Below are 115,343 nucleotides of genomic sequence, written 5' to 3' on the forward strand. Positions count from 1 at the left end.
GCATTTTGGCGCTCGATTCGGCTATATCGATAAAGAGTACGCCAATACCATTCTTCATGGTGAAACGGCGTCGGGTGAGATTTTGCTCGGACTCGATGTGACTTGTAAGGCTTGGGAATTAACGGGTACGCGCCCTTGGGTGCAGATGCTACGACTTCCCCTTATCAAACCCGTTGCGGACTGGACGTATCTTCGCTTCGCCAAGCACAGATACCGCATCTCTTACCTATTGACAGGCAAGGCGCGCTGCGACAATCAATGCCAACTGCCTAAGTAGCTAGCCTCAAGTAAGAACTCACATTTAGCCCATAAAAAAACGGAGCCATTAGGCTCCGTTTTTTGATAATCCAGATGGATTACTTAACGAAATCAACGCCTAGTTTGATATCGCCTTTCAGCGTATCTAACATAGAATCACGGGCGTTAGCTTCGAATGCGCTCACTTCACCGTAAGGCAGTACTTTTTCGATACCGTTTTTGCCTAACAGCACTGGTTGAGCGAAGAATTCTGCGTGCTCGCTGCCGCCGTCAACATAGGCACATTCAACGATGTTAGCTTCGCCTTGCAGACCACGAACCAGAGACATACCGAAACGGCAAGCCGCTTGACCCATAGACAGAGTCGCGCTTCCGCCACCGGCTTTAGCTTCAACCACTTCAGTACCCGCGTTTTGGATACGCTTGGTCAGAGAAGCCACTTCTTCATCAGAGAAAGTCACGCCTTCAACTTGAGACAGTAATGGCAGAATAGTCACGCCACTGTGGCCGCCGATCACGTTCACTTTAACGTCAGCAACGTTTAAGCCTTTTAATTCAGCGATAAAGGTTTCAGAACGGATAACGTCCAGAGTCGTCACACCGAACAGACGGTTCTTGTCGTAAACACCGGCTTTCTTCAACACTTCAGCCGCGATAGCAACAGTAGTGTTTACTGGGTTAGTGATGATACCCACTAACGCTTTAGGGCAAGTTACTGCCACTTTCTCGATCAGGTTACGTACGATACCTGCGTTGATATTGAACAGATCTGAGCGATCCATACCTGGCTTACGTGCAACACCAGCAGAGATCAATACAACATCAGCACCAACCAGTGCAGGTGTTGGATCTTCGCCAGCAAAACCTTTGATTTCAACAGCAGTTGGGATGTGGCTCAAGTCAACCGCAACACCCGGAGTTACCGGTGCGATATCGTATAGAGACAATTGTGAACCCGCAGGCAGTTGAGTTTTTAACAGTAGGGCAAGAGCCTGGCCGATACCACCAGCAGCACCAAGTACAGCAACTTTCATAGTTATCTCCGTTATTTCTCGGATATGTGTGACATGGATCTAATTTCCGTTGGCGTCACATTACTGGAATGTCACGTTAATTTCAATTATCCCTTAGTCGTGGAGACAAAGTTTTAGCGAAACTGAGCATTCCAATGTTGAATATTTACTCTAGTTCAATATCAATACCGACAACACGGCTATCTAGCCATCCATAAATTGCATTTTTATTCAGTCATAATGGTTATTTGTTGACACTTTGGCCAAAACTATTCAAAATACGCCTGTTTTTTTGAATAAAGAATAAGACTATGCAAACGACCAAGAATCAGGATGACCTTGTTAGAATTTTTAAGGCGATTTTAAAAGAGGAGCGCTTTGGCTCCCAGAGTGAAATTGTCGCCGCTTTACAAGCAGAAGGCTTTAGCAATATTAACCAATCGAAAGTGTCTCGGATGCTGAGCAAGTTCGGTGCAGTGCGCACCCGCAACGCTAAGCAGGAGATGGTTTATTGCTTACCCGCCGAACTCGGCGTGCCTACCGCAGGCAGCCCGTTAAAGAACTTAGTACTCGATGTTGACCATAACCAAGCCATGATTGTCGTTCGCACCAGCCCTGGCGCCGCGCAATTAATTGCCCGTTTATTGGATTCCATCGGTAAACCAGAAGGGATTTTGGGGACCATTGCCGGAGACGACACTATCTTTATCTGTCCATCCAGCATCCAAGATATCGCCGATACCTTGGAAACCATCAAATCTTTATTCAACTACGCAGAATAAAAAAACAGGTCAGCTTGCTGACCTGTTCTGTTTTATCTGTACGCTTTTCAGTCCAACATTGCCCTCGTTTCAGTGCTTTTGTCCCAATTACGTTACAGCACAAGACCTATCTGTTGGTTTGGATGACGCACACCGAGAACAAACACTCGTCACCCCAAGCTTACAAACCTGAGCTTACAAACCTGAGCTCACAAACCTGAGCTCACAAACCTGAGTTCGTCGACTTAGCCGGTAGTGCTAAGATCGTCAGCCTTAGTAGGCCACACTGATCCTTTGATTAAGATGCGCCGCTTTTTCTGCTTCATCGAGCATCGCTTTGGCGTAGTCGGCCACAGAAATCTTGCTCTGGCCATTCGCATCGGTAAAGAAGCTATCGCCACCTAAACGGTATGGGCCTTCACTGGCACCTGGGTAGATTTCTGCCGCAGGGCTGACAAAAGTCCAGTTAACAATGGTGTTAGCGGCGCGAAATGCCTTCAATGCCTCACCTTGAGCCAAGGCTTCATCCTTATAGGCGGGCGGGAAATCTGGCGTAGACACTAAGGTCACTCCCGGCGCAACTTCTAAACTACCTGCACCACCGACCCAAAGTAGACGAGGCACTTTTGCCTGTGGCAACACGGCTAACAGATTATTGACCGTCTTCGCGACTATGCCATGGTTCTGCTCGGCGCGCGCACCCACTGCGGCAATCACTACATCGACACCTGCAAATGTGTCGGCTTCCAATGGCTGAGTCAGGTCGACACTACGCACTTCTGCCTCGGTTTCGCCAAGCTTGCTTGGGTCACGCACTAAGGCAACCACTTCATGACCACGGCTTCGCGCCTCGTTAAAAATGGTTCCGCCAATCCAACCTGATGCACCTAATACTGCAATTTTCATTTGATAAGTCTCGCTACTGATTTAAATTGAGACCAGTTTACTTGCGACACTTCTCGTGATAAATATCGATAAATGAGCATGATTGTTTCAGATTGAGATACTAATGGATAAAATCGCCGCCATGCGTAGTTTTATCGAAGTGGCCAACTGTGGCAGCTTTACTAAGGCCGCAGAACACCTCGATCTGAGTCGCCTACAGGTTTCACGTCATATTCAAGAAATTGAGCAGTGGCTAAGTTTACGTTTACTGCACCGCACGACCCGCAGCGTGAGCCTCACTCTACAGGGTGAAGAAGCCCTGCAATATTGTCAGCGAGTGCTGAGCGAAGTCGCCGCAATGGAAAGCCGCGCCCATAGCCATAACACCGAATTAGTTGGCAGTATTCGTATTGCCACGCCCGTCGGACTTGGGCAACACAGTCTATTTGATGTGGTCGATCGCTTTATAAAATTACACCCTAAGGTCAATATTCAGCTGTTAATGTCGGACAGTTTTGCTCAATTAGTGGATGAGCGGGTGGACGTGGCACTGCGCTATACCGAGCAGCCCGATGAGAATTTGATTGCCCGCAAACTGATGAACATAGATGCCGTGCTGTGCGCCGCGCCCAGTTACTTGGCTCAAGCCGAGTCGCTAACCGTCCCTAACGATTTGCTCAGCCATAATTGCCTTATCCATAGTTCGCAGCAACATTGGCAGCTACTCAAGGAGCAACAGAGTGAGCTGATTAAACCTATGGGGAATCTGATGGCGAATGAAATGGGAGTCCTCGTCAGCGCCGCATTGCGCGGGCATGGCATAGCCTACTTGCCCTGCGACTTAGCTAATCCCTATCTGGCCAGCGGCCAACTACAAGAAGTGCTCCCAGCATACACTGCGCCAGGGCAAACCCTTTGGGCTGTGTACCTCTCCCGCAGTTATCAACAAGCGCTGGTGCGCGCCTTTATCGATTGTACCGCCCAGCAATGGCAACAGGATCTCAGTAAGTGGACGGCATCGAGTTAAGCCTACAAACAAAAACGCACTGAGGCTTTAAGGCTCAGTGCGTTATCTAAGGTTTTACGCAGGCTTAATTATCGAATTGCATCAAAAAATCTAAGCTTGGGGCGAAGAAAGAAGAGCCCGTCAAGGCACTGGTGAAGTGCATCAAATGGTCGTGATTACCCGCACCATCGCCAAACACCATGCTGTGGAGCATCTTTTCGAAGTGCTCTGGCGTACGGCAGGTTGAAATAAACATCAGCCCCTGCTCCTTGAGCGAGCCGTAAGGCATGCTCTGGCGCAAAATCTCAATCGACTTGCCGTTGTCATCCTTGAGGTTTACCCGCTTGATATGGCTAGTTAATGGCTTATCTTCGGACTCGTATTCGATATTGTCTTGTTTGGTGCGACCGATAATATCTTCTTGCTTTTTAAGCGGTAATCTATGCCACTTACTCAAGTTGTGGGCGTACTTTTGCACGTGAATGTAGCTGCCGCCTTTAAATTCAGGATCTTCATCCCCGACTAAGGCGACCTCTTGACGATGGCGTCCTTTAGGGTTTTCGGTGCCATCGACAAAGCCCGTTAAGTCGCGACTATCCATAAATCTAAAGCCGCGTTCCTCTTCGACTAACTCGACTAAGTCTTCGAACATTTGGCTGATTTCGTTGGCGACTAAATGCAAAATGTCGTAGCGGTCGCAGCGAATGTGCACAAACAGATCGTATTCGATCGCAGGTGCCTCACGGTTACCCGCTTGCATCGCTGGGAATGGTTTGAGCATTTCGGGGCGAGCATCAGGATAGAGGCTGTCCCAATAGTTGGCGCCTATGCCCACAAAACCATTGAATGCGCTGTCGGAATATTGATCCGTCAACTCATAAATATACTGCGCAACGTTGGCAATACAGGGACGCAATTGCGATTCAACGTTATCGTTGTCGCTCGCATTAAACATCAAATAGACGCTATGTAAGTTTCCCTCTGCACACACACCCAACTGTTCACGCGGCATATTTTGAATATCCATCTGGTTATCACCCTTTTGTCGATTCATTTTCGGCAATATTATCCGCAACTTTACCTGAAAATGACATTAAGTAACGCACAGTTTGTCCGTCTTTGTAATGTAAACACGTTTGTAGACTGGAATATAAAAATTGACGAGGCCATTACGCCTCGTCAATCAGTCTTGCGCAAGCTTCGGCGCTCATTACGCCGCAAGCAAATTATGCCTTAGTAACCCGCGGCATAACCGTCTTTACGGCTTTCGGAGGCGCCGCGGTAAACGCCCGTTTCAGCATTAAAACCAATGGCTTGATATCCGCCAAAATCACCAAGCCCATCGCGGAGCACATGGCCTTTCTTAATCAGCTCACGGCGAGTTTCAACGGGGAAGCCTGATTCCAAGCTCACATAGCCACCGTCATTCATCACCTCGCCCGTAGGCTCGGTCGAACCTGTGTGCAAAATTCTGGGGGCATCGCCCGCTTCTTGCAAGTTCATTTTAAAATCAATCAGATTAACAATGATCTGCGCGTGCATTTGCGGCTGCGTTGCACCGCCCATCACCCCAAAACTTAGCCAAGGTTTACCGTCTTTAGTTACAAAGGCGGGAATAATGGTATGGAAGGGGCGCTTACCCGGCGCGTAGGTGTTGAAACGACCTTCGGTGAGATCGAACATCTGCCCGCGATCCTGCAGCACAAAGCCGAGATCCGGTGGCGTCATACCTGAGCCCATGCCGCGGTAGTTACTCTGGATCAGCGACACCATATTGCCGTCTTTATCTGCGGTTGTCAGATACACAGTATCCCCATGTTGCAGCGCAGGATTACCCGCATCGACACTCTTAGCCGCCTTGTTTAAGTCGATGAGCTTGGCGCGATCGTAATTATATTGCTGCGAAATCAGATCTTTAACTGGCACTTTATTAAAGGCCATATCGGCATAGAATTTCGCGCGGTCGGCAAAGGCAAGTTTTTTGGCCTCTACGAATAAATGCACATATTCGGGGCTGTTAAAGCCCATGGCCGCGACATCGAAGGGCTCCATGGTTTTTAAGATCTGTAGTGCAGCAATCCCCTGCCCGTTAGGCGGCAATTCCCACACATCGTAGCCACGGTAGTTAGCCGATACGGGTTCAACCCAGTCGCTAGTATGGCTGGCTAGGTCTTCATAACTGAGGTAACCGCCTTGAGCCTTAATGTATTTATCTATGCTCTTGGCAATGTCGCCCTTATAGAATGCGTCGCGACCGCCCTTGGCAATTTTCTCGTAGGTGTTTGCTAATGCGGGATTTTTAAAGATTTCCCCTACCGCAGGCATTTTGCCATTGGGCATATAGGTTTCTTTAAAACCGGGGAATTGCCCGAGTTTTTTACCACTGCCATTAAGATAATAAGCAATCAGCTCAGAAACGGGGAAACCTTCGCGGGCATAACGAATCGCTGGCGCTAAATTATCGGCCATCGGCAGTTTGCCGAACTTATCGTGCAGCTCGAACCATCCATCCACCGCACCGGGAACCGATACGGGCAGCGGCCCAAAGGGCGGTAAGTAATCTAAGCCGAGGGATTTGAGCTTCTCTAGGGTTAAGGATTTGGGGCTACGACCCGAGGCATTGAGGCCATAGAGTTTTTTATCTTTAGCGCTCCAGACAATAGCAAATAAATCGCCGCCAACCCCGGCACCTGTAGGCTCGACTAAGCCCAGCATGGCATTGGCTGCAATCGCCGCATCCACGGCACTGCCACCCTGTTTTAATACATCAATCGCCACCTGTGTCGCTAGCGGTTGGCTGGTCGCTGCCATCCCATGGGTGGCATACACTTCTGAGCGCGTCGCAAAGGCTTTACCCGTGATCCTATCCATGGCCAATACTCCCGATGACGACATTGCTGTCGCCACTGTGACTAAGGTACAAATTGATTTTATTGTTTTTATCATAATTCCTCCCACTCTGGAGGAATTAAGGTAACAAGGAAGGCTGAAAATATCAGCAATCTAGAGGTTTTTTACCCAAGTTAAACGTAAGCAAAAATGTCATACTTTATGCTGATACAGTGACATATCCTCTGCAGCCTGCTTAAGACTCAAATAGCACCAGAGAATGTGGTTCAGTGCTTAATCCCACTCGCTGGCCAACATTCAACTGCATGATTTGACTGCGTACTTCAACATCATGAGCGTGGGACGCCGCCTCGACTTTCACCCAATAATGGCAAAATGCCCCGAGGAAGCGCCGCTCGGTAATCGTCCCCACACCCGCATCATCGGCGCTAAGCGCCAATTGCTGTGGCCGTAAAAACACTTGCCCATTAAAAGCATGGGATTGCGACAAGGGCGTCAGGCTGCGCAGCTCACCAATCGGGGTGGCAACACTATGGCCATCGAGCACTTCGGCGGGTAAGTAGTTGCCACTGCCGAGAAAATCCGCCACATAGCGGCTATTGGGCGCGGCATATAAGTCCTCGGCGCGGCCATGCTGCACTATCACGCCTTGGTTGAAAATGGCTAAGGTATCGGCAAAGACGAAGGCCTCATCCTTGCTGTGGGTCACAAATACCGCGCTGACATTACGCTGTTTGAGTATGCTGCGGATCTCCGCCATCATGCTGTGGCGCACTTGGGCATCGATATTCGAAAAAGGCTCATCGAGTAACAGCAATTGCGGCTCATAGGCTAGTGCGCGTGCAATCGACACCCGCTGCTGCTGCCCGCCAGATAGCTCATGGGGATAGCGTTTGGCTAACCCTTCGAGTTTCACTAGGGCGAGCATGTCATCTAACCGCGCCTTGCGCTGCGCAGGCGTTAATTTTGCCACACCAAAGAGAATATTCTCGGCGACGGTCAAATGGGGGAACAAGGCATAGTCTTGGAAAATCATCCCTATACCCCGTTGCTCACTCGGCACAAATTGCCCTGCGCCGCTAACCGTCTTGCCATTAATTTGGATTTCACCTTGGCTGATGGCCTGCAATCCTGCCACAGCCCTGAGCAAAGTGGTTTTGCCGCAGCCACTTGGGCCTAACAGCGCAAGGATTTCCCCTTGCGCCAAGGTTAAATCTAAGCCTTTGAGTACCTGTTGGCCCTGATAATCGCTATGAACTTGATGAAGACTGAGGGTACTGGTCATCGGCTATCTTGCTCCAAGGAACGGTTTAAATAAATCAGCGGGACTAAACCCACGAGTACAATCACAATGGCGGGCAAGGCGCCATGTTCAAGCTTTTCGTCTGAGACAAACTGGAAGACATAGGTGGCGAGATTCTCAAATCCTATGGGCCGCAGCAACAATGCCGCCGGTAATTCTTTCATGCTTTCGATAAACACCAGCAATGCCCCAGCAAATAAACCCTTAGTGAGCAGCGGCAGATGCACTCTTTGCAATAGTCGGCTAGGGCTCTGCCCTAAGGTCAGGCTCACCATGTCCAGTGACGGCGAAATGCGTTTATAGCTAGTCTCTACGCTGCCGATGGCGATAGCCACAAAGCGCACACAAAAGGCAAAAACCAGCGCGGCCGTACTGCCCGTAAGCAGGAGCCCTGGGCCTGTCATCCCCAACCAATCGGCTAAGTCGTTGATCGCAAAATCGAGCAGGGTTAATGGCACCAGTACGCCAATCGCAAGTACTGTGCCAGGCAAGGCATAGCCAGTCGATGCCAAACGTGATGGCAGCGCATCGCTCGCTCTTGGGCTCACGCGGCGAATAAACATCAATATCAATGCAATCGTGCTGCACACTAGGCTAGTGATGAGTGCAAGGCTCAAGCTATTCACGCTCAATTGCCAGAAAATCGGATCCCAGCTCTGCTCAAAATAATCGATGGCATAGGAAAGTAAAATCCCGCTTGGCAGCACAAAGGCCAGCACGAGCAAGGTGATGCAATAGCCGAGGGCAAACAGGGTTTGCATCGGTGAGAGCCGATATAAATCGCTCGCTTGAATACGGGACTGTTTTTGGAATAACTGCTGCTTACGGCGAGCAAAACGTTCCATTCCAATCAGACTAAACACTACCAAGAGAATAATGGCCGAGAGCTTAGCCGCCGCAGTCAAATTGCCATAACCTAGCCAAGTGTCATACACGGCAGTGGTCAGGGTTGGTACGGCAAAGTAGTTGACCGTGGCAAAATCCGCCGCGGTCTCCATCGCCACTAAAGCCACGCCCACGGCCAAAGCGGGCCTTGCCATAGGTAAGGATAAACGCCAAAAACTCTGCCACGGCGAGCACCCCATAATCCTAGAGGCGTGGGCCAAGCTTAGGGATTGCTCCATAAACGCGGTACGCGCCAACAGATAAATATAGGGAAAGAGCACCAACGACAACACGCACGCCGCGCCACCTAAGGTACGAATATCGGGGAAAAAGTAATCCTGCGGCGAACTCCAACCAAACACAGAGCGAAGCCCGGTTTGCACTGGGCCTGCGTAATCGAGTAAATCGGTATACACGTAGGCAACAATGTAGGCTGGCATGGCCAAGGGGAGCAATAAGGCCCATTGCAGATAACGCCTAGCAACAAACTCACAGCGCGCCATTAACCAAGCGCAGGGCAGTGCCAACAAGAGTGAACCAATACTCACCCACAGGATCAACCATAGGCTGTTGGAGATATATGTGGGTAATACAGTGGAGAGCAGATGACCAAAGACGGCCTCATCGGGCTGCGCCGCCTGAAGAATTAACGCAAAGAGGGGTAACACCAGTAGCGCGGCTATGGCATAACCAGTAAGCGACCAGCTTCTGGCTAATCCTAAAATCATGTGGATCCTTTAACCTAAGTGCGCCAATCAAGGCGCACTTATCACTGTCTAACTATCTTCATTATCTGGCTATCGATTGTAACGCCAAACTAGAGATCGAACTGAACTTCATCTAACAATTTCACCGCCGCTTGGTGGTATTCCGCCAATTTGAAAATCGGTAATTGGTCGGATTTAAACTCGCCCCACGAAGCAACTAAAGTTGAAGGCGCGACATCGGCTTTCACCGGATACTCCATGTTTACTTCGGCATAGGCTTTTTGTGCCACATCCGCAGACAGAAACTCCATCAACTTGATTGCATTGTCTTTATTCGGCGCATGGCGAGTGAGCACCATACCAGAAACGTTCACATGGGCACCGCGATCGGCTTGGTTCGGGAAGTTAATCACTACGGCTTCAGCCCAGCTCTTTTGCTCCGGATCTTGCAGCATATTGCCGTAGTAGTAGCTGTTACCAATGGCGATATCACACAAGCCCTCTTTAACCGCCTTCACCTGCGCTCTATCGTTACCCTGAGGCTTGCGTGCCAAGTTGGTTTTCACACCTTGCAACCAAGTCTTAGTGTCGGCCTCACCGTGGTGGGCGATCATAGACGCCACTAAGGCGATGTTGTAAGGATGCTTGCCACTGCGGGTACAGATCTTGCCTTTGTACTTAGGATCGGCCAACTCTTCGTAGCTGATGGCTTGTGGGCCGAGACGATCTTTTGCCGTATAGAGATTACGCACACGCATCGTTAAGGCATACCATTGTCCATCGGGATCGCGGTATTGCGCGGGGATATTGCTATTGAGCTGCTCACTTTTCACGGGAGAAGTCAGGTCTTTGTCAACCAATTCAACCAAGCGAGAGAAATCTGAAGTTAACACTAAATCCGCAGGGGATAAACGGCCTTCACGGGCGATACGCTCGGCAATACCGTCTTTCGCAAAGACAAAATTTACCCCTATGCCTGTTTCCTCTGTAAAACGCTTCAGAATAGGCTCAACCAAAAACGGCTGACGGTAGGAGTAAACGGTTAATGTCTCATCAGCGCTAGCCGAATTCGCAACCGACATTAACCCAAGTAAAGCGGCACAAGTTACCCATTTCATTCGCGATTTCTCCCCAAAATGATGACAGCAAGCGTGAGTCAATTCTTAAGACTATTAATGATAATAGTTATCAGTTGCGTAAGAGTAATAGATCAAATGAAGTAGGGCAATAGGTTGATTAACTTTTTGTTTTTAATGAAATAAAACTTAAAACTGGTGATTATCTCAAACCAAACTAAACTGAACCTTAATTTGCTAAAAATACATGAGGAGGCGGTATGTTGGGCGTTTTACTACTGCTGGTCATCGCGGTAGCGCTACTCGCGTTTATGACACTCAAACGCGGTCCTAAAAAGCGCAAGCACTTTGTCAAACTCATGGAAACCGTGAAAAAGAAAAATCAACGGCTTGCAGCTCAGGATCGACGCTTCCATTGCGTCAGCATCGAAAATGAAGGCAGTTGCTGTGATCAGGTAGATGAACTCAAAGGGAAGCGTTTTCTGTCAAAGGAAGCCCCAGAACTCCCCATGGAAGAATGCACTATGGCCAATTGCCAGTGCCGCTATCAACACTATGATGATAGACGCCAAACCGGTAATGATCGTAGGGTAGATTACGGCATTACCAAGGATCTCTACGGCGCGTTTGGTGAACATAATCGCCGTGAGACCCATAGAGGCCGCCGCTCGACAGACCATTAAACGCCTTTTACGCTGGGCGAGTTTCCACAAACGCCGGGAGATCGCGCATTTCACTAAACCAGAGCGAGGTCGCGGGAGCCACTTTACGCCAATCGAGTTCTGGATGTCTGAAATCCACATAATCTAATAAGCAAATTAAAGCTAATTGTGGCGCCTGAATCGTTGCCTGAGTGATCACACTCTGGTGTTCCATTTGCATCAAACCCCGCAGCAGCGCTTGCTCAAAACGCGATGTCCAAAAGGCCGATCTCACCCCTTCCTCTTCACGCATTTGTTCTTGGCGCAATTTTACTGCGCTATCGATAAGACCTTTGATCATCGAATATTGGCACTGCAATACCCAATTATTCACTTGGCCACCGAACATCTGCTGCTCACCTAATTCGGCGTCTAAATAGCGTATGATCACTTCGCTATCGAAGATAGGCACACCATCGTTGGTAATGAGGCAAGGGATCTGCCCAAGCGGGTTAACATCGAGCAGCTCGGCGGTGTTTTCCATCGGATTGACTAAGACTTCTTTGATATCCTTAATCCCTAAATAACGGATTAATGTGCGAACACAGCGAGCATAGGGTGAAGCGAGGGAGCAGAGCAACTTCATCAAAAAATCCTTCTATATGACTGACATTAAAACGATTAAGACTAATTATTTGTCATTAACACTCAACCGATTACCAATACTTCTCGACGGTAATTTGTCCCGGAGCGCGGCGTAAATTCTTCGCGAGTCCCTTGTCGAGCAACGCGGCCTGCGCGCCACTGATCATCCCCGGATTACCACAAATCATCACCTGTGAATCCGCCGCGCTGAGCGCTAAACCGACTTTAGCTTCAATCTCTCCCGAGACTAAGCCATCGGGGATACGGCATTGCAGTGCATCGTCAAGCTTTTCACGGGTGACGGTTAAACACAGGATAAACTGATCAGGATATTGCACCGAATAAGCCTTTAATTTATCAAGGTAAGCTAAATCTTTAGCTTCGCGGACACCATAGACGAGCACGACTTTTTCGAAACGCTGCCAAGGCTCTGGCGTATCGAGCATAGATAAAAATGGCCCCACGGCCGTGCCCGTGGCTAACAGCCATAAGTGAGGGCCTTGCCCTGCTCCCTTAGGGATCTCATCTAAAGTCATAAAGCCTGTGGCTGTGGGGGTGATCTCGATTTCATCCCCGATGGCAAGATTTTGTAATTGTGGGGATAACTGGCCCTCTTCTACGGCGACAGCCAAGATTTCGGCATAGGGTTTATCGGGGGAATTAACCAGGGAATAAGCTCTAGCGACACGCTTATCATCTTGCAGCTGACTGAGTTTAATAAATTGACCCGGAATAAAGGGCGCCAGTTCGGCCGCTATCCGCAGCGAAAATAATTTATCACTCCAATCAATACGTTCAATAACACGTCCCCTAGTCCACATAACTCGCCCTCAAGCAAAACGTTAAATAGACCCCTAGCATAGACTGTTCTCTGCGCAACAAAAACCCCTTATTGCAAGGGGCTTAACACAAGGGAAATGGCAACAACATTGAGTGCTAAGCGCGGGACATTATGCGCTAGCCGTTTGTGTCTCATCTGGTTTCTTATTGAAGCTATCTCGGAAGGCCTGCAATCCCTCTTGCACTAATCCATAGGTTTTATCGACGCCATCGGCGATATCCCCTTGCAGCACTTTAAGGCCGGACAAAATATCCCGCGCCTCCTTAAAGCCATTATCGATAGCGCCGCCTATGATGCTCATAAAACTGTCGAGCTGATCGTTCAGACTCATATTCGAATTTTGCTGTTGGTGAATGCTAAAAAATTGCGTCGCAAAACTCACAATCCTATCGGCCGTCGCCTCGGGAGAATAATCGACGTTATTGTCATAGTTAGTTTGGGTAGCATTTGGCCCCATCGAAGGCGCTAATTCCTTATCTATCGCTTCAATTGCCGCGCGATAAAGTAACGCCATGGATTGATCACCGGATTTTAGACTCACTTCTTCCTGTGCCGACAAAATAGCCTGGTTCATTAGCTGCTTACTGGTTTGGTATGCAGTCTGTTTGCCGGGCGCTTCCACATTTTTCGTCTTTTCACTATTAGCAGCGGCATTGTCAGCATACTTCTTATGGGGCGTAGCAGGCGTCTGTACCTGTACAGGGTTGTTGATTTCCATGATGCTAATCCATTCAATTTGGGATGACTTTATTATCGACCAAAAATTGAGCAACTTTAGTAATTTTATAAATTGCAGTACCATCACAACCTAAGGCAATGATACCCATGATGAATCTACTCGCCTCAGCATCACACTTGCATACGCCCATTAGATAAGGATATACGGCATGGCAATTCCCCAATGGTTAACAGTGGTCAGCCACTCCTTGCGCATCAACAGCTTCAATGCCCCTCGGCTATTGCACACTCTGCTGTTAGGCCTGTTACTCTTTACTAGCATTGGACTCAGCCCCATCAATCAAGCTTTTGCCGATAATCGATTGATTATTTTGGTGAGACACGCCGAAAAAGCCGACGCTCCAGCAGGCGATCCTACACTTTCAGATGATGGCCATGCACGTGCCCTCGCGCTGGTTAGCGCCTTGCAAAGGACACAGATCTCGCAACTGATCGCGACCCAATATCAAAGAACCCAGCAAACCTTATTGCCTATGTCTTCGGAGCGGCATTTACCCATTACCGTGGTCGCTGCAGAAAAACCACTCGAAGCCCATATCCAGCAGATTGTTGAACAAGTACATGCCGTTAAAGGTAACAGCTTAATCGCGGGGCATTCCAATACCGTCCCACTGATCATCAAGGCCCTTGGCGGCCCTGAAATCCCCACCATCGCAGAAGATGATTACAGCCAGCTGTTTTTACTCTCCATCCATGATGGGCAGCCAGCTAGCCTTATCTCCACCCGTTATGGACACGAATAGAGGATAACAAGATGCAAGAACTCAATTGGTTTATGTGGGGACTGGATCTCTTCTCAGGACTCTTTTTAATTCTCATTGGTTTAGGTGCCCTCGCTGTCGTCTATATGTACATTGCCGACAAGCTGCAAACCAAGCAGGCCGTGCGCCACAACTACCCTGTGATAGGTCGCTTTCGGTATTTATTTGAGAAACAAGGTGAGTTTTTTAGACAATACTTTTTCGCACAGGACAGGGAAGAATTGCCCTTTAACCGCGCTGAGCGGAGTTGGGTATATCGCGCCGCGAAAAACGTCGACAGAACCATCGCGTTTGGCTCGACACGCCCGCTAGACAGCACGGGCGCCATTATGTTTATGAATACCGCCTTTCCTACTCAAGATGAAGATATCACTCCAATTCTGCCTCAAACCATTGGCCCCCATTGCCGTGAGCCTTACACCACTAAGGCCATTTGCCATATTTCCGCCATGAGCTTCGGCGCCCTATCACGCCCTGCTGTCACCGCCTTATCCCACGGCGCAGCGCAGGCGGGATGTTGGTTAAATACCGGTGAAGGTGGCTTAAGCCCTTACCATTTAAAGGGCGGCTGCGACCTAGTCTTTCAAATTGGTACCGCTAAATATGGCGTGCGTAATGAGCAGGGCCATTTAGACGATGACAAGCTCATAGAGATCGCCGCACATCCTGAAGTTAAAATGTTTGAAATCAAAATGAGCCAAGGCGCGAAACCTGGTAAAGGCGGTATCCTGCCTGGGATTAAAGTCACCGAGGAGATTGCCAAAATTCGCGGTATCCCGCAGGGCCATGATTCCATAAGCCCCAATGGTCATATCGAGTTTAAAAATGTGGCTGACATTCTGGATATGATTGCCAGAGTACGTGAGGTCACGGGGAAACCCACCGGCATTAAGGCCGTACTTGGGGACGTGCAATGGCTCGAAGATTTTTGCGATGAAATTGAGCGCCGTGGCGAAGCATCCGCCCCGGACTTTTTTACCTTAGACAGTGCCGACGGCGGCACGGGAGCCGCCCCTCAACCCTTAATGGATTATGTGGGGCTGCCACTCAAGGAAAGCCTGCCCATATTGGTGAATATCTTAATTCAGCGTGGGCTACGTAAACGCATTAAAGTAATCGCCTCAGGCAAACTCATAGTGCCATCGAGGGTGGCTTGGGCGCTCGCCTTGGGTGCGGACTTTATCGCCTCGGCCCGTGGCAATATGTTTGCCCTAGGATGTATTCAAGCGCTGCAATGTAACAAAGACACCTGCCCAACAGGGATCACAACCCATAATAAGAAGCTCCAGCAAGGTCTTAATCCTAGGGATAAATCGACACGTGTCGCCAACTATAACCATAATCTACACCACGACTTAGCCCTGATAGCCCACTCCTGCGGGGTAACAGAGCCGAGACAACTTAAGCCATCCCATGTGAGGATTGTGCTCGAAAGTGGTTTGTCAGTTTCATTGGATAAGTACTATTCCCATATCAATCAATAGTTAACCTAATACTGCATGCTTTTTGTACGACTTTCGTCTACAGTTAATTTAGCAAGAGGTAATTTGAATGCGTATCACAAAAGGGGTAAGATCCGTGATGCACACATTAGATTAAACAACTGCATATTAAGTTAAGGAAACGCTGTGAAAGCAAGCTTTGTAAGCCATATGCCAGACAGTAAGACTGCCAGCACTAGTTGTAAAAGCTGTAATCGCTTGACTGAGATCGAGGGCGAGTTAGTGTGTTTTCGTGAAGGCCAAGTCATTCGGCTCACGCGAATTGACGAATCAACCACTAAATTCAGTCTGTTATGTGAAGGTTGGAAGGCAGATAAACCAAAGGGAATATAATTTCTTATATTCCCTTGTTTTGATTGAGCAGTGATACTCTCTAATACCCACCACGAATATCTGCATTATATTCATTGGTTCTACGGATAATCCCAGCTAATTCAAGTTCTTGATTCAATTTTGCCAGAGTTAAACGTCTTGTGGTTACTTTGAGGCCTGCGTTTAACTCTGCGTGAATGCGTTGTAGCGAATCATAATCCACACCGCGCTTTTTAAGGGTTGCCATAATCGCAAACCAGTCTGTGCTTACTTTTTCTTCTTTGCCTTCAATATTGACTCTTAATGCCATATTTTCCATGCCAAGCACCTCTTATGATTATTTGCTTGGATTCGAGTATAGAGAGCCGAAGCTGAATAAAAACTGAATTGTCCCAACGCTGTTACACTAACATCGAAAGCTTATGATATTTACACCTAAAGCTGTTGTTGCTCATTTTGTATGCGCCACAACTTAGCGTATAAACCATCCTGAGTCAGTAAAGACTGATGATTCCCCTGCTCGACAATTTCCCCTTGGCTTAAGACCACGATCTGATCGGCGTCGACTATAGTCGATAACCTATGCGCCACGACTAAGCTGGTATGCCCTTTCGCGACCTCACGCAGTGCCGACAGAATCGCCTGTTCGGAGCGGCTGTCGAGGGAGGATGTAGCCTCATCAAAGACTAACACTGGGGATCCTTTTAAAATCGCCCGCGCAATGGCCACACGCTGTTTCTCCCCGCCCGAAAGCTTTAAGCCCCGCTCACCCACTTTGGTATCCCAACCTTGGGAGAGCGACGCGATAAAATGTTCTAAATGTGCAAGTTTGATGGCATGGCGCACTTCTTCATCCGTCGCATCGGGGCGGCCATAACGAATGTTCTCCACTAAGGAATCATTAAATAACACAGTATCCTGCGGCACTATGGCAATAGCTCGGCGCAGTGCATCCTGGGTTAAGTGACGAATATCTTGCCCGTCAATCAAAATGCGCCCTTGCTCCACATCGTAAAAACGGAACAGTAACTTGATGAGTGTTGATTTTCCGGCGCCACTATCTCCAACGACGGCGACTTTTTTCCCCGCTGCCACCTTAAAACTGACGTTGCGCAATATGGGCCTGTCATCGTAGCTAAAACTTACATGTTCAAAACTAAGCTCACCGCGCTTAGGCTCAAAGTCTAAGGCATCGGGTTTATCCACTATACGAGGGTGCTTATCGAGCAGACTGAACATCCGCTCGATATTGGCTAAGGCGCCACGGATTTCACGGTAGACAAATCCCAAAAAGTTGAGCGGCATAAAGAGCTGCATCATAAAGGCATTAATCAATACAAAGTCACCTAAGGTCATCTCATTATTGGTCACTTTATAGGCGGCCAACGCCATCATCGCCGTCATCGCCAATGCGATAATCAGCGCCTGCCCACCGTTGAGGGCAAATAGCGATAGACGATTCTTACGTTTAGCCACTTCCCATTGGTCTAGGGCTTGGTCATAACGGTCCGATTCATACTTTTCATTATTAAAATACTTCACGGTTTCATAGTTGAGCAGGCTGTCGATGGCGCGGGTATTGGAGAGGGAGTCGGCTTTGGCTGCATCGCGGACGTATTCGGTGCGCCACTCAGTCGCCACCACCGAAAACCAGATGTAGGCCATCACAGAGGTAAAAGTGATCGCGGCGAAGGCAATGCCATAATTAAAAAAGAAAATACCAATAACCATGGCGATTTCTAGCAGGGTCGGCACTATGTTAAACACCATAAAGCGCATCAAGAAGCTCACGCCACTGGTGCCGCGCTCAATATCCCTCGACAAGCCGCCCGTGCGCCGCTCTAAGTGAAAATCCAAATCGAGTCGATGTAAGTGGTCGAACACCGCTAAGCCCAAACGGCGAATGGCTCGCTCAGTGACACGGCCAAAGAGTGTGTCGCGGATTTCACCCGTGATCACAGTTAACAGTCGTACCGCGCCATAGGCTAATACCAACCCGATGGGCACACTCAAGGCCTGCGCGGTCTTATTGGCATCCAAAGTATCGACTAAATCTTTAAGAATAAAGGGCAAGCCCACGCTGGCAAGCTTAGCGACGATAAGGCAAGACATGGCCAATGCCACTCGGCCCTTGTACTCGAGCAAATAAGGCCAGAGCAACTTAACTACGTGCCAATTGAGCTTATCGATGGGACCTTCAAAATACAGTGTTGGGCGCATATGTCTAAACCTTTGCTAAAGTCGCTCAATTGTAGCAGCGTGGCGCACGTTAAGGCGAAACCAAACAGGGAAAGTTTGAATAAAATCAATCAGATTTTTCTGACAGACAAAAAGTATCCTGCTTGGCAAAATCTCTCTGGCTTATCGAAATAAAAATGTCATGCTAACGACTTACGCTCAGAGAGTTCGTAACGCGGATATTAAGGTGAAAAAATTCTGAAACAAGCTTGGCTTTATCGGAACAGTAACCGTTAAAATAGGCCATAACATCAAGGGTTCTACTGTTGATTATTTTGCCGGTTTTACCCAAAATGCCCTATGGACTTAAGATCGCTAGCAGCAGGATTTGCAAATCTCTGGCCGTAGATCCGTGTGTAAATGCCGTGCTGCACTCGTTCTGCGATAACACTAACGATAATTCTAATAAATTAAGATCGAAGGAAGCTTTATGTTGGATTCCGCTAAAGTTCAATACCCGCCATTACCACTGATCCAAACTTGGGTGTGGATGATGATCGAATCTGGCAATCCAGAAATTCAGGACAAAGGCAGAAATAACCTCATTGCAGCTTTTGGTAGCTTGGCCAAAGCTAACGAATACTTAGCCGAAATGAGCAAAAAATAATAAAAATAAAGGCGCCAGAATAGCGCCTTTATTTTTGAGCTTTTCAGGACTTAGACCCGCTGGCGGCGTGCAATAACGCTCTGATTTAACACATCTAACAGACGCTCGGTATCATCCCAGCCAATACAGGCATCCGTAATACTCTGGCCATAACATAACGCCTGGCCTTCAATCAGATCTTGGCGACCTTCCACTAAGTGGCTTTCAACCATCACACCGAAAATTGCCTTATTACCCGCGGCCACTTGCTCGGCCACATCGTTCGCGACATCCATCTGGCGTTGATATTGTTTGCTGCTATTGGCATGGCTAAAGTCGATCATAATGTTATCGACAAGCTTGGCCTTTTTCAGTTGTTCGCTGATCTGCGCAACATGGCTGGCACTGTAATTAGGCTCACGGCCACCACGCAGAATGATATGGCAATCAGGATTACCTTTGGTCGACACAATCGCCGAATGGCCAAATTTGGTTACCGATAAGAAGTGGTGCGGCGCATTCGCGGCGCCAATGGCATCAATCGCCACCTTGATCGTGCCGTCGGTGCCATTTTTAAAGCCTACAGGGCAAGACAACCCAGACGCTAATTCACGGTGCACCTGCGATTCAGTGGTGCGCGCACCAATCGCGCCCCAGCACATCATATCCGCCACATATTGCGGAGTGATCATATCGAGAAACTCACCCGCGGTCGGCATGCCAGAGTCATTCAAATCGACTAAAAGTTTACGCGCGGTACGCAAACCATCGTTCAGTTTGAAGCTGTTATCCATATAAGGATCGTTGATGAGTCCCTTCCAACCCACTGTAGTACGCGGCTTTTCAAAATAAACACGCATCACCACTTCGAGCTGATCTTGATAACGTTCTCTGAGCGCAACCAATCGCTGGCCATATTCCAATGCGGCCTTAGGATCGTGAATTGAGCAAGGACCAATGACCACTAACAAACGATCATCTTGGCGGGCAAGAATGTTATGAATGCTTTGACGGGCGTTAAACACAGTTGCAGCAGCGTTTTCGGAGGCAGGAAATCGTTCTAGAATCGCAATTGGTGGAAGTAACTCTTTGACTTCATTAATGCGAACGTCATCATTTTGGTAATACATAATTTACTGCTCCAACTCTCGTGTTTAGGCTATTTTTATCGCTGCAATAGGGGATCTCAACTGCAATACTGAGTTCAATTTATCCAGTCTGCGCCGCTAATGCAACCAAGTTGTCTCCATTTCAAGAAATCAAATATAACGTATTGTTTTAACATATTTTTAAAAAATACAAATTCAAATATTTCAATGTGATATGCAAACTAAAGCCAAACGAGTGTTGGGGTTGGAAGCAAGCGATGGTGAAAGCGGAAATAAAAAACCTCCTTTGCCAGTAGTCAGACGCAAACAAAGGAGGTTGAGTAAAGGATTAATGTTGCTGCATGGCCTGCAGTTTTGCCTGATAGCGATGTTTATCTGTGGCTTCGCGGCTTAGAGCCATGGCTTTTTCCATATTGAGTTTGGCGCGTTTTTCATCCCCCAGCGCCCAATAGGTGCGTGACAGGCCAAAGAAAAACTCATGGCGGTAATCGGCTTTATCCACGGCCCTTTGATACCAAGCGAGCGCCTCGCTGTATTGGTGCTCGTCATAGGCCTGTTCACCCATATCGTAGTAGTAATAAGGATTACGAATACGCGCTAACTCCAGCACTTTATTGACCTGCGCCCACTCTTCCAAACGGCCCTGCTCACCTAAAATCACCGCCAAGTTATAAAGCGTCGTCATATCATCAGCATCATATTTGAGTGCATAGCGATAGACTTGCTCGGCCCGCTTTTCATCGCCCTTGTGGCGATAAATCACGGCTAAGGTGTTGAGCGCAGGAATAAAGAGTCCTGATTTTAAGCCCGCTTTAATCAGCGCATAGGCGCGGTCTAAATCCCCGTCGACCAAGGATTCGGCGGCCATATTGTTATAGAACATACTGGTTAAGGTCTGGCGATTGATTTGTACTTTGTTATAGCCTCGCAGAGCGCGCTCGGGCATAAAGTCGACCAGAATTGCATGGGCCGACACATACACAGTGTGCACGCTCTCGGCGGGTAGCAAGCGTAGATTGACATGGCCGTTGATCAGATAAAACTCGCCCTGTTTGTCCCATACGGGTTCAATCGCAATATCCTGAAACTCAGTGCCAATTTTAAACACATCCGCGAGTGCCGATGTCATCACCACCAGCGACATACAATTCCCCGCGCGCTGGGCGTAGGTTTCGCTAGCGGTTTGAGTCAAATTATCTTGATAGTGAAAATCGCTGTGACCGCCGAGCTGATTGGCATTGATATAACTGGCTAACCATTCATGCACCGCGACGGGGTTTTTAGTCGATAAGCTGTAGCGGTCGTAGGCGCGCCGGACATCGGCTGCGACCGAGGGCGGAAGGCTGAAAATATCCTCGACGCTAGGAATATTACTGACAGATTTAAATAACGAATCTGCAAATAGGGCATCAATCTCATCATCACTAGGTTTTGGGGCTGTCGAGCTGCAACCCCATAATAGTAAAAGTAATAATGAGCAGAATATACCGCTAGAGATGGTGCGTAGTTGTATCATAATACGTCCCCCAGACCATAAGGCTCCTATTTGAGCTTATTACACTTGGCCAAAAAGACGTCATAAAATGGTTACAAAAAATAACGGCCTGCCACAAAGGATTGCGGCGACTTGAGGGTCAACGCTGCGCCGGGGGGTCTACCTTGATATACACATCCTGCTGCTGATAACGATAGGGGCGGTAGTTATCCTGACCACAAGTGAAGTAAGGGTAAGGCTTTACCTGCGCGATACAACCGAGTGGCAAGGCCTGCAGAATTTGAATTTGCTCCTGTCTTCGCAAAGATTCCTGCCATTCATAATCTTTCAACACTTGATCACGCACGGCAAAAGCATCGAAAGGCTCATCCGAGCGAGTCACTACGACTTGCCCCGCAAAAGCGGGCAAGGCTATGAGTGCACTCAGAATGCCCCCAAGCAAACAGGTGCGTCTGAGTTGTCCAGTGGAATCAAAGATTAAGCGCATTGTTCACTCCTTGTGGTATCAGCATGACAGTCGAAGACCCATAAAAAAAGCAGAGCACTTGGCTCTGCTTTACTATCCTCTTATCCCTTAGAGGCATCAAGTGATATCAATACCTGTTAGCCTGCACTTTTAACAGTCACAAATTCTGGGTAAGCGTCGATACCACAATCAGATGCATCCATACCGTTATATTCTTCTTCCTCAGAGACACGGATGCCCATGGTCATCTTCAGTACAAACCACACCGCAAACGACGCGCTAAATACCCATGCGAAGATTATCGCTGCGCCAGTTAATTGTGCTGTGATAGTGGCGTCGGCATTTGATAAGGGTACACACATCAAACCGAGGAAACCCGCAACACCGTGCACAGAAATCGCGCCCACTGGGTCGTCGATCTTGATTCTGTCCAGACCCACGATAGAGAACACCACTAAACCACCAGCAACCACACCAATCACCCCTGCCATCAGCAGCGAAGGCGACAGCGGGTCGGCAGTAATCGCCACTAAGCCCGCCAGAATGCCGTTTAAGATCATGGTTAAGTCCGCTTTACCCCAAATCATTTTGCACACAACTAGGGCAGAGATAGCACCAAAAGCGGCCGCGGTGTTGGTGTTCACGAAGACTTTAGCGACAGAGCTAGCGTTGGCCGCATCTGAAACCATTAATTGTGAGCCACCGTTGAAACCAAACCAGCCCATCCACAGGATAAACATCCCTAAGGTTGCCATTGGCAGGTTAGAGCCTGGAATCGGATTCACTTGGCCGTTAGGGCCGTATTTGCCCTTACGAGCACCGAGCAGTAACACCCCTGCGATAGCCGCCGCAGCACCTGTCATGTGCACAATACCGCTACCCGCAAAGTCCACAAAACCTAAGCTAGAGATAAAGCCTTTACCCCAAGTCCAGTAGCCTTCAACAGGGTAGATAATGCCTGTCATCACCACGGAGAAGAACAGGAAAGCCCATAACTTCATCCGCTCCGCCACGGCGCCAGAGACAATCGACATCGCCGTTGCCACAAACACCACTTGGAAGAAGAAGTCAGATTCTAAAGCATGGTTTGCATCTTCGGCTTGTGAGCCAATCAGCGTACCGAGTGAAGGCAACCAGCCGCCTTCGGCATTATCGACGTACATAATGTTGTAGCCAACCAATAGGTACATCACACAGGCAATCGCGTATAACACCACGTTTTTAGTTAAAATTTCGGTGGTATTTTTAGAGCGCACTAGGCCGGCTTCGAGCATGGCAAAACCCGCCGCCATCCACATAACCAAAGCGCCTGAAATCAAAAAATAAAAGGTGTCGAGTGCAAAGCGCAGTTCAGAGACTGTCACGCCTAATTTTGTTAGTTCTTCCATCTTCCGCCCCCTATAGCGCTTCAGTGTCGAGTTCACCCGTACGAATACGGATGGCATGTTCTAAGTCGATAACGAAAATCTTTCCGTCACCAATTTTTCCCGTATGAGCCGCACTGGTAATCGCCTCAATCAGCATATCGAGATTTTCTGCTTTAGTGGCAATTTCTAGTTTTACTTTTGGCAAAAAATCCACCTGATACTCGGCGCCACGATACAACTCCGTATGCCCCTTTTGACGGCCAAAACCTTTAACCTCGGTCACCGTCATCCCCTCAATACCAATACCGGCGATAGCTTCACGGACATCATCCAATTTAAATGGCTTGATGATAGCGCTGACTAGTTTCATCCTGACCTCCAAAAAACGCGATTGTTATTAACTTGTAGCCAAGATAATTCAATCATTAGGCCAGAATTTTAATTTATTGATTTAAAAGAAATAACAAAGATTCACTAGGAATAGTTCGATTAAAAATGCACCAGACTTGTGCAAGCAGGAGAGCGACGCACTCTTTTAATGAGCAATTTAAGTGCACGCCATATTCGACCTTTGCCCTATTGGTGAGGCTGCCCAATTAGGGTTTACTAACAATGTAAAAAACAAACAGAGCAATCGCTAAACGATGCCTTTATCCACCCGCGCAGAAGGAACGCCCGATGTTAAAACCCGAAGAATGTGTACTCGTTATCGTCGATGTGCAGGGAAAGCTCGCTCAGATCATGGATAACTCAGCCAAGCTTCATCAGCAGTTGAGTACACTTATCCAAGGTGCACAGCTGTTTGAAATCCCCATCCTCTGGCTCGAACAATTGCCCGCCAAACTTGGCTCGACCACCGAAGAGTTAAAAACCTTGCTCGAAAGAACTGGCTCGCCCATTGCCAAGCAACATTTTAGCGGTTGGTATTGTGATGAATTTGCCAATGCACTCACGAAATCTCGGCGCAAACAGGTGTTGCTTGCGGGGATAGAAACCCACGTCTGCGTGTACCAAACTTGCCGCGATCTGCTCGACCAACACTACTCTGTGCATCTTGTCGCTGATGCGGTGTCTTCCCGCAGCGTTGACAATAAACAGCTGGGCATTCAAATGATGACCGCCAAGGGAGCCACTCTCACCAATGTGGAGTCACTGTTATTTGAACTGCAACACGAAGCCCAAGGCGACCGATTTAAGGCGCTGATTAAGTTGATTAAATAAGGCTGATTAAATGAGACGAGAAGAGAGCTTATTCAAGCTCTCTTTAGTATTCAAAACGCGGCGACACAAACGGCGTAGTTAGCACTATTGGCATAACTGCGCGAACTATAGCCGCTGGGGGCAACAGAGATAATGCCGGCCACGAATTCGGTCTCATTGACAGTGCTAGACCAAGAGTCAATCGTCGAACTCCACTGCGCACGTTGATAGGCTGCGCGACTCTCGCCGTACCCATAGAGAGTGTTTAACTCCTGCTCTGTTGGCCTGCGCCAATTGTCTTTACCTGCAAACTCGAGTGAAGCCATTTTTTGGCACCAGCGGTCAAACTGTCCATCGACACCAATCTTGGCCTCATTGCCCTTGGCCGCTTCGGTGCCGGGTAAGATGACCCCTTTACCGTCCTGACGAAACAGGGCATATTCGCCTCGGCTCGGGCCAAATACAAACTCCTCCTGTACGTTAAACGTCATCGCATAGCTATCGCCACGGTTGTTGGCATCATCTTGTTCAAGATAACCCAAGGCATTCATCACGGCGATGGAGGGCGAGCTGCTAAACCATTTCGTCTGGCGATCGCTTTTATCGTAAAGCGCTTTGATTTTTAGGCAGTTGGTTGATGCTAGAGTGCGGTCGTTATTATCGAGACCGCCATCAAAGCTGGTATCGATTGGCGTCCCTTCGACGTGGCCACACAGGGGAATTTGCTCTTTTTGGCGACATTCTGTCAGTAAAAACAACAGCACTATGGCACTGCTGAATATGGCGATTTTAGTGGGATTAATCATGACAACAAACCTTAATCCAGTGGTGGTAAAAAGACAGTTACAGACAAGCTTGATGGCATTCGCTTCAGGGAATTAGCCTTAAGCGAATGGCCAATTAAGCTATAACGCCTTAATCACAGGCTCCTGCACCAGTAATTGGTCGCTCTTGTAAACTAACAGCTCACCTATGGGTCTTTCTTCGGCGCTTAGCACTATCACATCGCAGACATAAAGATAGGGACCGCTTTTAAACTGGAAGGAGTGATTACCGCCGTTACCATCGAGGACTAACTTCCCCTTTTTGAGGACTAAATCAGGTTTCTCGCTCAGGGATTTACCCTTTGACCAAGCGGCATAACGGTATTGCTGACGATCGAGGGCATCGACACGTATGATGAATCGCTCGGTTTCCCACGCCAGCTCAGGGCTAGCAAACTCGCGTACACTCTCGTGTAGCATCGCTTTTTGCTGGGCGATCAGTTCATCCCTTAACTTAGCTTCCTCTGGGCTTTGATAATTAATGCCCGAGATTTTGCCATCGAAATCCAACCAGACACTGCCGTGGTCGAGCATAATGCCGCGCCAGCCCATAGTCTCCCAGTTGTTCTCTGTGGTCGAATTGGCGATTTGACTCAGCAACTTGCTATCAAAGACTTGCTGAAATCTCGTCAGCATTTGCTGTGGATTTTGCACATCGGGGAGCGGGTATTCGCGCTGGAGGGGATAAGAAATTTGCTCGGCAATCGCCTGACGATCACCCGCCTTGGCCGCATCAATCAAGGCTTGCACCTGCGGCACGTACTCTGCCTCTAGGGCAGCCAGAGCCTGTGGCGTTGCGCTAAGACTCCCCAGCAACAAGCCCGTATAAAGCCCTAAACGCGAGAGTCGATTAACCGCTGAAAAACCTTGATAAAACGGGCGACTAGACATGATTTATTCCTTTAAAGTCAAAAACATCCAAATTAAGACTTCGCAAGGATACCATAGCTAAGGAGGGATAAACACACACAATCCCCCTAAGCTTATGTGCTGTCAGCCGCATCACAGCCCCACAGTCACCCCGTTAGGCCAGCAGCAAATTAGACACTATCGCTACCGCCACCGACATAAAGATCAACCCAATCACCCCATCGATGATAGGTGTGAGTCGTTGCAGCTTTTGCTGCACCTTGGCTTTAGAGAGCATCAGTGCCAGAAAGCCAAACCAGAGCAATGACAACACAAATAACATCAGCGCAGCGGTGAACTTAGTCACCGGCGTCACGCTCGGCGTGATCAGGGCGGAGAATAAGGTTAAGAAAAACACTAAGGCTTTAGGATTCAATAAATTGGTATAAAGTCCCCGCATAAACCCCTGTTTAGGTGATAAGGCGTTTACCCCGCCCGCCGTAGGCATATCAAGGCTGTTTTCCGAGGTAGTTGTAAATCCAGAGGGATCTGCGCCCTCGCCGTTCAATACGGTTTTGGGTTTACTGAAAAAGGCGACCGCAGCCTTAAGCGCGCCAAATCCCATCCACGCCAAATAAGAAGCGCCCAGCAATTGCACTAACAGATACAAGCTATGGGAGCTTTTAATCACTAAGCTAACGCCAGTTAAACTCAAAATAGTATGGGCTAAAATCGCTACCGATATCCCCACCGCCGTGGCGATTGCGGTGTTTCGCGGCTGTGAGGTAGCAATCTTCACCATAATGGCAAAATCCGGCCCAGGGCTGACTAAGGCTACGCAGTGAATAACGGCTAAGGTGACTAACAGGGATACATCCATCAATAAGGCTCCGCAAATACATGTAAGAATGCCAGTATGCCCAAGCCTTCAGCATCTGCATTGTAAGAAATTGCACGCGGCTAAATTTACCTTAAAGCATGCGCCGCTGAAATTGGACGGGTGAGAGTAAAAAGGCCTGCTTAAACGCCTTATTTAGATGACTCTGGTCGAAAAAGCCTAACTGCTGCGCCACATCCGCCACTAAGGCGCCATGGGTTAAGGACTTTTTCGCTAACTCTAATCGCACTCGTTTCAGGTAGGCGTGGGGTGTCATCCCGGTCGCCAGTTTAAATTGGCGTAAAAACTGGAACTTACTCAGGTTAACCTCATCGGCCAGCGCCTCAAGCTGAGTATTTTGCCACGGCTCATCGTGAATTTTCTGTTTGATGCGATTTAACTGCTGCCATGATAACCCCCTATCCTGCCGTAAATTCAGCATTCCAGTGGGGTGGCGCGTCAATAACAACTGCATAAAATTCAGCAGGTGCGACTCGGCCGCAAGCTCAGAGCATTGGCCTTGAATGAGTACATCATGCAACTGGATAAAGTATTGATATAACGCGGGGTCATCCACCATGGGCGCATTAAAGAAATGGGCCTTGAGCCCCATTTCTTGGCTAATGCTGTTCATATACTCCACAGGGATCGACATCACCTTAACCCGATACCCTTCGGCGTCGCGGCTTTGTCCATCGTGGGTTTCATCGGGATTAAGGGTCGACAGCCCATGTTGCCCGAGCTGATAACGACTGCCCTTATTGATAAATTGCTGCGCCCCTTGAGTCACAACCCCTAAGTGGTAATCCAGATGCACGTGTTTATCAAAACTGAAATGGGTAAATTCGGCCTGACTCAGTTCAATGCCCGAGAGGCTGGGATGGCGCCAGTAATTGATATTTTCAACGGGAGTCACACGGCTCATAGGGCAAGCTTAATCTCACAGGGCAAAGACAACTTTAGATACGACTCATTCTAGCCGCCGAGAACTTGGCTCGAATAGTAAAATATTGCGGCGTGCTCCCTAAAAAGCAAAACGCCCAAATGCGGGCGCTTTGTGGTAACTCAAAAAGTCGCTTAGTGCGAATGACTGCCGTGGCCACCTTGTGCCTCAATCGCATGGCCTTCGCTGTTATAAAAACCACTGCTACCGTGCTCGATAAAGCCTTGGTTGATCATCTTGGCGATAAAGGGGTCAGACTCACTGTCGCCCACATCAGCAAAATCGATATCTTGATAATTCTGGGTTAAAGCGGCAAATGCCTCGTGGCTGTAGGGCTCAACATTGAGCAATTGATAGCTCAATACATCGCCTAAGTTAAATTGCTGTGGCAGTTCAATGCTGGCAATCCAGTCGAGCTGGCTATCCATACCATTCACCTTACCCGCAAAGCCTTGGGCCGCAAAACAAGGCAATTGTTTTTGCTCGGTTTTCGCCAAGTTAGCTGGCAATGCAGGAGACACTACATGGTACAACTGATCGCGGTCGTGCTGAATGTTTAGCGCCCTTAAGTCACCCTTACGATAGGTGACTGAGCGTTTTTCAACGGGGAAATAACGCACATATTCGCCATTGGGTGCCCATTGTTCGAAGGTGGTGTTATCCCGTTGAATAATAAAATCTTGTCCATCTCTTAGCAGGGTCATCTGCCAGCTTTGCCCCTTAGCATTGGTGACTTGGTACTGGGCTTTTAAATGGTTGGCCTCAAGTGTTGCGCATTGTGCATTGGCCTGATTAGCAGAAGCAGCGCTAACGGGAGTGGCTAAGGCCATCACTGGGGAGGCTAATGTCGATACCAGAGTGACTAAGAGGAGTTTGTTCATGTTATATCTCACTTACACGCTAATTTTATGACTCGCATTACTGACTAACCTCTTTACAGACAGTTAGATAAAAGCCGATGGCGGGACAACCCACCATCGGCATTTGGCTTACTTCGCCGCCATTGCAGCTTCTGCTTTCGCGACTAAATTCGCCGCACGGTTCATCACGTGGAAGATATGGTTTTGTTCAACCGTACCTTGAACCAGATCCGAGCTTGGGCCGCGGGCAAAAATCGCCACGTCCTCACCCGCATGGGTTTCATCGCTTAATGGCACTAGGGCCTCTTGATGGAATCCAACGTCTTGGGTATCCACAAAATTCAAGTCCTTACGACCAGCATCCACTGGGAAGTTATAACGCTCATCGCCACCCGTCGCTAATGACGCATAACCCATGCCGTTGGCATAACCTACTGTTGTGTAAGGCAAACCGTTAGCGTCGGTTGAGTTAGTCACTTCGGCGATACCGTTCGCATCGTTACTCTTCACCAGACCTAGGATTGGGTTACCACGGGTTGGATAACCTGCGATGGTGAACACATGGCTGTGGTCAGCCGTCACCATTAACAGAGTGTCATTTGCCGAGGTTTTTTCCATCGCAACACGGACTGCTTCAGATAGTGCAACAGTGTCGTACAGGGCACGAGCAGCGTTACCGGCATGGTGCGCATGGTCGATACGACCCGCTTCGACAATCAGCACATAGCCTTTGGTGTTTTTCTTCAGAATATCAATCGACTTGGCTGTCATCTCAGCAAGTGATGGCTCGCCCTTCACGCCCGCTTCGGTGCGGTCATAGTCGTATTCCATATGGGATGAGTTGAACAGACCCAATAAATGGTCAGTGCTGGCAACATCCACATTGAGGAAACCATCTCTGTCCTGAACGTAGGCCGCATTAGTGTACTTAGCTAACCATTCGGCAGTTAGATCGCGACCATCGTTACGCTTGCCCGCTTTACCTTCTGGATCAATTAAGGTTTTTGGAATAAAGCTGCGGCGACCACCGCCCATCATCACGTTTAAGCCATTGCCATAGTTAAAGTCGAGCATTTGCGCGGCGATATCTTTACAACCGTTGGTTACAGCTTCGGCTGGCAGGTTTGAGTCGGCTTCCCAGTCACGCTCAGGCACGTGGGCATAGGTTGCCGCAGGTGTTGCGTGGGTTAAACGCGCTGTGGTGACCACACCAGTAGACATGCCCGCCATGGCGGCCAGTTCCAGTGATGTCACTAAGTTTTGATCTTTAGTCGATGCGCAGTTAGCACGCACTACGCCTTCGGCCTGTGAAATCACGCCTACATCGGTTTTCACCCCAGTCATCATCGCCGACATTGTGCCCGCAGAGTCTGGTGTTTGACCATCGACGTTATAGGTCTTAGATAAACCTACGTAAGGCAGCGTTTCGAAAGATAAAGAGTTTTCTTCACCCGTCTTGCCCTTTAATTGGCCTTCTAAAATACGCGCCGCAGTGATAGTCGAGACGCCCATGCCATCGCCAACAAACAGGATCACGTTTTTCGCCGCGCCCACATCGTTGTTCACGCTCAGGCCATCGGCCTTAGTCACACGCGCTTGAGCATCGACATACCATTGGTTGACAGCGGTCCAGTCTTTACCGTCGCTGCCATTGGAACCGTTAGAACCATTCGAACCCGGCGTACCTGCCGCGCCGTTGTCACCATCGCTACCGCATGCGGCTAAACCCAGCATGGCAGAGATTGCGAGTACCAGTAATTTCTTATTCATTTTTAACTCCAAAAGTGAGAACTGTAAGTCGCAGACGACCTATTAGTACTTAGTGCCGCCAAGCTGCTGGGCTTGGTTGATAATGTGGAAGATCACGTTCTGCTCAATCACGCCCTGCACCAGATTCGAACCTGGGCCCATTGCGTGTAAGCTGATGTCTTCACCGGCGTGAGTCTCACTTTCCATTGGGATAAGTGCTTGTTGCATGAAGTCTTTGTCTTGAGTGTCGACTGAGGTTAAGTCGTCACGAACGCCAACCACAGCGCCAGGGCCGTTAGTGTAGGCCAGCGTGGTGTAAGGCTTGCCGTCGTTAGCGAGGGCTAACGAACCATCCACATCGTGGACTAAACCTAAAATCGGGTTACCGCGTTTTGGGTAGCCTGCAATAGTAAATACATGGCTGTGGTCAGCTGTGACCATGATCAGGGTGTCATCGCTGCTGGTTGCATCTACCGCGGCTTTCACTGCGTTAGATAACTCAACTGCGTCGGTCAAGGCGCGGTTAGCGTTGCCCGCATGGTGGCCATGGTCGATACGACCCGACTCCACGATCAGCAGGAAGCCTTTATCGTTTTTCTTTAAAATCTCGAGGGATTTCGCGGTCATTTCAGAAAGTGATGGCTCACCACCAACGTCATCGGCACGGTCCGCTTCGTATTCCATATGGGATGGGTTAAAGAGGCCGAGTAAGTGATCGGTATTGGCAGCATCGATAGCATCGAAGCCTTTTTTGTCCCACACATAAGCCGCTTTGCTAAAGTTTTCGATCCAAGCTTTGGTCAGGTCTTTGCCGTCTTTACGTTTACCGGCTTTGTTCTCACCGTCTGTGACTTCTTTTGGTAAGAAATAGCTGCGACCGCCACCCAAGGCAACGCTAAGTGAGTTTGCTTCATCGCGCATTACCAGTTGGCTGGCGATATCGGTACAGCCGTTCGCAACGGCTTCGGCAGGCAGGTTAAAATCGCCTTCCCAATCACGCTCTGGTGATTTTGCGTAAGTCGCGGCAGGCGTCGCGTGAGTTAAACGGGCGGTCGTGACAATCCCAGTCGATAAGCCTTTAGCATTGGCAAGATCAACTAGAGAAACGAGTTCATTACCTTTAGAAGACAAACAGTTACCACGTAAACTGGTGTCAGAAATCGAGATGATACCGGCTTTGGTTTTTACCCCAGTCGCCATGGCGGTCATGGTACCTGCGGAGTCAGGCGTTTGCTGGTTAGTGTTATAGGTTTTCACTAACGCAGTATGGGGAAACTGCTCGAAACTTAAGAAGTTTTCTTCACCGCCTTGGTTACCCGTTTGCTGCTGTCCTTGCAGAATACGGGCGGCAGTTAAGGTTGAGATACTCATGCCGTCGCCGACAAAAAGAATCACGTTTTTAGCTGTTTTCTTGGTTTCAAGCTGCGCTTTAGTCGCGACATTGGCTGCACTGTCTTTAAACCACTGACTGTCAGTTTGGGTTGCGGGTAAGACTGCAGCGTGGGCTACAACCGTCATTAAACTGCAGGAGATAGCTGCAGCGATCCGTTTAATATTCATCACGTTCATCACCGATTTTATTATTGAGTGTATGAGGGTATTCCCTTAAGAGGCGCCCACATTTTCAATGCTATATATGACGAACTGGCGTGATTTTAATGGCGTTTTTATTGCAACTAGATGTCGAAATGATTGCAGTAAACAGGATGAAAAACGTTAAACATCCCCAATTAAGCTCTTTGATATCAAACCTATTCAACGGATTAAGCTAAGTGTCGCCCATAGGCTGCCTGGACTGCGGAAAACTGGCACAGTGACCCTAAATAGCGCTCTATATCGAGTTTTAAATTTCCTTCTTCTTAAGGAGCGAGAGTGGCTATACTTTAAGCACTTAAAAAGGTTAAGGATACCCTATGCATGCCCACTCTCGCTCCCAAGGAATAATGGCTATTTTCTTGAGCATGCTCTTAGGTTTGCTATTCAATCAGCTGTTTTGTCTGACGCTCAGTGCCAATGAATCTCCTCCCCCACGAGTCCCCACGACATCCGATAAGCCCATTATCACCATGGCATTTTATGAGGATCCTAAAGACAACCTCTACTTTAGGTTAAGCGAACTGATTTATACCGAAGCCTTTGCACGCCTTGGTTATCATTTTAACTATCTGGTTGTTCCGCCGATGCGCGCCAGCCTGATGGCGGACTCGGGAAAAGTCGACGGCGAACCTGCGCGGGTATTTTCCTACGGGCTTAAATTTCAGAATTTAATTCGAGTGGAAGAACCCTTTATCGAAAGCAAGCTCATGGTCTATGGCATCAATCCCAATATTCAAGTTAAGGACTGGGCGGCGCTGCTGAAACATCCCTATCGCATCGAATATTACCGGGGGATTTTTTATATCGAGCAGAAACTTGAGGGGCTGGTTCCGGTCGATCGCCTGACCACCTCTTCTTCCCCAGTGAACTCCTTTCGCCGTATGTCGCGGGATAGAATCGATATCTACATAGATACCGAAGCCATTGGGGAACAAGTCCTGAAATACGCTGAATTTCAACACAGTAAAATCCATCCAGTAGGCAAATTGGATGATCTCATTGGCTACGCTTACCTGCATAAACGCCATCAAGCACTGGCGCAGCAACTTAGCGCCACCCTCAAACAGATGAAGCAGGAAGGTTCATTCGAACAATATTGGCAGCAGGCCCATAAAGAACTCGACCCAGCCATCGCCCAGAACTAAAGGCTAAGAGCTAAAATCTTATTTCATTTACAGCATTTCATTTGGTTAACTTGAAAGCAGTTTAGCCTTTGCTACAGTCATACATAATTCCGCAGCAAATATGGAGACCACCGACACTCGTTAGAGGAGAGATTAACCGCGTATCACGACACACAATTCCAAGGAAAAGATGAAAACCCCACAGGTTAAACACCTCATAGGCCAAAGATACTCGCCCTTACGTATCAGTCTTCCCATTGGATTAGAGGTGAAGAATGAGCAGTAAGTTACGACGATTCATCGACATATTGCGGCAACAATCCCGTTCTACCGTCGCTAAGGTATTGTTGATTATTAGTATGTTTATCACGATCTGTATCGCATTGGTCGCACTCGTCTATATCCAGGGCAATATTTTCGATGGGGTTCGCACCTATGTCAGAGGCGAAGGGCTTTGGGCTAAGGCGCAAAAGGATGCCACTTTTTACCTTATTCAGTATTCCTACAATAAAAATGAAGTGGATTATCAACGCTTTTTGGCAGCAACGGCCGTGATGCAAGGGGACAAACAAGCACGTGAAGCCCTACTCCCCTCACCGATTAACGAGCTAAAAGCCAAAGAAGGCTTTATTCAGGGATTAAATGATGAAAGGGACACTGAGTCCTTAATCTGGTTTTTCCGTCATTTTAATCGTACTCACTATATGCAGCAGGCCATCAAGGTTTGGGCTTTGGCCGATGATAAATTCAGCACGATAATGTCGCTCGCCAACGACATGCACAGCGACATAACTCGCTCAGGCAACGAAGCGGAAAACCTCAGCGAATATCGAGAACAAATCATCAAACTGAGCGAAGAATTACTCGGCTTAGAAATTGAATTTTCCTCAATTCTTAGTGAAGCCGCCCGTTGGGTAAAAAGGGTCACTTGGTTTATCAGCCTAGGAGCGCTATTGCTGTTTATCAGCATAGGCGTGTTTGCCAGCAGGCAGATTATTCGCAATATAGCTAAATCTGAAAAACTATTACTTATCAGTGAGTCACGGTTTAATAGTCTTAAAAACTCCGACACCATAGGCATTATTTCATGGCAAATTGATGGCACCATACACGATGCCAACGATCATTTTCTCAATATGTTGGGCTTTGATCGTGAGGATCTCAACTCGGGCCTTATCAATTGGCGTGCACTCACACCATCAGAGTTTGAGGCCAGAGATAAAATGGCGATTGCCGAACTCCTTGAGTTTGGGCATTGCAATCAATATGAAAAACAACTCGTTAGCAAAGCAGGAACACATATTCCCGTGATGTTAGGCGCAAGTTTCTTAAATAGCAGCACCCAAGAAGGGGTTGCCTATTTTATGGATCTGACCAGCAGCAAGCAGGCCGAAGATAAACTCAGGCTCGCCGCAACCGTATTTAACGCCAGCACAGATGGCATCATAATCACAGATCCGCTATTAAACATTATCTTTATCAATCAAGCTTTTACCGATATAACCGACTTAACCGAGCAGGACTTACACCAAGATGCTTCGCGCTTTATCAATACGGGGCATCAGAGCGAAGATGCTTATCAAGCCATGTGCAACCTACTACAACAGGGGGAGCAATGGCAGGGCGAACTCATTAAAGAAACCGCCTCAGGGTACCTAACCCTTAGCGTGCGCATCAACACAGTACACAATGAGCATAACCAACTGACTCACTTCGTGATTGTCATAACCGATATTTCTGAGCGTAAAGCCGAAGAAGAACATTTACGCCATATCGCCCACCACGACGCGCTCACCAACCTCCCTAATCGGGTGTTATTCCATACCAAATTAGAACAAGCAATCGTCCATGCCCAGCGATCCGATGGGATCTTTGCCATTCTGTTTCTCGACTTAGATAACTTCAAACCAGTCAACGATGAATATGGCCACGATGTCGGCGATAAATTATTGCAGGAAGTGGCCAAAAGACTCATGGGCAGCATTCGGCAAATCGATACCATTACCCGCCTAGGTGGCGACGAGTTTGTGATTTTGCTGGAGCACTTACCCAATGAAGAGAGCGTGCCCGCCCTGATCCACAAAATAACTCTGGCATTAACAGCACCTTATACTATCCACGAACAAGTATTGCGCATTGGAGTGAGCATAGGTGCGGCGATTTACCCCTGCCATGGCACCGACGCTAAGAGCCTAATCAACTATGCAGATCAAGCCATGTATGCGGTAAAAAAAGCCAACAAACAGCTGCAATAATCCCAACCACAACCCGATTAACACCATTGACCTTAAGGTCAATCCCACATATAAAGAACCTAAATTAAGCACTTAGAGCAAACTCATGGAAAGAGGCATTTTAGTTCGTTGGAACGATGAGAAAGGATTCGGGTTTATTCAACCAGAAGATTCAAAGGGTAAAGACGTTTTTATCCATATTACCGTGCTGAAGCACATGGCCAGAAAACCCCAAGTTGGCGATAGTATTTTGTATCGAACCGAAATACAAAACGATGGCAAAGTGAAGGCCATCAAGGCCTCTATCGAAGGCGTCGCCGTGTTAGCGAACACAAGTAAAAACCCACGACGCAATGCGAATCCCCCGAGTCGCTCCCTATCAAATACGCTGCTGCCGCTGTTGTTAATCTTAGGTATTGGGGTATTTGGTTTTAAGAAATATACCGAGTTTAATGCCACCCCTGTATTAACTAACGCTGACATTGAACAAATGCCGTTGTATGAGACTCCTCAGGCTAAGTTTCGCTGCGAGGCCGGTAAAACCCATTGCAGCCATATGAGTTCTTGCGCCGAAGCGACGTTTTACATCAATCACTGTCCGAATACCCAAATGGATGGTGACCGAGACGGCATCCCCTGTGAAAGCCAATGGTGTAGCAATTAACTAAATAAAAAGCCCCTGTTAATCAACAGGGGCTTTTACATGGATTGAAGTAACGCAATTAGGTGTGGTCAATGCCGCCTGGCTCGCGTTTCATCCTAACTTTTAATGTGTTTTACGGTTTCTTCTGTAGGCTAACGGGAGTAAACCTAAGGCTAACCAGCCTAAAGCACCGCCCGAACTTTTCTCTTCAGGCTCAACGATGACCGCAGGCAACTTACAGCTGCCATCATCGGTATTGGCTGAGGCATCATAGTTAGTCGCACTGCTGTTAGTACAGCCATACTCAATACCGTCGGACTCAACAACAAGGTTGAAACTGGTCGATGCCGCATCTTCTGGGTTCACGCTATCTTTTACCATAACAGTGACTCGGGTTTCGCCATGGAAGTTAGCCGTCGGCGTTAACGTCACAGTGTTACCATTCACGGTTGTTGTAAAGTTATCACCCATCACCTCAATCATATTGCTCACTTGGTTTTCATCCGAATAGAGCACATCGAAGCTAATAGATTCATTTTCCTTAACCATCTTATCGGCAATGGCTGCGAGCTGAATATTGCCAGCCACGGCGAGTTGCAACTCAAGCACTTCACTGTCGGCACCCACTAAGTGGTTTTCAACTTTGAGAGTTTGAGTCGTTCCCGCTGCTTTTTCAGATACATAGGCCTTAAACTGCAGGTTAAACTGTGATTCTTCTGGACCGGTATAGTCCATACAAACCACAAACTTATTGCTCAGTACTGACCCTAAATTATTGTATGCCACCGAATCACCTAGGTTGAGATCCATCGGAGTATCGCCATCGACAATGATCCGACCATCGGCCGCTTTGAAGCCGATAGACCCCTTATCATCCACCATTTGAAGATTGTCATAGGCAAACAACATCTCATAGTTACCTGGTTCATAGTTGATGTTCATACGTAAGAACATTTCAAAATCAACCAATTGGCCAGGAGTATTCGCACGTTCAACGTTATCCCACTCCAACACTAACCAATCACGAGCAATGGTATAGGTAGGGGTGATACCCGCGTTAAGGTGATATTGACCATAACCAGCGTCGAAACGTTTTGGAATGCGGTTATCCCCAGTCCAGAATGGTGCAACAATAAATTCTGGCATAGGTAACAATCCAAGCGTGCCGGATGGAAATTCAACGTGCGACACGGGTGTACGACGTGCGGTGTTGAATGTCACTAAACCTGCAGGGTTGAGTTTAATCGTATCCACAAAGTACTTGTTAAAGAATGGGAAACTAATATCCGCTTCACTATTCATCAAGTCCTTTAGCTTATACTGGAACTCGTTATAGTAAGCCCCTTCAACACCTTCTAGCGTTTTCCAACCAAGGTTTTCCTTCAATTCAAGGTAACCAGGATAAGGTGATTTAGCCGCCGTCAATGAGCACATAGGATCGTTTTGGTTGTTAGTGATCTTATAGTTACGCACAACGTCTTTTGTCGTTTCCTGCACGCCAGTGAGGCTGAGGGCATTATTTTCTAATACAGGCGTACCAGGCGTTGCATGTGAGGCGACTACGCTGTCAGGGATAATTTGAATGGCATCAGGGAATGATGCGTTCAAAGCAAAATCTCGGGCCTGCTCTTCATTGTTGGCAATCACATTGACTTGGAACTCAATCACTTCACCAGGAATTGCCGTTTCACGGCTCGCAGTAAAGGTCACATCCTTATCGATTTGGTTAACAATCACAGGCACAAAACCTAAGTTACCCGCATCATTGGCATTAGAACCTATGTCAAAACCACCGAAGTAGGTATTGCCAACTTCCATTTCTGGCAGTTGATAAGCTAACTCGAGCTTATACTCAGAGTAACCAGGGATCTGCGCAGGCGCTTTTACCGTTAAGTTACCCTCATCCCCAGTTACCAGAGCGGTCGAGATACTGATATCGCGACCTTGGTCCACTTGCCCGTACGAGAGGCTCGCCAAGTTCATATAGACAGTAAAATAACGTCCAGCCTGAGGGTTACTGATAGTACAGAAGTTAGCAATGCTGTAGTTGGTTGACATACATAAGGTTTCATCCATTGATGGAACACCATCGCCGTCTGAGTCTTGCCCCATAAAGACCAATACTCGGCCATAATCATTACCAACAACACTACCCGCAAGCAACTTAGTGCCTTCTGGCACCTCGGTCCACTCGATATGGTTGGGGTTCACTTGCACACCATCGACTTCAACAGTGTCGAAGGGATCGCCACCGGTTGTATCTATATAGGTGTGAATGGTCTTATCGTCTCCCTTCGCTAAACCATAACTACGCGCAGTAAAATCAGTAATTTCTGCGGTATTAAAGGGACCAACATTCAAGGTTGCCGACTTACGGTGAGCATTAATTTTTACGTAATTCGGTAAGCCTGAATCACCTTCATAGGTCCACACGGGAAGTTCCAACACAGGTGAGTTTGGATTATCAGAGACCAATCTCACTTGCCCTTGACTACCCGTGTAATCCAAATAGATAGCACCTGATACGTTCTTTTTGTTCTTAGCTTTAATAACTAAAGACTGGGTTTCTCCGGCCTTTATGCTAAAACTTGTTGGCTGAACGCTAATATCGAAGTTCCCCATCCAAGTTTCGCTATCAACGGTCCAGTGGCCATCCTCTGTCGCGGTAAAAGTACGTACAAATGAGCACTCGTTAGGACAGTTAGTGTCAACCATATACGCAGTGTTCAGATTCTTAGGACGACCGCCTAAATTGGGGTTGGCTGCAGCCATGTTGTCCATTGACTCATCGAGGAGTAAGCCCACTTTATCCGCTAACTCTACATGCATGCGACCCGCGCCCGCATCCTGTAGAGCAGATACATCACCGTAGTCTGAATAGTTATCCAAAAAACTCGCATTCGTTAACGTATTGGATGCCGTCATCATCAAGGCTGATTGCACCTGCATTGGCGTCCAGTCAGGATGAGATTGGCGCAATATCGTGGCTGCGCCCGCAACATGTGGACTCGCCATTGAAGTGCCGGATAAGGTCGCCCATTGTCCAGTGACCGGATTTTTGGTGAATGGTTGGTCATCCGATGCAGGAGCAAAAATATCGACTCCCGGTGCAGCGATGTCGACAAGCAAGGTATCGATACCAAAATAAGAAGGGCCACGGCCAGAGAAGTTCGCCACCCGCTCTTTATCAACAGCACTCAATTCAGCACCGCCCGCCGTTAGCGTCGCCATATGACCCGCACCCGAGGCCAACCAAGTACGCAGCAAATTACCATCGCTGTACTTAACTAACGTCCCAGGGATAGCATAAGGCACGCCAGGAAGATTGTTATCTTGAGTTGGCGAAAGGCTAGCAATAACAATACCTTCGCCGCCACCCGCCTGCACGTTGGCCGCCTTGTTCAATAGGGGCAAAGAGCTACGAGAACAAAGCACTATCACATCTTGCTGACTTTCATCGATATCGGTAGTCGCAGGATTATCAGCCAGATCGAAAGTGCCAGCAGGGAAAGGCTTATCACAGTTCTTAATGTTTGAAGTGATAGTCTCATTCGGGTTTTTGAAGTTTTTGGCATCTACCACTAACCCTGTCACCGACTGAAAGTTTTTGGTCGAACCAATAATGTTCATCGGTGCTGTGGTTGCTCCGCCAGACAGATTCTCTACACCATTAGCCTTGAAGGTCACAATTTGATCGGCAGTATGAGCAGCTACTGTGGTTACCCAAGGTGATGAATGGTCGGCCGTCATTAACTCAGGACCTGAGTTACCCGCAGCCACGGCCACAAATACGCCCGATGCCGCCGCATTCAAGAAGGCTTGTTCCATTGGCTCTGACCATGGGTCTTCTTCTAATCCACCGAGTGAAGCATTGATAACGTCAACATTATCGATAGCAGATTGTTCAATTGCCGCCACGATGGCCGACGTTGGACAACCTGCATAAGGATCTCCCGAACCACCTGGCCAGCAGACTTGATAGGCGATGATATTGGCGTGGGGAGCCATACCTGACACTTGCGGTAACACTAACCCCGTTTCTATCCCTTTGCCGTCTGGAGTGTATTCGGTAATGGTATGAGGTAAGTCTTTGATCACGTTACCCGCAATAGTACCAGCGACGTGAGAACCATGGCTGTTATAATCCAAACCGATTGCGGGACGGGTCTCGCTAAATACCGGATCGGTATACGCCTTAGTAATTTCTGGATAGGAATAAATCCCGATCAACTTATCGTTACAGTACTCAGGTGAAGCCGCACAATCACCTAAGTATTTGCCATTGAGCGGGTTGGTATGTTTGTAACCATCGCCACCTACGGCTGCAAATGAAGGATGGTCGGCATTAATACCGGTATCGATAACACCGACAACCATACCTTCACCCATATTGGAGCTATTGAGCGCACTGTTGCTCCATACACTCGTCGCCCCCGTTTGGTCTGGCGTGCTAAAGGTTTTAAGCTCGTAGATTTTTTCACGGGTAATGCGTTTAACGCCGGGCACCTTCGCCAGTTTGGCCGCCTGCTCCTGCGTCATTTCAGTGACAAAACCGTTAAGCGCAACCGAAAACTCACGACCGACTTTTAAATCGAGTCCCTGTAATGTTTGCGCTTGTGAGACAACAGCAGCACGTTTTTCTGCCAGATAGTTGTTATAGGCTTTGAGCTGGGGCTGGTTTAAGTTGAGCGGTGCTTTGGTATTTCGTGCCTTAGCAACCGTAGTTTGTGTCGCGGCCAACTGACCGACACCACCCTGATAGGTCGAAATAGGAGCATCACTAAGTTGTACTATATACTTGTGAACACCTTGAATATCGGCTTCAGCATTGAAGACTGCATGTTGTTTTTTAATTGTTTTATTGACTTGGTTTTCCCAAGTAAAAGTGTCTTCCGCTAATGGTTTGGGCGCGTAATCCGCAGGTGCGGGTCCCCATGCTGAAGACGGTTCGACCGTATTAAGTGCGCTTGTTGAAGCAATACCGCTTCCAACGTATAAAGCGGTCGCCACCATCACGGCGACTTTATTGTGTGTAAGCATTATCTTCCCTTTTATCCACGATTAACTGCCATTAAATGCAACATAATTACAACATCGCGAATGATTGCCGTTAGTGCATAAGGCGTCAATTCGATAAGGGCATTTGCTACAAAATGCTACTTGTAAAACAATGTATTAAATAAAATACAGCACCTATTTCTTGAGGTTTAACTAAGTGATAAATGGGGATGTTTATCATCCCTAACGCTGGTTAAATGTTAAAAAATTGCAGCATTAAAAAAACGTCAGAGAGTGAGTAAATGAGCCATCCAGCCGTACATCAAATTGAATCTCGAGCCATGCTCGACTCACTGTTGAATCAACACCATGCGGTAGTTTTGCTCTTTGGCGCGCCAAGCTGTGGTGTGTGTCAGGCACTGAAGCCTCAGATTACGGATATGCTTGCAAGGGAGTTTCCCCAAATGGCGCTGGCGTATATCGACTGTGAGGCTCAAGGCGAGATTGCCGCCAGCTACCATGTCTTTAGCCTACCAGTGGTCGAAACCGTGTTTTATGGCAAAACCTTTGGGCGCTTCTCGAAGGTGTTTTCATTGAATGATATCCGTCACGCCATCGCGCGGCCTTACTCATTAGTATCGCAAGAACAAACTGAGGAAGAATGAGTGATCTAGGATCGAATACCGTCCTAACAATCGAACAAAGCAACAAGAGCTGGTATTGATGATAAGGAGTCCCTAACAACGAGACTCCGAATTCGATTGTGGTTAATGAGCCACTACAATAGAAGATAAACTGACTCTAGCTTGCCTATTCAGTGACTGGTAAATCAAACCACTCAGCACCTATTTCGTCAGATGGGCTGAAACTAACTTGCAATAATGGACTTTCAAGACCTTCGAATTTTGCCGAATTCTCAACATAGACATACTCAACAGCATTCTCAACTTTTTTACCGCTAGGAGTAACTTTACCTACAGTAGAACAATCCTGATCGCCTAAGGTTTCTCCACTCAATGAGCCGTCAATTCCATTAAGATAGAAACCAGTGATTTTTGCAGGTGCATTTTTACGAGCCTCAACTGAAGCATTCGCTCCGAGCATTGTTGTTTGACTGCTCATAGTCACATACAAGCCTTCGCCATCAGCATTCTCATTAGCATGTGCTTTCTTACATCTCCATGTCACAGTGCCAGTTGTAATAAATTGAAAATGCAAAAATTTTGCATTGTCCTGTAATTGACTATTATTCCAATCAAATAGCGATTGAATATCCCCTTTGCCCACAAACCCAACACCATTTTCATCATAGGTAACAGAGGCATTAACTGAGCCAGCAAATACTAAAGTAGCTAACGCTACGAGTGTTGATTTAAATTTCATATATTCTCCGAAAGGTAAAAAACAAATATCCATATCCCGTTAGCGCATGCATTGGGTTTGCATATCGCCAAGGTTTTTCACCTGATTCGGCAACTCAGCCATCTTAATAACAGCCTGTACAATAAGATCCGAAGCTTTGCGACCCCGTTTCACAACGGGTGTGCCTGTTCGTCAGTTGACGTAGGAAAATAAGCCAAGCTTAAAATCCTACTATAAGATGATAGATAAAAATGAAGGCGTCAAACTTTAGTATTAAATTTATTCGACGTTAAGCGGTTGAATAACTAACGCTTATGGCAACCAGCCGCTGTTAATCATCCGCATCTAACAGGGATTAAGCCCCCTAATCAGGACTGCGACTCACCTCCACCGAATAACCTTCATCCTGCTTGATAAAATCGACAAAGTTTTTGATGGCAGGCAAGGCATCTTCCCTATGGTGGGAGACATACAACAATTGGCTTAGATGATGCTCGGCAATCATATCCAAAGCCCGCATCACTAAGGTGCGATTGATAAAGTCGAGCCCTTGATAAGGCTCATCCAAAATCAATAATAACGGCTGTTTAATCAAGGCTCTGCCTATGAGCAATAGCCGCTGTTGACCGTAATCCAGTTTTTTAAAGCCCGTGCTAGCAAACTCACTCATGTGCAAAATCGCCAACCATTCCTTGGCCAGATCCAATTGGGGTTTAGTGGGCTTGTGATACAGGCCGATGGAATCGTAAAAACCCGACAATAAGACATCGAGCGCCGAGCAACTGACGCGATACTGTAAATGCAATGCCGACGATACTATGCCAATCCGTTGCTTAATCTGCCAAATACTCTCGCCGCTACCACGGGGTCGGCCAAAGAGGGTAATGTCATTGCTGTAACACTGGGGATGGTCGCCCAAAATCAGTCCGAGCAGAGTACTCTTGCCACAACCATTGGGCCCTCGCACTTGCCAATGCTGGCCCGCGCTAATCCGCCAATTCACCCCTTTAAAAATCAAGCCGCTCACATATTCGACCTTGCCGTTTTTAATGTCGACTATCGGGTCGAACGCCTCGGCATTGTGGCGTTGACGCGCCATCAATGCCAAGAGTTCGGCGCTGCGGCTGGCCGAAAGCGCATTAAGCTGCGCCATCACAGGATGTGTATGCCACTGCTCAATCGACATGGGCGCGCTCAGTTGATGCACATGCTGACCCGATTTGAGCATATCGCTATTAAACAGCGCCACATGGCTAATACAGGGCGGTAATTCTTCTTGGCGTGAGGTAATGATTAGCAGCTGCGTATGTTCGGCAACCTCCACCAGCAACTGCGACAGGCTGAGTTGATGCTCGATATCCAGCCCTGCATAAGGGTCATCTAAAATCAGCAAGTTGGGCTCAGTTGCCAGCGCCCGCGCTAACATCACCCGCCGGGTTTCACCGGTCGATAACTGCCGAAATCCACGATGCTTTAAATGGGTTAATTCAACTTTCAGTAAAATGGCCGCCAAGTGTGCATCATTTAGGCAGCATTCCTGCACCAATGACTCGACCGTCGAGCCGTAATCGAGTTCGTCCTTTTCTAATTCCCGCTCCAGCAGCGCCTGTTGCAAACCGAGAGACACCCAGCCAATTCGCGCGGGCAGCCCCGTAATTTGCCCCGCATCTGGCTCAATATCCCCAGCCAATATCCGCCCAAGCAATGAACCGCTATAACTGTCGGTCGCAAAAATCGCCCAATGCTGCGCAGGCATTAGCTGCCAATCTTCAACCACTAACAGTTCATTACCGCGACCGTAGCGTAATCCCTTAACGGCTATCGCCTGAGAGTCTGTGGTGTGATGCTGCATTGAGTACGTCCTTTGGGGTGATTTTTATCCAAGTCTAACAAGCTGTTATCGTTTTTGTCTCTTCGACTTTATGCAAAGGGCAGATACAAACAGGGATCAGGGGCGTAATTTGATATACAACTCGCCCTCGCGAATTTGAATATCTTCGACGCCGTCGGCAAAGGCATTCCAAAAGCCTCTGTCGCCGAACTCACTGACAAGATTGACATTCTTCATATTGCCTAGCCAAGCATTAGGAATAGGCACGCCCATCAAGCTAACGCCCACCAAAGACACACTCGGGCGGCGATTAGCATCGAGATGGATATCGAGTCCGGCATTCACCCGTAAAATCTCCCCCGCCATCACAGGAAAGTCCCGAGGGATCGGCACTAGGATTTTGGCACTGGCTAAATTATCTGAAAAATCAATGGCAATACGCTGTGCAAAGTCGGGATTACGGCCAATGATGGCATTGACTTCGCGCTCGCTAAAACTCACTTGCCTATCTTCAGGCCGCTCGCGATAGGGCTCAGGTTGTAAATCGTCACTCGAGGACGACTGAGCCGAATCCTTGGTATGAGCCGAGGCCTTGCGCTCTGGCTGCCAACCTAGCTGACTCAGTTTATCCTCAAGCTTTGCCTCTTCTTTGGTTGATAAACTCACAGGCGTCAACGGCTTAGGGAAGATATAACTGCGAACCACAAAAAAGGTAATCCCCACGGTAAGCACTATGGTCACCAGTATCATCAACAAGACTTGAACACCGGTAAAACCCTGTTGCCGCATCCCCATATTAAAGGGCTTACGTGAGCGGCGCTGCGGCCTTGCTAAATAGAGGCGAGATGTTGAGAGCATATTCGTTTCGCTACAAAGAGATTTCCCCCGATACTACTTGGCAAAGCGGCATAAGGAAACGCCTAAGGCCAACAAGCGAAGCCTTCAGCGAAAACTCATTTCAAGTTAAATGAGGATAGAAAGAGAAAAGTCCACCCATGCACAGGGCACGGATGGACTTATGAGAGCTGAACTCACGGGTGATAAAACCCAGAGTCAATGGCGCTTAGATATCGAAGCGATCGGCGTTCATCACCTTATTCCAGGCTTTGATAAAGTCCTGCACGAATCTGTCTTGTCCATCTTGGGCGCCGTACACTTCAGACACGGCGCGCAATTCAGAGTGCGAACCGAAGACTAAATCGACGGGAGTCGCGGTCCATTTCAGTTTACCGCTCTTACGATCTTGCCCTTCGTAGATACCTTCTTGCTTCTCTGACTTGCTCCACTTGGTCGACATATCGAGCAAGTTAACGAAGAAGTCATTGCTTAAGGTGCCAGGTTTGTCGGTAAACACCCCGTGTTTCACGCCAGCGCTGTTGGCATCTAAGGCGCGCAGACCACCTACCAGTACAGTCATTTCCGGTACGGTCAGATTAAGCATGTTCGCACGTTCAATCAGCATCTCGGCGGGAGAATGGCTGCTGTCCTTCGAGTAGTAGTTACGGAAACCATCGGCCGTTGGCTCAAGAACCGCGAAGGATGACACATCGGTTTGTGCCTGAGTCGCATCCATACGTCCTGGAGTGAATGGTACAGAAACAGCCACACCCGCCTCTTTCGCAGCCTTTTCTACCGCCACGCTACCACCGAGCACAATCACATCGGCCAGCGAAACCTTCTTGCCACCTTTCAGTGAGCCGTTGAAGTCTTTTTGGACTTTTTCCAATTTAGCCAGCACCTTAGCTAACTCTTTAGGATTGTTCGCCTGCCAATTCATCATAGGCTCTAAACGAATACGCGCGCCGTTTGCACCACCACGCATATCGGTACCCCGGAAGCTGCTGGCCGAAGCCCATGCCGTTCTCACCAATTCGGGAACCGTTAAGCCAGAAGCCAAGATTTTGTTACCTAAGGCTTTGATATCGGCGTTATCAATTACAAGGTGGTCAAGGGCGGGAATTGGATCCTGCCAAATCAACATTTCCGCTGGCACATCGGCACCTAAGTATCTTGCCTTAGGTCCCATATCGCGGTGAGTTAACTTAAACCATGCCTTAGCGAAGGCCAGCTCAAACTCCTGTGGATTTTTAAGGAAACGGGTCGTGATCTCGCGGTAAATAGGATCTTCCTTCAGCGCGATATCACTGGTGAACATCATAGGCGCATGGCGCTTATCCGCAATATGCGCATCGGGGATCAGATTGGCGGCCTTACCGTCGGCAGGTATCCACTGAATATGGCCCGCTGGGCTCTTGGTTTGTACCCAATCAAAGGTATACAGCCAAGTTAAGTATTCCATGGTCCATTTGGTTGGGTTGGATGACCAAGCCCCTTCTAAACCACTGGTAACAGTGTCTTCCGAGTGGCCTTTGCCGCATTTGTTTTTCCAGCCTAAACCTTGTGCCTCAACACCAGAGGCGGCGGGATCGGCACCGACACATTTAGAGGGATCATGCGCGCCGTGCGCCTTACCAAAGGTGTGACCACCCGCGATCAACGCAACGGTTTCTTCATCATTCATCGCCATACGGCCAAAGGTGTCACGAATTTCCTTCGCCGAGGCTAATGGATCTGGCACACCATTAGGGCCTTCTGGGTTAACGTAAATTAAGCCCATTTGGGTCGCGCCCATCGGCTTAGCCAGTTCGCCCTTTTCATTGCGGCGTTTGCTATCGAGCCAGGCTTTTTCTGAACCCCAGTTCACCTGTTCCGCTTCCCAGTCGTCGACACGACCACCGGCAAAACCAAAGGTTTTAAAGCCCATAGACTCCAGCGCCACGTTACCCGTGAACACCATTAAGTCGCCCCACGAAATTTTGCTGCCGTATTTTTGTTTGATAGGCCACAGCAGGCGACGCGCCTTATCTAAGTTCACGTTATCTGGCCAGCTGTTTAATGGCTCGAAACGTTGCTGACCACCGGCGGCACCACCACGGCCATCAAAAATCCGATAAACACCCGCGCTGTGCCACGCCATACGAATAAAGAAAGGACCATAATGACCGTAGTCCGCTGGCCACCAATCCTGAGACTCAGTCATCAGGGCTTTGATGTCTTTTTTAACGGCGTCGAGATCTAAGGATTTAAAAGCTTCAGCGTAGTGGTAGTCGCTACCATAAGGATTTGATTCAACTGCATTTTGACGTAACGGGCTTAAATTTAGCTGTTCAGGCCACCAAAATTGATTACCCGTGACTTGCTCTTGTGCGATAGCAGCCCCACCAAATGCCAACGACATCGCTAAGGTCAGCGCTGACAAGGTAGGAATAGTAGTTTTCTTCATGATGATTACCTATTTCTTCTAGTAAGGACATATCTGCCTGCACAGATGAGTGTCGTTTGTTTGCTGCTCAACCCCATGTCTCGTTGTGTAATTCTCGGGTAATGCATGAAACCGTCACCACAATCGATGCCAGAAAGTGTAGTGATGCGAGCTAACTATATGAAATGATTAAAATCGATGATTGGAATCGCCAAAATAGATTAACAATTGTTAATTTATGAAAGGATTATCAAAATTCCGACTTACGGCAATCCATGCGGTATCGGAGTAAACAGCGATTAAGCCGTTACTTCACGGCCGTACCACCACTTAGGCGTAACTGTGATAAAATGGCCGCCGTTTTCTGTTAACTTCGACAAGGTATTGCAATGAATCCCATTATTGCCATCTTAAAAGAACACAATGTCACTGATGCAAAAATTAACGAGCTTTTTCAAGCATTAACCGATAATCCTCTCATGGCGATGGGCATTATTGGCCAGCTCGGCATTCCGCCCGAAAAACTGCAGCAACTGATGGCGTTGGTAATGCAAAACCCAGCATTAATCAAAGAAGCCGTACTCGAGTTAGGTCTCGATTTCGCCAAAGTTGAAGCCGCCAAGGCGCAGCTGCAAAAGTAATTTATGCCCAGCCAATGGCTTATAAAGGTAAAGCGAAATTCGCTTTACCTTTTCTTCAGTACTTATCTCCCTTACCACGCTGTTACATAAAGATATAAAAACCTTATCCCCCCTCGCTGATAATATTTGCTAGAGTGTTGCTACACGCCATACTGGCAAAAGAGTGACCAAGAGGAAGCAAGATGCGCCCACATACTCCCCTATTAGCACTACTATTGCCCGTATTGTTGTTGGGTTGCCAAGAGCAGACTCAGGCGCAAAATCCGTCGACTGTGGACAAACCCGCCGCACAAAGCTCTGCCCAAACGGACACCGCACAAACAAGCGCAGCTCAAACTGACACGCCCCCAAAAGAGACGAGCGAGGACAAAACGGTCACTGTGGATAGGCGCGACACTCCGCAGCTTCACACATCGACTGATAAAGGTTTTATCAAGCCAAGTATTTCACCCCAAGGAGAAGGCGTAATGCTGCAAGGCACTGTGAGATATATGAATTTAGAAGGTGGATTCTGGGGCATTATCGCCGACAACGGCCAACAAATATTGCCTAAAAACCTGCCGCAGGATTACCGCAAAGACGGGCTGCGCTTGAGTTTCACCGCGCAGGAAATCACTGGCATGATGACCATTCAGCAGTGGGGCACACTCTCGAGTTTAAGTGACATCACGGTTATCGGCCAAGTCGAGAGTCAATCGGCGGATCCACGACTCTAACAAGCGTTGGCCTGAGTATGAGCCGCAAGCTTCGGGCAAAAACTCAGGCCACACTTATTGAACATTGAACATCGAGCGAATAGCATCCCCTCGTTCTGGCAAGGTATCCTAAGTACGCGCACATCAGGTGATGGTTCCACACCCGATGGCTCAAAGGATACATGCCACAGGGGGCAAACATTAAGGCTGCCCCGACACCTTGGCCTGCTCAGCCTGCCACTCTTCAATCACTTCTTTTGCCGCCCGAAAAGCCTCAATGCCCGATGGCATGCCGCAATACATGGTTGAATGTAAAAGCACTTCTTGGATTTCTTCCACAGTGCAACCATTACGCAACGCGCCGCGCACATGGCCTTTTAATTCGGTCGATGCCTTTAACGCGGCAAGCGTCGCTATGGTCACAAGACTGCGAGTTTGCCGAGAAAGCCCCTCACGCACCCAAACCTCGCCCCAGCAGTTCGCCGTCACCAACTCCTGTAATGGACGCGTAAAATCCGTGGCACTGCTCAAGGCCTTATCGACAAAACTATCGCCCATCACGGCGCGGCGTACTTCCAGCCCCTTCTCGTATTGTTCATCATTCATTTATTCAATCCCTGTGTTATCCAATCTCAATTAGCCTACTCTAGGGAAGATAGCGTGCTCGCGCCATACTCCTTAGGTGGATGCTAGGGCGCAAAAATAACAATGGGTTTATCCCGATTGGATAAACCCATTCACAACGAACTGTTTTCAGACGATGATCTTAAAAGCCCATCTGCCAATCTGAGGCCTTAGGGATAAATACGCTTCCAATCGGCTTTCATATCGACCATGGGCCAGCCTTTGGACGTTGCTTCATCTAAGCCTTTGTTTAACTGACCGATATGGGAGTCGCGATCATATTTCCACTCACGCTTGTCATCGGTATGGTGGATGTACATAGGTAAACGTAGGCCGTCACCCGCCGCGGTCCATTGCAACATGGCCAAGTCGCCATCCGAATTACCAAAGGCGGCTATGGGTCTGCGGCCTATACGTTCATATATTTCCTGCACTTTCATTTCTTTATCGTCGTTCACTAAGAAATTTGGCATACGTTTTAATGTCGGCTTACCGTCAACCAAGCTGAACTCGGTCTCAAAGGTACTGCCCACCACTTGCTCTGGGGGAATATGGTAAACGCCTTCCACCCAAGCCCGCATAAAACCCGTGCCGCCGCCGGAGACGATAAAGGTCTTAAAGCCATTAGCTCGCAGGTAATCCAGCAGCTCTAACATAGGTTGGAACACCATTTCGGTGTACTTTTTCCCTGTGGTGGGATGCTTGGCCGTCGCAATCCAGTCCTTCACTATGGCATCGAACTCATCGGTGCTCATGCCGGAATGGGTCGCATAAATCACTTTCACTAAGTCTTCGGTATGCAGCTTGCTCACATCGCCCTTAAGCACGCTGGCGAAGGGTTCCTCGGTTTTCCATTCGGGATGGCTTGAAGCCAGGGTTTTGAGGCGGTCGAGGGCAAACAACACCTGAAAGTACATGGGCTGTTCAGACCATAGGGTGCCGTCGTTGTCAAAGGTCGCGATCCGCTCGGCTTCTGGCACAAAATATTGAGAATTCTTATCCGTCACTTGCTGCACAAACTGTGTAATGGCCGCCTTGGCCTTACCATCGTTCCAAGATGCCAAAGGGTCACTCTGGGCCGCATAAGCTTGCCCCACCAGCAACATACTAACGAGTAACAATATCCAATTGCGGTATAGTCGTATGATTCTCACAGGGTATCTCCTTATTACTATCTGTAATGTCCCTCTATGACTCAGAGGCTTTGGGTTCGGATAACGCGTTTTCAGCGGCTACTTTTTCGGTTAGTAAGGGTTGCGTCTCTAATGCGACGAGGGCCTTAGGTAAGGCCAACCCCATTCGGACTCGCTTAATGCGCTTCCAGAGGTAGATAAAATCCGCCCGAGGAGTCGAATGGGTTTGTAACCTCAGGGCAGCTGCTTGCCAATCAGGCTCTGTGGATACCGCTGTCATCGACAGTAATTGTTTGCGCCGACGTAAGCGTCGGTACAAGAGTGCTCGACAGGTTTGCCATTCACCGCGGCGCAGAGCGCGGTAAAACACTAGCCACACAGGAATAGGATGGGTTTGGTAATACGCTTTCCCCCAGCGTATCAATAACCCCAATATCGCCGCGCTTAACAGCAGGGTGAACAGTGTCCATGCGTGGTACTTCAACCAAGAACTCAGGGTATGCTTGACCTTAATAGTCTTCCCTTCCAACACTATCTGCTCCAACTGGCCGCTTTGAGTGTTCCACCACCAGAGTCGATACTCGGGCCAGCTCACATCGCCGCCATGTTGCAACACGTAGGTTTGGCTATCGATTCGGCTCGACACATAACCTTCACGGCTTTGTTTATCCACCAGCTCGGGCGAAGTGGGATACAGCTTCCAATCGGGAGAAGCTTGCGCCGGCATAAGATTGGGCAGCAGCACAGATAGGGAATCATTGGCCTCAATATGAATGGTGCGCACTAGGCTATCCCCCACCTTGAGTACCTCAGCCTCATTTGGGCTCCACTCCTGCTGCACTTTGACGTCCGATGCCGCAAACCAAGCCTTTGTGCTGGCAAGCTCGGCACTGGGCGGAGCCACCCGAAATCCCATCGCAGGGGTTGTAAGCGTGACAGCTTGTTTGTCGCCATTGACGCCAGCCACCTGAGTGATGACTGTAGCTTCTGGCACACTAAAATCACCGCTGGTTTGTGGATAGAGGGCGATTTCCCAGCGCTGCCGCGACCAAGTCTGGCCGTCTTCCTGCTCGGTATAGTTAACGGCAAAGGTATTGCGTTGCTTCACTAACACATTGGGGATTTCAATGCCCTTTATCTGAGTGCCCGAGGTAAACCAGCGGTTGGTCGACACCTCAATCTGCAACAATATCTGCTCCGTCGGCGCCCATAGCTTTTCAGTTCCATTGGGGGTTGCATCCGGTTTGTCACCCAACCACGCCTTCACTTTGACCGCGGTGGCGGGCTCGGTTGGTAGGGCATCGCCCGCCTGCGCATTGGCATGGGTTGCGAGCAGCAAACCATTCAATACTAAGGTGATGAACATCAAAACGACTCTTCTAGCCATCAATCTCGCACCGCCGATGACTGGCTTTATCGGCACTCGCACTCTGCTGCCAGATAGCGTTTTGTCGAAGCTCAGTGCACTGTTTGCATGACTCATGGCTGCAACCCTCCCTTGGCGTTATCAGTGCTCTGTGCGTCCTTAGGTTGCAGATTTTGCAGCTGAAACTTCGCCCGCAAAAATTGTTCGGGATTAGCCTCGACTCGCTTAAGCCAGACTTCAGCCAATTTAGGATCGCCTAACATCTGCTCCGCCGTCAGGTTTTGCGACTGCATTTTATCCTGTGAGGTTTGTTCATCGGCGCCTTCGGCGGTCTGTGGCTGATCGTCCGGCAACTCGATAGAGGTTTCCTGATCGCCCATACTGTTGGCTTGGGAGGCACTCGCTTGATTGATTTCATCAATAAGCCCTTGGATAACCTTAAGATTATGCTCGATATCGGCTTTTAGATCTGGAGCAATATCCTGCTTTTTCGCCAGCGTCTTCAATAGCTTACGCGCCGCGATATATTCCCGCTGCCGCGCTAATGCGCTGGCGGCATAATAGGCGCCGAGATCGGTTTGTACCTGCATAAAGGCCGAATGGGCGAGCTTATACTCGCCGCCATAGTAGTAGGCAATGCCCTTGTTGAGCACCGAATGGTAAGCCGCTGCCGCCTTGGCAAATTCGCCCCTACTAAACCAGAGTGCGCCTTGTTGATCCGGCGTTAGCCACAGATCCAACCACCATTGCCAACTCCGCTCGGCAAAGCTGACTTGTGTCACTTGGGTCTCGGTGGCGGCCTTAGAAACGGTGATTTCGGCATAGACCTGTTGCGGCGCAATACTCGGTAGCATTAACGCTAACACTAGGCTCCATTTCACCAACCAACCCCGGCGAAACCACAGTAAACTGAGCAAGGCTAAGGGCCAGAGCAACCAATAGCCCTCATCTAACCAAGGCATGCTGGAATCATTATTGAGCATGCTAAAGCGCTCAATTTTGCGCTCAAGAGCCTGAATATCCGCATCATCTATTGTCATGCGGTACAGACTGCCGCCCGTGCTATCGGCCAAGTTGGCAAGGGAGTCAACATCCACTGGCACCTGCGATTGAACATCGGGATCGCCGATCGCCAAGATCAGCAATTGATAGGGAGGATGTTCAAACTGCTCAGTAAAATACCGCTCAAACGCATCGATAGTGAGTTGGTCAACGCCGTCGGTGAGCAGTAAGACACTGTTGCCCGCATTGGCGGGTAATTGCTCAGCGAGCTGACTCAGTGCGGTTTGCGCCGCCTTACCCGATAACGGCATCACCTCAGGGCTGATCGCCTCAAGGTAAGGCTGCAGCACCTTAGCGTCGCTGGTAACAGGCATAGCCACATGGGCGCTGCCCGCAAACACCATCAACCCCGTCTTACCGCCGCTTCGCGCCGCGATTAAATCTAAGATCTTATGTTTAGCGCGGCTGAGTCTATCCGGCGCCACGTCCTGCTGTTTCATGCTCTCGCTGCTGTCGAGCAACACCATCAGCGCGGCATCGTCCTCGCCGAAGGGCGACGCTTCACGCTCCCAGGTCGGTCCCGCACAGATAATCACTGCCAATAACAGCAATAACATTAAGATTTTCAAAGGTAATTGACTGCGCCAACCGCCTTGATTCAGCGTGAGCGCACTGCGCAAATGGTTGGGAAAAAATACTAGCCGTTGCTGCACATCATCCCGGCGCCAACGCAACATCAGCACAATGGCGAGTGGAATGAGGGTCAATAACCAGAGTGGCCGAATAAAATGAAACTGCGCCAACATTTGCAGTTCTAAATGCCAATCACTCATTGGCCACCTCGGTGCGGCTGAACATTTGCCGCAGCGTCATCCAACTGAAAATCAACAAGTGTAAGGCGAGTACGATGGCAATCAGATAATAATGCAGGGTAATTTTCGGGCGGAAACTGGCGCTGCTGTATTGCTGCGGCTCTAGCTTATCGATCAGCTGATACGCCTTATCCAATTCCGCTTGGTCGATAGCAATAAAGGCGCGCGCCTGAGTGAGCTGCGACACCCTTTGAACCACCTCCATATCCATTGGCTGCTCGCCCACATGGGTGGGATCGCCCATAGCGATAATGTAAATCTTGATGCCTCTGGCAGCCGCAATCTTGGCGGCATCCACGGGTTCGACAAAGCTGCCAGTATCGTTACCATCGGTCAGCACTATCATCACCTGCTGCTCCGATGGCTGCGGATTTTGCTCGAACACTTTAATGCCAAGACCAATCGCATCGCCAAGATGGGTGCTCTGCCCCGCCATCCCCGTTTGCGCCTCCTCTAGCAAGCTTAACCACACCTGCTGATCGGCGGTAAATGGCGTTTGGATAAAGGCGGCATCCCCAAACAAGATCAGTCCAAACCGATCGCCACTGCGTTTGGCGATAAAGGTTTTTAAGACGTTTTTCGCCGCGTTTAAGCGGGTTAAGGTACTGCCATCGGCGGTGGTAAAATCCGCCTCATCCATGGAGCCAGACAAGTCCACCAACATAAGGACGTCCCGCCCGAAGGCTTCGCGGGTTTGAACTTCACCTAAGATACTGGGCTTAGCCAATGCGGTAACAATCAACAGCCAAGAGAGGATCAGCATGCCCCGCTGCCAATGTTTCGGGCTGAGCAGGCCAGCGGCAACTTTGGGAGTCTCGTTCAATGCCCGAAGGATTTCGGTAAAGAACGGCACTTTGATCGCGTCTTCGCGACTACGGTACGCGGGCACAAACCAGTACACCAGCACGGGCAGCGGCAACAGGATAAACGCCCAAGGATAGGCAAACTCAAGCTGATCCATGGCGAGCCTCCGGCAATTGATGCCCGCTTAACCACTGGCTTAGCCCTTGGCGCACAGCGCTAAAGTCGGGGCGAGCGACATTAGGATCTTCAAGGCATTTTAGCCACTGCTGAAACGATTCATCGTTCGCGAGGTGAGCCTTTGTATGGTAACGCCCCATCTGCTCGAGCAAAGGAGCACCGTAGAGGGAGGCGTTTTTCGGCTCTAAGTAGACCATCACGATTTTAATAATCTTCATCATCTGCGTCGGCCAATGCGGATCCTCCGCCGACAGACTCAGCAAGGCCGTTATCGCCTCCTGGCGGTAACGGTTTCGCCACCAGAAAATCCCCTTGAGATACAGGCGATAACCCAGATACAGCAGCAATACCAGCAGCAATATTTGCCAGCCCAGAGTCTGTGGCCACCAGCTCACAGGATCGGGCTGAGCCACGTCTTTTAACTCCCTCAGCATGTAGCTGCTGGGAGGAGACTGAGTTGCACCAAGCAGTAAGATTGCCGTCATTGGATATCACTCAGGGTACGAGCCAGTTGCAGCAGATGATCGCCTTGCGTGCCGATTTCAATGAAGGGCATACGCTGCATCGCCATCAGATTTTTGAGTTGGGTTTGTTTCTCAAGATATTGTTTTTGCAGCGCCTTATTCACCTCGGCCGTTTGTTGTCCCTTCTGTAATGCCAACTGATATTGGCCATCACCCACCACCCAAGTGCTGCTAACACTATCTTCGGGCACATGGGTTTCCATCGGATCAGAGATAAAAATACACAGCACATCATTATGCTGCTGCAGGTACTTTAACTGTTTGAGGGATTGGTTATCTGCATCGGCAAAGTCGCTGACAATCACTAGCGTTGCGGCTTTGAGGCTGCGCTGACTTAAAATTTGCATCCACTGGGCGAAGCTTACCCGTTTGCTATCTCGGCTCGCCGCGCTCAGGGAATGATTGGCTTGGATAAGCCTATCTAATCCCATTAAAAAATGCGCCGTACCACGCTTTGCCGAGCACCAATGTAGCTGCCGAGTCGCGGATATCAACAGCCCAACCCTGTCATTATTGGCCAGCGCCAGCCAGCCCATTAAGGCGGCAATCTCGGCGGCCACGACGGATTTCATATGGCTCACCGAACCAAAATACATGGAGCTACGTTGGTCAACGCAAAGGATCACTTGGCGATCTTTCTCTTCGGTGTAACTGCGCACATGGGGCTTACCCGTGCGCTGGGTGACCTTCCAATCCATTTGGCGAATATCATCACCCAGTTGGTAGTGGCGCAGCTCCTCAAAGTTCAGCCCGCGCCCCCGTTGATGCGATTGATAACGGCCAGAAAGGTGCGCCCGAGAGTAACGCAGGCTAAGCAGTTTGATTTGCGTCGTCTGTCCCTGCAATCGTACCAGTTGTGGCAAACTGGCGTAGATACGGGAGTCCTGTTGCTTAGCGGCAGCGGACATGGACGACAGAGTTCGAGAGGATGTGGCCAGAGATGCGAGCGCCATAGCCGTTATCCAATACTGACCACATCGAGCAGTTCATGCACCAGATCGCGCTGATTGACTCCATCCGCTAATGCCTCGTAGGAGAGGCTCAACCTATGGCCCAACACTAAAATCGCCACCTCACGCACATCGTCCACCAGCACATGGTCGCGGCCATTTAGCCAAGCCAAGGCGCGGGCACATTTGTCCAGCGCAATGGATGCCCGAGGGCTGGCGCCAATCATCAGCCAGCTGGCTAACTTGGACTGGGGATATTGCTCTGGCTGGCGCGTCGCCATTACTAAATCGATAATATAGTTCTCCACCATATCCGATAGCGTCACGGCCGCAATTTGCTGCCGCGCCTTGAGAATACTGGCGGGATCTATGGTGATGGTTTGCGGTTTTTCGGTGCTAAATACGCCGTTTTCCTCACTGCGGACGAGGCGCACTATGTCACGCTCGGCTTCTTTTGTAGGGTATTCCACCGAAGCTTTGATCAGGAAACGATCCATCTGCGCCTCGGGCAGCGGATAGGTACCTTCCTGCTCGATGGGGTTTTGCGTCGCCAGCACCATAAAGAGTTCGGGCAACACATGGGTTTGCCCCGCCACGGTAATAGTGCCTTCGGCCATGGCCTCTAACAGCGCCGCCTGCACCTTGGCGGGGGCACGGTTAATTTCATCGGCCAGCACGATTTGATTAAACACTGGCCCCGGCTGAAACCTGAGTGTCGATTTACCCTCAGCCTCGTGAAGCACCTCAGTGCCCGTCACATCGGAGGGTAAGAGATCCGGCGTAAACTGGATCCGACCAAAGGAAATCGCCAAGGCATTGGCCAAGGCCTTAACCGAGCGGGTTTTTGCCGTTCCGGGCAAACCTTCGAGCAGCACATGGCCGCTACACAGTAAGCCCAAAATCAGACTGCGGATCACTGTGCGTTGCCCTACGACTTGAGATTCAACCTGCTCAATTAAGGCGAGAATATCCCCGTGGGCACGCGTTTGTGTGTTAGCCATTGGTTCCATGTGGTTGTCCTAGCAATACGGCCAATCCCGTCAGAATTGGCAACGAATAATCGAAAAATGCTTTAATCCCTGGACACAGATAATTGAGCCCTTCTTCCCCATCAGGGGTTTTCAGCAGGCGATTTTTAGGGCATTCACCCCAACAGAGTTTGAGATAAGGGCAGTCTTTACAGTATTGGGGTAACGAATCGCGCTTCGCCATACCAAAGGTTAATTGCCGGGTTGAGAACGCCATTTCATTTAAGGGACGCTCGCGCACATTGGCAATCTTATATTCGGGGTAAACATAATGGTCACAGCTAAAGACATCGCCATTATGCTCAATGGCTAAGCCCTTACCGCAAAACTCAGCGGTAATACAAAGCTGCGCCGGTTTGCCCATCACTTGGGCGACCGCCGTCTCAAACAGGTTAACCAGTACTCGGCCAAGATCGTTGTTGATCCACTCTTCAAAGGTGACGATAAGGAACTTGCCCCAGTCATCGGCATCGACTGACCAATCCGTCACCACCGACATAGGATGCCCAGGCTTTGCCAGCTCGCTGCCGACCGTGGGTACCATGCTGCTGTTCCAAAACTGTGGCGCCGTGGTTTTAAAATCGCTGGGTTCGACCACAGGATTGAACTGGATATAGGTCGCGCCCAACTCTTTGGTGACAAAGCGATAAACTTCGAGCGGGTACTTAACGTTGTGGCGGTTAACCGTCACTAAGGCGTTAAAACGCACCTTGTATTGTTTGAGCTTTTCGACCGCGGCCATCACTAAATGAAAGGTTGGCTTGCCACTGCGGGTCACACGATATTTGTTATGGAGTTCTTCGGGACCGTCGATGGATAAACCCACGAGGAAATTATGTTCGGCAAGAAACTGGCACCACTCATCGTTTAATAGGATGCCGTTGGTTTGCAGATCGTTTTCAATTTTAACGCCCACGGGCTGATATTTTTTCTGTAGCTGAACTACCTTGCGATAGTAGTCCACGCCTAACAGGGTCGGCTCGCCACCCTGCCATGAGAATACGATTTCATCGCCATCTTGGCTTTCGATATAACCTTTAATAAAGGCTTCGAGGGTCGCATCATCCATCTCTGGTTGCTTAGGCTGATGCAATAAGCCTTCTTTGTGCAGATAAAAACAGTACTGGCAATCGATGTTACATTTCGCCCCACCGGGTTTAGCCATCACGTGGAAACGACGTTGGTAATCGGGATGCTCTCCAAGCGCTTTTGCAGCTGATTTTAACGGTACGACATCGAGTATCGTTGATGCTCGCATTGAAGTTTTCGCCATGCAGACTTCCTTGTATTGGCTGACGTTCAGATGAACGTCAACCAATTTCTATTTAAAAAACAGCTTGTTTATCTAGGAACAAACGTACCAGCTTCCATCCGCGGTGGGAACTCTTTAAAGCTTTCCATCACTTCAGCAACCTTAGCCATGGCAGGGCCCATCAAGAATGCACGTTCGTACATCCAAGTGTTGTAGCCCATACCTTTGTCACCCTTCTCGAATGGATCGACACTGAGGTCGAAAATCAAAGGTACACGCAACTTAGTGAATGGATATTGCCAAACCGCAAAGCCCGTTTCATGTTCTTGGATCATGAAGTGGAACTTGTATTGGTTATAACGCAATGCCAATAAGTCACCGTCGTCACTCCAGTAGACGAACTCTTTACGAGCCGACTCTTGAGTCTTATCGGTGAAGTAAGGCAGTTGGTTGTAACCATCGAGGTGCACTTTGTAGGTTTGTTTACCGACCTTTTTACCCTTGAGTAATTCTTTCTCAACGCCTTCACCGCCCGCTGCGGCGACTAAGGTTGGGAAAAAGTCTTCCAAAGAGACCATACCGTTTTTAGTGGTTCCAGGCTTGATGTGTCCAGGCCATTTGATCATGCCAGGCACACGGAATGCACCTTCCCAACCGGTGTTTTTCTCACTGCGGAAGGGCGTCACACCCGCATCAGGCCACATGTCGACCATGGGACCGTTATCCGAGGTGTAGATGATGATAGTGTTATCATCAATACCCAGATCTTTGATCTTCTTCAGTAACTTACCCACCTCATCGTCGTGCTGCTTCATACCATCGGCATAGAATCCGGCACCGGTTTTACCGGCATAGGAGTCAGGCACATGGGTATAGTTGTGCATACGCGTGGTGTTAAACCAAGTGAAGAAGGGTTTATCCGCCTTAACTTGCTTCTCGATAAAGGTTTCGGCAGCATCGAGGAACTCGCCATCGACGGTTTCCATACGCTTACGGGTCAGTGGACCTGTATCTTCGATTTTGCCATCGGCATAGGAATGGATGACGCCACGTGGGCCAAACTTCTTACGGAAGGCAGGATCTTTAGGATAATCGACGTTTTCAGGCTCTTCTTCGGCATTGAGGTGGTACAAGTTACCAAAGAATTCGTCGAAACCATGGTTAGTCGGTAAATGCTCGTCGCGGTCGCCTAAGTGGTTTTTACCAAATTGACCCGTTGCATAACCTAAATTTTTTAACATAGTTGCAATCGTGGGATCTTTTTCGCTGATCCCTTCGGGGGCGCCTGGCATACCGACTTTAGATAGACCTGTACGCTTAGGCATCTGGCCAGTAATAAAGGCACTACGACCCGCGGTAGAGCTCTGCTGAGCATAAAAGTTAGTAAACTTGGTTCCTTCTGCGGCAATACTGTCAATATTGGGCGTGCTATATGCCAACATTCCATTGTTGTAGGTACTTAAGTTCCAGTAACCCACATCATCACCAAAAATTACCAGAATATTTGGTTTATCTGCAGCATAGGCTGTCACTGACGCGGCGCCCAAAGCAAGTGTGCAAGCATTTAGCACAAACTTATTTGAGCGCGGTTTTTTTCCTGTACTCATAAAGACTCCATTTTTACGGTGGGTGGTGATCTCATCTCACAAAAAATAAACATCCCACTCAGGCTAGACCCAATTTGTACAAGAAACAATCATCAAAATGTTTTAAGATACATAAATCAAATTTATGAATTGAAGATTATGGGTTGAAATTTATGGATTTAAATTTAGTGCGCACCTTTTTAGTCGTGGCCGAATGCCAGTCCTACACTAAAGCCGCTGAACATTTACAATTAACGCAACCCGCAATCAGTGCCGCAATTAAACGCTTAGAAAATCGCTATGGCGAAAACCTTTTTATCAAGCAGGGCCGAGGAATAGAACTCTCCAGTAAAGGGCAACAACTGATCCCCGCATTTCGCCAAGCACTCAGCATCATCGAAAATGCAATGAATATGCGTACCCAATTTAATGTTTGCTGCAATGAATCGCTGATGAGTACTTTATTTTCGATTGATAACATTAGCTTGCAAGAATCTCCCCCAGAGAAGGACCAACTGTTTGAGCACCTGCGTCAAGAGAAAATCGACATCATAGTCGACAGCATTAGGACCAGAGACAGTGCATTTATGGTGGAGGAAATTTACTTAGAACCTTTAGTGGTGATTTGTCGTCGAGGCCACCCCCGGATCCAACACAGCCTCACTAAAGAGGCCTTTTATAATGAAGAGCATGTATTTTATAGCGGCACCTGGGAAAAAATTCGAGCCTTCGAACTCCTTGCCAATGAACCGATTGAAGATCGCAAAATGGCATTAGTCTGTCATTCCATCGCCAGCATTGCGTTGAATATTTGTCAGAGTGACGCCATCGCCGTAATACCGCTCGCATTTGCAGAACAATGGGCAGAAAAGTTAAACCTGCAAATATTAACTTGCCCCATTATTACAGATTTGATCCCCTATCATTTGATGTATCACAAACGGGAAATTAAAAATCCCTATCACAAAAAAATCAGGGAAGAAATAAAAGCCAAGATAAAGGCATTATCTCAGCAATAGTGGATGAATTGAGTATTCATCATCAGCCACAATGGCTCGATTAAAACTCGGACTCCGAGTGGCATACGACTCGCCGCCTGTAGTTTGAAATTGGACCCGAACCCAAACATCACATTTCAGGCAATAAAAAAGCAAGCGGTTAAGCTTGCTTTTGGCGGCATACTAAAACGTGTTATTTCACACGACGACGCATGAATGCTAATGGGGCTAGTAGTAATACAAACCACGACAAGCTACCACCTGATGAACCTTCTTTTTCGGGTTCTACTGGCGCTTGGCCTTCGCCATTAATAGTTACCGTAACAGAGGCTGTCATTTCAGCATCCCCATCAGAGATAGTATAAGTAAAAGTCTCTGTTGCAGATTGCCCCTGATATAAGTGACCAAACTGTCCATTAGGGCTGTAAGTTACAGTACCATCATTATTATTGGTGACCTTGCCCTTCAAAGAGCCAACATCAATAGCTGTGATAGTAAGCGTGTCTCCATCTGCATCGGTGTCATTTGCAAGTAAGTCAATTTGTATGCTCCCTGACTTAGTCGTTACCGCTGTGTCAGCGACAGCAACAGGAGCCGCATTAATACCAACAACACTAATAGTCACTTCAGTTGTGCTTGTCGCGCCAATTTCATCTGTGATGGTGTAACTAAATACTTCATTGGCCGTTTCACCTTTGACCAAATCATTAAACTGGCCGTTAGGATCGTAGATAAACGTACCATCGCCATTATCTGTCAGCTTACCTTTCAAACTAGCTTGTTTAGCCGAGAGGGTAAAAGTATGGCCGTCGGCATCGGTGTCATTCGTTAACGGCGATATTGTAACAGTCGCATTCTCATTGACACTGATAGCATCAGGCGTAGCTGTTGGCGGTGTATTAATTTTAACACTGACATCAACTGTAGCTTCAGCAAAGCCACCTTTGTTATCGGTAATGATGTAAGCAAAGCTATCTAATACGGTTGAGCCTGGCGTTTCATTTGCAAAGGCACTACCTGAGTCATAACTGATAACATTGCCCGAAACCGCAACAGCCCCCTTAGTAGCTCCAGTAGTAACGCTATCGATCACTAAAGTATCACCATCTGCATCCGTATCATTTGCCAAAGGTGAAATTGTCACTTTTTGGCCAGCCCAAATGGTCATAGCATCCGAGTTGGCTACTGGCACATTGTTCGGCGGAACGTCAGTGTTTAACGGTTCACCCGCACTGACTTGATATCCCCCCGTAGCAGCAGTGTCATCTTCATGGCTAACAACAACATACAGAGTCGATTCCAGTTCAGACTTAGCTAACTTTGAGAACACATAATTTGTCGCGGATGGATTTGTTGCTAGGGTGACATTATCCACTATTGCCGTAGACGCATCTGGTTTGTACACAGTTAACTTAGGCTTCATACCTAAGCTAGCATCAGTCACACGCACCACGAGATCTTTACTCATATCGATGTTTTCTAAGACATAGAAATCAAGGTCGCCAGCACTATCGATCACACCATTGATACCAGCATTCGTCGTCTCGAGTTTAGTCGCAATATAATGACTGTCATCACCGTCATAATAAGGCACGTCGCTAACAACTAATGAGGTTTTCGCGATACGTACAAAGTTTTCCGTAATGGTTGGTAAAGCTTCTTGCACTGGCTCAGAGCCGTCCAATGTTGGTGTAAACAAGCCTGTGGCAGTATATCTCGCCTTGCTATCCTTGTTATCAACATTCACTTCAACTTGGTAAATACCATTCTGATTGTATGGCGCAACTGCAGAGTAAATACCGTCACCAGCGACCGCATCACCTCCTTGTCCATTATCAAACATTTCCAAATTCGTCGTGTTGCCCATCGGATCCTTGATGGTCGCAAGGACGTTAGCCCCAGTGATCAGTTTATCTTTGGTTAACGCCGTCGTTAAAATCATCGGGCTCGGATAAGTAACGGCATTACCTGCAAAGCCCTCAACTGATACGGTATAACTCCCCGCAAGACTAGGTTCTGCACTCACATTGACGGTCGCATCCAGTGGACGATTGACATTTGTATTAGTCAACTCAAGTTGCCATTCACCATGACCGAGCGAAGCAATAACGCTATTAGGCACATTGACATTACAAGACTGTCCGCCTGTTACAGTCACGCAATCAAACGACACGCCAGCAACGTTATTTCCAGAGGCGTCTTTTAGCGTGAGTTGTAGATCTGAGGCGCTACCTTTGTGGTTTACGAAAATATTCACATTATCTAAACCAGAGTCAATATGAATCTCCTGAGTGGCGCTTGCATCATTTGCCACATTAACCGTTGATGACACTAAGTTTTGATTATCAGTAGCAATGGCATTTGCTTGTAAGAAAGCATCGATAATTTCCGAGAGTGTCGTGGGTGAAGAAAAGTATTTCCCACCTGTAGCATTCGCCATAGTCACTAAAGGACCTGTAGGCGAAGCTGAACCATAGCCGAAACTAAAGATTGGGACATTCGCATTTTGATAGGCAGTGATGACTGTAGATTCATTTTTTATAGAACTATTATCATCGCCATCCGCTAGCACAAAAACAACACCAGGAGCACCACTTGCTGCCGCGGTCTGGTAAGTAATTAAATTATCAAGAGCAAGAGAGCTACCATCGAATAGTGCAGTTGAACCGCTGGCATAGATATTGTCAATTGCAGCTTTCAGAGCTTGTTTGATACCAGTATCCGGCTTAGGTATTTGTTGCACGGCAAAATCTTGCTTCACGCTTGAGCGACTGGAGAAAGAAACCAACCCCATCGCAGTACTGCCTTCTGCGGTAGCATCTACAAGTGTTTTCGCGGCTTGAATTGCGTTATTAATCGGCGAACCATACATGCTACCCGATCTGTCCATCACGATCTGCATATCGATATCACCTTCCACCCACACAAACTTCAGCTGATCACGACAGCTAGACTGAGCCGCGGGTAACTCAGTTTTGACAGGGTTGCTAGCATCGGGTGCATTATTCGCTAACGTGGTGTATCGAGTGCGAGTAGGCTGGGCTGTTTTGCGACCAGATTTAGGGTCATCTTTCACGTCCTGGGTTAGCACTTCCCAAGCACTCTTTCCATACACTCGACCCTGTGCGGTACGGTTAACATCACCAATATTGTTCGCGGTTGAATGATTCAACCATTTCATATCACCATTTCTCGCTTGCCATTGATTACTCATAATGGAATCTGTGGCTACGTCAGTGGTAAGCGTGGCATTTGCCGCCCCAGAGACAGCATTACCTTTATATTCATCATATACACCGTAGGCATAATGTCCCCACTCATGTGCTAAGGTATAGCCAGCTCCGAGGGGATCGGTAAGCATGTTGTGGTCTTTACCTTGTCCCGCCCCATTAGGGAACACATCACCAAACCAAATATGCATACCATTGGCGCCAAAACCCGCTGTATTAGCGCGCGGCCATTCACGATCGCCCCAAATAATATCCGACTTAGATCTATGCTTATTTTCTCTGAAGATACTTATCTTTCCGAGCTTATGCTCACCATTCGATTGCTCACATACACCATCGGCAAAATAACCTAAGATTTCTTCGTAAGCTTTCTGCTCATTACCTTTGGGATTATTGTACAAAGATACAGTAATATCGAAAACAGCATTCGACGAATCAGAACTCATTGCTGAAACAGCTTGCATATGATTAGCAGAAACAATGGATTTTTCTTGCTGTTCAGTAACGGTGTTTACACGTGATAACCAACTGTTTGCAGCCATAGCTGAACTGGATGTTAAAGCGAATCCTACACAGATAGCGACCTTGCTTAGTTTATTTTCCTGTATCACTTCATATCTCCTTTAGAAAGTAATAATAGTTGGAAGGTATATTTGCCTTCTTTCACAACGAGTGTTCCGTTCTTGGTTAACCGTATTGAAAATGCAGGGTATAAAGACGAAAAATCAGCCATTGGTATTAGCTGAAAAATATACTGAATGAGCTTAGCCCCGGGTAATTCAAGGTCTGCAGGAATATCATTTGGAATGTGTAAAACAATAATGCTGGGTTCAATATCTCGTTCAGAAACGACAGCATCATATGAATAAGGGAATGCTTTAGGGTCAATTTCACAGTACTCCAACTGGTCGCTAAACCAATACTTATAAGCATGACCAAAACGTGTAAAGTCTTCAGCGGGAATGTTCTCTGCACAAAGATTTTCGGGCATATTTCCAATCACAATCTTATGTGACAAAAGCTGCCGATTGGAATCAAATACAATGACTTCGATACCACTCTCACTGAGTTCACGAATAATCTGAGTCGTGTATTGACGCTGAACATCCAAAGATGAGTTAAGTCTATAGATGGCTTTTGCTTGCACTGCACCACAAAATACAGACAGCACCATAGCCAAAATAAGGGTAATCTTTCGTATCATCCGTGAATACTTACTCGTCCTAAAAATCTACACTCAATGCTAACAAAAACGAAAAAATTTTTGTATATTTTTTAGCATATTCATAAAAAGTTAAAGCTGCTTTTATTTATAGAATTTGATCACCATTAATTATTGGTAGCTAAATAGAGTTATTTCCTCTGATACGGAACAAATTATTAAGTCAAAAGTATGATAAAACTAAAAGCATTAAAAAAGCGGATAAGAAAAGCAAAATTATATCTTCTGAACACAATAACCATTTAAATTTAACGAGCCATTCATAGTTTAATTATCTAAAAGTTGTTGCCGTCAAAGATGAAATATAGACAAAGATTGGGCAGGTATAGCTCTTTTGAGATTAGCAGCCGACACTTATGGTCACAGAAGTTCACCCTCACCAGCGAAGTTGCTGAAGGGCGTTGAAGACTCTTTATTAAACCGATGGGGCGTGAGCGAGGCATGAATGCCGAGCTAGCTTTCGGGGGGAAGGGACGCCCCATCGGAAGCGTTAGCGATTTTCGAATAAGCACAAAGCCCTGCTTTATAAATAGAGAGTCAATGCATGTAACTTCGCTAGGGGCGTCTTGGCTGCTTTTGAAAACAATAGCAAGGAGGATAGGACGAGCAGTCCTCCTTGGTCGACTCTTTATTAAAAAATCAGGGGGTGAAGCCCCACGACTTTGATTTTGCCTTTAAAAGCAATCAAGAATTATGGGATAGGCTCAACTCTATAGATTAACAAAGCCAAGGTGATAGTATTTCACCCTTGCGAAATTACAGCTGAGTGATAGATGTTGCTACACTTCCACATCCCTGACCTCGTCAACAAAACCAAGGTAACGTTCACATCTCGCTAGTAACTGGGTTTTGTAATGCGCCACAAATGATGCTTCATCTTCATCAAGGGGCGGGAGCATTAAAATCACCTCAGCTATTGCCTGCGGTATTTTTCGCGCAATTCTCGTTAAGTTACTGATTAATAGATTTCTTGGTAAACCCAAGCCATCTATAAACGCGGCTAATTGATACGCGTAAATGCTATTTGGATCAAATTCGTCATCAATAGCCATAGCAAGCTGTTGTTCAAAATCCTCATACATAGCCACGCTGACCAAATCGTACCAAGGAGTTGGCTCCATTCCGCTTGGCGTCATAAAAAATGAGTAGTTTTTACCGTGTGCATCGGCATTGCCAGTCAGTAAATTGAATAACGCCCATTGCAACATGTCTTGCTTAGCAGCCACGGGATTACGGCATTTTGCTGCAAGACTAAAGAGCCTGTTAAAACTTACCCCTTCACGAATATCTTTAACATCGCGCCCTGAACCAAAATTACGTTCATATTTTTTGCTTACACTAAAACCAAGGGCTTGGCAGCTATCGACAATATGCCTTCTTAATACCCTTTGCTCATTTGACATATAACGTCTGTCGAAGCGTTCAACACAAAGGGCTTTGTAACGGCCAAAATGAACAATATCGACATTCGCCACATTCATCCCAATCACTTTGGCTAAGCGCATCGTTATAAATTCATTGATCACTAAATGATGATGTTTTTCGAATTTAACAATATGGGTCGATGACAGCGTACCTTCGGCAAAGGCAAATTCTTTCCCGTTATAAAACAAGTTTAACTTAGGCTGAACACCCGCTACCGATAGTCGAGGTTTACCATCCCAAATTTCCATCGGCCACATTGTGGGATCTTCAATGCGTTGAATAACTTCTTCAGCCTTAATTGGCCGCAATTGTGTTTCAGGCAGTAAAACTCCTTTAGGAACGAAAGCGATGGCACCTGCGGTATCGAGACCAATGGCGCGGATCAAGGCAAAGGTGTTCCCCTTAGAGACGCCAAGCGATTCAATCAGATAATCTAATCCTTTATTTTCTGGCAATAAGTTAACCAAAAACATTGATATTTGATTACTCGTTCCTGTGCCATCTAAGGGAATAGTTGGTGAAAGTGGAAATCCACTTTGCTGCCAGTCTTTGGTGTAATGCACGGCAAAGGTGTCGGTCGTGGCACCAAAGGATAATTCCCCGATAATTGAATCACCGAGGTGCATCTCTAGCGTAAGCGTTTTAGCTGTACTCATGGGTTAATACCAGCCATTAGTTTCAGTGTCGCTGGTTTGAACCGAAACGATATCAATCCCCAGACCATCAAGGATTTTGAATACGGTTGAGATATAAACATCCTCGCCCTTTTCAACTCGGATCAGCGTTTTTTTGGTTACGCCACACAGCATGGCCGCCACGTCTTGGGTAAGAGCAGCAGTTTTCCTGCGTTCTTTAATTAACAAGCCGAGGGATTGTTGATTTAGCGGTGATGCCATTATCGTCTCCAAAAGTGTAACTTCATACACCTTAGCCTTAATATCAGTCCCATTCAATCAAAAAGTGTATATAAGTACACTTTTTGATTGTTGATAATGACAAACCAACCAAAAGTGTACAATGTTACACTTTCAAAGCAATTTTCAGTGCTTAACTCCCAAAAAGTGTAGGTAAGTACACCTAACTTGAAAAACGCCACTTCCCCAAGTTACCAGACCAAAAACAAAACCCCGATACTGTTGCCAGTATCGGGGTTTTCATTTTCTTTTATAACTATTTGGGTTTTAAGCGATTAAGCTAAAGACCGCTGATGTTTTTGCTAATCTAGCGCAGGAAAAATCGTTTTAGAGCAAGGCTTTTTGTTGCGACGTGTAGTGTTTTTCTACACGAGTAACAAAGTAACGCAGCTATAAACGATTTTAACCAGCTAGGATCACATCATGCCGCCCATTCCACCCATACCACCCATACCGCCCATATCTGGCGCATCAGCCTTTGGCAGTTCAGCTACCATAGCTTCGGTGGTGATCATCAGGCCTGCGATAGACGCTGCGAATTGCAGTGCGCTACGAGTCACTTTAGTTGGGTCAAGGATACCCATTTCTAACATGTCGCCGTAGGTGTCGTTGCCGGCGTTGTAACCATAGTTACCGCTACCGTTCTTCACTGTGTTAGCCACAACAGAGGCTTCTTCGCCTGCGTTAGTTGCGATTTGACGCAGTGGCGCTTCCATTGCACGCAGTGCGATAACCACACCGTGTTTTTGGTCTTCGTTAGCCACTTCAACGTCAGCAATCTTAGAAGCAACACGTACCAGAGCAACACCGCCGCCAGGTACCACGCCTTCTTCAACCGCAGCACGGGTTGCGTGCAGCGCGTCTTCTACGCGAGCTTTTTTCTCTTTCATTTCAACTTCGGTCGCTGCACCGACTTTGATTACCGCAACACCGCCAGCTAATTTAGCCATACGCTCTTGCAGTTTTTCTTTGTCGTAGTCTGAGGTTGATTCTTCGATTTGTTGCTTGATTTGGCTTACGCGCGCTTCGATTTGCGCTTGCTCACCGTTACCATCGATGATGGTGGTGTTGTCTTTAGTGATCACAACACGCTTAGCAGTACCTAAATCTTCTAAGGTTGCTTTTTCAAGCTCTAAACCGATTTCTTCAGCGATTACAGTACCGCCAGTTAAAATCGCCACGTCTTGCAGCATTGCCTTACGACGGTCACCAAAGCCAGGGGCTTTAACGGCAGCTACTTTCACGATACCGCGCATGTTGTTCACAACGAGCGTTGCTAAGGCTTCGCCTTCAACATCTTCGGCTACGATCAGTAATGGCTTACCGGTTTTTGCCAGACCTTCAAGGATTGGCAACAGTTCGCGAATGTTAGAGATTTTCTTGTCTACTAACAGTACGAATGGGTGATCTAATTCAACGCTGCCAGTTTCTGGCTTGTTGATGAAGTATGGAGACAGGTAACCACGGTCGAACTGCATACCTTCTACTACGTCCAGTTCGTTTTCCAGTGCTTGACCTTCTTCAACGGTGATCACGCCTTCTTTACCGACTTTTTCCATCGCAGTTGCGATGATTTCGCCGATTGACTCGTCAGAGTTAGCAGAGATAGTACCTACTTGAGCGATTGCTTTTGAGTCGGCGCAATCTTGAGAAAGGTTTTTCAGCTCGATAACGGCTGCAGCAACGGCTTTATCGATACCGCGCTTTAAGTCCATTGGGTTCATACCCGCTGCAACGGCTTTTAAACCTTCAGTCACAATGGCTTGAGCCAGAACAGTTGCAGTAGTAGTACCGTCACCAGCGGCGTCGTTGGCTTTAGAAGCAACTTCTTTCACCATTTGCGCGCCCATGTTTTCGAATTTGTCTTCTAATTCGATTTCTTTTGCAACAGACACACCGTCTTTAGTGATCAGTGGTGAGCCGAAGCTCTTGTCTAATACCACGTTACGGCCTTTAGGGCCTAAGGTCACTTTCACTGCGTTAGCCAGAATGTTTACACCAGCCAGCATTTTTACGCGTGCGTCGTTACCAAATACAACTTCTTTAGCTGCCATATTGAGTATCCTTTAAATTTTTGATGATTAATTGGAATGTCGAATTGATGCCGTGGATTAACCTACGATGGCCATCAGGTCAGCTTCTGACAGGATCAAGACTTCTTGACCGTCGATTTTTTCTTTCTTAACACCGTAACCTTCATTGAAGATCACTACATCACCCACTTTCACATCTAGAGGTCTTACAGTGCCGTTTTCTAAAATACGGCCATTACCTACTGCAAGGACTTCCCCGCGAGTCGATTTTTCGGCAGCGCTGCCAGTTAATACAATGCCACCCGCAGAAGTTGATTCAACTTCTAAACGCTTAACGATTACGCGGTCATGTAATGGACGAATATTCATCTATGAACTCTCCTAATGATTTAATGCCCAACAATCGAGGCGATTTTGTGATGAAAAAGAGGAAGCATTTCCGCCTTCCCCTTTGATGTCTGTGATATGGGGTTTATCCCCACCAGATCCAAGTGCCTTTACAAAAAAAAATTCAAATTTTTGATGTCGGTTTTTTCAAGCGGGCACAATCCTGCTAGAATTCGGCCTCCGCTCGCAAACAAGGCACAATTTCCCCCATGCAAGACAGACACGGGCTGCTTAGCGCGCCAATTGGTCGTGTACTGCTCAACATGAGCCTCCCTAACTTGATTGGCATTATGACCATTCTCGGGTTTAGCCTCGCTGACACTTTTTTTATCAGCCAATTAGGGACAGAAGCCTTAGCGGCGATCAGTTTTACCTTCCCTGTCACTTTGATTATTTCCAGCATTGCCATTGGCATTGGTGCCGGGGTATCCACGAATCTTGGCCGATTGATTGGCTCGGGTAACGCCACGCGGGCCAAGGTGTTTTTACACGATGCGCTGCTGCTGACCTTTATCCTGATCGCCAGTTTATCCGCCCTCGGCAGTATTTTTATCACACCACTTTTTAGCTTGCTCGGCGCCAATGACACCAGTCTGCCGCTCATTCATGACTATATGATGTATTGGTATGTGGGCGCGCCGCTGTTGGTGTTATTGATGGTAGGCAACCAAGGCTTACGCTCAACCGGGGATACTCGCTCACCCGCAATGATTATGACGCTGGCGGCGATTATTAACTTGATCCTCGACCCTTTGCTTATTTTCGGTATTGGGCCTTTTCCACGCTTAGAGATCCAAGGAGCGGCGATTGCCACCCTGTTCTCGTGGCTTATTGCCCTGTCACTCTCGGGCTATTTGCTGATTATTAAGCGCCGAATGCTTGAACGGGCCGCATTTGATATCGATAGAATGCGCGCTAACTGGAGCAAACTCGCCCATATCGCCCAGCCAGCGGCCCTGATGAATTTAATTAATCCACTCGCCAATGCGGTGATTATGGCGATGCTGGCCCATATCGACCACAGCGCCGTTGCCGCCTTTGGTGCGGGCACGCGCTTAGAATCCGTTCTCTTGATTGTGGTGATGGCGCTCTCCTCGAGCCTAATGCCGTTTATCGCGCAAAATCTTGGTGCTGGCCAAACCCAAAGGGCGAAACAGGCTTTGCTGTTATCGCTTAAATTTATCTTAGTATTCCAGACCTTACTCTATATTCCGCTGGCGTTTTTCGCCCAGCCACTGGCGAGTTTATTCAGTACCGATCCACAGGTGTTAGAGTGGTTAAGCTTCTATATTCTGGTGCTGCCCTGCGCTTACGGCCCCTTAGGCATAGTGATTATCTTTGCCACGGCGCTCAATGCGTACCACAGACCCATGAGCTCGCTAGTGATTAACCTGTGCCGTTTAGTGCTGCTGATGCTGCCGCTGGCGGCGCTGGGATCTTATATCGATGGCGTGAAAGGCTTATTGCTCGCACTCCCCATCACCAACCTCTTGATGGGGATTGCCTGTTATTATCTAGCCCAAAGGATTTGTGAACCTACCAAGGTCACGACCGCCGATGCTATCTAACTCATTGTCCTTATAGCCTTAACGACTGGTACCCGCAGCAGCGGTTAACCGCACGATAGCGACCAGAAACACACCTAAAGTACGCAATTAGGTGATGCTTTTGAGGCAAAAACGGACATCATTGGGCGGAAATGGTTCTTCCGAGGGTTTGCAACGGCGAGCTGAATTGCCGTCGGCACTCATATTCGTCGGTACGCCATTAGGCGCTAACTCTTGTATGATGAAGTCGATAAAGCGTCGGCTGGCAAGACTAACATAACGTCTTGATGGATAAGCCAAATAACATTCCCCAGGATGTGGTTCAATCTCGGGTAACAGGGTGACTAGCTGCCCTGCGGTCACATATTCACTCACCACTTCGGTCGGGGCATACACTATGCCTCGCCCTTGCAGGGCAAATTCGACGGCGACCTGCACACTGTTGGAGCAAAAATTGCCGCGAACCCTGACCGCTTGCTCCTCTCCAATCCATAACTCATTGAAGATTTTGCCGTTTGAGAGTCTAAACAAAGACACATTGTGAGATTCGATCTCCTGCGAGGTCTTAGGTGTGCCATGCTTCGCTAGGTAATCGGGGCTGGCATAAAAGCGCAGATCCGTGGTGAAGATTGGCCGCACCACTAAATCTAAGGTGTCCAGTGCCGGCTCGACCACAAAGGCTACATCGAGGTTATTCTTCACCATATCAACGGCTTCAGCACTGTTGATCACTTCTACCGTTAGCTTGGGATGCAGATCCATAAAACGGAAAATCGCCCGCATCAGCACGTTCATACTGTGAATGGGGAACATTTGGATACGAAGATGCCCGCTGATCTCGGCATCATCATTGGTCATCTCGAATAGGGTTTCATCGAGCTGGGCCAAGATATTCAAGGAACGTTGGTAAAAATGGCTTCCAGCCGAGGTGAGCGTCATCGAGCGGCTTTGGCGGTGGAATAGCTTGATATTCAGCTCATCTTCCAATGCCTGCAAACGGCGGCTGACAGTCGATTTAGGTAAGTTAAGTAAATCAGCAGCTTCGATCAAACTGCCGGTTTCGGCAATTCGGTGAAATAGCGCCAGGTCTTCAGTTTTCATCTTTAGCTTAATATCAATCTCATTATGTGGGATTCATAATCCCAAAGTATCCCGTTTATTGCAACAAATTTAACTGTTATCTTCGCGCTCCTAAAAAGCTGGTAATTTGTTATCGAGGACTGCCCTACCATGAAATCATATCGACTTCTTCCCTTAGCGGCGTTGTTGCCCGCCCTACTGACTGCCTGCACTCCCGCGGAAAGTTCAGTACAGGCAACCGCCATTCGCCCCGTCAAACTCTTTGAGGTGGTGCAACTCGAAGGAGGAGATTTTAGGACGTTTCCCGCTCGCGTCAGTGCCAATAGTCGCGCCGAATTGTCCTTTAGGATTTCAGGAGAACTGACTGATTTGGCCCTAGTGGAAGGGCAGCAAATCCGCCAAGGTAGCCTACTGGCCAAACTGGACGACAGGGATGCCCATAATAATTTAATGACCCGCGAAGCCGAGCATGAACTCTTGGCGGCGGATTTTCAGCGTAAAACCGAGCTACTCAAGCGCAAGCTAATCTCTCAAGCCGAGTTTGATAGCACCCAGGCACAGCTCAAATCGGCAAAAGCCGCATTGGCCGCCGCCCGTGACCAATTAAGCTATACCAAGCTGATTGCTCCCTTTAGTGGCACAGTGGCAAAACGTTTAGTGGACAACCACCAAATCGTACAGGCCAACCAAGGGATTTTAACGCTGCAAAACAACAACCTGCTCGATGTTAGCATTCAAGTCCCCGAGGCGATGGCCGCCAGCTTAAATACCTATGTGCAGCAGCAAAACTTTACCGCTAAGGTGCGTTTTAGCGCATTAGCGGGAATGGAGTTTGATGCGAAATTCAAGGAATACTCAACTCAAGTCACCCCTGGCACTCAAGCCTATGAAGTGGTGTTCTCCTTACCTCAACCTAAAGATATTCAACTACTTCCGGGGATGAGCGCCGAGTTAACCCTAGCCTTAGTTAAAACACCAGTTCAAACCGCTTCGGCCATAGTGCCAGTTACTGCCATTGATAAACGCGATCAAGACGGCCAAGTTCAAGTGTGGGTGTATCAGTCTCAGTCGGGCGAAATCAAACCCACAGCGGTCACCTTAGGTCGTGTCACCAGTCAAGGTATCGAAGTATTAGGCGGCATCAACAAGGGCGATTTAATTGTGAGTGCGGGTGTATCCCAATTAGCCGACGGAATGAAAGTGAAGCCACTACGCTGGCAACGCGGAGTGTAATTCATGAATATTGCAGAGTATTCTATCCGCCACAAAGTCATCAGTTGGATGTTTGTATTGCTGCTACTTGTCGGTGGTGGCGTGAGTTTTACGGGTCTTGGACAATTAGAATTTCCCGAATTTACCATTAAAGAAGCCCTAGTGATCACCGCCTATCCAGGTGCGTCACCGGAGCAAGTGGAAGAAGAAGTTACCCTTCCCCTCGAAGATGCCTTGCAACAACTCGATGCGGTGAAACATGTCACCTCAATCAACAGTGCGGGCCTGTCGCAGATCCAAATTGAGATTAAAGAAAATTACGATAAAACCAGCCTGCCTCAGGTATGGGATGAAGTGCGTCGTAAGGTCAACGACACCGCAGGGCAATTGCCTCCCGGTACCAGTACGCCCAAGGTATTTGACGACTTTGGCGATGTCTACGGCATTTTATTTAACCTGTCAGGCCCCGATTATAGCAACCGCGAATTAAGCAATTATGCGGACTATTTACGCCGCGAAATCGTGCTGGTACCCGGCGTGAAAAAAGTCTCAGTGGCGGGCAGCGTCACCGAGCAAGTTGTGATTGAAATTTCCCAACAAAGACTCTCGGCACTGGGACTAGACCAAAGCTATATCTACGGCTTGATCAACAACCAAAACGTAGTCTCCAATGCAGGCAGTTTAGTGGTTGGCGATAATCGCATTCGTATCCATCCCACCGGGGAATTTAGCAGTGTGCAGGATCTGGCGCGTCTGATCGTCAGCCCGCCCGGTAGCACCGAACTTATCTATCTTGGTGACATTGCCAATATAGAAAAAGATTACGATGAAACCCCGGATGTGCTCTATCACAACCGTGGCGAGACGGCTTTATCACTGGGGATTTCCTTCTCTAGCGGTGTTAACGTGGTTGAAGTCGGTAAAAGTGTGAGTCAGCGCCTTGCCGAGCTGGAGTCACAGCGCCCGATTGGAATGAACCTAGACACGGTTTATAACCAGAGCCTGGCGGTAGATGACACTGTTAACGGCTTTTTAATCAACCTATTAGAATCCATCGCCATCGTTATTGCCGTACTCCTGCTGTTTATGGGTTTACGCTCAGGTTTATTGATGGGCTTAATCCTGCTGCTCACCATTCTCGGCACCTTTATCGTGATGAAAGTGCTGGGTATTGAGCTGCAACTTATCTCCCTCGGCGCATTGATTATCGCCCTAGGTATGCTGGTCGATAACGCCATTGTAGTGACAGAAGGCATTTTGATTGGCCTGCGTCGTGGTAAGACTCGCCTCGAAGCCGCCAAGCAAATTGTGTCGCAAACCCAATGGCCACTGCTTGGCGCCACCGTTATCGCGATTATCGCCTTTGCGCCAATTGGTTTATCACAAAATGCCGCGGGAGAATTTTGTCGTTCACTGTTCCAAGTGTTAATGATCTCTTTATTTATCAGTTGGATTACCGCAATCACCCTAACGCCCTTCTTCTGCCATTTGCTGTTTAAAGATGCGCCAGCCGATGATGAAGAAGAACAGGATCCCTACAAGGGTTGGTTCTTTAGCCTATACCGCGTGAGTTTGACCTTTGCCCTACGTTTTAGACTCGCCAGCATTGTATTGGTCGGCGTCATGCTCGTTAGCGCCGTGATTGGCTTTGGTCATATCAAAAATGTGTTCTTCCCCGCGTCGAATACACCAATCTTCTTTGTGGATATTTGGATGCCCGAAGGCACTGATATCAAAGGTACCGAGCGTTTTACCGCCGATATTGAAAAGCTGTTACTCAAGCAAGCCGAGGAGCAACACAGCGGCCTAAAACACTTAACCTCAGTGATCGGTCAAGGTGCGCAGCGCTTTATCCTGCCCTATCAACCCGAAAAGGGTTATCCAGCCTATGCGCAGCTGATTATCGAGATGGAGGATCTAGCGTCGCTCAAAGTCTATATGCCAGAGTTAGAAACCCTGTTAAATCAACGATTCCCACAGGCGCAATATCGATTCAAGAATATGGAAAACGGCCCTTCTCCGGCCGCGAAGATTGAAGCACGCTTCTACGGCGATGATCCTGAGGTGCTGCGTGCGCTGGGCGCACAGGCCGAAGCTATCTTCAATGCAGAGCCGAGTATGGACGGTATTCGCCATGACTGGCGCAATCAAGTGCCCTTGATCCGCCCGCAACTGGAAAACGCCCAAGCGAGGGAGACAGGGATCAGTAAGCAAGATCTGGATAATGCGCTGCTGATTAACTTTAGCGGTAAACAAATCGGGCTTTACCGTGAAACCAGTCATTTGCTGCCCATAGTTGCGCGCGCTCCAGCCGAAGAGCGTTTACAGGCGGACAGCCTGTGGAAGCTGCAAATTTGGAGCACCGAGCACAATACCTTTGTGCCAGCCACACAAGTGGTCAGTCAGTTTGAGACCCAGTGGGAAAATCCATTGGTAAAACGTCGCGACCGGATGCGGATGTTAGCGGTACTGGCCGATCCTAAGCTTGGCAGCGATGAAACCGCCGATTCTGTACTACACAAAGTAAAAGATAAGGTTGAAGCCATCAGCTTGCCAACGGGCTACCACTTAGAGTGGGGCGGCGAGTATGAGACAGCAGGTGAAGCGCAAACGGCGGTATTTAGCTCGATTCCTATGGGTTATTTAGTGATGTTTTTAATCACAGTATTCCTATTTAACTCTGTGCGTCAGCCCTTAGTGATTTGGTTTACCGTGCCACTCGCCTTGATTGGGGTGTCAGCCGGACTCCTGTTATTCGATGCTCCCTTTAGCTTTATGGCGCTGCTGGGCCTACTGAGTCTCTCGGGCATGGTGATTAAAAATGGCATTGTGTTGGTCGATCAGATCAACCTAGAGCTCGGTGAAGGTAAACCCGCCTACGCCGCCCTTGTCGATTCGAGCGTGAGTCGTGTGCGCCCAGTGTTAATGGCGGCGATCACCACAATGCTCGGGATGATACCGCTGATCCCCGATGCCTTTTTCGGCTCCATGGCGATCACTATCATCTTTGGTTTAGGTTTTGCCTCATTGCTGACGCTTATCGTGCTGCCAGTGATGTACAGCTTAGCCTTCAATATCAAACCGAATGCAGTAGCTGGTGCAGTCAACAACTAGCACAGCACTCCCCCTAAACGCTTCCCGGCGTGGCCGATCGATGCAGTTCATTACTCATCGATTGGCCTTTTCTTTTCCGCTTGCACGCCAGCACACTGATACAAAAATGCCTAAATTTCATCTTGGTTATCGACAAAATCTAGGCGCGGTAGGTAAGACGGGATAACTATCGAGTCAGGCGTTAATTAACGACCTTTTTCACCACTTTCTTGGCATCAACTCCCTCTTTTTTATCGTGCTTGTCGTGTTCGTGCTTATCTTGCTTCAGCGCATCGGAGGCTTTGTCGGATAGCTTATCGTCGGGTTTGATATCATCGACCTTGTCGGTGACTTTATCCTTGGCATCGCCAACGGCGTCCTTAGCATCTTCCGCCTTGCGCTCAGCGGCTTTCTCCGGAGTACAACGGCCACTCACACCCGTGGTAGCCTTGACCGCCGCATTTTTGGCGACTTTTTCGGGGTCGCAATTAGGATCTAAGGGCCCTGCCACGGCGCTATAGGTGATCAGCGAGCAAGTTACGACAGACAATAATCCCGACATCAGCTTTAACTTAGTTAGGTGCATATTCAACCTCCATGAATAATATGTTCGAGGTTTACTATAGTACGCCCCTAAATCGAAGCAAAGGTTGCAGGAGTGATCCACCGCAGACTATCGTGACAAAGCCCAAATAAAAATAAACTCCCAAAGGTTTGCACCCATGGGAGTTTGCAGAATGAAGATAAGTTAACTGATTAATCTGTCAGTATAAATGCTAAGCTTTTGGATCTTTTGGCTGAGCGTCTTTAGGCTCATTCGCTTTCGCATCAAGGTCTTGGTCGGTCAATTGATGACTCTCGGGCCGTTTATCGCTCGGATCGGCCTTATGCTCAAAGTCCCCTTCATACACATTGCCGTCGGAGTGAGTATGTTGCTCAAAGGGAGATTGGCCAAATGGATTCGACTGCGAGCCAGAATGAGGTCCAAATGGACCCGCACCAAAACCGCCGTGCATACCGCCCTGTAAACCAGACACCACACGCAGCTGCATACGCTTAAACACTAAGGCGGCAATCGGGCGGCGCGTTAAGGGTGTGAGTAATAATAGACCAATAAAATCAGTCACAAAGCCAGGAATAACCAGCAATACACCCGCCATGGCTAACATCATGCCTTCGACAATTTCCTGTCCTGGCGCCTCGCCTCGGGTGAGTTTTTGCTGCACTTGCATCAGCGTGCTCAGTCCTTGGCTACGCACGAGGGATACACCCAACACGGCGGTAAATAACACCAGACCAATAGTGGTCCAAGTGCCAAGCACTTCGCCCACACGAATTAACACTGACAGTTCGACAACTGGGATCAGCACAAATAATAAAAACAGGATTAAAAACATACCGACCTCAGATTTATCTCGCTTATTTGAAAACTAAATGGGGGCTATCCGGTCTTAATTCAAGTCATTCGGCAGGAGCTGTCTGTAAAGGAGTGAAACTTCTGATATTTAGCTCACTGTTTTGTTACCAGCTTAATGTATGAGACCATAAAAACACGTAAAGTAGCTTAGCCTAATAGCCTTAAGCGAAGTTTAAGATTGTTAAGGGACGATACCTCACACCATGCAAGCTCAGTATCTCGTGGTCAGCACTAGCTGCCCTGATGAAGTTCAAGCCAAACGCATCGCTCGCGCCTTAGTGGACGCGCGCATCGCCGCTTGCGTGCACATTTCGGCGCCGATCCGCTCCATTTATGCATGGGAAGGAAAAATCTGTGAGGAGCAAGAAATTAGCTTACACATTAAATGTTTACAAAGCCGCTATGCCGAGTTAGAACAGCTTGTGCTAAAACTCCACCCTTATCAAGTGCCTGAAATTATTGCCGTACCCGTGACTCACGGGCTACCAGCCTACTTAGATTGGATAAAAGATAACACTCAGCCATGAAAAAACTACTTAGCCTTATTTTCACCGCGTTACTGTTCCTTACGTCTCTCACCCTAAGTGGCAACGCCTTCGCCAATAGCTTTGGTTTTCTAAAAAGCGAACCCGAGTTAATGCCCGTCGATCAAGCCTTTGCCTTCGATTTTAAGCAAGAAGGTAATAAGGTCACCCTCAATTGGGTGATTGCCGATGGCTATTATATGTATCGGGATAAGCTCAAATTTAGCGTCAATGGCGCCGAACTTGGCACCATCGACCTGCCAAAGGGTAAGCCCCACAACGACGAATATTTCGGTGAGCAAGAGGTTTACTACACCTATATCGATATTCCCGTTGGCCTGAAACAAGCCGATGATAACGGCACCTTAAGCGTGACCTTTATGGGCTGCGCCGAGGGTAAACTCTGTTATCCACCGACCAAACGTGATGTGACCCTAAAAGCTGTCGCGGCCAATGATGGGAACATTGCAACGGGTGCAGACAGCAACGAAACGACTGAACCTACCGCCACTGCTGATGCTAAGCAAACAGGTAGCGCCCCAAGCCAACCTATTACTCAGCAGGACAGCCTAAGCCAGATGCTGTCTAACGACAGTTTACTCTGGACCTTAGTGATCTTCTTCGGCCTAGGGATTGGTCTGGCGCTCACGCCTTGCGTCTTCCCTATGTATCCGATCCTATCGGGCATTATTGTCGGCCAAGGGCAAAAACTATCAACCGCCAAAGCCTTCACCCTGTCGATGGCCTATGTGCAAGGTATGGCGATCACCTACTCGATTTTAGGTCTAGTGGTTGCCTCTGCAGGGATGAAATACCAAGCGGCGCTACAGCATCCCGCTGTGCTGATCTTTTTAGCAATCCTGTTCTTTGTGCTCAGTTTATCCATGTTTGGTTTGTACGATCTCAAACTGCCTTCTAGCTGGCAGGAGAAGATGAACTCGATTTCAAACAATCAAAAGGGCGGCAATTTAGTTGGCGTGTTTTTGATGGGGGTGATCTCAGGATTAGTGGCCTCACCTTGTACTACGGCCCCGCTCTCAGGCGCCTTAGTCTATGTGGCGCAAACTGGCGATTTATTGCAAGGTTTCCTCGCGCTCTACGTGCTGAGTATGGGTATGGGTGTACCGCTACTCATCATTGGTACCTCGGGTGGTAAGTTACTGCCACGCGCTGGCGCTTGGATGAATATCATTAAAACCGTGTTCGGTTTCCTCCTGATTGCGGTATCGATTGTGATGCTTGGCCGTATTTGGACGGGCGTGGTTTCCGATCTGCTCTGGTCGCTGTGGGGCATTAGCTTTACCGGTTACCTGATGCACCAAAACAAACTCAGCGCCTTTAACTGGAAACAAACCGTGCGCTCAGTGCTGCTGACACTCACGCTGTTGGCCAGCTTCTCCTACGGTTTCCAAGCGGTCATGGGCCACTTTGGCTTTACCCATGCGCCAATGGGCGGCGTGGCGACAACTGAGGAGGAACACGGCTTTAAACGGATTAAATCCATTGAAGATTTAGACCGTGAAATCGCCGCAGCGACTGCTGCGGGCAAGCCCGTGATGCTGGACCTCTACGCCGATTGGTGTGTGGCCTGTAAAGAGTTTGAAGCCATCACCTTTAAGGACGCCGAAGTCTTAGCGCGGATGAATAAAATAGTGTTATTGCAGGCCGACGTGACTAAGAGTGATGCCATTGATGTGGCACTGCTGGAGAAATACAATGTCCTCGGTTTACCCACGCTGCTGATGTTTAATGAGCAAGGCGAGCAAAGGGAAGATTTAAGAGTGACTGGCTTTATGGGACCGAAAGAATTTGCCGCCCATTTAGATCACTTAGTGAAATAACCTCGGCTAAAGCGCCAAATTATCACTGCGCCGTTTTAGCGTAAAACCAATAAAAAGCGGACTTTTTTCATTAAAAGTCCGCTTTTTTATCACGCTGTCATCGATTTCTTATACAATCCCTGTTTAACGTGGACTTTTTAGATTGGAGCATTATGGAACCGGCTATTCTCATCATTACACTTATCTGCGGCATGCTGGTTAGCCGCATAGGGCTGCCTCCCCTGATCGGCTACTTAGTGGCAGGCTTTGTACTCTTTGTTTTTGGTATTGAAAAAGAAAGCCTGCCCCTATTACAAGAACTCGCTAACCTCGGGGTCACCTTATTACTGTTTGCCATTGGCCTAAAACTCGATATTCGTAGCCTCTTTAAGGCCGAAGTCTGGGCGGGCTCGAGCATACATTTAGTGCTCTCCATGGTGCTGTTTATTCCCATACTCAAAATCCTCGGCCTGATTGGCTTAAGCCAGCTCGACGGTTTGAGCGTGGCACAACTGTCTTTAATCGCCTTCGCGCTTAGCTTCTCCAGTACGGTATTCGCGATTAAGGTGTTGGAAGATAAAGGCGATGTGCAGTCACTCTATGGCCGCGTCGCCATTGGTATCCTGATTATGCAGGATATTTTTGCCGTGGTATTTTTAACCATTTCTAAGGGGGCGGTCCCATCAGTCTGGGCGCTGGCGCTATTGCTGTTACCTCTGGCAAAACCGCTGATTTACAAAGCCTTCGACCGTGTCGGCCACGGCGAACTCTTAGTGCTATTTGGATTAGTGATGGCGCTGGTTGTCGGCGCTTGGTTATTTGAATCCGTCGGCCTCAAACCGGATCTCGGCGCGCTTATCATCGGGATTTTACTCGCGGGGCATAAAAAGGCCTCTGAGCTGGCCAAATCCTTGTTCTACTTTAAAGAACTCTTCCTTGTCGCCTTCTTCTTAACCATTGGTCTCAATGGTTTACCCACGGTATCCGATGTGGTGCTCGCGGCATTACTGGTGCTGTTAGTGCCGTTAAAAATCCTGTTGTTCGTCTACATTCTTACTCGCTTTAAGCTGCGTTCACGCACCTCTATGTTGGCCTCATTCAACTTAGGTAACTTCTCTGAGTTCGGCCTTATCGTGGCCGCCGTTGCCACCAGCAAAGGTTGGCTACCACCACAATGGCTGGTGATTATCGCCGTAGCCTTAAGTTTCAGCTTCTTATTTGCGGCGCCACTCAACGCTACCGTGGGCAATATTTATCAACGCTTCCAACAACGTCTGATAAGGCTAGAGAAGCCTCCGCTTCACCCAGAAGACAGGCCGATTGCCATAGGTAATCCCCGCTTCTTGATCTTAGGTATGGGCCGCATTGGTAGCGGAGCCTACGATGAACTGCGCGCGCGTTTCGATGGTGAAATCCTCGGGATTGAACACAAGCAGGAACTGGTGGATTTACACCGAGCCAATGGCCGTAATGTGGTTCAAGGGGATGCCGCGGATACCGACTTTTGGGAGAAACTCGACAAAGCACCGAATCTTGAGTTAGTGCTGCTGGCCATGCCGCACCATACGGGTAATCTGTTCGCCGTTGAGCAGCTTAAGAAGCTGAACTATCAGGGTAAACTCAGCGCCATCGTGCAATACGGCGATGATGCCGCCTCACTGAGAACCTCTGGTGTACACAGTGTGTATAACTTGTACGAAGCGGCGGGGGCGGGTTTTGTCGACCATGTGATTCATGAGCTGTTACCCGATTCTGAAACCCGCGCAGCGGTCGAAGCCAATGCTGAGGACACAAACTCTCGCACCGCTTAAGCTAGCCTTGAATAAAAATCATCTTATCTAGTCTGATGTTGGCTCAGGAAATTAACTACCTGAGCCAATTTATCTCGCACCTCAAAATGTTAAAAACAATTAAAATCAATCAATTGTAATTATGCATCAAACTACGCGAATGGGTTGCCTGTTCTGTATCGATTTTCCCTAACGAGACTATCGTCTATACCCTACAAAATCTCAGTTACAACACTGAGTTAGTCGTGATATAAATCGAAGACAAGAACGCAATTTAGCCCAGCTTTTTTGGAAGTCTTCTCAGCATGTCGAACCCTGCGCAGCGCGCCACTAAGTTATTTGTCCAAACCTTTGGCACTAAAGCCGATGATTTATACCAAGCCCCAGGTCGGGTTAATTTGATCGGTGAATATACGGATTACAACGACGGCTTCGTATTGCCCGCCGCCATTAATTTTCATACTGTGATTGCGGTTAAACGCCGAGACGACAATAAGTTTCGCGCCGTTGCCGACGCCTTTCCGGGGCAAATCAAGGAATGGAGCTTCGGTAAAGACACCGAAATCAATCCTGAGGATGGTTGGGTTAATTATCTCAAAGGCTTGACCGTGGCCATGGCCAACACTGGGCTTATCGCCAAAGGGTTAGACTTAGCGGTTGTCGGCGATGTGCCATTAGCCGCGGGTCTGTCTTCCTCCGGCGCCTTAGTCGTCGCCTTTGGCACCGCCATTAGCGACAGCAGCCAACTGCATTTATCTCCTATGGCGGTTGCACAACTCGCTCAGCGCGGTGAATATCGATATGTCTCATCGGCTTGCAGCATTATGGACCATATGATCTGCGCCATGGGCGAACCGGATCATGCCTTGCTCATCGATTGTCTGGATCTGGATAGCGAGCCTATTGCGATCCCTGAAAATCTCAGCCTTATCATTATCGATGCCCATATCGAAAAACAACGTCTGGCGGCAACGAATCAACAGCGCCGTGAAGAATGCGCACAGGCTGCCGAGCATTTTGGTCTCGATGCCCTGCGCCACCTCGACCTGCGCCAGCTCGAAAGTGCTAAAGATCAATTGGATGACACCCTGTATCGCCGCGCCAAACACGTAGTCACCGAAAACAAACGCACTCAGAGTGCCGCTCGGGCGCTAGAGCAAAATAATCTATCTAAATTCAGTTTGTTAATGGCACAGTCCCATCAATCTCTGCGGGATGATTTTGAGGTGACACTGCCCGAATTTGACACTTTGGTGGACATAGTCGGCCAAGTGATTGGAGAGCGTGGCGGCATTCGCATGACCGACGGTTGTGTCGTCGCCTTAGTGGATCACGAACTCACCGATGCCGTGGTCTCGGCGGTCGAGCATGCATTTTATGAACAGACCGGAATCGATGCCACTGTGTATCTCTGCTCCGCGAGTGCTGGCGCGGGGCGCATCGACATCTAGTCCGTCAATCACGCTCAATCCATTCTTCCAAACAAATACCATACGAATTCAACCTATGGTATTTGTTGTTTTTAAGAGGCAAAATCAAGCGGTTAAATCACATTAGAGGGAAGCTAAATGGTGCGTTTCAGTGTACTAGATCCTTGGACCGATCCCCGCGGCGGTGAAATCGAACGTGTGCGGATAGACAATGGCATCATCGCCTTAGAAGTGCTCAGCTTAGGTGGCATTATTCGCTCACTTTGGACGCCCGATAAACAGGGTCAACGCGCCAATATCGTACTTGGCTGCGACAGTGCCGAAGATTATCTAACCCAAAACGCCCACCTTGGCGCTATCGCAGGGCGCTTTGCCAACCGTATTGCGATGGGCAAGATGCAATATCAAGGGCATGAATATCAACTGGATATCAATCAGGCCAGCAACTGCTTGCACGGCGGCCGCGAAGGTTTTAATCGAAAAAACTGGCACTTAGGCCAACTTCCCGACGGTGTGCGTTTATCGCTAGTCAGCCCAGATGGCGACATGGGCTTCCCCGGCAATTGCACTGTCCAGTTAGACTATCGCCTCGCAGCCAATAATCTCTATGTGGAAATCCTCGCCTCGGTGGATAAACCTTGCCCCGTCAGTCTGACGCAGCATTCCTACTTCAACCTCGACAGCCAGCCGAACAATCATCAACATCGGATGCAAATCGATGCGACACGCTACCTCACCATGAATGAGGTGGGCGTGCCTACGGGGATAGCCGAGGTCAAAAACAGTATTTTTGATTTAACTCAGGGCGTTACTCTTGGGGATAAACTCCAAGATCCGGCGCTGGCCAGCACCCAAGGTTATGATCATTGTTATCTGATGGATAATCCCGATGGCGCGCTGCGCCGTTTTGGCTGCCTATCGAGCCCAGTCAGTGGTCGCGCCATGACAGTCTTTACCAATCAGCCCGGCGTGCAGCTCTACTGCGCGAACTTTTTAGCGGGAACCCTAGGGCGAAACCAACAAAGTTTGGACCAATATCAGGGCGTGTGTATTGAGCCGCAAAAATTGCCTGACTCGCCCAATCAACCCCAACTGGGTGATGACGCTTGGTTAGTACCGGGGAAAATCTACCATCATATCAGCCGCTATCAATTTGATATTGAAGGCTAAAATGAGTGCATTTCGGGATAAGTTTGTCGAATAAAGGAAGGAAAAGCTGGTAAGGAATAAAGTGATTTATTCCTTACCCTAACCAAATTTGCCCTAGGCAAACTCAGTGTTAATCGTCGAAATCATCGCCCCAATCTTCATCAAAATCGGCGCCAATGGCATCGGTTTCAATTTCAGGCTCAACCTCAGCCTTAGCCTTACGAACAGGGCCTGACTCTTTCACATTGTTCAGGTCGATACGAGCTTGATGCTTGCCCATAAATTGAGCTCGAGCTGCTTTCCATGCGCCGCTAAACTTAGCTTCAGCCGCTTTTACCGCTGCATCATCTAAGTCATGTAGGTTTACTTTTACGATGTCTTCTACATACTCAACAATAGCATCACGTTCGGTATTGTAGAGGTAGATTCGTCCAGGGGAAGCCTCTGGCAGCTGGTTGTCATGGACGACAATCGCGTTGCCCTTCGATGTTCTCAGCTCACCATACCAAACCTGTTTCTTTGCTGTGTTATACATATATGCCAATACCCTTAAATCAACACATACACTATGAGTTTTTTAGTCTGAATAAGCGAAGCGTCGCTTGCTTTGATCCACGAATAGCGCCGGAAAGTCTCTGACGTTTTCAACTGGGTATTTTTACAGAATATTTCCGATAATCAATGCCTCATACCATGAAATTTTCACTTATTACGCATTAATTTCGGCCAAAGTCTCTAAAAAATTTTGTCATTAACGACTTTAGTCTAAAAAAACATCACAGCAAGTTTTAATTCGACGGCTCACCTCCATCAAAGGATTGAGGCGAGCGCCTTTACACATATGTAGCGCAGTGGGATCACAAGGTTAATACGACTTTGCCTCTATGTTCTCCCGATTGCATCAGCGCATGGGCCTTAGCAGCCTCGGCCAGAGGAAAGGTGGCACAGATATGCGGCACGATTTGCTGGCTATCGAGCAAAGGCCAAACATGCTCGGCTAATTGCTTGGCGATTTCGGCTTTTGCCTCTACGGTCTGAGGTCTTAAGGTCGAGCCAGTCCACACAATACGTTTGGCCATCAGCTGCAGAATGTTCACTTCAGCCTTGGCACTACGCTGAGTCGACACCGACACCATGCGGCCATCCAAGGCTAATGCTTGAAGATTCAAGTTGATAAAGTCACCACCAGCGATATCAAACACCACATTGACGCCTTTACCCTGAGTAAAGGCCATGACTTCTTCAACAAAATTTTGGGTGTTGTAATTCACCACCAGATGGGCGCCTAATCCCGAGCAATAGTCGCGCTTTTCATCCTGCCCCGTGGTCGTAATCACGGTCGCACCAAGGTGCTTAGCAAGGGAAATCGCCGTGCTGCCAATGCCACCCGAGCCGCCGTGGATCAACACGGTTTCACCCGCCTTGAGTCCCGCGCGCATAAAGAGGTTGCCCCACACAGTGAAAAAGGTTTCGGGCAGCGCCGCGGCTTGCACCTCAGAAAAGCCCTGTGGGATAGGTAAACAATGGACTGCATAGGTCAAGGTATACTCACCATAGCCACCGCCGGGCACTAAGGCGCAAACCTTATCCCCCAGTTGCCATTGGGTCACGCCGTCGCCTAAGGCGCAGATCTCCCCCGCAACTTCCAGCCCAATAATCGGCGAGGCCCCAGGTGGTGGCGGATACATTCCCATCCTTTGTTTGATATCGGGACCATTTACCCCGACGGCACAGTTACGAATTAAGACTTGGCCAGCACTCAGTACGGGCAATGGCGAGCGTGTCAGCTGCATCACCTCAGGCTCGCCGGGCTGCTCAAGATAAATATGCGTGTAATCATGGGGTAATTCGGACATAACGTGCTCCTAGGAGAATACAGAGTACTGCCGCTAACAAGGCAGTCTTCACGGCTCGTTAGCAGCCATTTCAGGCATAGCTGTATATGGGGATAAATCGATAATCATAGCGACGATAGGGCTAGACTATCCCAAGTTTAAACACTAAAACTGGCATGTCTCTCAAAGCTTTTCAAGCGCTTGAACTCTTGCCTTGGCCTTAGCTTCGTAATCATTCGTAAAGGATTTAGCCAGTTCAATGCTGTGCTGATAGAGCGCAAGGGCGCGCTCTGGCTCAACGCTGCCACCTTCGCCCGTATCGAGTAGGCTCGCAAGCTGAAAATAGGCACGCCCCAACACATCCCGCTGCATCCCTTGTTTAGCGCCCTGCGAAACCACTTTTTCGAGCCAGATGCGAACTTGGTGCGCATCACGCGTGTCGGGTTTTAACAGAATATCCGCATATTCTGCGGCAGCATACAAATCCCGCTCGGCGGCAATCTGCCAAAACTCTTGGCTTTGTTCAAAATCCTCGAGCAAATAATAGTAATCACTGGCGGCGCTATGGGCTAAGGCCGGATCAACCTGCACACTCATACGATAGTGAGTTAACGCTGCCGTTTCATCATGGTAGGGCGACCAAGGCAATGCTTGGTACAGCGCCATCATACTCATGGCCTCGGGGACACCTTGGCTAACCAACCGATTTAACTGCTGCCAAGCCTTCACTTCCGCACTTTTTGCCTCGGCTGTATTCGGCTTGCCTTGCAGTATGGTCTCAAACGGCTGACGAATAAGTTCCAGTTTGGCCTCGACATCCCCAAGCCTAGCCGCGCGTTGTAACCAATAACGGCTCAGCTCAACCTCGCCCGCATAGGCAGCTTGTGATTGCATCCACTGAATAGCGATTAAGTCATCGCCCTCGGCCGCCTCGCGATAGAATTTTCGCGCCTTTTCTTTATCCTGCGTCAACGCATGACCTGCCCAATAGATTTGCGCTAACAATCGCTTATCTTCGGCCTTGGCACTTGCGCTTAAGGTATTGAGCATAGATTCAGGCTTACCATAGGCATAGAGGTGAACATCCCCACGCGGATAACGATACTCAGTGCCATCGGGGTAATGCACCGAAATATGCTCTGGCTGACGCCACACATTCACTTGATAATCTGTCAGAATTTCTGGATTAAACTGCACCCGCAGCACTGGCTGTTTATCGAATCGCACCATTTGTGTCGCCGCGCTTGACCATAAACGGCTGCTCGATTGCAGATTACTCTTAAGCTTTACCTCAAAGGGGCTGTCGGTCTTGGGGCTGTAAATCACCACAGGGTAATACACGGGATTGAGGCTAAGCGGCAACGCCGCAACCAGATTGGTATCTTCTTCGCTGCCAGCAAGCACGGGCTCGATAGTCAGCTCCTGACTCAGATAAAACCCATCGTGGGGCGAAGCTTTAGCGGGCAACTCATTCGATGTTAATAATGGCGATATATGTAGGTATTTGTCTTTCAATGATTGTACTTTCTGCCACACGGGATGGCTTGGCAGCAGAGTCAGATCGAGGACTAAATCCTCCAACTGCCAATCACAATCACCGCCCCCTTGCAGTGCTAACGAGAGGCCGAATGATGTCGCGGTAGCGCCACTTTCAAGCGATTGACGCAATACTGAGCTTTTATTGAGCGTGGCACGATAGGGATTGGCAATATCACCATTCGGGAAACGGATTTCTTTACGGGTACAAGCCGAGGAAGTGTAATAACCCACCAATTCTAGCTGAGTATGAGAGGGTAAAGATCCTGAAAATTCAAAGCGCTGCGCATCCTTGGGTGGTGTAGTTTGATCGACGGGCAGTTCCCGCTGCCACAGACTATCCCAAAATCCAGCCCAAACTGGCGCAGAGTTAAAAAGGCTTAGACTCAGGATGATGCCTAGCCAAACCACTTTATAAATCAAACTCATAATGCCAGCTCTCCATTGCTGATGAGATTTAGTCGCTCTTGTTCAAATGTCTCTACATCGGTTTTCACCAATGGAACCACCCTTTGAGTTTTGCTACGCGCGCGAGCTTAAATGCTGTGCCGCCAATGTCTTGGCAATATCAGTAAAGCGTGGGCGGCAAGATAAATCCGGCTGCATACAGAGATCTTTTAACTGCCGCAGTTGAGCTCGCATCGCTTCGTCTTCATCGGCGCCAGCGAAGGGCAATAAGTCGTCAATCAAGCAGCCTAGCGCCCGCACCTCAATGGCCTGCATGGCATCTCGCGCCAATGGCGGCAGCTTTGCTAAGTTTGAGGCTGCGCCAAAGTCACCAAACAACAGCGCCATCTGCGGATTAATCATCATATTGTGCGCATACACATCCCCATGACTGATTTGCTGGGCGTGCATATGGGCTAAGGTCTCGGCCAACTGCTGAGCAATTTTGGCAATGCCCTTAAGGCTAAATTCGGTACCGCCCTTAAAGGTATCTCGGGTGCAGGTTTCGAGTGAGGGCGGTAAACCTAAGTTATAAAATCCTTGGGGAATTAACGCCATCACTAGCCCTAGCTGATCCTTCTGGCTGATATGCGCTAAGACCTTGATGAGATTTGGATGCTCGCCCGTGGTTAAACAACAATCCAATTCATCGGCAGGGTAACCGTCACTGGTCAGCTCGCCCTTAAATAGCTTAACCGCGATCTGCTCAGTCCCCGTGGCGGCAACCAACGCAGAATTTAACCAACGCCCCTGATAAATAATACCCGAGGCGCCCTCACCCAATTTGTCACCGAGAGCGATATCCGCCAATGACACATTTGGCACACAGGCCACATCGGCATGGGGATCGACCAACGTATGACTAAAGGGATTGCCCGCAAACGCCAGCCATGTGAGTTTAGGAAGCTTAAGCAACCAACTCGGCAGCGCGGCTAAAGCATTTGCCGACAAACGCACTAGCTCTAAGTTACGACACTGTGCCATAGACTCAGGTAACGCCGTTAATCGATTGCCTGCCAAGGCTAATTTTTGCAGGCGATGCAACTGCCCCATACGTTCGGGCAAGGCGGTGATTTGGTTATCCGTTAAGATCAACCAGCGGGTCTGCAAGGGCAATGAGGTCTCAGGAACCGAACGAATTTGATTCGCCTTAAAGCCAATCATCTCCAATTTCGGACATTGACCTAATACTTCGGGAAGCTCTTCGAAACGGTTATTTGAAGCAAATAAAATCTTCAAATGGGTTAAACGAGGTAAATCTTCGGGCAGTGAACTGAGCTGGTTATTGGATAAGTCGAGGATCTCAAGGGTATCGGCTAACTCAAAGATCTCCCGCGGAAACTCGGTTAAGTCTTCAACCAATTGTAACCGAGTAATCCCTTGTAATTGTCCCGCTTTTAACTGCGCTAACGTCTGCACTCTCTAATCCACAGCGATGAAAAAACACCGCTATCTTAGCCCATTTGCGACTAAATCTAAATGTCACATGGGTGGTCAAATTTCCAGCAAAGCTATTCAGAAATGCGAAAACAGATTAGCATGTGCCAAATCATGGAATACCAAGTCATCACAGATTACAGGACAATCATGCGGAAAACCTTTCGCCACCCCAGTGCATTCGCTGCGCTCGTGGTCGCCATCTTGACGGCTCAGCTAAGCGGCTGCGCAACCACTTCGGCGCAAACCTCACCCACGGAATACGCTGCAGCCTTGCCAGAAGCCGAAGGCACTAGCGAACAGACGACGCAACCTCAGCATGTTGAGGCAGAAGTTATCGACGAACGCTATACCGATGTGTGGGAGAAAATCCAACACGCCCGTACTATTGATGTGCATGACGATGCTGAAGTGCGCAAACAGCGCAACTTTTTCGATGATAAGCAAAAGTTTATGACTCAGGTGACCCAACGCGCCGAGCCATTTTTATACTATATTGTCAGCCAACTCGAAACCCGTAATATGCCGCTCGAATTGGCATTATTACCTATTGTCGAGAGTGGCTATAATCCGCTTGCCCAGGCAAATGGGCCTGCTGGACTCTGGCAAATGATCCCTGCCACGGGACGTAACTTTGGCCTTACCATCAACTCAGCCTACGATGGCCGTAAAGATGCGCTGGCCTCGACCGATGCCGTACTCGACTATTTACAGCACTTGCACGACACCTTAGGTAACGACTGGATCAACGCCGTTGCAGGCTATAACAGTGGCGAGCTAGTGATCAAAGCCGCTATCGATAGAAACAAAGCTAAGGGCAAACCCACGGATTTCTGGTCGCTGAATATTCCGGCTCGCCAAGTGCAAACCGTGCCTAAATGGCTGGCCTTTATTCAAATTATCCGCGCACCTAGCCATTACAATCTCAAGGTGATGCCGATTGCCAACCGCCCATTTTTAGAGCGTTTACCTGCACCTAACGGCGTTGAACTCAGCCAAATCGCCAATGCTGCGGGACTCACTAAGGCGGAGTTTAAAACCTATAACCCTGGTTATCGCCAAAGCGTGATCCCAAGTAAGGGCAAATATCAAATCGCCCTGCCGATTGAAAACATCGGCCAATACCAAGAGAATCAGCATCAGCTGTCCGCGCAAAAACATTACGACAGCCAAAGCTATATTGTGAAATCCGGCGATAGCCTAGGTACAATTGCTGCGAAATTTGATATTTCAGTCAAAGAGTTAAAGCAGGCAAATAACCTCAGCTCCGATAGAATTAAAATCGGCCAAGAGCTGACCCTGTTAACGCCGATGACAAGCGAAGATAACGCCTCGAGCGAGACGCCAAAACAGAGCAAAGCTCAAACAACGTCTCAATCGGCTAAAACTAAAACCAGCAGTAAAACCGCTGACAAGCCCGCCGCGAAAGCCAGCACATACAAGGTGAAGTCCGGTGACTCGTTAGATAAAATCGCGCGCAAAAACAAAGTGAAGCTCGCGGATTTAATGAAGTGGAACCAGCTCAATGCCAAGAGCATTATTAAGCCTGGCCAAGAGCTAAAACTGTCGGAATAGAGACGGTTAAGATGAAAAAGCACTACCAAGGTAGTGCTTTTTTATTGCCCAATCTATTTACCGATTAAAGCTTAACGAGGTTATAGCCAAAGCTGGTTGAAGCGTCCTTATTCAGCACCATAGTGACATTATCTTCGTTATTAAAATCCATCATCTCTGATGCATAAACTACTGTCTTAGTGCCATTTTCCACCGCAATGACCTTGATGGAATACTCACCTTTTGGCACTACTAAGGATTGCGGCGCCGTTGGATTAATGGCACTGATCTTATAGGTCGCAGTTTCAATGGTGTCGTTTGCCTTTAAGAAATACAGCGTCAGGTTACTCTTGTCGGCAAAACTAAGAATATCGAACTTAAAGCTGTAGGGGCTTGGCGTTTGCGTTTGCTTCATCTCCATCGCCTTGACTTGGCTACCCTCTTCGGTGGTTTGCTCGTAGATGAAGATGGTTTTGATATCGTCCTGATTAAGGGTGATCAACACATTATCGAGCAATTTAGCCTGGCTAGTGTGGTCAAACACACTCACGCCAAAGTCATTAAACTCCGCGCCTTGATAAGCAGTCACGCCAAAGGGAACCACATTGCTAAATAGGGCTTCTTGTTTATTGCTCACCACTTTGACATCGACATTATGTGCGGCCAAGCCGTTGAATACTCTAAAGCCTACACTACTTTCGAGGGCGACATGATTACGCACATTAGTGGTTGAATCGACACTGTCTAAGCTGATTTTGGCATCCGAGGCGCCAAAGCTTTCCCTTAAAATCAACTTATAGGGCACCTTAGACTTAAAGTTAATGCTTGCCGTGGTGTAGCTCACGTTGGTGGTTCCCGCAGGTGCGAGGTAAACCTTGTAATCCCCAGTGTCCAAAATCTGCGGTGTTGAAACGTCACCGTAGGAGACACTGCCCAGCATCACCGCATCGGCAAAGCTTTGATCGGCTTTGGCAATATAGGCATCGTAGGCAGGCGCATCCATCGCCGTATGGGCGATCAATAATTGCATTTTGCTCTTATCCGCTTCGGCATTTTGCTTATCTAACTCAGTGCGGGAGTAATTGATATTTAGCAGCGATGGCGAGGCAAAATCCCCATGCAACACAAAGAAGTGATCAGTTGCGGTTTTTAGATCGATATCCTCTTTGTAGATCGAAATATCCTTGTTAGACGCATCTTTACCCATTACCTCGACGGCACTCACGCCCGGTGTTGAAGTAAACCTTGGCATCGCATCGGCGTAGCTCACGCTCTCATAGGTTTTATCGCCAATCTTAAGTGCAGTGGCCGTACTCCCCACTGAAGCATTGTAGAATTGCACATAAGTATCGGTCTTCGAGGTGTCCTCATCCTTGTTGTTATCGGAGCCACCACAAGCGGTCACGCCCAAACAGGCGAAGGTCAAAACCGCGAATCCTTTTAGTTTATTGTTAAGCATCGTATCCCTCATTAGCAGACAAAAATTCAGTTCAGTCTACGCAGTTATACAATGACAACAATGGCAATTTCCATCGAAACAATAAACAAATATTTCACAAACTCAAACACCCAACAAACATCTCAATAACAACAAAAACTCTGATACAAACCACATGTTTTAAGCACTTAATTGATACAAATGCAGTCAAGGATACTTTTGTTTACAACTCAAATACTGCTATTGGGTAAAAAATGTTGCGGCTTTCGAGCATCATTCATCAGGCTTTGACCTTGTTTACAAATGGTATGAACCTTGTTCGCCCTATACGATTAGGTTACTCTCGCATCGCCAATTAAGTCTTGGGGATGGATAAGGTTTGCAAGGGATTCTTAACTACTACAAACAGTGTTTTCAACACGACAGTGCTGAAATTAACCTCTGGGCTAGCCATAAGCTGGCGGAACAAGATCAACTCTTGCTCCAGCATGAAGACGAATTGAGTAGTGGTTTTCTACCGCGCCTGCCAGTGCCATTTGCTCCCGCATCAGCGTTAATGGCACGTAGTGCCTTGTATCTACGTGAAAAAGTACTATTGCATTGCTGCCTGTTTTTTTGCGGTAGTGTTGAGCTTAATGGAGAAAAACGTAAAGTCGTCACGCCACTGCTGTACCGAGAATGCCAATTACAGCTTGATGGCGATAACATTTACCTAGAATGCAATCACACTCTGACAGGCTCTGGGCAATTCACCATCAATGAGCCCCTGTTAGAAAAGTTAGTCGTTGAGGGCCATAGTTTAAGCCAAGAGTTACGCGACAATCCAACGGATGTTAGTGGTTGGATAGCTTGGCTGCGGGCGGGTCAGGCCGATGTCGACACGGGTCATTTATTACATTTCCCCAAACTGATCGATGAAGCGGAATTTACCCGGCTCAGCCGTAAACGCGGGCCGTTTTTGGTCAGCCGTAGCCAAGTGATTCTGGCAGAACGTTCCTTTGCCAGTCGCGGCATTTTGCACGAACTCGATAAACTCATCACGGCGCCCTCACTCTCAGCACCGCTGCAAGCACTGTTTGGGCATGCTCCAAGCCAAGATTCAGAAAGTATTCATGTCGATACCCAAGAGGATTACCTGCCAGGGCTATTAAGCCGCGCGCAAATTCAGGCCCTAAAGGTAGCGGCTAATCATACATTGGGGCAAATATCGGGCCCACCAGGCACGGGTAAGAGTTACACCATAGCCACAGTGGCAGCGGAACAAGTATTAAGGGGCATGTCAGTACTGGTAGTCGCCCACACGGATGTTGCGGTGGATGTGATCGCCGACAAATTACAGCAACAGTTCCAGCTTGGGAGCAGCCTTATCCGAGCCGGCTCACCGCAGTTTATTAAAGTCCTTAAGAACCAAATCGATGAGATGCTTCATGGTCAGCACCCCGCGGTTGACCAAGAGGTGACGGATATTGTGTTACGCCTTGCAAAACAACAGTTAGCCAATGTCACCCGTAAGCAGGCCAATATGGAAACGGGTTTTATACGCCACTGCCGACACGCAATACGTCGGGGCCAGAAACTCGCGACACTAGAGCAAAAGCAATCCCGCTGGCGCCTAGGATTTTATCAGTGGTTTAATCGCTCAGGCATCAAGCAGTTTGCCCAGCAATGGGATGTACTCGACAGATTAACCGCCCTTATCGAGCAAAAAGAAAGCTTAAGCCTCAAATACTTACAATTGGCTACTGGTTATCGATTAAATCAATTACTCAAACATAAGCGCAGTACGCTGGTGAGTTTTGCCAGTGCGCTACGGGCACGGCAGTCAGCGAAGCAACTCGAAGGCTTCTACAAGACAGATTTTGATGCTTTAAAACAGACCTTTCCTATTTGGTTATCTAGCCTTGCGAGCTTACATAGGGTACTGCCCATGCAGGTGCAAATGTTTGATTTGGTCATTATTGATGAGGCGACTCAAGCCAATATTGCCGCATGTCTACCGGCCTTGCAGCGCGCCAAAGCTGCGCTCGTTGTTGGCGATAGTAAACAGCTACGCCATTTCTCGTTTTTATCCCGCGCAAAACAAACCCAAATCCAGACCCAGCTCGGACTCGCAGCAGATTGCCGCGGATTAATGAGCTACCGTGATGCCAGTATGCTCGACTTAGTATCGCAATCCCTTGAACGCCAATCCCAAGTGGTATTTTTAAATGAGCATTTTCGGAGTAAACCTGAGCTAATCCAATTTAGTAATCAGCAGTTTTATCAAGGCATGTTGAAGGTTATGCAACACAGGCCCTGTACGAGTTCGGGGCACTTACACAGAGTCCATGTGACTGGCAGCCGTGATAGCAAGGGAATTAACGCCATAGAAGCCGAGGCATTAATTCAAAAACTGTCTCAACTGATTGATGAACAAGAGAATGCATTAGTTCCAGCCAGCATTGGGGTACTCTCCTGCTTTCGCAATCAGACAGAGTATTTATCCCAGCAAATTCTCGCGCGCTTTAGTGCGCAGCAGATAGAGCGCCACCAATTACGGATTGCGACGCCCTTCGGATTTCAAGGGGAGGAGCGCGATATTATGCTGCTGTCGTTTAGCATTACGCCCAAAGACAGCCGAGCGGCAGTGTATTTAAATCGCGCCGATATGTTTAATGTCGCGATTACCCGCGCCAAGCAGATGCAGTGGCTATTCTTATCCGTGCAAGAGCATGAGCTTCCTAGCAATAATTTACTGGCAACTTACTTAGCATCGGCGGGACAATTTCAAGCGGCACATCACTATGTCGATTCCCTCGATAGCTTCGGCCAGTCAGTCGCACACGCGATTGAAGAAAAAGGCATAAGCGTCTGGCGCGCCTATCATATAGCAGGATTAGAACTGGATATTCTGTGCCGTTATGGTAACCAATATTTAGCAATAGATTTAATCGGTTACCCAGGGCCTTGGGCGGACTTTTTCGATATTGATATGTATAAGCTGTTGCAGCGCGCAGGCATTAAACTTATCCCCGTCAGTTACGGACTATGGTGCCAACAGCGAGAACTTTGTATCCAGCATATTTGTCAGCAATTGGGTATTCCCCAGCCACGCTAATACAAGCAAACCTTGAATGCCTAAGCCGCTTCCAATCCTGTTTTACACTACTCGGCGATGAGCTAAAAACAGGCTTTCCTTTAAAGCAATCAAGTGAAGTCACCCCCTATAAAATGAATATCATAGGGGGTAGGTCTTCAGAGGAAGGGTGATTTAATGGCTCACTGAGCCGTGACTGGCGCGGGTAAGGTTTCGATTGTTAAACGCTTATTATCCTTGAGATATTTCAGTGCCAATTGGCTTAACTCGGCGGGCGTAATCTGCTGTACCAGCGCCAATCGTTGGTTAAAGCCCGCAAAACGATCCGGTTGGCTTTGGGCGGTTGAGGCTAAATCGAGCCAAAAGTTATTGCTTTGCGGCGCCATCTGCATCCACTCCAACACTGGCTGGCGGGCACGATTGAGTAAATCCTCACTGATCCCCGCTGGCGCTTGGACTTGCTTCACTGCGGCGGCGTAATACTGAGCCACCTCAGGCAACATACTCTTAGTTGTGACGCTAAATAAGCCAAGGTAGCCATAACCCGTTGGATTTAAATCATTATATGAGAATGCCGAAGGTGAATAACTCGCGCCGGCTTTTTCGCGCACATTTTCAGTCAGCAAGATGCTCAGTACCTGCTCGAGCAAGCCTAAACCGACCTGCTCACGAAGATTACTCATATCCGTGGTTGGCCACACCTGCGCCAGCGCCGCCATATCGACCTGACCATAATGCGTCAGGCTCATGTGTGCTGGCACTTTGGGAAACACGGGCACAATTGTCTGTCCCTTAGGGATCGGCTGACGAGCAACAGCCCCTATGGTTTGCGCCACTTCGGCAATGGCGTTGTCTTCATTAAAATCGCCGACAATCGCCAGTTCAATCGCCCCCTGCTGCACCGCAGAATGGAAACTAGGCGCTAACTCGGTAAACTGACGCTTGAGGATTTCCTCAGGATTACCATAGCCATAGCGTTTATCACCATCATGGGCAATCCGAGCAAATTGATTCGAAAACTCCAGCTGTGGATTGCTATGAATACTCTGCTGCTCGGCAATCACTTGCTCACGGAATAACTGCTCGGCCTGCTTCTCCATACCTGGGTCGACTAAATAAGCCGTCAGCACGCCTAATTGGGTACGAAGCTCGGCAGCATTGGTGCTGATCTCACCGCCAAAACTCTGCTCACGTAGACTCAAGCTCACAGAGATATCTTGGCCTGCAAAAATATCCCGCAAGCTATCCCAATCATGTAAGCCTAAGCCGCCTTGCACAAAGGCACTGTTAAATAGATAGGACAAGCCGTCTAGCTCGGGGAATGGCACCTCGCCAAAGCCGATGTTTAAACTCACCAGCGTTACGCCCTGATTAAAATCCGTGGGTTTTAAATTGAGTCGCACACCGTTGGCAAACTGTAACTTACGGATCCCAGTTGCGGCATCACGCTGATCGGCAACAATCTGACCAGGCTCACCAAACTGGCTATAGGCAAATTCGGCAATGGCTTTGGTTTCAGGCGCTTTTACCGCTTGCTTTTGGCTCGCGTTGTAGGCGGATAATAGCTGTTTTTCAACATCATCTATGGGCTTATTGCTGGTTAAATACAAATAAGGCGTGCCATTCCAAGTCTGTTTAAACAACTGCTGCAGTTTTTGCGGCGTGATACTCGGCATCAGTTTCTCAAACAATGCCAATTGCCACTCAGGCTCGACGGGCACACGTCTGCTCGCCACCGCATTCACTAGGCTTTCGGCAATGTTCAGGCTGTGGATAGTGTTGCTACCGGCAGCATTGAGCTGATAGCCCTTATGCATTCGTTTAAGTTGTTGGTCGATTTCCTGTTGGCTAAAGCCAAACTCAAGCGCCTGACGCAGGGTTTGCTCCAATAACGCAATACCCTGCTGCCAATTGTTTTCCTGCGTGCCGAGCGTCATTTGAGTACCGTAGGCAATATCATACTCGTGACCAATTTGCAGATTAACGCCGTACAGGCCTTGGCTGTGGAGTAATTGAGATTCTAGGCGGCGATACAAAATACCGTGGGCGAGCTCTAATAAAATATCCTGCTCGCGCAGCGCAATCGTATCAGGCTTAGGCGTTTGTGGTTTTAACAGTCCTAAGGAAACCGAGGTTTGCAGACTCGGATCGAAGAAGGCGCTCGCCTCTACCGCAGCCTTGGCTTGCACCATACCGATAGATTGCGCCTTTACCCCAGCAGCCTGCGGCGCGGCTTGCCAATCGGTAAATTGCTGTTTGATCTTTTGCTCGATACTGCCGACATCGATATCGCCCACCACAATTAAGGTGGTGCGGGACGGCGTGTAAAAACGTTGATAGAGGGATAATAACTTTTCACGGTTCGCATTTTTAATGCTCGTCGCCTCTCCTACGGGAAAGCGCTGCGACAGCACTGTTTGCGGCATTAAAAAGGCTAACTGGTGGCGATAGTTTTCTAAATCGGCGCTGCTTCGCTCACGCAATTCAGACAAAACCACCGCCTTTTCACGCTCGATAAACGCGGGATCCAGCAACAGATTACCGGCGATTTCGCGCATTAAAAACAAGGCGGTATCGACCTTATCTTGGCTATTGCTCGGTAGATTAAACTGATAAACCGTCTGCTGAAATTCAGTCACCGCATTGGTATCGGCCCCAAAACTTAAGCCTAGGCGCTGCAGTGTGGGGATCATCTCCCCCGCAGCTAGCCCAGTAGAACCACTAAAGGCCATATGCTCTAACAAATGCACCAGCCCTTGCTCAGCATCCGTTTCCATCACAGATCCCACATCGACCCGCATACGGACGATAACCGCCTGTTCGGGAGTTTTGTTGTTCACTAACAGATAGTGCATACCATTGGTAAGAGTGCCTGTGTGCACGCGTTGACTTAAGGGTAAATTGGCCAACTCAGGCCATAAAGGCGCTTCAACCGCTCTTAAGGGTAAGGCCACCATGATAAATAGCAGCCACAGGTGTTTAAACTGGATTCGCTTGAAATGATTCATAAAAATTCATTTTCTCCACCCAATTGGGTTCATTAACCGGAGAAAATGCTTACCTCAGTACTGATAAATTGACTTTTTACTATAGCCGCTAAAAGGCTTTAAGTCACAAAATCAATACCTTACACCGTACCAAAAGCAATTATCACCTTGATATTTAGCAAAATATCTTTAGAAATAATTTCACCAAAATCTCGAACCAAATGCCTCGACCAGCGGCAAACACTCTACGCCCCGAAGCGGCTGACACAGATCGCGAATAGTTTGATTCACTATGATATAAGCCAGTTTTTCCTGTAGCGAAAATATCGACGCTCCCTCCACCTTGCTGGCATCAATCACTAAAGTCTGGATTTGGAGTGACTGACATTCACCATAGCGGCGATAACTGATTTGCGAGCGATTCATATCGATACAGGCGAAACGTTTAAGCACCTTCATCGCATAAAATTGATGATTGAAGTCTCCGCTGTTATCACGAATTTCAGCAGGGATAAACTGGACTTCTTTGTCGCTAACTGCACGAAATTGCTCGACAAATAATGAACTGACAAGGGGAAGGCCTATGGTGGGCAAAATGTCGTACTGGGTAATCGCCTCATCAAGCACATCCACCTCATAGTAAAGAGGTGTTACACCATTCAAAGGCTTAGTAAAACTATCAATATAGGGCTGCTCATTCTGCTCCGAATACACAAAATAAACATCCCTGTGATAGAAAGCATCCAACTCAAAAAATGGTTCCATCTCTACATCCTGTAAATGGTTTGAAAGCAACTCAACGTTTTGCTATCGACGGAAAAATTGCAATTAAAACAAAGCCCCGTAAACGGGGCCTTGTGTTTGAATCTTAGCACTATGCTAGATAATCAAGCTTAGAACGGGATATCGTCGTCCCAACCATCATCCAAATCTGGGGTGAAGTTTTGTTGTGGCTGTGGCGCTGGACGTTGTGCAGGTGCCGCTGGTGCTTGATACGCAGGTGCAGCAGGCTTAGGCGCATAACCACCTTGCTGTGGCTGTGCGTGGGGCTGCGCTTGTTGCTGGCCATAGCTTTGCTGAGCTGGCTGCTGATTGTAGCCAGATTGTGGCTGCTGTGCGGGTGCTTGGTAACTTTGCTGTGCTGGCGCGTATTGGTTTTGCGCTGGCGCAGTTTGAGCCGGTGCCGCTTGGTAACCCGCGTTTTGTTGCATGCCACCCATAGGTGCACCTTGGCCTTGACCTTGACTTTGGCCTTGATTGCGACCACCTAACATTTGCATGCTACCGCTTTGGTCGATAACCACTTCAGTGCTGTAACGATCTTGACCGCTTTGATCTTTCCACTTACGCGTCTGCAGTTTACCTTCGAGGTAAACCTGTGAACCTTTACGCAGGTACTCACCCGTAATTTCAGCCAACTTGCCAAACAGAACCACACGGTGCCATTCAGTACGCTCTTGCTGTTGACCTTGTTGGTCTTTCCACGATTCGCTGGTCGCTACTGTGATGTTAGCGACTGCGTTACCGTTTGGCATGTAACGTACTTCTGGATCTTGTCCCAAATTGCCAACCAAAATTACCTTGTTAACACCACGACTGGCCATTGAAATCTCCTGCGATTCTTTAAATAATCTATTAATTCAGTATGTTGTTTATAATTGTTGCCGCAAGGGAAAATCCGCTTCCCTAAAACTCGCGGCAATAACACATATTATTGAGCAGAGCCTAACACAGCTCGGGCTTCTCTTAAATCGAAATGCTCGTCAACTTTGAGATAAGCAACTTTCTCATCTAGCACCACAATCGCTTCGACCACACCCATCAATTGTGACAGCTGCGACGCCATATCCCGCGCTTGGGCCTTATCTTTTACGGCAGCCTCTAAGGTGTAACTCTTAAGCAGCACAGGATTTTTCATCCCTAGGGTCAATAATAACCAAACGCCCATCAATACCAGCGCGACGATAAACACGCCCACGGCGCCGACTAATTGGAACGCACCGCCGCCGAGCATACCTCCACAGAATGCGCCTAAGAATTGGCTAGTTGAATAGACCCCCATGGCCGAGCCTTTTTCACCAACGGGGCAGAATTTCGCAATCAAACTCGGCAGCGACGCCTCAAGGTAGTTAAAGCCGGTAAAAAACAGCAGCACTGCCACGCTCAATACCCAGAGGTTGTTCGAAAACATCGCCATGGCCGCAAGGGCAAACATCATGATCACTAAAGCAATTTGGAACATCGCCTTAGTATTCTTACGCTTCACCCCAATGATGATTAACGGCACCATCAAGAAGAATGCGCCCACAAACGCGGGGAAATACAGCATCCAATGTTTTTCTTTCACCAGACCCGCATCGACTAAATCGAGTGGCAAGGCGACAAACACCGCGGTTAACACTAAGTGCAGAATAAAAATACCCGCATCGAGCCTAAACAGCTGCGGATCGGTCAACATACGCTTGAGCTTGGCGGGCGCGGCTAAGGTATCGCCCTTAGGTGCATGGGAAATCGGATTCGGCACTAATAACTGCACAATCAACATGCCAAGTACCGCAAGGCCAGCGGTTAGCAGGAATAAACCCGATAAGCCTAAATGCTGCGCCACAATTGGGCCCACGAGTAACGACAGGGCAAAGGAGCCGCCGATACACATGCCGATAATGGCCATCACCTTAGTGCGCTGCTCATCTCGGGTTAAGTCCGCCGCTAAGGCCAACACGGCGGCGGCAATCGCCCCCATACCTTGCACGGCACGGCCAAATACCACCCCGTAAATCGTATCGGCATTGGCGGCAATTAAGCTGCCGATGGCGAACAATACTAGGCCAGCGAGAATGACAGGTTTACGACCATACTTGTCTGATAAAATCCCCATAGGGATCTGCAAAACGGCCTGAGTCAAACCATAGGCACCAATGGCAATCCCCACCCAAAGGGGAGAAAAACCTTCTAAATGCTGACCATAGAGTGCAAAGACGGGCATGATCATAAACAAGCCCATCATACGTAAACCAAATACGCTGGCTAAAGAAAACGCGACTTTTTTCTCGGTTCCTGAAAGTCCGTTGTTACCCATGATTTTGCCCTGGATTGAAGTCTTTTAGGGGGCGCATGTTAACACACCCAAAAGCGTTTGCTCAAAAGGAAAAACCGCCCGCGCCGAGAGTGCAAAACAGCGGGTTTTGCCCCGCGCCAATGCTGATGCTCGCGCGTTAGCGTACGCTTAGGCCTTTATTTTTAAGGCTTATCTAAAAGCCCATTGGCTACAAATAGTTAACTCGATGCTTACAGAAGTTGGCTAAGTTCACAGCCGATAGACGGATTAATCTTCGTTAATCCGCTAACTGCATCACCTTTATTAGCAATACCGACCCCACAACCGCGCCCATTGGGCGTGTCAGCAAGATCACAGAATCGACTAAACTCGGCCGCCGAACTGTGCGATACTTAGGCTCATTTTTTTTAAGCATAAGACTTGAGCGATAGATGGATAAGATTGAAATACGCGGCGCACGGACCCACAATCTCAAAAATATCAACCTGACTATCCCAAGGGATAAGTTAATCGTTATCACAGGGTTATCGGGTTCAGGCAAATCTTCCCTAGCATTTGATACCTTATATGCCGAAGGCCAACGACGTTACGTTGAGTCTCTTTCTGCCTATGCCCGCCAATTCTTAAGCTTGATGGAAAAGCCCGATGTCGACCATATCGAAGGCTTGAGCCCGGCAATTTCCATCGAACAAAAATCGACGTCCCATAACCCGCGCTCCACCGTCGGGACTATTACCGAAATTTACGACTATCTGCGTCTGTTGTTTGCCCGTGTGGGCGAACCGCGCTGCCCGACACACGGCCAACCCCTTGCGGCGCAAACCGTGAGTCAGATGGTCGATAAAGTGTTAGAAATGCCCGAAGACAGCCGCTTGATGCTGCTGGCGCCCGTAGTCAACGGTCGTAAGGGTGAGCACGTTAAACTACTCGAAGGTTTATCGGCGCAGGGCTATATCCGCGCCCGAATCGATGGCGAAGTCTGCGACTTAACCGATCCACCAACACTCGATTTACACGTTAAGCACACCATCGAAGTGGTGGTCGACCGCTTTAAAGTCCGCAGCGATATCCAGCAGCGTCTCGCCGAATCCTTTGAAACCGCGCTCGAACTCTCCGGCGGGATTGCCGTGGTCGCCAGCATGGATGAAGGCAACACTGAAGAATTAATCTTCTCTGCAAATTTTGCCTGTCCGCACTGCGGTTATTCAATGGCAGAGCTTGAGCCACGGATTTTCTCCTTTAACAACCCGGCGGGCGCTTGCCCGACCTGTGATGGTTTAGGGGTACAACAGTTTTTCGACCCCGACAGAGTGATCACTAATCCTGAGTTATCCCTTGCGGGCGGCGCGATTCGTGGCTGGGATAGACGTAACTTCTATTACTTTCAGATGCTGAGTTCGCTCGCCGACCACTATAAGTTCGATGTCGAAATTCCCTTCGAACAGCTGTCGGATAAGGTGAGAAAAATCGTCCTCTACGGCTCAGGCAAAGACAGCATCGCCTTCAAATACATCAACGACCGTGGTGATGTGGTGGTGCGCACTCACCCCTTCGAAGGCATCTTAAATAATATGGACCGGCGCTACCGCGAGACCGAAAGCAACGCGGTGCGCGAAGAATTAGCCAAGTTTATCAATACTCAAGCCTGCCAAAGCTGTGGCGGGTCGCGCTTGCGCGAAGAAGCCCGTAACGTGTTTATTGGCGATCTTAACCTGCCAAAACTCACCGTTTGGTCGATAGGTGAAGCCCTAGACTACTTCGACAAACTCGAGTTCAGCGGCCAAAAGGCACAGATCGCCGAGAAGGTACTGAAGGAAGTGCGCGATCGCTTAGGCTTCCTAGTTAACGTCGGCCTCAACTATTTAAGTCTGTCGCGTTCGGCCGAAACCCTCTCAGGCGGTGAAGCGCAGCGTATTCGTCTCGCCAGCCAAATCGGCGCAGGACTCGTCGGCGTGATGTATGTGCTTGACGAGCCTTCTATCGGCTTGCACCAGCGAGATAACGAACGGTTATTGCAGACCTTAATCCACCTGCGGGATTTAGGTAATACAGTGATCGTAGTGGAGCATGATGAAGATGCGATTCGTATCGCGGATCATATTATCGATATCGGCCCAGGCGCTGGGGTACACGGCGGCGAAGTGATTTGCGACGGCCCAATTGAGAAAATTGTCGCCTGCGACGAGTCCGTGACTGGCCAATATATTTCGGGCAAACGCAATATCCATATCAGCACTCCACGTACGCCTTACGATCCAAAACAAGTGATTGAGCTTTACGGCGCCCGCGGCAATAACCTGCGCAATGTCGACTTAACGGTTCCCGTAGGCCTGTTCACCTGCGTGACCGGGGTATCGGGTTCGGGTAAATCGACGCTGATTAACGACACCTTCTTTAGAATTGCCCATAAGCAACTCAACGGTGCCACAGTCGATGAGCCTGCACCTTACGATCGCATCGTCGGCATGGAGCAATGCGATAAAGTGGTCGATATCGACCAAAGCCCAATTGGCCGCACGCCGCGCTCCAACCCTGCCACTTATACCGGTATCTTTACGCCTATTCGGGAGATTTTTGCTGGAACGCAGGAGTCCCGTACCCGTGGTTATCAAGTGGGCCGTTTCTCCTTTAACGTGAAAGGCGGTCGCTGTGAGGCCTGCCAAGGTGATGGCTTAATTAAGGTCGAAATGCACTTCCTGCCCGATGTGTATGTGCCTTGCGATGCCTGTAAGGGTAAACGCTATAACCGCGAAACCTTAGAGGTGCGCTACAAGGGTAAGAACATCCACGAAGTGCTGCAAATGACAGTGGAAGATGCGCGGGAGTTTTTCGATGCCGTGCCAGCCATTGCCCGTAAACTGCAAACCCTGATGGATGTGGGTTTGTCCTACGTACGTTTAGGCCAGAGCGCGACCACGCTGTCGGGCGGTGAAGCCCAAAGGGTGAAACTCGCGAAGGAACTCTCTAAGCGCGATACGGGTAAGACCTTGTATATTCTGGATGAACCGACAACGGGCTTGCACTTTGCCGATATCCAATTGCTGCTCGATGTGCTGCATCGCCTCAAATCCCATGGCAATACTATCGTGGTGATTGAGCATAATCTGGATGTGATTAAAACCGCAGACTGGATTATCGACTTAGGTCCAGAAGGCGGCGGTGGCGGCGGCACTATCCTAGCAACTGGTACGCCAGAAGAGGTGGCAGAGCATCCAACGTCCCATACCGCGCGCTTCCTAAAGCCGCTGCTGGAAAGGGATGCTAAGCTAGCCAAACAGTCATAACCTCAAAATCAAACAGCGCCTTGGAATACTCCTAGGCGCTGTTGATAAAACCAGCCCAGTATAAAAACTCTCTAAAGCTCGCCATTTGCCGTTATCAACCGAGGAGGACATCTTGCCAACGCATCGCCCTAGTTTAACTAGCTTAAGTAGTGCCAATGTATTGCTGATTGCCTGCCTAGGATTAACCCTCGTGGCTCTGACTATCGCGGCTATCGATCCGCTTATCGGTCAACCCAAACGTCTACAGGTGACTGTGTTAGACAGCACAGCCGATAGCAGCCTGCTCGCCTTGCCCGATGGCCGGATCACCACTTTAGATCAAGGCGGACTCACCAAAAACGCCCAAGTTACCATTTGCGCACGTACCCATTTAGTCTCTGGCTTGGAGCACTTTAATTTAAGCCGTCATCAAGAGGCGACACTCTCCCCCGAGATCCGCGTCTTAGACTAATTCAGCATTACGGCCAATGCACCCAGGCTAAATCCCTGTTAGGCTTAGGATTGATCCTTTCTATTGCCAACCTTAAGGATAGCCATGGGCAATTTGGCACAGGCATTCACAGCAATCACTCGCCCCCGCGCTCAAGGCATTGGCTTGAGCTTATTACGCTTGTGTATCCTCAGCTTGTGTTTGGGCCTTACGGCCTGCGCCAATCAACCCGTCGAATACACTTGTTCACCTGAGGCGATTCGATTGAATTGGGCCGAACCCTCAGTTCTTAAGCAAACGGTAGCAATACTCAGCGCCGCAGAATTAATGGGGCGTAAAACCCAAACGCAAGGCGCCGCCAAGACTCGCGACTATTTGAACAGCCAGTTTCAGCAACTCGGACTCAAAGCGTGGGGAGAGACCTTCGAGGTGCCCTTCGAATATGCCACGCTTTTTAGCCAAGAGACGGGAAGCAATATGGTAGCGTTAGTCCCCGCACGCCAACCCACTCATCGATGGCGCATTGTGGTGGCTCACTACGATCATCTCGGCATGAGTGGCAGCAAGATTTACCACGGCGCCGATGATAACGCCTCAGGTGTTGCCGCCCTGTTGGCTCTGGCCGCCCACTGGCAAGCGCAGCTAAGCGCCGCCCCCGATTCGTTGCCCAACATTAACTTAATGTTTGTCGCGACCGATGCCGAAGAGCCGGGGCTGTTTGGCAGTACGGCCCTCGTCGAGCAACTCAAGCAGCGCATGCCCGAGGCGCAATTTGAACTGATGCTCAATCTCGATATGATTGGCCATCCGACCCGACCCTACGCTATTTACCTCGAAGGCAGCCGCAACTTTTATCAGTTTCCACAATTTAGGACCATGCTAAACGCGAATAATCACCTCTGTATTAAGTTGAGCCATCCCAAACCCGTGGGACGAAGCATCCAGAGTACCGACTGGCTGAGAGCCTCGGATCATTATCCTTTCCATAAAGCCAAGATCCCTTGGCTCTATTTTGGCGTCCCCACTCATCCGCAATACCATACCCCCGAGGATACCCCCGACACCTTGGACTATGTTTTCCTCGCGGCGGTGACAGAATCCGCCTTCGAAATCCTACGACTCAATGGCGACTTTTTGAAAAATTAATCGAAGTGGCGCGTTTCTTGCTCAGTTTTTGCAAAAAATATACGCAAAACCCTGTATTTATCCTCAGTCAGATTGGTAAAGTGGCACACATGCTGCTATAATCTGGCGTTTTCGGTGCGGGAAATCGACACGGGGTTGATTTTCTGTCTGTGAAACTTAAGCGCCAATCCGGGCGCATCCACAAGGCTACAACCCAATGTCATCCAGTGAAAGAACTTTCCGTGAACTCGGCTTGTCCGAGAATTTGTTGCGTGCTCTTGACGAGCTAGGTTACGAAAAACCAACGCCAATCCAATCAGCCAGTATTGACCCATTAATGGCTGGCAAAGATATTTTAGGTCAGGCACAAACAGGCACAGGTAAAACTGGCGCCTTCGCCCTGCCCCTGCTCAACAAAGTGACCAGCCAAGCTGTTCCACAAATCCTAGTATTAGCGCCAACCCGCGAATTAGCGGTGCAAGTAGCAGAAGCTTTCAGCAGCTACGCGAAATTTATGAAAGGTTTCCATGTACTGCCAATCTATGGCGGTCAGAGCATGCATCAGCAATTAAACGCCCTGAAGCGTGGTCCACAGGTTATCGTGGGTACACCGGGTCGTGTTATGGACCATATGCGCCGTGGCACCTTAAAGCTGGAAACCCTGCAAGCGCTGGTACTCGACGAAGCCGACGAAATGTTAAAAATGGGCTTTATCGACGATATCGAATGGATTCTGGAACACACGCCAGAACAGCGCCAACTGGCACTGTTCTCGGCCACTATGCCAGAACAAATCAAGCGTGTTGCTAACAAGCACTTAAAAGATGCGACTAACATCAGCATCGCTGCGAGCCACACCACAGTTGACTCTATCGAGCAACGTTTCGTGCAAGTGTCTCAGCACAACAAGTTAGAAGCCTTAGTACGCGTATTAGAAGTTGAAAATACTGAAGGTATTATCATCTTCGTTCGTACCCGTAACTCATGCGTTGAATTAGCAGAAAAACTCGAAGCCCGCGGCTACGCTTCATCACCACTGCACGGTGATATGAACCAGCAAGCCCGTGAGCGTGCGGTTGAGCAGCTGAAAAGCGGCAAGCTAGACATTCTGATCGCGACCGACGTTGCGGCTCGTGGTCTGGACGTTGAGCGTATCGGCCACGTAGTAAACTACGATATCCCTTACGATACTGAAGCTTACGTACACCGTATCGGTCGTACTGGCCGTGCTGGCCGTACGGGCATGGCGATTCTGTTCGTGACCAGCCGTGAAATGCGTATGCTGCGCACCATCGAGCGCGCAACCAACAGCCGTATTTCACCAATGAAGGTACCAAGCCCAGAGACGGTTGCAGAACGCCGCCTGTCTCGCTTAGGTGAGCAATTAGCGCAAACCATGACACAAGATCTGGACTTTATGCGCGAAGCAGTTGCCCAGTTATGCCAACAACTGGAAGTGGATACCGATCTGCTGGCCGCAGCCCTGCTGCACCAAGTTCAGCAAGAACGCCCACTGCAATTACCTGCGATTCAAGAGCGTACCCGCGATGAACGCAATGAGCGCAGCGAACGTGGTGCTGAACGTGGCGAGCGCGGTGAACGTCGCAGCCGTGAATCACGCCCACTGCCAGCTAGCCTTGGCAGCGCCGAAGCGTTAAAAGACAACCCAGATCTGAAGATGTGCCGTTATGTTATCGATGTAGGTCGTGACAATGGCGTGGGTGTGGGCAACATCGTTGGCGCTATTGCAAACGAAGCTAACATCGACAGTCGTTACATTGGTGCTATCCAGTTATACGATGCAGTGACTACCGTTGACCTGCCAGACGGCATGCCAAAAGAAGTACTGCAGCATCTGAAGAAAGTGCGCGTATGTGGCAAGCCACTGAACATCCGTGAAGCTGGCGATCAAGTCTTCGTAGACTCAGGCCGTGGCGCACGTAGCGACCGTCGTCCACGTGGTGATCGTCCAATGGGTGAGCGTAAACCACGTTCAGCCTCTGGCGACAAACCATTTGCTGACCGCAAACCACGTTCAGACAAGCCAGCAGGCGAGCGTAGACCACGTAAACCACGCGAAGAGTAATCACCAAATCTAAGCCATTAGGTTAAGCTGATTTAAACAAACGCATTAAAAAAGGAGCCTAGGCTCCTTTTTTGTTATTTTAAAATCGCTCCCGCTCAAACTTCACTGGCCAGTTGATATTTCGAGCAGGTATAGTCAATAGCAGGATGCCTAACTTAAGGACGCTAAATGGATTTTTTAGCGCTGATCATTTACCCATTTATCTCATCACTGCCCGAGCTAGCTAAGTCATGCAGCGAAGATAAAACCTTATTAATCATGGTACTTGTCGGTTGTACTCTGTTTGCAGGCTTTATTGGATTGTTAGTCGCCATGGCGAATTAACTTGCACTTAGGCTGACATGTCTATTAGTGTCGCCTTAGTCTTTGGCAACACAATTAGTGTATTTCGATGAAAAAAGCCCTTACCGCTGGCCTGTTATCCGCCTTTATCGCCCCCGGCAGCGGCCATTTTTACCTTAAACATAAACGTTCGGCGCTGGTGTTTTTCTGCTTAGCGGTCGTGAGCCTTATGCTGCTACTCATGCAAATCTATCAAGTGGCGCAAGTGATCGCCTTAGAGATCCAAAACGGCACTCTACCCCTAGATGTCGGCGTGATATCCGCCGAAATCACTCAACAAACCCAAACCACCATGGCCAATGCCAATGAACTGCTCTATGGCTTTCTGCTCTGCTGGTTAGTGGCATTAGTCGACAGTATTCGGCTTGGGCTTAAGCAAGATAAACAAGATGCCTTAACATCGAACACATCCAACTAAATAATGCACAATTTTCAACGCCCCATTTCACCCGTTAGCGGACTGAGTCACTCGGCATGACTAATGTCCAAGCGTCGATAAAGCTCTGATAATTAGCGATGAGCAAATCTGCCGCTTGGGCATAGTCGGGCACTTCTTCTGGGCAATAGAGGGCGCAACGGCTCCCCGCGTTTTGCGCGGTTTGCAGATCAAATAGATAATCCCCCACATACAAGATATCCGCCGGACTCAACTGCCATTGCTCGCAAATCAAGTGGATACCCTGCGGATGTGGCTTTGGCTCGGCATCGTAACGGGTCAGCACTAAAGGGATATCAATACCGAGTTTTTCGATAGTGATTTTGGCCGCCTCGGGCATATTGCGAGTCAAAATCGCGAGAGGTAGTTGTCGCATCTTTAAAAAGGCAATCAACGCATGCGCCCCTTCAATCCAGCTCGCCTGACGCGAACTTTCCAGCTCGTAGTCATGGACAATTTCGAGCGCCTGCATCTTAGCCATCGTGGTGTCGAGGCTATGTATATGCTCGAGAATATCGGTCCCCGAACCAATACCTAATGCCGCCCTTAAGCCTTTAAAATCGGGGTTTGAATGGGCAAGCGTACCGTCGAGGTCAAAGATCACCCCGCGGATTTGTTCAAGTTGCATATCGGTCAGGCGTGTTATCACTCGGGTACCTATTCAGTGGTTTGTGAAGCGGGTTGCAAACGTCGTGCGCGGCGCTGGCGATACATGGGCAGTAACTGCACCACCATCACTGACACAATAATCACCCCTATGCCGAATAGCGATAGCGCATCTAATTTATCGGCCTTAAATACATCAGGCCACCAACCGATACTCACCACTAATGCCGTAGCGCTAAAGCTAAATACCGGTGTTAACGCCAGCATGGCGCTCACCTGTGCCGTCGGCCAGTATTTCATCGATTGTCCGAAGCAGCCGTAGGCAATCAAGGTATTAGCGGCGCAAAACAGCGCCACTTGCCAGTCGAAGCTATCCATTTGCGTAAACTGACTAAAATCGCTAAAGGGCGCCATCGCAAAGATCCCTAAGGCGTAGATGACTAAGAGTACGTTGGCGGGGGACAAACGGTTCAAGAGTGACTTTTGCAGCAGCGCATAGGTAGTCCATGACAATGCGGAAAACTGCACTATCATCACCCCAAGCCAGATCTCATGGTTATCGGTGGCGGAAAAATCTAAATAGGGATGGAAAAACATCAACATCCCTAAAGCTAAGCTGGCAAAACAACTGAGCTGCACCGCATTCAAGCGTTCTTTAAAAAACAATACGCCGCCAAAGGCTAGAAAGAATGGCGAGGTTTGAAAATTAAGCTGCGCTGCCCCCGGAGCCAAATAATCGAGGGAATACACGAATGACACATAGTTAAGCATTAAAAACAGTCCAGCGAGGATAAGCCTGAGCCAAACCTTGGCATCGAGCGCCGTAAACTGTTTCAAACTCCCCGCGCTCCACTGCACCAAAATACTGACGAGGAGCGCCACTAAAAAACGGAACCAAGTCAACGTCACAGGATCGATAAAACTCCCCGACAGCTTAAGCGCTATGGGTAACATGCCCCAAAACAACACGGCGACAGAAATAAACAACAATCCTAATTGAGCATGATTAGTTGCCAAGGATCCAGAGTGGCTTTGATTCACGGAAAAGTCCCAGTAGTACCGCAGAAAGGAACGCCATTCTGGCACCGCGGCGCGCTAAGATCTAGCCTAAAAAACGATTAACTTTTCAGCCGGATTGGATAGTTAAGCTGACACTAAATCAATCTTGACTGGCGATAAATGCAGAGCATTTCAAGATAAGTTTTATCAAGCCTTTAGCAGCACAAAAAGGTATATTGAGCGCAATTTCTCTTTTGGCTCAGATTGGATTTGCAGAGTCGAGTTATGCCTTATGCGCTCAGTGATTGCGACATAAACTACTTTGCATAAGTCTTTTTAAATAAGTTAGTTAGGATTAAACATGTCACAGACAGACGCTAAAACACAGCTTGAGTCCATTAACGTAGCAGCACAAGAGCTCGCCCAGCGACGCGCCAAAGGTGAAGCGGGCGCCCTGTTAGAAGAAGCGCTAAGACCGAAAGATTTCCCCCAGGCCTTTGCCATCCAGCAGACCATTGCGCAGCAGTTTAGCAACCAAGGCAACCCGATTGCGGGTTGGAAGTGCCTACTGCCAACCGCAGAAAAAACCGTGGTAGCACCTATCTATCAACATGATGTGTATGTCGAAACCGCCGAGTGTCCACTTTATCCTTCGAGCAAAGGGCTTGCCCGCGTCGAACCCGAGCTCGCCTTTGAAATTGGCAGCGATTTACCACCACGAGCAACACCTTATTCGGAAGCCGAAATCGATGCTGCTCTCGGTAGAACGCGCCTCGCTTTAGAACTTATCCAAAGTCGTTATCAAAACCCAAGCGAAGCCAACCACTTCGATGCTCTCGCCGATGGTTTAGTCAATCAAGGCCTATGGTTAGGGCCAGAAATCTCAACCTCGGCTGAAACAGGCCATTTCGCCCTGAGTGTTGAAGTTGCCGCTGGCGGACGGCAAGCAAGTGAGACGCTGCAAAAAGCTGCGGTTCATCCCAACGGTTTCCCTAAAGCAGGGCTTTATTGGTTGGTCAACTTCTTATCAGCCCAAGGGATTGGCTTAACCCGAGGACAGTATGTGATCACAGGCTCCTATGCTGGGGTATTAGATCTGCCGCTCAATCAGCACTGCCAATTCCACTACGGCGAGTTAGGTCAATTTGGTTTGCAGTTCGTGGCTAAATATGTCCCCCCTAAAGAGCGCCAAGCAAATCGGTAAAGTCAGAAGGTAGGCAAATGCTTACCTTCTACAATCCCTACTGACCAACAGAGGGAAAACAAGCTTGTATCAAGAGTGAAACATTTGTACTATCCGATGGAACTAAATATAAGGATATACAAGATGTTAGACGGAAAAATATTACCCTTAGCCAGTCTATTTGCTTTAGCCTTAAGTACTTCGTTACCCTTAAATGCCTCGGAAAACACATTTTCCCAAGCCTACAGTGACTACCAAACCGCACTCAAACAAGGTGATAACGCCCAAATAGAAGCCAGTGCCAAATGGGCCTTCGAACTGGGAGAAACTCAATATGCGAAGGACAGTGTCGACTTAGCTAACCTCGCCATGAACTGGGCTGGTGCAATAGAGAAGCAAGTCGCCCCTTACCCATTTGCAGAAGAGAATTTGCCAAAAACAGCTAAGGCGAATGAGTTATATCAACTCGCTCTCACAAATTATAAAGTTCATTATGGTAAAGAAGCGCTTGAGCTTATCGATCCCTTACTTGGTGCAGCACAAACCGCCGTCGAAGCCAAAGATGCGAAAAATGATTTGCTTGATGCAATCACAATTGCTGAAAAATCCGATAACAAGAAACTGATCGCCGATGTAAAAATGGCCGCTTTTAACCGCTTATCCAATACTGAGCTATACACAAGAAGCGTAAGAAACTATGCCTTCGAGGCCTATGAAACTTACAAAGAAATCCAGCCCGAAAATGCCCTCGACAGAGTCAAAGCTACCTATGTAGTTGGTGCAGTTGAATATGCAGAAAAGCATGATGACGAGGCGATTCCATTACTGTTAGAGGTGGTTAAGCAATTTGAAGCCCTTAACTACAGCCACCCTTATGCGTTAAGCGCCCATGCTTATCTAGTCGAACTTTATGAGCGCCAAGGAAAGCGTGACGAGTCCACCGCCCACTGTATCGCCATCGGCAAAATGCGACCTTGGGCGGACATGCAGGAGCAACAACCGCTATTTCGCACGGAACCCAAATACCCTAAGTCCTACCTTATGCAACGTAAAAGCGGCTATGTGACCCTTAACTTCACTGTTGATGAGATGGGATTTGTGAAAAATCCTGAAGTGCTCGAATCCAAAGGTGGTGTGCTATTTGAAAAATCCACACTGAAAATGATCGAAGAATGGCGCTATGCCCCTAAGTTTGAACATGGCAAGCCCGTGTCAGCACAAACGACTGTGCGTATAGACTATTTCACCGATAAGTCTTAATCGGTTACTTCACCTCATATCCCAGCCCATCGCCTAATCCCGATGGGCTATTTTTATCTTCTGAAATAGAAACAGTTAGCTCGCGCTTTATCCGGCTTAAACAAGTCTCACAAATACAAGCCGTCGCAGGCTGCGATAATAGTTGCGCTAATTTATCGGCACTCAGCCCTACTGTATCGCCTGTCGATAAGCCTGCCGCCAAATCGCCAGATAGCAATTGAGTCAGATTAGGAAACCTCTGCTTAGCACACCAACAGTCACTGATATCTGCACCAAGAGTCATTGCGCACTGATTCGCCCCTTGGCATAAAGGGCAAATTTGCGCTGTATCAAACTGAGATTCTGGTAAGTGCTTAGGCACGGTAATCCTTATGGTATCGGTGTGATAACGCAGAAATAATAATGGTTTTTTCATTAACGTTGGAATAATCATTCCATCATCAAGGCACTCATATCGATTAAGCGTGCAAATAAACACCTAAGTTTTTATAGCCCTTTAATG

The 115,343-nt window shown here is 48.5% G+C and carries 94 protein-coding genes and 1 riboswitch (1 of these 95 running past the window's edge); of the genes, 34 read left to right on the forward strand and 60 right to left on the reverse strand.

What is annotated here, in order from left to right; all coding sequences use genetic code 11:
* On the forward strand, positions 1-277 hold the 3' portion of the coding sequence (locus SHEWMR4_RS17450) for a thiol-disulfide oxidoreductase DCC family protein (RefSeq protein ID WP_011624071.1). The gene continues 113 nt to the left of window position 1, outside the view; only the last 277 of its 390 coding nucleotides appear in the window; the start codon falls outside the window, past its left edge; the stop codon is at positions 275-277.
* A 79-nt stretch (positions 278-356) separates the two neighbouring features.
* Here the strand turns inward: SHEWMR4_RS17450 and mdh are convergent, their stop codons facing one another.
* Complete coding sequence (mdh, locus tag SHEWMR4_RS17455) at positions 357-1,292, reverse strand: malate dehydrogenase (protein WP_011624072.1); 936 nt, start codon at positions 1,290-1,292, stop codon at positions 357-359.
* Between the two features lie 290 nt (positions 1,293-1,582).
* Between mdh and argR the strand changes: the two genes are divergently transcribed.
* A complete protein-coding gene (argR, locus tag SHEWMR4_RS17460; RefSeq protein WP_011624073.1) occupies positions 1,583-2,053 on the forward strand; it encodes a transcriptional regulator ArgR in 471 nt (156 codons plus the stop codon).
* Between the two features lie 252 nt (positions 2,054-2,305).
* Here the strand turns inward: argR and SHEWMR4_RS17465 are convergent, their stop codons facing one another.
* A complete protein-coding gene (locus SHEWMR4_RS17465; RefSeq protein WP_011624074.1) occupies positions 2,306-2,938 on the reverse strand; it encodes an NAD(P)-dependent oxidoreductase in 633 nt (210 codons plus the stop codon).
* 103 nt (positions 2,939-3,041) lie between these two features.
* Between SHEWMR4_RS17465 and SHEWMR4_RS17470 the strand changes: the two genes are divergently transcribed.
* On the forward strand, positions 3,042-3,944 hold the full coding sequence (locus SHEWMR4_RS17470; protein ID WP_011624075.1) for a LysR family transcriptional regulator: 903 nt from the start codon (positions 3,042-3,044) through the stop codon (positions 3,942-3,944).
* A gap of 64 nt (positions 3,945-4,008) precedes the next feature.
* Here the strand turns inward: SHEWMR4_RS17470 and SHEWMR4_RS17475 are convergent, their stop codons facing one another.
* From SHEWMR4_RS17475 to SHEWMR4_RS17495, 5 genes are all read right to left on the reverse strand, one after another.
* The gene (locus SHEWMR4_RS17475; protein ID WP_011624076.1) at positions 4,009-4,950 is read right to left on the reverse strand and encodes a Dyp-type peroxidase; all 942 of its coding nucleotides are present in this window, start codon (positions 4,948-4,950) and stop codon (positions 4,009-4,011) included.
* 206 nt (positions 4,951-5,156) lie between these two features.
* Positions 5,157-6,869 (reverse strand): gamma-glutamyltransferase, encoded by a 1,713-nt coding sequence (ggt, locus tag SHEWMR4_RS17480; protein ID WP_011624077.1) that lies wholly within the window; start codon positions 6,867-6,869, stop codon positions 5,157-5,159.
* A gap of 139 nt (positions 6,870-7,008) precedes the next feature.
* Positions 7,009-8,058: an ABC transporter ATP-binding protein gene (locus tag SHEWMR4_RS17485; protein WP_011624078.1), complete on the reverse strand. Its 1,050-nt coding sequence runs from the start codon at positions 8,056-8,058 to the stop codon at positions 7,009-7,011.
* Positions 8,055-9,689 (reverse strand): ABC transporter permease, encoded by a 1,635-nt coding sequence (locus tag SHEWMR4_RS17490; protein WP_011624079.1) that lies wholly within the window; start codon positions 9,687-9,689, stop codon positions 8,055-8,057. Before SHEWMR4_RS17490 ends, SHEWMR4_RS17485 begins: the two co-directional genes overlap by 4 nt.
* Before the next feature lie 89 nt (positions 9,690-9,778).
* Positions 9,779-10,786 (reverse strand): Fe(3+) ABC transporter substrate-binding protein, encoded by a 1,008-nt coding sequence (locus tag SHEWMR4_RS17495; RefSeq protein ID WP_011624080.1) that lies wholly within the window; start codon positions 10,784-10,786, stop codon positions 9,779-9,781.
* 218 nt (positions 10,787-11,004) lie between these two features.
* Between SHEWMR4_RS17495 and SHEWMR4_RS17500 the strand changes: the two genes are divergently transcribed.
* A complete protein-coding gene (locus SHEWMR4_RS17500) occupies positions 11,005-11,427 on the forward strand; it encodes a hypothetical protein (RefSeq protein ID WP_011624081.1) in 423 nt (140 codons plus the stop codon).
* A gap of 7 nt (positions 11,428-11,434) precedes the next feature.
* Here SHEWMR4_RS17500 and SHEWMR4_RS17505 read toward each other — a convergent pair whose 3' ends face one another.
* The 3 genes from SHEWMR4_RS17505 to SHEWMR4_RS17515 all read right to left on the reverse strand — a co-directional run bounded on the left by SHEWMR4_RS17505 (position 11,435) and on the right by SHEWMR4_RS17515 (position 13,589).
* Entirely contained in the window at positions 11,435-12,031 is a 597-nt protein-coding gene (locus SHEWMR4_RS17505) for a glutathione S-transferase N-terminal domain-containing protein (RefSeq protein ID WP_011624082.1), read from the reverse strand.
* Positions 12,032-12,101: 70 nt separating this feature from the next.
* Entirely contained in the window at positions 12,102-12,851 is a 750-nt protein-coding gene (locus SHEWMR4_RS17510) for a ferredoxin--NADP reductase (protein WP_011624083.1), read from the reverse strand.
* 129 nt (positions 12,852-12,980) lie between these two features.
* Positions 12,981-13,589 (reverse strand): DUF5610 domain-containing protein, encoded by a 609-nt coding sequence (locus tag SHEWMR4_RS17515; protein WP_041408885.1) that lies wholly within the window; start codon positions 13,587-13,589, stop codon positions 12,981-12,983.
* A gap of 169 nt (positions 13,590-13,758) precedes the next feature.
* Between SHEWMR4_RS17515 and SHEWMR4_RS17520 the strand changes: the two genes are divergently transcribed.
* The 3 genes from SHEWMR4_RS17520 (at position 13,759) to SHEWMR4_RS17530 (ending at position 16,205) form a co-directional block, all read left to right on the forward strand.
* Positions 13,759-14,352, forward strand: coding sequence for a histidine phosphatase family protein (locus SHEWMR4_RS17520; RefSeq protein WP_011624085.1), 594 nt, complete (start codon positions 13,759-13,761; stop codon positions 14,350-14,352).
* An 11-nt stretch (positions 14,353-14,363) separates the two neighbouring features.
* Positions 14,364-15,854 carry an FMN-binding glutamate synthase family protein gene (locus SHEWMR4_RS17525; RefSeq protein ID WP_011624086.1) on the forward strand — a complete coding sequence of 497 codons (1,491 nt, stop codon included), beginning with the start codon at positions 14,364-14,366 and terminating at the stop codon, positions 15,852-15,854.
* A 144-nt stretch (positions 15,855-15,998) separates the two neighbouring features.
* On the forward strand, positions 15,999-16,205 hold the full coding sequence (locus SHEWMR4_RS17530; protein WP_011624087.1) for a hypothetical protein: 207 nt from the start codon (positions 15,999-16,001) through the stop codon (positions 16,203-16,205).
* 40 nt (positions 16,206-16,245) lie between these two features.
* On the opposite strand, the gene SHEWMR4_RS17535 is transcribed toward SHEWMR4_RS17530, so the two are convergent.
* Together SHEWMR4_RS17535 and SHEWMR4_RS17540 are read right to left on the reverse strand one after the other, a co-directional pair.
* Positions 16,246-16,503 carry a hypothetical protein gene (locus tag SHEWMR4_RS17535; protein WP_011624088.1) on the reverse strand — a complete coding sequence of 86 codons (258 nt, stop codon included), beginning with the start codon at positions 16,501-16,503 and terminating at the stop codon, positions 16,246-16,248.
* Between the two features lie 116 nt (positions 16,504-16,619).
* Positions 16,620-18,404, reverse strand: coding sequence for an ABCB family ABC transporter ATP-binding protein/permease (locus SHEWMR4_RS17540; protein ID WP_011624089.1), 1,785 nt, complete (start codon positions 18,402-18,404; stop codon positions 16,620-16,622).
* 448 nt (positions 18,405-18,852) lie between these two features.
* Here SHEWMR4_RS17540 and SHEWMR4_RS17545 point away from each other — a divergent pair, with 448 nt between their 5' ends.
* Positions 18,853-19,029: a hypothetical protein gene (locus SHEWMR4_RS17545; RefSeq protein ID WP_011624090.1), complete on the forward strand. Its 177-nt coding sequence runs from the start codon at positions 18,853-18,855 to the stop codon at positions 19,027-19,029.
* A gap of 50 nt (positions 19,030-19,079) precedes the next feature.
* Here SHEWMR4_RS17545 and aroG read toward each other — a convergent pair whose 3' ends face one another.
* The 5 genes from aroG to SHEWMR4_RS17570 form a co-directional block, all read right to left on the reverse strand.
* Positions 19,080-20,138: a 3-deoxy-7-phosphoheptulonate synthase AroG gene (aroG, locus tag SHEWMR4_RS17550; RefSeq protein ID WP_011624091.1), complete on the reverse strand. Its 1,059-nt coding sequence runs from the start codon at positions 20,136-20,138 to the stop codon at positions 19,080-19,082.
* Between the two features lie 307 nt (positions 20,139-20,445).
* Entirely contained in the window at positions 20,446-21,633 is a 1,188-nt protein-coding gene (locus SHEWMR4_RS17555; protein ID WP_011624092.1) for a tetratricopeptide repeat protein, read from the reverse strand.
* 118 nt (positions 21,634-21,751) lie between these two features.
* Positions 21,752-22,099, reverse strand: coding sequence for a hypothetical protein (locus tag SHEWMR4_RS17560; protein WP_011624093.1), 348 nt, complete (start codon positions 22,097-22,099; stop codon positions 21,752-21,754).
* A gap of 116 nt (positions 22,100-22,215) precedes the next feature.
* The gene (locus SHEWMR4_RS17565) at positions 22,216-23,466 is read right to left on the reverse strand and encodes an ammonium transporter (RefSeq protein ID WP_011624094.1); all 1,251 of its coding nucleotides are present in this window, start codon (positions 23,464-23,466) and stop codon (positions 22,216-22,218) included.
* A 10-nt stretch (positions 23,467-23,476) separates the two neighbouring features.
* Positions 23,477-23,815, reverse strand: a complete 339-nt coding sequence (locus tag SHEWMR4_RS17570; RefSeq protein ID WP_011624095.1) for a P-II family nitrogen regulator — start codon at positions 23,813-23,815, stop codon at positions 23,477-23,479.
* Positions 23,816-24,123: 308 nt separating this feature from the next.
* On the opposite strand from SHEWMR4_RS17570, the gene SHEWMR4_RS17575 reads away from it, so the two are divergent.
* Positions 24,124-24,666 carry a hydrolase gene (locus SHEWMR4_RS17575; protein WP_011624096.1) on the forward strand — a complete coding sequence of 181 codons (543 nt, stop codon included), beginning with the start codon at positions 24,124-24,126 and terminating at the stop codon, positions 24,664-24,666.
* Between the two features lie 50 nt (positions 24,667-24,716).
* On the opposite strand, the gene SHEWMR4_RS17580 is transcribed toward SHEWMR4_RS17575, so the two are convergent.
* From SHEWMR4_RS17580 to SHEWMR4_RS17610, 7 genes are all read right to left on the reverse strand, one after another.
* Positions 24,717-25,451 (reverse strand): DUF1566 domain-containing protein, encoded by a 735-nt coding sequence (locus SHEWMR4_RS17580; RefSeq protein ID WP_011624097.1) that lies wholly within the window; start codon positions 25,449-25,451, stop codon positions 24,717-24,719.
* A 99-nt stretch (positions 25,452-25,550) separates the two neighbouring features.
* Positions 25,551-26,360 (reverse strand): hypothetical protein, encoded by an 810-nt coding sequence (locus SHEWMR4_RS17585; RefSeq protein ID WP_011624098.1) that lies wholly within the window; start codon positions 26,358-26,360, stop codon positions 25,551-25,553.
* A 133-nt stretch (positions 26,361-26,493) separates the two neighbouring features.
* A complete protein-coding gene (locus SHEWMR4_RS17590; protein WP_011624099.1) occupies positions 26,494-27,198 on the reverse strand; it encodes a LysE family translocator in 705 nt (234 codons plus the stop codon).
* A 91-nt stretch (positions 27,199-27,289) separates the two neighbouring features.
* Positions 27,290-28,120, reverse strand: coding sequence for an AraC family transcriptional regulator (locus tag SHEWMR4_RS17595; protein ID WP_011624100.1), 831 nt, complete (start codon positions 28,118-28,120; stop codon positions 27,290-27,292).
* A 152-nt stretch (positions 28,121-28,272) separates the two neighbouring features.
* On the reverse strand, positions 28,273-29,019 hold the full coding sequence (locus SHEWMR4_RS17600; protein WP_011624101.1) for a hypothetical protein: 747 nt from the start codon (positions 29,017-29,019) through the stop codon (positions 28,273-28,275).
* Between the two features lie 108 nt (positions 29,020-29,127).
* Entirely contained in the window at positions 29,128-30,768 is a 1,641-nt protein-coding gene (locus SHEWMR4_RS17605; protein ID WP_011624102.1) for an alkaline phosphatase, read from the reverse strand.
* A gap of 42 nt (positions 30,769-30,810) precedes the next feature.
* A complete protein-coding gene (locus SHEWMR4_RS17610) occupies positions 30,811-32,307 on the reverse strand; it encodes an alkaline phosphatase (protein WP_011624103.1) in 1,497 nt (498 codons plus the stop codon).
* 353 nt (positions 32,308-32,660) lie between these two features.
* On the opposite strand from SHEWMR4_RS17610, the gene SHEWMR4_RS17615 reads away from it, so the two are divergent.
* From SHEWMR4_RS17615 to SHEWMR4_RS17625, 3 genes are all read left to right on the forward strand, one after another.
* Positions 32,661-33,488: a hypothetical protein gene (locus SHEWMR4_RS17615; protein ID WP_011624104.1), complete on the forward strand. Its 828-nt coding sequence runs from the start codon at positions 32,661-32,663 to the stop codon at positions 33,486-33,488.
* Positions 33,489-33,742: 254 nt separating this feature from the next.
* A complete protein-coding gene (locus tag SHEWMR4_RS17620) occupies positions 33,743-35,722 on the forward strand; it encodes a sensor domain-containing diguanylate cyclase (protein WP_011624105.1) in 1,980 nt (659 codons plus the stop codon).
* An 85-nt stretch (positions 35,723-35,807) separates the two neighbouring features.
* Positions 35,808-36,365, forward strand: a complete 558-nt coding sequence (locus SHEWMR4_RS17625) for an excalibur calcium-binding domain-containing protein (protein ID WP_011624106.1) — start codon at positions 35,808-35,810, stop codon at positions 36,363-36,365.
* Positions 36,366-36,467: 102 nt separating this feature from the next.
* On the opposite strand, the gene SHEWMR4_RS21215 is transcribed toward SHEWMR4_RS17625, so the two are convergent.
* Positions 36,468-41,384, reverse strand: a complete 4,917-nt coding sequence (locus tag SHEWMR4_RS21215) for a S8 family peptidase (RefSeq protein WP_011624107.1) — start codon at positions 41,382-41,384, stop codon at positions 36,468-36,470.
* Between the two features lie 260 nt (positions 41,385-41,644).
* Here SHEWMR4_RS21215 and SHEWMR4_RS17635 point away from each other — a divergent pair, with 260 nt between their 5' ends.
* Positions 41,645-42,007: a thioredoxin family protein gene (locus SHEWMR4_RS17635; protein WP_011624108.1), complete on the forward strand. Its 363-nt coding sequence runs from the start codon at positions 41,645-41,647 to the stop codon at positions 42,005-42,007.
* Positions 42,008-42,152: 145 nt separating this feature from the next.
* Here SHEWMR4_RS17635 and SHEWMR4_RS17640 read toward each other — a convergent pair whose 3' ends face one another.
* The 4 genes from SHEWMR4_RS17640 to katG all read right to left on the reverse strand — a co-directional run bounded on the left by SHEWMR4_RS17640 (position 42,153) and on the right by katG (position 47,818).
* Positions 42,153-42,725: a hypothetical protein gene (locus SHEWMR4_RS17640; RefSeq protein WP_011624109.1), complete on the reverse strand. Its 573-nt coding sequence runs from the start codon at positions 42,723-42,725 to the stop codon at positions 42,153-42,155.
* 85 nt (positions 42,726-42,810) lie between these two features.
* Positions 42,811-42,900, reverse strand: a riboswitch (cyclic di-GMP riboswitch).
* A 168-nt stretch (positions 42,901-43,068) separates the two neighbouring features.
* Positions 43,069-44,556, reverse strand: coding sequence for an ATP-binding cassette domain-containing protein (locus tag SHEWMR4_RS17645; RefSeq protein ID WP_011624110.1), 1,488 nt, complete (start codon positions 44,554-44,556; stop codon positions 43,069-43,071).
* A 96-nt stretch (positions 44,557-44,652) separates the two neighbouring features.
* Positions 44,653-45,393 (reverse strand): hypothetical protein, encoded by a 741-nt coding sequence (locus SHEWMR4_RS17650; RefSeq protein ID WP_011624111.1) that lies wholly within the window; start codon positions 45,391-45,393, stop codon positions 44,653-44,655.
* A gap of 205 nt (positions 45,394-45,598) precedes the next feature.
* Positions 45,599-47,818: a catalase/peroxidase HPI gene (gene katG, locus SHEWMR4_RS17655; protein ID WP_011624112.1), complete on the reverse strand. Its 2,220-nt coding sequence runs from the start codon at positions 47,816-47,818 to the stop codon at positions 45,599-45,601.
* A 368-nt stretch (positions 47,819-48,186) separates the two neighbouring features.
* Here katG and SHEWMR4_RS17660 point away from each other — a divergent pair, with 368 nt between their 5' ends.
* Both SHEWMR4_RS17660 and SHEWMR4_RS17665 read left to right on the forward strand, forming a co-directional pair.
* The gene (locus tag SHEWMR4_RS17660; RefSeq protein ID WP_007650566.1) at positions 48,187-48,438 is read left to right on the forward strand and encodes a DUF2999 family protein; all 252 of its coding nucleotides are present in this window, start codon (positions 48,187-48,189) and stop codon (positions 48,436-48,438) included.
* A gap of 182 nt (positions 48,439-48,620) precedes the next feature.
* Complete coding sequence (locus SHEWMR4_RS17665; protein WP_011624113.1) at positions 48,621-49,154, forward strand: hypothetical protein; 534 nt, start codon at positions 48,621-48,623, stop codon at positions 49,152-49,154.
* A 180-nt stretch (positions 49,155-49,334) separates the two neighbouring features.
* On the opposite strand, the gene SHEWMR4_RS17670 is transcribed toward SHEWMR4_RS17665, so the two are convergent.
* The 10 genes from SHEWMR4_RS17670 to SHEWMR4_RS17715 all read right to left on the reverse strand — a co-directional run bounded on the left by SHEWMR4_RS17670 (position 49,335) and on the right by SHEWMR4_RS17715 (position 60,472).
* The gene (locus SHEWMR4_RS17670; protein WP_011624114.1) at positions 49,335-49,739 is read right to left on the reverse strand and encodes a carboxymuconolactone decarboxylase family protein; all 405 of its coding nucleotides are present in this window, start codon (positions 49,737-49,739) and stop codon (positions 49,335-49,337) included.
* Positions 49,740-49,927: 188 nt separating this feature from the next.
* A complete protein-coding gene (locus SHEWMR4_RS17675; RefSeq protein WP_011624115.1) occupies positions 49,928-50,911 on the reverse strand; it encodes an HAD family hydrolase in 984 nt (327 codons plus the stop codon).
* A 34-nt stretch (positions 50,912-50,945) separates the two neighbouring features.
* Positions 50,946-52,373: a BatD family protein gene (locus SHEWMR4_RS17680; RefSeq protein WP_011624116.1), complete on the reverse strand. Its 1,428-nt coding sequence runs from the start codon at positions 52,371-52,373 to the stop codon at positions 50,946-50,948.
* Positions 52,370-54,091, reverse strand: coding sequence for a VWA domain-containing protein (locus SHEWMR4_RS17685; RefSeq protein WP_011624117.1), 1,722 nt, complete (start codon positions 54,089-54,091; stop codon positions 52,370-52,372). The genes SHEWMR4_RS17680 and SHEWMR4_RS17685 overlap by 4 nt, the downstream gene beginning before the upstream one ends.
* Positions 54,084-55,091, reverse strand: coding sequence for a VWA domain-containing protein (locus tag SHEWMR4_RS17690; protein ID WP_011624118.1), 1,008 nt, complete (start codon positions 55,089-55,091; stop codon positions 54,084-54,086). Before SHEWMR4_RS17690 ends, SHEWMR4_RS17685 begins: the two co-directional genes overlap by 8 nt.
* Positions 55,078-55,596, reverse strand: coding sequence for a DUF4381 domain-containing protein (locus SHEWMR4_RS17695; RefSeq protein ID WP_011624119.1), 519 nt, complete (start codon positions 55,594-55,596; stop codon positions 55,078-55,080). Before SHEWMR4_RS17695 ends, SHEWMR4_RS17690 begins: the two co-directional genes overlap by 14 nt.
* Complete coding sequence (locus tag SHEWMR4_RS17700; protein ID WP_011624120.1) at positions 55,593-56,588, reverse strand: DUF58 domain-containing protein; 996 nt, start codon at positions 56,586-56,588, stop codon at positions 55,593-55,595. Before SHEWMR4_RS17700 ends, SHEWMR4_RS17695 begins: the two co-directional genes overlap by 4 nt.
* Positions 56,589-56,593: 5 nt before the next feature.
* Positions 56,594-57,595: an AAA family ATPase gene (locus SHEWMR4_RS17705; protein WP_011624121.1), complete on the reverse strand. Its 1,002-nt coding sequence runs from the start codon at positions 57,593-57,595 to the stop codon at positions 56,594-56,596.
* Positions 57,579-58,886, reverse strand: a complete 1,308-nt coding sequence (locus tag SHEWMR4_RS17710) for an anaerobic sulfatase maturase (RefSeq protein ID WP_011624122.1) — start codon at positions 58,884-58,886, stop codon at positions 57,579-57,581. Before SHEWMR4_RS17710 ends, SHEWMR4_RS17705 begins: the two co-directional genes overlap by 17 nt.
* A 68-nt stretch (positions 58,887-58,954) precedes the next feature.
* Positions 58,955-60,472 (reverse strand): arylsulfatase, encoded by a 1,518-nt coding sequence (locus SHEWMR4_RS17715; protein WP_011624123.1) that lies wholly within the window; start codon positions 60,470-60,472, stop codon positions 58,955-58,957.
* Positions 60,473-60,624: 152 nt separating this feature from the next.
* Here SHEWMR4_RS17715 and SHEWMR4_RS17720 point away from each other — a divergent pair, with 152 nt between their 5' ends.
* Positions 60,625-61,470: a LysR family transcriptional regulator gene (locus SHEWMR4_RS17720; RefSeq protein ID WP_011624124.1), complete on the forward strand. Its 846-nt coding sequence runs from the start codon at positions 60,625-60,627 to the stop codon at positions 61,468-61,470.
* Between the two features lie 172 nt (positions 61,471-61,642).
* Here SHEWMR4_RS17720 and SHEWMR4_RS17725 read toward each other — a convergent pair whose 3' ends face one another.
* The 6 genes from SHEWMR4_RS17725 to SHEWMR4_RS17750 all read right to left on the reverse strand — a co-directional run bounded on the left by SHEWMR4_RS17725 (position 61,643) and on the right by SHEWMR4_RS17750 (position 70,642).
* The gene (locus SHEWMR4_RS17725) at positions 61,643-65,290 is read right to left on the reverse strand and encodes an Ig-like domain-containing protein (RefSeq protein ID WP_011624125.1); all 3,648 of its coding nucleotides are present in this window, start codon (positions 65,288-65,290) and stop codon (positions 61,643-61,645) included.
* A complete protein-coding gene (locus tag SHEWMR4_RS17730) occupies positions 65,287-65,883 on the reverse strand; it encodes a hypothetical protein (RefSeq protein WP_011624126.1) in 597 nt (198 codons plus the stop codon). Before SHEWMR4_RS17730 ends, SHEWMR4_RS17725 begins: the two co-directional genes overlap by 4 nt.
* 797 nt (positions 65,884-66,680) lie before the next feature.
* Complete coding sequence (gene hipA, locus SHEWMR4_RS17735; protein ID WP_011624127.1) at positions 66,681-67,982, reverse strand: type II toxin-antitoxin system toxin serine/threonine-protein kinase HipA; 1,302 nt, start codon at positions 67,980-67,982, stop codon at positions 66,681-66,683.
* Between the two features lie 3 nt (positions 67,983-67,985).
* Complete coding sequence (gene hipB, locus SHEWMR4_RS17740; RefSeq protein WP_041408886.1) at positions 67,986-68,222, reverse strand: type II toxin-antitoxin system antitoxin HipB; 237 nt, start codon at positions 68,220-68,222, stop codon at positions 67,986-67,988.
* Between the two features lie 434 nt (positions 68,223-68,656).
* Positions 68,657-70,294, reverse strand: coding sequence for a chaperonin GroEL (gene groL, locus SHEWMR4_RS17745; RefSeq protein ID WP_011624129.1), 1,638 nt, complete (start codon positions 70,292-70,294; stop codon positions 68,657-68,659).
* A gap of 57 nt (positions 70,295-70,351) precedes the next feature.
* A complete protein-coding gene (locus SHEWMR4_RS17750) occupies positions 70,352-70,642 on the reverse strand; it encodes a co-chaperone GroES (protein ID WP_011071021.1) in 291 nt (96 codons plus the stop codon).
* A gap of 227 nt (positions 70,643-70,869) precedes the next feature.
* Between SHEWMR4_RS17750 and SHEWMR4_RS17755 the strand changes: the two genes are divergently transcribed.
* Entirely contained in the window at positions 70,870-72,228 is a 1,359-nt protein-coding gene (locus tag SHEWMR4_RS17755; RefSeq protein WP_011624130.1) for an MATE family efflux transporter, read from the forward strand.
* A gap of 87 nt (positions 72,229-72,315) precedes the next feature.
* Here the strand turns inward: SHEWMR4_RS17755 and SHEWMR4_RS17760 are convergent, their stop codons facing one another.
* Positions 72,316-73,308: a LysR family transcriptional regulator gene (locus SHEWMR4_RS17760; RefSeq protein WP_011624131.1), complete on the reverse strand. Its 993-nt coding sequence runs from the start codon at positions 73,306-73,308 to the stop codon at positions 72,316-72,318.
* 129 nt (positions 73,309-73,437) lie between these two features.
* Between SHEWMR4_RS17760 and SHEWMR4_RS17765 the strand changes: the two genes are divergently transcribed.
* Both SHEWMR4_RS17765 and SHEWMR4_RS17770 read left to right on the forward strand, forming a co-directional pair.
* Positions 73,438-74,520, forward strand: coding sequence for an efflux RND transporter periplasmic adaptor subunit (locus tag SHEWMR4_RS17765; RefSeq protein ID WP_011624132.1), 1,083 nt, complete (start codon positions 73,438-73,440; stop codon positions 74,518-74,520).
* A gap of 3 nt (positions 74,521-74,523) precedes the next feature.
* Complete coding sequence (locus SHEWMR4_RS17770) at positions 74,524-77,613, forward strand: efflux RND transporter permease subunit (protein WP_011624133.1); 3,090 nt, start codon at positions 74,524-74,526, stop codon at positions 77,611-77,613.
* A gap of 181 nt (positions 77,614-77,794) precedes the next feature.
* Here SHEWMR4_RS17770 and SHEWMR4_RS17775 read toward each other — a convergent pair whose 3' ends face one another.
* Positions 77,795-78,178: a hypothetical protein gene (locus SHEWMR4_RS17775; RefSeq protein ID WP_011624134.1), complete on the reverse strand. Its 384-nt coding sequence runs from the start codon at positions 78,176-78,178 to the stop codon at positions 77,795-77,797.
* 190 nt (positions 78,179-78,368) lie between these two features.
* Positions 78,369-78,989: an FxsA family protein gene (locus SHEWMR4_RS17780; protein ID WP_011624135.1), complete on the reverse strand. Its 621-nt coding sequence runs from the start codon at positions 78,987-78,989 to the stop codon at positions 78,369-78,371.
* A gap of 223 nt (positions 78,990-79,212) precedes the next feature.
* On the opposite strand from SHEWMR4_RS17780, the gene cutA reads away from it, so the two are divergent.
* From cutA to SHEWMR4_RS17805, 5 genes are all read left to right on the forward strand, one after another.
* Complete coding sequence (gene cutA, locus SHEWMR4_RS17785; RefSeq protein ID WP_011624136.1) at positions 79,213-79,536, forward strand: divalent-cation tolerance protein CutA; 324 nt, start codon at positions 79,213-79,215, stop codon at positions 79,534-79,536.
* Complete coding sequence (locus SHEWMR4_RS17790) at positions 79,533-81,374, forward strand: protein-disulfide reductase DsbD (protein WP_011624137.1); 1,842 nt, start codon at positions 79,533-79,535, stop codon at positions 81,372-81,374. Before cutA ends, SHEWMR4_RS17790 begins: the two co-directional genes overlap by 4 nt.
* Positions 81,375-81,526: 152 nt before the next feature.
* Positions 81,527-83,164, forward strand: coding sequence for a cation:proton antiporter family protein (locus SHEWMR4_RS17795; protein WP_011624138.1), 1,638 nt, complete (start codon positions 81,527-81,529; stop codon positions 83,162-83,164).
* A gap of 284 nt (positions 83,165-83,448) precedes the next feature.
* Entirely contained in the window at positions 83,449-84,594 is a 1,146-nt protein-coding gene (gene galK / locus SHEWMR4_RS17800) for a galactokinase (protein ID WP_011624139.1), read from the forward strand.
* Positions 84,595-84,711: 117 nt separating this feature from the next.
* Positions 84,712-85,743, forward strand: coding sequence for an aldose epimerase family protein (locus SHEWMR4_RS17805; protein ID WP_011624140.1), 1,032 nt, complete (start codon positions 84,712-84,714; stop codon positions 85,741-85,743).
* A gap of 109 nt (positions 85,744-85,852) precedes the next feature.
* Here the strand turns inward: SHEWMR4_RS17805 and SHEWMR4_RS17810 are convergent, their stop codons facing one another.
* From SHEWMR4_RS17810 to SHEWMR4_RS17825, 4 genes are all read right to left on the reverse strand, one after another.
* Positions 85,853-86,257 (reverse strand): hypothetical protein, encoded by a 405-nt coding sequence (locus tag SHEWMR4_RS17810; protein ID WP_011624141.1) that lies wholly within the window; start codon positions 86,255-86,257, stop codon positions 85,853-85,855.
* Positions 86,258-86,579: 322 nt separating this feature from the next.
* Entirely contained in the window at positions 86,580-87,578 is a 999-nt protein-coding gene (locus tag SHEWMR4_RS17815) for an NAD(P)H-quinone oxidoreductase (protein WP_011624142.1), read from the reverse strand.
* Positions 87,579-87,740: 162 nt separating this feature from the next.
* The gene (locus SHEWMR4_RS17820; protein ID WP_011624143.1) at positions 87,741-89,522 is read right to left on the reverse strand and encodes a tetratricopeptide repeat protein; all 1,782 of its coding nucleotides are present in this window, start codon (positions 89,520-89,522) and stop codon (positions 87,741-87,743) included.
* 93 nt (positions 89,523-89,615) lie between these two features.
* Positions 89,616-90,959 (reverse strand): leucine-rich repeat-containing protein kinase family protein, encoded by a 1,344-nt coding sequence (locus tag SHEWMR4_RS17825; RefSeq protein ID WP_011624144.1) that lies wholly within the window; start codon positions 90,957-90,959, stop codon positions 89,616-89,618.
* Between the two features lie 168 nt (positions 90,960-91,127).
* On the opposite strand from SHEWMR4_RS17825, the gene SHEWMR4_RS17830 reads away from it, so the two are divergent.
* On the forward strand, positions 91,128-92,552 hold the full coding sequence (locus SHEWMR4_RS17830) for a LysM peptidoglycan-binding domain-containing protein (RefSeq protein WP_011624145.1): 1,425 nt from the start codon (positions 91,128-91,130) through the stop codon (positions 92,550-92,552).
* Between the two features lie 64 nt (positions 92,553-92,616).
* On the opposite strand, the gene SHEWMR4_RS17835 is transcribed toward SHEWMR4_RS17830, so the two are convergent.
* The gene (locus SHEWMR4_RS17835) at positions 92,617-93,990 is read right to left on the reverse strand and encodes a DUF4397 domain-containing protein (RefSeq protein WP_011624146.1); all 1,374 of its coding nucleotides are present in this window, start codon (positions 93,988-93,990) and stop codon (positions 92,617-92,619) included.
* Between the two features lie 358 nt (positions 93,991-94,348).
* Here SHEWMR4_RS17835 and SHEWMR4_RS17840 point away from each other — a divergent pair, with 358 nt between their 5' ends.
* Positions 94,349-97,066, forward strand: a complete 2,718-nt coding sequence (locus SHEWMR4_RS17840) for a DEAD/DEAH box helicase (RefSeq protein WP_011624147.1) — start codon at positions 94,349-94,351, stop codon at positions 97,064-97,066.
* A gap of 161 nt (positions 97,067-97,227) precedes the next feature.
* On the opposite strand, the gene SHEWMR4_RS17845 is transcribed toward SHEWMR4_RS17840, so the two are convergent.
* The 4 genes from SHEWMR4_RS17845 to SHEWMR4_RS17860 form a co-directional block, all read right to left on the reverse strand.
* Positions 97,228-100,053 carry a M16 family metallopeptidase gene (locus SHEWMR4_RS17845; protein WP_049764517.1) on the reverse strand — a complete coding sequence of 942 codons (2,826 nt, stop codon included), beginning with the start codon at positions 100,051-100,053 and terminating at the stop codon, positions 97,228-97,230.
* A 180-nt stretch (positions 100,054-100,233) separates the two neighbouring features.
* Positions 100,234-100,797, reverse strand: a complete 564-nt coding sequence (locus SHEWMR4_RS17850) for an imm11 family protein (protein WP_011624149.1) — start codon at positions 100,795-100,797, stop codon at positions 100,234-100,236.
* Between the two features lie 128 nt (positions 100,798-100,925).
* The gene (ssb, locus tag SHEWMR4_RS17855) at positions 100,926-101,636 is read right to left on the reverse strand and encodes a single-stranded DNA-binding protein (RefSeq protein ID WP_011624150.1); all 711 of its coding nucleotides are present in this window, start codon (positions 101,634-101,636) and stop codon (positions 100,926-100,928) included.
* 107 nt (positions 101,637-101,743) lie between these two features.
* On the reverse strand, positions 101,744-103,111 hold the full coding sequence (locus tag SHEWMR4_RS17860) for an MFS transporter (protein WP_011624151.1): 1,368 nt from the start codon (positions 103,109-103,111) through the stop codon (positions 101,744-101,746).
* Between the two features lie 410 nt (positions 103,112-103,521).
* On the opposite strand from SHEWMR4_RS17860, the gene uvrA reads away from it, so the two are divergent.
* From uvrA to SHEWMR4_RS17885, 6 genes are all read left to right on the forward strand, one after another.
* Complete coding sequence (gene uvrA, locus SHEWMR4_RS17865; protein WP_011624152.1) at positions 103,522-106,374, forward strand: excinuclease ABC subunit UvrA; 2,853 nt, start codon at positions 103,522-103,524, stop codon at positions 106,372-106,374.
* Between the two features lie 112 nt (positions 106,375-106,486).
* Positions 106,487-106,825 carry a hypothetical protein gene (locus SHEWMR4_RS17870; RefSeq protein ID WP_011624153.1) on the forward strand — a complete coding sequence of 113 codons (339 nt, stop codon included), beginning with the start codon at positions 106,487-106,489 and terminating at the stop codon, positions 106,823-106,825.
* A gap of 84 nt (positions 106,826-106,909) precedes the next feature.
* Positions 106,910-107,950 carry a M28 family peptidase gene (locus tag SHEWMR4_RS17875; protein ID WP_011624154.1) on the forward strand — a complete coding sequence of 347 codons (1,041 nt, stop codon included), beginning with the start codon at positions 106,910-106,912 and terminating at the stop codon, positions 107,948-107,950.
* A 196-nt stretch (positions 107,951-108,146) separates the two neighbouring features.
* A complete protein-coding gene (locus tag SHEWMR4_RS17880; RefSeq protein ID WP_011624155.1) occupies positions 108,147-110,015 on the forward strand; it encodes a DEAD/DEAH box helicase in 1,869 nt (622 codons plus the stop codon).
* A 168-nt stretch (positions 110,016-110,183) separates the two neighbouring features.
* On the forward strand, positions 110,184-110,339 hold the full coding sequence (locus SHEWMR4_RS20965; RefSeq protein ID WP_023268736.1) for a hypothetical protein: 156 nt from the start codon (positions 110,184-110,186) through the stop codon (positions 110,337-110,339).
* A 67-nt stretch (positions 110,340-110,406) separates the two neighbouring features.
* Positions 110,407-110,775 carry a DUF6677 family protein gene (locus SHEWMR4_RS17885; RefSeq protein ID WP_011624156.1) on the forward strand — a complete coding sequence of 123 codons (369 nt, stop codon included), beginning with the start codon at positions 110,407-110,409 and terminating at the stop codon, positions 110,773-110,775.
* A gap of 34 nt (positions 110,776-110,809) precedes the next feature.
* Here the strand turns inward: SHEWMR4_RS17885 and SHEWMR4_RS17890 are convergent, their stop codons facing one another.
* The gene (locus tag SHEWMR4_RS17890; RefSeq protein WP_041408889.1) at positions 110,810-111,442 is read right to left on the reverse strand and encodes an HAD family hydrolase; all 633 of its coding nucleotides are present in this window, start codon (positions 111,440-111,442) and stop codon (positions 110,810-110,812) included.
* Positions 111,443-111,450: 8 nt separating this feature from the next.
* The gene (locus SHEWMR4_RS17895) at positions 111,451-112,440 is read right to left on the reverse strand and encodes a DMT family transporter (RefSeq protein ID WP_011624158.1); all 990 of its coding nucleotides are present in this window, start codon (positions 112,438-112,440) and stop codon (positions 111,451-111,453) included.
* Positions 112,441-112,759: 319 nt separating this feature from the next.
* Here SHEWMR4_RS17895 and SHEWMR4_RS17900 point away from each other — a divergent pair, with 319 nt between their 5' ends.
* Both SHEWMR4_RS17900 and SHEWMR4_RS17905 read left to right on the forward strand, forming a co-directional pair.
* Positions 112,760-113,602 carry a hydratase gene (locus SHEWMR4_RS17900; protein ID WP_011624159.1) on the forward strand — a complete coding sequence of 281 codons (843 nt, stop codon included), beginning with the start codon at positions 112,760-112,762 and terminating at the stop codon, positions 113,600-113,602.
* A gap of 123 nt (positions 113,603-113,725) precedes the next feature.
* Positions 113,726-114,841, forward strand: a complete 1,116-nt coding sequence (locus SHEWMR4_RS17905; RefSeq protein ID WP_011624160.1) for an energy transducer TonB — start codon at positions 113,726-113,728, stop codon at positions 114,839-114,841.
* A 4-nt stretch (positions 114,842-114,845) separates the two neighbouring features.
* On the opposite strand, the gene SHEWMR4_RS17910 is transcribed toward SHEWMR4_RS17905, so the two are convergent.
* A complete protein-coding gene (locus SHEWMR4_RS17910) occupies positions 114,846-115,202 on the reverse strand; it encodes a cysteine-rich CWC family protein (RefSeq protein ID WP_041409169.1) in 357 nt (118 codons plus the stop codon).
* Positions 115,203-115,343 lie beyond the last annotated feature (141 nt).

The organism is Shewanella sp. MR-4 (assembly GCF_000014685.1).
GTDB lineage: Bacteria > Pseudomonadota > Gammaproteobacteria > Enterobacterales > Shewanellaceae > Shewanella.

Excerpts from the sequence above, each read along its gene's own strand:
- groL (WP_011624129.1), bottom strand. The coding sequence starts at position 70,294 with ATGGCAGCTAAAGAAGTTGTATTTGGTAACGACGCACGCGTAAAAATG.
- SHEWMR4_RS20965 (WP_023268736.1), top strand. The coding sequence starts at position 110,184 with ATGGATTTTTTAGCGCTGATCATTTACCCATTTATCTCATCACTGCCC.
- SHEWMR4_RS17610 (WP_011624103.1), bottom strand. The coding sequence starts at position 32,307 with ATGAATATTAAACGGATCGCTGCAGCTATCTCCTGCAGTTTAATGACG.
- SHEWMR4_RS17535 (WP_011624088.1), bottom strand. The coding sequence starts at position 16,503 with ATGGAAAATATGGCATTAAGAGTCAATATTGAAGGCAAAGAAGAAAAA.
- hipA (WP_011624127.1), bottom strand. The coding sequence starts at position 67,982 with ATGAGTACAGCTAAAACGCTTACGCTAGAGATGCACCTCGGTGATTCA.
- SHEWMR4_RS17520 (WP_011624085.1), top strand. The coding sequence starts at position 13,759 with ATGGCAATTCCCCAATGGTTAACAGTGGTCAGCCACTCCTTGCGCATC.
- SHEWMR4_RS17850 (WP_011624149.1), bottom strand. The coding sequence starts at position 100,797 with ATGGAACCATTTTTTGAGTTGGATGCTTTCTATCACAGGGATGTTTAT.
- SHEWMR4_RS17470 (WP_011624075.1), top strand. The coding sequence starts at position 3,042 with ATGGATAAAATCGCCGCCATGCGTAGTTTTATCGAAGTGGCCAACTGT.
- SHEWMR4_RS17905 (WP_011624160.1), top strand. The coding sequence starts at position 113,726 with ATGTTAGACGGAAAAATATTACCCTTAGCCAGTCTATTTGCTTTAGCC.
- SHEWMR4_RS17485 (WP_011624078.1), bottom strand. The coding sequence starts at position 8,058 with ATGACCAGTACCCTCAGTCTTCATCAAGTTCATAGCGATTATCAGGGC.
- hipB (WP_041408886.1), bottom strand. The coding sequence starts at position 68,222 with ATGGCATCACCGCTAAATCAACAATCCCTCGGCTTGTTAATTAAAGAA.
- SHEWMR4_RS17580 (WP_011624097.1), bottom strand. The coding sequence starts at position 25,451 with ATGATTAATCCCACTAAAATCGCCATATTCAGCAGTGCCATAGTGCTG.
- SHEWMR4_RS17900 (WP_011624159.1), top strand. The coding sequence starts at position 112,760 with ATGTCACAGACAGACGCTAAAACACAGCTTGAGTCCATTAACGTAGCA.
- SHEWMR4_RS17515 (WP_041408885.1), bottom strand. The coding sequence starts at position 13,589 with ATGGAAATCAACAACCCTGTACAGGTACAGACGCCTGCTACGCCCCAT.
- SHEWMR4_RS17860 (WP_011624151.1), bottom strand. The coding sequence starts at position 103,111 with ATGGGTAACAACGGACTTTCAGGAACCGAGAAAAAAGTCGCGTTTTCT.
- SHEWMR4_RS17525 (WP_011624086.1), top strand. The coding sequence starts at position 14,364 with ATGCAAGAACTCAATTGGTTTATGTGGGGACTGGATCTCTTCTCAGGA.
- SHEWMR4_RS17465 (WP_011624074.1), bottom strand. The coding sequence starts at position 2,938 with ATGAAAATTGCAGTATTAGGTGCATCAGGTTGGATTGGCGGAACCATT.
- SHEWMR4_RS17815 (WP_011624142.1), bottom strand. The coding sequence starts at position 87,578 with ATGTCCGAATTACCCCATGATTACACGCATATTTATCTTGAGCAGCCC.
- katG (WP_011624112.1), bottom strand. The coding sequence starts at position 47,818 with ATGAAGAAAACTACTATTCCTACCTTGTCAGCGCTGACCTTAGCGATG.
- SHEWMR4_RS17730 (WP_011624126.1), bottom strand. The coding sequence starts at position 65,883 with ATGATACGAAAGATTACCCTTATTTTGGCTATGGTGCTGTCTGTATTT.
- SHEWMR4_RS17775 (WP_011624134.1), bottom strand. The coding sequence starts at position 78,178 with ATGCACCTAACTAAGTTAAAGCTGATGTCGGGATTATTGTCTGTCGTA.
- argR (WP_011624073.1), top strand. The coding sequence starts at position 1,583 with ATGCAAACGACCAAGAATCAGGATGACCTTGTTAGAATTTTTAAGGCG.
- aroG (WP_011624091.1), bottom strand. The coding sequence starts at position 20,138 with ATGTATTACCAAAATGATGACGTTCGCATTAATGAAGTCAAAGAGTTA.
- SHEWMR4_RS17790 (WP_011624137.1), top strand. The coding sequence starts at position 79,533 with ATGAAAAAACTACTTAGCCTTATTTTCACCGCGTTACTGTTCCTTACG.
- cutA (WP_011624136.1), top strand. The coding sequence starts at position 79,213 with ATGCAAGCTCAGTATCTCGTGGTCAGCACTAGCTGCCCTGATGAAGTT.
- SHEWMR4_RS17795 (WP_011624138.1), top strand. The coding sequence starts at position 81,527 with ATGGAACCGGCTATTCTCATCATTACACTTATCTGCGGCATGCTGGTT.
- ssb (WP_011624150.1), bottom strand. The coding sequence starts at position 101,636 with ATGGCCAGTCGTGGTGTTAACAAGGTAATTTTGGTTGGCAATTTGGGA.
- galK (WP_011624139.1), top strand. The coding sequence starts at position 83,449 with ATGTCGAACCCTGCGCAGCGCGCCACTAAGTTATTTGTCCAAACCTTT.
- SHEWMR4_RS17500 (WP_011624081.1), top strand. The coding sequence starts at position 11,005 with ATGTTGGGCGTTTTACTACTGCTGGTCATCGCGGTAGCGCTACTCGCG.
- SHEWMR4_RS17605 (WP_011624102.1), bottom strand. The coding sequence starts at position 30,768 with ATGAATAAGAAATTACTGGTACTCGCAATCTCTGCCATGCTGGGTTTA.
- SHEWMR4_RS17845 (WP_049764517.1), bottom strand. The coding sequence starts at position 100,053 with ATGAATCATTTCAAGCGAATCCAGTTTAAACACCTGTGGCTGCTATTT.
- SHEWMR4_RS17645 (WP_011624110.1), bottom strand. The coding sequence starts at position 44,556 with ATGCAGCATCACACCACAGACTCTCAGGCGATAGCCGTTAAGGGATTA.
- SHEWMR4_RS17650 (WP_011624111.1), bottom strand. The coding sequence starts at position 45,393 with ATGCTCTCAACATCTCGCCTCTATTTAGCAAGGCCGCAGCGCCGCTCA.
- SHEWMR4_RS17560 (WP_011624093.1), bottom strand. The coding sequence starts at position 22,099 with ATGCGCTTAATCTTTGATTCCACTGGACAACTCAGACGCACCTGTTTG.
- SHEWMR4_RS17545 (WP_011624090.1), top strand. The coding sequence starts at position 18,853 with ATGTTGGATTCCGCTAAAGTTCAATACCCGCCATTACCACTGATCCAA.
- SHEWMR4_RS17625 (WP_011624106.1), top strand. The coding sequence starts at position 35,808 with ATGGAAAGAGGCATTTTAGTTCGTTGGAACGATGAGAAAGGATTCGGG.
- SHEWMR4_RS17660 (WP_007650566.1), top strand. The coding sequence starts at position 48,187 with ATGAATCCCATTATTGCCATCTTAAAAGAACACAATGTCACTGATGCA.
- SHEWMR4_RS17750 (WP_011071021.1), bottom strand. The coding sequence starts at position 70,642 with ATGAATATTCGTCCATTACATGACCGCGTAATCGTTAAGCGTTTAGAA.
- SHEWMR4_RS21215 (WP_011624107.1), bottom strand. The coding sequence starts at position 41,384 with ATGCTTACACACAATAAAGTCGCCGTGATGGTGGCGACCGCTTTATAC.
- SHEWMR4_RS17685 (WP_011624117.1), bottom strand. The coding sequence starts at position 54,091 with ATGAGTGATTGGCATTTAGAACTGCAAATGTTGGCGCAGTTTCATTTT.
- SHEWMR4_RS17590 (WP_011624099.1), bottom strand. The coding sequence starts at position 27,198 with ATGGATGTATCCCTGTTAGTCACCTTAGCCGTTATTCACTGCGTAGCC.
- SHEWMR4_RS17665 (WP_011624113.1), top strand. The coding sequence starts at position 48,621 with ATGCGCCCACATACTCCCCTATTAGCACTACTATTGCCCGTATTGTTG.
- SHEWMR4_RS17635 (WP_011624108.1), top strand. The coding sequence starts at position 41,645 with ATGAGCCATCCAGCCGTACATCAAATTGAATCTCGAGCCATGCTCGAC.
- SHEWMR4_RS17705 (WP_011624121.1), bottom strand. The coding sequence starts at position 57,595 with ATGGAACCAATGGCTAACACACAAACGCGTGCCCACGGGGATATTCTC.
- SHEWMR4_RS17835 (WP_011624146.1), bottom strand. The coding sequence starts at position 93,990 with ATGCTTAACAATAAACTAAAAGGATTCGCGGTTTTGACCTTCGCCTGT.
- SHEWMR4_RS17620 (WP_011624105.1), top strand. The coding sequence starts at position 33,743 with ATGAGCAGTAAGTTACGACGATTCATCGACATATTGCGGCAACAATCC.
- SHEWMR4_RS17880 (WP_011624155.1), top strand. The coding sequence starts at position 108,147 with ATGTCATCCAGTGAAAGAACTTTCCGTGAACTCGGCTTGTCCGAGAAT.
- SHEWMR4_RS17670 (WP_011624114.1), bottom strand. The coding sequence starts at position 49,739 with ATGAATGATGAACAATACGAGAAGGGGCTGGAAGTACGCCGCGCCGTG.
- SHEWMR4_RS17875 (WP_011624154.1), top strand. The coding sequence starts at position 106,910 with ATGGGCAATTTGGCACAGGCATTCACAGCAATCACTCGCCCCCGCGCT.
- SHEWMR4_RS17820 (WP_011624143.1), bottom strand. The coding sequence starts at position 89,522 with ATGAGTTTGATTTATAAAGTGGTTTGGCTAGGCATCATCCTGAGTCTA.
- ggt (WP_011624077.1), bottom strand. The coding sequence starts at position 6,869 with ATGATAAAAACAATAAAATCAATTTGTACCTTAGTCACAGTGGCGACA.
- SHEWMR4_RS17505 (WP_011624082.1), bottom strand. The coding sequence starts at position 12,031 with ATGAAGTTGCTCTGCTCCCTCGCTTCACCCTATGCTCGCTGTGTTCGC.
- SHEWMR4_RS17495 (WP_011624080.1), bottom strand. The coding sequence starts at position 10,786 with ATGAAATGGGTAACTTGTGCCGCTTTACTTGGGTTAATGTCGGTTGCG.
- SHEWMR4_RS17765 (WP_011624132.1), top strand. The coding sequence starts at position 73,438 with ATGAAATCATATCGACTTCTTCCCTTAGCGGCGTTGTTGCCCGCCCTA.
- SHEWMR4_RS17695 (WP_011624119.1), bottom strand. The coding sequence starts at position 55,596 with ATGACGGCAATCTTACTGCTTGGTGCAACTCAGTCTCCTCCCAGCAGC.
- SHEWMR4_RS17510 (WP_011624083.1), bottom strand. The coding sequence starts at position 12,851 with ATGTGGACTAGGGGACGTGTTATTGAACGTATTGATTGGAGTGATAAA.
- SHEWMR4_RS17490 (WP_011624079.1), bottom strand. The coding sequence starts at position 9,689 with ATGATTTTAGGATTAGCCAGAAGCTGGTCGCTTACTGGTTATGCCATA.
- SHEWMR4_RS17805 (WP_011624140.1), top strand. The coding sequence starts at position 84,712 with ATGGTGCGTTTCAGTGTACTAGATCCTTGGACCGATCCCCGCGGCGGT.
- SHEWMR4_RS17700 (WP_011624120.1), bottom strand. The coding sequence starts at position 56,588 with ATGGCGCTCGCATCTCTGGCCACATCCTCTCGAACTCTGTCGTCCATG.
- SHEWMR4_RS17830 (WP_011624145.1), top strand. The coding sequence starts at position 91,128 with ATGCGGAAAACCTTTCGCCACCCCAGTGCATTCGCTGCGCTCGTGGTC.
- SHEWMR4_RS17565 (WP_011624094.1), bottom strand. The coding sequence starts at position 23,466 with ATGGAAGAACTAACAAAATTAGGCGTGACAGTCTCTGAACTGCGCTTT.
- SHEWMR4_RS17885 (WP_011624156.1), top strand. The coding sequence starts at position 110,407 with ATGAAAAAAGCCCTTACCGCTGGCCTGTTATCCGCCTTTATCGCCCCC.
- SHEWMR4_RS17595 (WP_011624100.1), bottom strand. The coding sequence starts at position 28,120 with ATGAGCCGTGTGACTCCCGTTGAAAATATCAATTACTGGCGCCATCCC.
- SHEWMR4_RS17760 (WP_011624131.1), bottom strand. The coding sequence starts at position 73,308 with ATGAAAACTGAAGACCTGGCGCTATTTCACCGAATTGCCGAAACCGGC.
- SHEWMR4_RS17570 (WP_011624095.1), bottom strand. The coding sequence starts at position 23,815 with ATGAAACTAGTCAGCGCTATCATCAAGCCATTTAAATTGGATGATGTC.
- SHEWMR4_RS17710 (WP_011624122.1), bottom strand. The coding sequence starts at position 58,886 with ATGGCGAAAACTTCAATGCGAGCATCAACGATACTCGATGTCGTACCG.
- SHEWMR4_RS17690 (WP_011624118.1), bottom strand. The coding sequence starts at position 55,091 with ATGGATCAGCTTGAGTTTGCCTATCCTTGGGCGTTTATCCTGTTGCCG.
- SHEWMR4_RS17810 (WP_011624141.1), bottom strand. The coding sequence starts at position 86,257 with ATGTATAACACAGCAAAGAAACAGGTTTGGTATGGTGAGCTGAGAACA.
- SHEWMR4_RS17585 (WP_011624098.1), bottom strand. The coding sequence starts at position 26,360 with ATGTCTAGTCGCCCGTTTTATCAAGGTTTTTCAGCGGTTAATCGACTC.
- mdh (WP_011624072.1), bottom strand. The coding sequence starts at position 1,292 with ATGAAAGTTGCTGTACTTGGTGCTGCTGGTGGTATCGGCCAGGCTCTT.
- SHEWMR4_RS17640 (WP_011624109.1), bottom strand. The coding sequence starts at position 42,725 with ATGAAATTTAAATCAACACTCGTAGCGTTAGCTACTTTAGTATTTGCT.
- SHEWMR4_RS17780 (WP_011624135.1), bottom strand. The coding sequence starts at position 78,989 with ATGTTTTTAATCCTGTTTTTATTATTTGTGCTGATCCCAGTTGTCGAA.
- SHEWMR4_RS17540 (WP_011624089.1), bottom strand. The coding sequence starts at position 18,404 with ATGCGCCCAACACTGTATTTTGAAGGTCCCATCGATAAGCTCAATTGG.
- SHEWMR4_RS17475 (WP_011624076.1), bottom strand. The coding sequence starts at position 4,950 with ATGGATATTCAAAATATGCCGCGTGAACAGTTGGGTGTGTGTGCAGAG.
- SHEWMR4_RS17555 (WP_011624092.1), bottom strand. The coding sequence starts at position 21,633 with ATGATACAACTACGCACCATCTCTAGCGGTATATTCTGCTCATTATTA.
- SHEWMR4_RS17715 (WP_011624123.1), bottom strand. The coding sequence starts at position 60,472 with ATGAGTACAGGAAAAAAACCGCGCTCAAATAAGTTTGTGCTAAATGCT.
- SHEWMR4_RS17770 (WP_011624133.1), top strand. The coding sequence starts at position 74,524 with ATGAATATTGCAGAGTATTCTATCCGCCACAAAGTCATCAGTTGGATG.
- uvrA (WP_011624152.1), top strand. The coding sequence starts at position 103,522 with ATGGATAAGATTGAAATACGCGGCGCACGGACCCACAATCTCAAAAAT.
- SHEWMR4_RS17755 (WP_011624130.1), top strand. The coding sequence starts at position 70,870 with ATGCAAGACAGACACGGGCTGCTTAGCGCGCCAATTGGTCGTGTACTG.
- SHEWMR4_RS17680 (WP_011624116.1), bottom strand. The coding sequence starts at position 52,373 with ATGAGTCATGCAAACAGTGCACTGAGCTTCGACAAAACGCTATCTGGC.
- SHEWMR4_RS17615 (WP_011624104.1), top strand. The coding sequence starts at position 32,661 with ATGCATGCCCACTCTCGCTCCCAAGGAATAATGGCTATTTTCTTGAGC.
- SHEWMR4_RS17720 (WP_011624124.1), top strand. The coding sequence starts at position 60,625 with ATGGATTTAAATTTAGTGCGCACCTTTTTAGTCGTGGCCGAATGCCAG.
- SHEWMR4_RS17600 (WP_011624101.1), bottom strand. The coding sequence starts at position 29,019 with ATGAACAAACTCCTCTTAGTCACTCTGGTATCGACATTAGCCTCCCCA.
- SHEWMR4_RS17575 (WP_011624096.1), top strand. The coding sequence starts at position 24,124 with ATGTTAAAACCCGAAGAATGTGTACTCGTTATCGTCGATGTGCAGGGA.